Genomic DNA, 115343 nt, shown 5'->3' on the forward strand with positions numbered 1-115343 from the left:
TGATGGTCAGTGTCTCGACCGGCTCCGGGCTGGTTTCATCGGCATAACCGTAATAACGAATTGCCCCCTGCATAACGCTCAGGCGCGGGTAAACCCCCTGGCGTGTCCCTGCGTCCAGGTGGCGCTTCCAGATCCCTGCGGGGGCGGTTTCTCTGGTCCAGAACGGTGTGGCTTTAGTATGAATAAAACTGGCGGGAATAATAATACGTTGCATGGTCAACCTCGATATTGCGTTGCCGGAGATTATCCGCAGTACGCGCTGATATGTTGCATATCATATACCTCTTAATAAGATTGAAAATGCCATTTAATGGGTATGCCTGGCGCACCAGCGCCTGTTAGTTTGCCCTCAGACCCGCAGACCACTGTTTTAGCGGAAATAATCAGTGGCTGCGGGTCTTCTGCTGTTAAATAATCCAGCTCAGCACAATGACCGCCAGCAGGCCGACCACGGAGTTTATCAGCTCCAGCAGACCCCAGGTTTTAAAGGTGTCTTTCATGGAGATCCCGAAAGTTTCTTTAAATAACAGGAAGCCGCCGTCATACATCAGGGTGATGGTATTACTGCCGCAGGCCACGGCCAGCGCCATCAGGGCCGGGTTCATATTGAATGCGTCTATCATGGGGGCCACGATCCCGGCGGAGGTAATGGCCGCCACGGCACCCTGCCCGGTCAGAATGCGGATAATGGCGGTAATGATCCACGCCACAATAAACGGAGAAAGGTTAACCCCGCTCATTACGTGCACAATATTATCGCCCACGCCGGAGTCAATAATCACCTGCTTGAGGATCCCACCGGCACTGATAACAAACAGCACGTTAGAAATTTTGGCAATCGAGTCCGCCACATTGGCGGTGATAATTTCAGACTTCATGCCCCGGCGCGCGCCCAGAAACCAGATGGCCGTCATGGTCGCCAGCAGCATACTGATTTCAGCACTGCCCAGGAAATCACACACTTTAACCAGCTCACTTCCCGTCCCCAGCAGCGGTTTCAGGACAGAGGCCAGAATCATCAGGATGGCCGGAATTAACGGAATCGCGATACTGACCCCAAATGAAGGCAGCTCGCTGGCCGGTTTTTCGGCCACCGGTTTAATCATGGCGTTAAGCGGCATCTGAGCAATACCCGGTAAAAAACGGGGCAGCAGAATGCCTGCGCAGAACAGCGACGGGATCAGCACAATCGCGCCGTAGATATAGACCTGAACAATATCCGCATGGAAGGCGCTGATTAACGCCACCGGCCCGGGCTGAGGGGGGAACAGGCTATGCCCCATGGTGGCGCCAACCACCGTCGGCACCACCAGCTTCATATAAGGAATATTGGCCTTTTTGGCAATGTTCATCACCAGCGGCATGGCAATCAGGAACGCGACCTCATAGAACATGGCGATACCAAAAATAACGCCAATGAACATCAGGCCCAGGGGCAGAAAGCGGGTGCCGCAGCGGCGGATAACCGTATCGGCAATCTGCTGGCTGGCACCGGACTCGGTCATAAACTTACCGATAATCGCACCGAAAATGATAATCAGCGCCAGGTGCCCCATAATGCCGCCTAATCCCTGCTGAATCACAGAGACAATTTTGTCGACCGGGATACCTTCCATTATCGCGACAAAAATACCGGCAATCAGTAACGCAAAAACATTATGGAATTTGAACTTAATATTCAGCACGATCAGTATAACGATACCAACCAGCACCCAGAGCAAAGACATAAGCGGAGACATATCATCCTCATATGATTCATATAATAATAGCGACACTCAACGCGGTATCGCGTTAGCATGTGTATGGCGTTTTTTTGTAGTATCAGATTTCCATCGATATTCCGTGGTCATGATTATTTAACTGGCATACTAGTATCTACTTTTATCCTGCCGGTAAATCAGAGCGCGATCACATAACCCCCGCCCCCCGGTTCGCGGCCACTTTCCGGGCTGAGATTATTTTTAATGCCGGTTAATCATCATGTTAAAGAGAGTTACCGCGCAAAACCGCACCACAAGAAATGTGAATTCAGGTAAAGAAAACCAATAAATGAGATGTTCATCACATTTAGCGAATTACATAAAATAAAATTAATCACCTTAAGTGACTATACTACTTTCGGGAAATATCACCGGTGACGTCAGGCTGCCCAGAAATAACCCCGCAGCAAATAGAGTATGGTAAGAAATAATAAAACAGTGGGCAGCAAACAGAATTATTTTCCCGCCTCCCGGTTGCGGTGCAGGCCGCAGGGCCGCTGCGTTTACCCCTTCGCAGGCTAAGGTTTTTGTTGTCCGGCGCGGGCATAAAATGAAAACGGCCGGGGTTCCGCGCTCCCGTCTCGCCTGATCTGGTCATTAAAATATCAACCCCCTATTTTTAATCATTTTTTATCAAAGTTATATTAAATATGCATAATAACGCGGCCGGTTCCGGCACCACCTACCATAATCTGGAGTAAATAATGTTTGATTTTTAAAATAGCTGCGTCATGTAGCGTTCTATTATCAGCAGAATAATCTCCCCCAATAGAGGGGTAATCACAACCGGTTGATATTGCTGTTAAAAAATAATTCCCACAGCAAAGATAAAACTATTAACGGGTTGATTTTTAGCCTGTTTAACCCCCCGGTTTAACTTTTCAAATTAGTCAGCAAGTTTTGTCATCATATCTATACTTAAGGCGAATCTGGCATCACACGGATAATATCCCACGTTAAATCATGTATTTTTCAGGAGTGGTAACTCATGGCTGACGTAAAAAAAATAGGCCTAATTGCGTGTACAGGCGTGGTAGCCGGTAACATGATGGGGAGTGGTATCGCACTATTGCCCGCCAACCTGGCCAGCATTGGTTCCATTGCGATTTACGGCTGGATTATTGCGCTGATAGGCGCAATCTCTCTGGCCTATGTATATGCCCGTCTTGCCACCAAAAACCCCCAGGAAGGTGGTCCGATAGCTTACGCGGGTGAAGTCAGCCCGGTGTTCGGCTTCCAGACGGGGGTCTTGTATTATCACGCTAACTGGATAGGTAACCTCGCAATCGGGATCACCGCCGTTTCTTATCTGTCCACCTTCTTTCCGATTCTGAACAGCCCCATTCCCGCCGGTATTGCCTGTATTGTTATCGTCTGGATTTTTACGTTAGTGAATATGCTGGGCGGCACCTGGGTAAGCCGGTTAACCACGATTGGTCTGGTGCTGGTATTGATCCCGGTGGTTGGTACCGCCATTGCCGGGTGGTACTGGTTTAGCCCGGAAACCTACATGGCGAACTGGAACACCTCCGGGGATACCAGCTACAAAGCGATTATCAGCAGTATTTTACTGTGCCTGTGGGCGTTTATCGGGGTGGAATCCGCCGCAGTAAGTACCGGTATGGTGGATAACCCGCAGCGTACTGTACCGCTGGCTACCATGATGGGGACCTTCCTGGCCGGTGTGGTTTATATTGCCGCAACCCAGGTTATCGCCGGTATGTTCCCGGCCCACGTGATGGCCTCTTCCGGGGCGCCGTTCGCGGTCAGTGCTTCCACCATGGTGGGTGGCTGGGCGGCAGCGGCGGTCTCTGCGTTTACCGCCTTTGCCTGTCTGACATCTCTCGGCTCCTGGATGATGCTGGTAGGCCAGGCCGGTGCCCGCGCGGCCCACGACGGTAACTTCCCGAAAGTTTACGGTGAAATGGACAAAAACGGCATTCCGAAGAAGGGCCTTATCCTGGCCTCTCTTAAGATGACGGTTCTGATGGTGTTAATCACCGTGATGAACGCCAGCAGCGGTAAGGCATCGGATCTGTTTGGTGAGCTGACCGGGATCGCCGTATTGCTGACTATGCTGCCTTATTTCTACTCCTGTATTGACCTTATCCGTTTTGACGGTGTGAACCTGAAGAATATCCTCAGCCTGATCGCTGCCGTGTGTGGCTGTATATTCTGCTTTATCGCCCTGATGGGTGCGAACTCGTTCGAGCTCGCCGGTACGTTCATCGTCAGCCTGATAATCCTGATGTTCTACTGCCGTAAAATTGGCGCGAAAACGCCCGTGACCAACTGACAGGCAACCTAATTTCTGGCAACCGTCTTCCCCGCACCCTGAATGGGTGCGGGTCCCCAAAATCTGGAGAAGTGTATACATGAATATCATTGCGATTATGAATGACGTTACGGCCTACTTTAAGGAAGAAGCACTCCGTGAATTACACGAAGAGCTGGAAAAAGAAGGCTTTCGCATCGCTTATCCGCAAGGGAAGGCCGACCTGTTAAAGCTGATTGAGAATAATGCCCGCCTGTGCGGTGTTATTTTTGACTGGGATACCTTCAGCCTTGAACTCTGTGCGGATATCAGCAAGCTGAATAAACGCATGCCGGTTTATGCTTTTGCCAATAATTACTCCAGTCTTGATGTCAGACTCAGCGATCTGCAGCTCAATGTGCGTTTCTTCGAATATGCGCTGGGCACCGCCGGTGATATTGCGGTGAAAATTCGCCAGAGCACTGACCACTATATTGATACTATTCTGCCGCCGCTGACGAAGGCGCTGTTTAAGTATGTCAAAGAGGAAAAATATACCTTCTGTACCCCGGGTCATATGGGCGGTACCGCCTTCCAGAAAAGCCCGGTGGGCACGCTGTTTTATGATTTCTACGGCGAAAACACCATGCGGTCCGATATTTCCATTTCGGTAACCGAGCTGGGTTCGCTCCTTGACCACAGCGGCCCCCACAGAGAAGCAGAAGAGTATATTGCCCGCACGTTTAACGCCGAGCGCAGCTATATCGTCACTAACGGGACCTCTACAGCGAACAAAATTGTTGGTATGTACTCCTCCCCCGCCGGGGCAACCATCCTTATTGACCGTAACTGCCATAAATCCCTGACCCATCTGATGATGATGAGTAACGTGATCCCGATTTATTTCCGCCCGACCCGTAACGCCTACGGTATTCTGGGGGGGATCCCGAAGCAGGAATTTACCCGCGAGAGCATTGAAGAGCGGGTAAAAAATACCCCGAACGCCACCTGGCCGGTTCATGCGGTCATTACCAACTCCACCTACGACGGCCTGCTGTACAACACCGACTACATTAAAAACACCCTGGAGGTGAAATCTATCCATTTCGACTCCGCATGGGTGCCTTATACCAACTTCAGCCCTATCTACAAAGGGCTCTGCGGCATGAGCGGTGACCGGGTGCCGGGCAAAGTAATTTATGAAACCCAGTCGACCCATAAACTGCTGGCGGCATTTTCTCAGGCGTCGATGATCCACGTTAAAGGGGATTTCAATGAAGAAACCTTTAACGAAGCCTATATGATGCACACCTCTACCTCGCCCCATTACGGGATTGTCGCCTCTGCCGAAATGTCGGCCGCCATGATGCGCGGCGTAACGGGCCAGCGCCTGATTAACGACTCTATCGACGGGGCTATTCGTTTTCGTAAAGAGATCCGCCATCTGAAGGCGGAATCTGAAGGCTGGTTCTTTGATGTCTGGCAGCCGGACAGCATTGACGATCTGGAGTGCTGGCCCCTTAACCCGCGCAATAAATGGCACGGTTTCGCCGATATGGACGAAAACCACATGTACCTTGACCCCATCAAGGTGACCCTGCTGACCCCGGGGCTGAGCCCGGACGGCGCCCTGGAAACCAGCGGTATTCCGGCCTCTATCGTCTCGAAATATCTTGATGAGCACGGGATTATCGTTGAGAAAACCGGCCCTTATAACCTGCTGTTCCTGTTCAGTATCGGGATCGACAAAACCAAGGCGCTCAGCCTGCTGCGCGCGCTGACCGATTTTAAACGGGTCTATGATCTCAACCTGAAGGTGCAAAATGTCCTGCCGTCCCTCTATAACGAGGCGCCGGATTTCTATAAAAACATGCGCATCCAGGATCTGGCCCAGGGGATCCACGATCTGACCGTGCAGCATAACCTGCCGGATCTGATGTACCGCGCGTTCGAAGTGTTGCCGGAAATGGTCATGACCCCGCACGACGCCTTCCAGGAGGAGGTGCGTGGCAATGTTGAGAGCTGCGAGCTTGATGATCTGCTGGGCAAAGTGAACGCCAACATGATCCTGCCGTATCCTCCGGGTGTGCCGGTGGTTATGCCGGGTGAACGGCTCACCGAAGAGAGCCTGCCGGTGCTGAGCTTCCTGCAGATGCTGTGCGAAATCGGCGAGCACTACCCGGGCTTTGAAACCGATATCCACGGCCTGCACCGTAACGAGGAAACCGGTAAATATGAAGCCATGGTGCTGCTCGACAGCGTAGTGCACTCAGACTCAAAACCCAGTGACACGGTGAAAAAACACGCGGGGAAAAAGGCCGTCTCCGGTGAGTAATCACCAGGCCCCTCTGCCCTGAACCCGGGCCCCGTACCGGCCATACCGGCCGGTGCGGGGTTGCGGGCTACTTCCCTGCCCCGAAAAGTAACGCAGTATAGTGGTGATTAACCCGACCACTGCGCTTCCCGTCCGGACCGAAATAGCGATCGTCACGGCACAGTTTTTCCTCCACATCACAAAACACACCGCCTGCGAAGGTAAATGCCCGGGTATCAAACGCCCCTGCCGCCGCCAGTTTATCCGCCCGGCCCTGGCCGAGGTATTTACCGGTCAGCGCCTGTGAAATCCCTGTGCTGTCGGCACAGATATAAGCATCACACAGCACCCCCGGGTGGGGTGAATAAGGGTGATGAACGGCTGCGGCCCACAGGCCAGGGGCGCACATCAGGCCCAGCGCTATCATCAACCCTGCTTTACGGATCGCCATCTTCCCTCCTCCTGTGATCAGGCCATCATTTCCTGATTAAAATAAAATGCAAACAATTAATCCGTGATAAGGCTCAAACACAGAAAAATAATCTACATATGACGAATAACATAGAAAAATATCATCACAATCTCGTTATAATACGTTTTTTATTGTGACATTTTTCTCTGCGCGCTCAGGTATCATTTTTTCATTCTAATAATATGCCTGCGCCAAAAATAAAAACTATCGCATTGATATAAAAACAAAAACCTCCCCCTACAATGACGAGATAAATTATGGCAACAATCGATAACAACGGGCTGGTGCAGCCGCCCTGTGCCGCAGCGCGCCGCGCGGGCATGACCCAGGCCCAGTGGCAACAGGCAATCAAATTCGACAGTACCGATACCGGCTGGGTGATCATGAGTATCGGCATGGCTATCGGCGCCGGTATTGTGTTTTTACCGGTCCAGGTTGGGCTGATGGGGCTGTGGGTCTTTTTATTGTCTTCGGTCATCGGCTACCCGGCTATGTATCTCTTCCAGCGGCTGTTTATTAATACCCTGGCCGAATCCCCGGAGTGCAAAGACTACCCCAGCGTGATAAGCGGCTATTTAGGGAAAAACTGGGGCGTTCTGTTAGGCTTTTTATACTTTGTGATGCTGCTTATCTGGATGTTTGTTTACTCCACGGCGATCACTAACGACAGCGCGTCCTACCTGCATACCTTTGGCGTCACCGAGGGGCTGCTATCCGAAAACCCGTTTTACGGGCTGGGCCTGATTTGTATTCTGGTGGCTATCTCCTCCCGGGGTGAACAGCTGCTGTTTAAAATCTCCACCGGCATGGTGCTGACCAAGTTACTGGTGGTGGCGGCCCTGGGGGTCTCCATGGTGGGTATGTGGCACCTGCATAATGTTGGCGCTCTGCCGCCTGCGGGGCTGTTAATTAAAAACGCCATTATTACCCTGCCCTTTACGCTGACCTCTATTCTGTTTATTCAGACACTCAGCCCGATGGTTATCTCTTACCGCTCCCGGGAGAAATCCGTTGAAGTGGCGCGCCACAAGGCCCTGCGCGCAATGAACATTGCGTTTGGCGTGCTGTTTGTCACGGTGTTTTTCTATGCGGTCTCATTTACCCTGGCCATGGGCCACGATGAAGCCGTCAAAGCCTACGAGCAGAATATTTCGGCACTGGCTATCGCGGCGCAGTTTATTGATGGCGCCGGGGCCGAGTGGGTGAAAATCGTCAGCGTTATTCTGAATATCTTCGCCGTTATGACCGCCTTTTTCGGTGTTTACCTCGGGTTTCGCGAAGCCACCCAGGGCATTGTAATGAACCTGCTGCGCCGCAAAATTCCGGCGGAGAAAATCAATCAACGCCATGTACAGCGCGGCATTATGCTGTTCGCCATTCTGCTGGCCTGGAGCGCCATTGTGCTCAACGCGCCGGTACTCAGTTTTACCTCTATCTGTAGCCCGATTTTCGGCATGGTCGGCTGCCTTATCCCTGCCTGGCTGGTGTGGAAAGTCCCGGCGCTGCATAAATATAAGGGTGCCTCGTTGTACCTGATTATCGTCACCGGTTTATTACTGTGTGTTTCTCCGTTCCTGGCATTCTCCTGATGTACCTGAAAGTAAGGTTGTAGATATGTTTGAGAAAAAAACAGACTCGTTATGGCCGCGTTTTATCCTGGCGGTACAAGAAGAAGTGAAACCGGCACTGGGCTGTACCGAGCCCATCGCCCTGGCCCTGGCCGCCGCCACGGCAGCCGCCGAGCTCAGCGGCCCGGTAGACCGCGTTGATGCCTGGGTCTCCCCGAATCTGATGAAAAACGGCATGGGCGTCACCGTGCCGGGCACCGGAATGGTGGGGCTGCCGATAGCCGCCGCCCTGGGTGCCCTGGGCGGGGATCCCGGTGCCGGGCTGGAGGTGCTGAAAGGCGCCACCGCCCCAGCCATTGCCGCGGCCAAAGCGCTGCTGGAGGCCGGAAAGGTCCGGGTGATGTTGCAGGAGCCCTGCGACGATATTCTGTACTCCCGGGCCAGAGTCTACAGCGGTGACAGCTGGGCCAGTGTCACCATTGTGGGGGGGCACACCCATATTGTGCACCGGGAAACCCACCTGGGGGTCCAGTACACCCGGGACAGCGCGCACCCGGCAGCCGGGGCGGAATCCCCCCTTGAGGTGATGGCGCAGGCGTCCCTGGCGGATATTGTCAACTTTACTGAGCAGGTGCCCTTCGCGGATATCCGCTTTATTCTCGATGCAGCGCGGCTCAATGGCGAGCTCTCCCGCGAGGGCATGAGCGGGCGCTGGGGGCTGCATATTGGTGCCACCCTGGCGCGCCAGCGCGCAAAAGGGCTGATGGCTGACGATCTCTCCAGCGCGATTGTTATCCGCACCAGTGCCGCCTCCGATGCCCGGATGGGCGGTGCCACCCTGCCCGCCATGAGCAACTCCGGCTCCGGGAATCAGGGCATTACCGCCACCGTGCCGGTGATGGTGGTGGCTGAACATGTGGCGGCCGACGAGGAGCGCCTGGCCCGGGCGCTGATGCTCTCGCACCTGAGCGCTATCTATATTCATTATCAGCTGCCCAGGCTCTCGGCGCTGTGTGCCGCCACCACCGCCGCCATGGGGGCCGCCGCCGGTATGGCCTGGCTGATGGATGGCCGCTACAACACCATCGCGATGGCTATCAGCAGTATGATTGGCGATGTCAGCGGCATGATTTGTGACGGCGCCTCAAACAGCTGCGCCATGAAGGTCTCAACCAGTGCGGCCACCGCCTGGAAAGCGGTGCTGATGGCCCTGGACGATACGGCCGTTACCGGCCATGAGGGGATTGTTGACCATAATGTGGAGCAGTCGATAACCAATCTGTGTGCCCTTGCCAGCCATGCTATGCAGCACACTGACCGGCAGATCATTTCGATTATGGCCAGCAAAGCGCACCGCTAAGCCCGGGTGACCCGCCAGGCCGTGACTGCCGGGCGGGTCAGTGGTTAGCGGAAGAAGCGCGACATCTCTTCAATAGCACCACTGAGCGCCTCCCGGCTGGCGGGGCGGTTCAGCGGCTGTAAATCCGGTGCCAGTGTGGTCTGCATCCCGTCCGGGGTGATAACGTCCAGCTCGTCCGGGGAGACTATCGCATAGTTGTAGTAGCTGCCGACAATCAGATGGCGCGGCGCGGCTGGCGGCGTAAACAGATCCTGCCCGACACTGTAATCACGGGCCGGAGTACTCACCCCCAGGGCCCGGGTCATCAGGGTGGGAACAATATCCATATGCGACGTGCGGTACGCTACCTTCTGTGGTGCCATGCCCGGCCAGCGGATAAACAGCGGCACATGCACCTGCGCCGGGCTGAAATTACTGCCGTGGCCCCAGTAGTTACGGTGGTTGTCGTTAAACTCTTCCCCGTGGTCCGTGGTGATAACCACAATGGTGTTCTCTTCCAGCCCCTGGCGGGCCAGGCTCTCCAGCACTTCGCCGATCAGTTTATCGTCGTAGCGCAGCACGTTGCGGTAGCGGTTGTGGTAGGGCTCAGGATCAAACTGGTTGTTCAGCATAATGTGGTCTACCCGCTCCCAGTACGGCCGGAACGGGGTGGGCATGGTATCCGGGTGTAAGTCATAACCGTGTACCGCGTCGTAAAACAGGAAGCCAAAGAACGGACGTTTGCGATCCCGGGTCTCCAGGAAATGGAGAAAATCGTCGGTTATCTGCCGGTCACGGGCCGCCGGGTCCTCCCCCGGGGTGTTGATGGCTAAATTTTTGATACCGGTAAACACCGTGCGGTCAAAAGGCGGATGGTCAAGGGAGGCGGAGCCATGAACCGAAAACTGGTACTGGTTGTCGGCCAGTTGCTGCATCAGTACCGGGCGGCGCCCGCTGCTGCGCACGGCGGTAAAATAGGTGGCCGGAATACTGTAGAACAGGCTGAAAATCCCCGCCTGCGTGGAGTTCCCGCCGCTTTCATGGCGGGTAAAGGTCTGCGCCTTGCGGGCAAACTGCATAATATGCGGGGTGGTTGCCGCCGCGGCGTCATCAAACCGCCAGGCGTCAATCATCAGAAACACGATGTTGGGCGGTGTCTGTGGGGGTGTGGCGCTCAGCCCGGTCAGCGGGTAGTGAAAATGGCCACGGGGAATGTTGTCCAGTTTTTCCGCCTCCTGGCGTCTCGCCTCGATACGGGCGGCATCCACCAGCCCCCAGCGGATCAGGGTGCTTTTCGCCGTGAGCGGATAATAGAGCGGGAAGGTGTCGCTATAGTTGGGGATCACCCGCTGGTAGTTCGCCTCCTGCCAGGCGTGGATCCCCTGGCTTGCCACCAGCGCCAGCAGTACAGCCCCATAGCCCGCGGCCAGATAGCGCCGGGTAAACCGTGACCGGGCCGCCAGCCAGCCGGCCCCCAGCAGCACCAGCGTCAGTACGGCTACTGTCAGCATGGCGATAAGCCAGGTCAGCCAGGAGAACTCAATGGTGTCGCCGCCCTGGAAAAACAGCGTGAGCACCACCCCGTTAAGGTGAAAGCGGTACTGATCAAAGACCCGGGTATCCACCACCAGCAGCACGGCAATCGCCAGGCTCAGGGCCCCGCAGATCACGCGCCCTGCCCCGCGCGGTAACACTGCCAGGGGGAGTGTGACAATCATGCCCGCAATCGCAAACAGGCCAAACCAGCCTGCCTGGGTCAGCACCAGGTACAGGGCCGCCAGCCAGTCCCCTTTCGGGATAATAAACCACGGCCAGTAGCCCAGCCCCAGCAGCATAAACAGCCCGCCCGCCAGCAGCCAGTAGCGTAATGCCCAGCGCTGATTAGCACAGATACGGTTCAGAAAGGGGGAATTCAATATCATAATAGCTCAGTACAGCGCACTTGATTACAAACTAATAATTTCAACCAAGATAATTGTTAGTCTAAATATTTTCCAGAAAATAATATCTATCAATAATATCAGGCGGCAGGAAGCAGCCCCGGCAAATGCCGGGGCGGGTGGTGTCAGACAAGGGCGTACAGCAGGGCAGATACCGTAGCGATACCGCTCAGCATCACGAGCAGCGCGGTTACCCCACGCAGTGCTTTGAGCGATTCGCGGGTAAAAATCAGCCAGGTGGGGATAATAAACAGGAAGATGGCAATCAGCGGGCCACAGAGGGTCTCAATCATGCTGATCACATCCGGGTTGAGGTAGGTCACAACCGCTGTCACCATAAACATCAGCACCGATACCACCAGCTTCAGGCGCTTCATCCGGCCTGCACTCCGGATACCAAACATGTCGGCCGCCAGCACATAGAATGTTTCCGCCACCGGCATCGACACCCCGAGGAAGGACTTCACCATACCGACAATGGCAATAAAGGGCGCCAGATACAGCAGAAAGGCCAGGTGCCCGCTGCCGCCAGTCACCGAAAGCACATTCAGGTTTTGCGCCTTCGCCATGACAAAGGTTTCCCGTGGCGTGCTCAGTATGCAGCTCAGTACGAAGAAAATAATGCTGAAGAAAATCAGCCCGTAGGCCCGGCGGATCACCCGTACTGACTGGCTCTCTCCACCGGCGCCCGGCTCCCGGTACCAGGAAGAGAGCGCCGGGATAAGCGGCGCAGAGCACAGTGAAAAGGCGATAAGCGGCAGTGTCAGCCAGACCCCTTTCACAGACTCACCCACCGAGACCCCCTGGGTTTGTTGCCAGGCCCGGGTCAGGTTCGCCATGTCCCAGGCGGGGATTTGCGACACCGCAATCAGAATGATGGCCAGGGCAAAAGGCAGTGCCAGCGCGCTCATGGTGTTGACCACTTTGTCCCGCCCTTTGCTGAGCACCAGATGCAGCAACACCAGGACAACCAGTGTCAGCGTGCCGCGGTTAATGCCGGTAATATGCAGGCGATCGGACAAAAAATGGCTCAGGGCATTCACCAGCGAAACCGCATAAATCAGCGTGACCGGGTAGTGAGCCACACAGAAAAACAGCTTCATGGCCTGGCGCCCTTTGGGGCCAAAGAAGGCACCAAACAGCGGCAGTGTGTGGTCCTGGGTCTGGGTGTCGCGCATAAATACCCGGCAGATCAGGACATGGGGCACCAGCGACAGCGGAAAGCCGAGTAGGAGTAGCAGGATAAACACCAGCGGACCGCGCGTACCGATTTCCACCGGTAGGAATAGCGTGCCTGCACCAACAGTCGCGCCATACACACCCATCATCCAGATGGTATCCCTGGTCGTCCATTTCGGACGTTGTATCTCATTTATCCTGGTCATAATACTCTTTATATGGGTTCGTCAGTGACGAACGGGAAGCGAAAAATACCGGAGTGGTTAATACGAGGGTAAGAGGAATGAATCGCTATTATTATGAGTAAGCCTTAAAGTACCACAGCATTCTACTAATAACCTACGTTACCAGCAAACTGTTCTGGTACTCCGTACACCCATATTAACCATAAACAACTCACCTACCGGCGTGGCGCTGGCTTCTTCCACTGGTAGGCTGGCCCACTTATCATGGTGTGATACCTGCTGGCCCGGGCGATGCCGTCCATTACATCCCGTTCAATAGCCCGCTGTTCTGCCGGACTGAGCTGGTGGCTGTCATGCTCCGGAAAGCATGACAGCCGGATAAACGCCAAATACAACACGCTTCTCTTTGCCTCCAACACGGTACTTTAAACGCCAGCTTTTAGTGCCATTGGGGAAAATCTCAAGATACATGCCCCCAGCAATGCCCCCATTCAGGTGTTGATTTCAATAGACCGTAGTAGGCGTTGAGATAATAGAATTTATGAAAATAGCTTGTGGTACAGGGGTTTTGTAGACGCTGATGGACGACAGGGGAAGTAAGGATGGTGCGCCCTGCAGGATTCGAACCTGCGACCCACGGCTTAGAAGGCCGTTGCTCTATCCAACTGAGCTAAGGGCGCGTAACTCTCAGAAACTCCGGCACAAAGGATACCACGCGGAGCGGATTGGGATTATACGGAGCAAGGCACGCCAGTCAATGGCTTTTCAGTCAGATGCGGAACAATTGTACGTAACCTTACAAACATAACTGACAGCGCCGCTGGCTTCTGACACAATAGTCACATCCCCTTTTCTTCTCTATGACAGATGGAATCCTCTCTCTGATGGCAGCAAAGATTATTGACGGTAAAACGATTGCGCAGCAGGTCCGCTCTGAGGTTGCTGAAAAAGTGCGGGCGCGTGTTGCGGCCGGAAAACGCGCCCCTGGCCTGGCCGTTATCCTGGTCGGGGAAAACCCCGCCTCCCAGATTTATGTCGGCAGCAAACGTAAAGCCTGTGAAGAAGTGGGGTTCGTCTCCCGCTCTTATGACCTTCCGGATACCACCAGCGAAGCTGAGCTGCTGGCACTGATCGATACCCTGAACGCCGATACCACCATCGACGGGATCCTGGTTCAGCTGCCGCTGCCCGCCGGTATTGATAATGTCAAAGTGCTTGAGCGTATTGATCCGGACAAAGACGTTGATGGCTTCCACCCCTATAACGTCGGCCGCCTGTGCCAGCGCGCGCCGCGCCTGCGCCCCTGCACGCCGCGCGGGATAGTCACCCTGCTGGAGCGCTATAACATTGACACCTACGGCCTCAATGCCGTGGTGATTGGCGCTTCCAACATTGTGGGCCGCCCGATGAGCATGGAGCTGTTACTGGCGGGCTGCACCACCACCGTTACCCACCGCTTTACCAAAAATCTGCGCCACCACGTCGAACATGCCGACTTACTGATCGTGGCCGTGGGTAAACCGGGCTTTATTCCGGGGGAGTGGATCAAAGAAGGCGCCATTGTGATTGATGTGGGCATCAATCGCCTGGAAAATGGCAAAGTTGTCGGGGACGTGGTGTTTGAGGACGCGGCAGCCCGCGCCTCTTATATTACGCCGGTTCCTGGTGGTGTCGGCCCGATGACGGTCGCCACCCTGATCCAGAACACCCTGCAGGCATGCGAAGAATATCACGACATTGAGGAGGCCTGAGATGGCTACATTTTCTCTGGGTAAACACCCGCACGTAGAACTGTGCGATTTACTGAAACTGGAAGGCTGGAGCGAAAGCGGTGCCCAGGCAAAAATCGCCATCAGCGAGGGCGAAGTCCAGGTTGATGGCGCAACGGAAACCCGCAAACGCTGCAAAATTGTCGCCGGGCAGACCGTCACGTTTGCAGGCCAGAGCGTAACCGTGACCGCCTGATAAACATCTGACCATAAAAAAAGCGGCCACATGGCCGCTTTTTGACAACTCACCGTTACTTACGCCGCCAGGTCGTGCCCTGCGGGCCATCTTCCAGCACGATCCCCATCTCATTTAACCGGTCGCGGGCCGCATCTGCCGCCGCCCAGTCTTTGGCTTTACGGGCATCCAGACGCTGCTGGATCAGGGCTTCAATCTCAGCCACTTCCCCGTCGTCGGCCTGGGCTCCGCTTTGCAGGAATGCCTCCGGCTCCTGCTCCAGCAGCCCCAGTACACTGGCCAGCTTACGCATATGGGCCGCCATCTGGTTAGCCTGTGCCATGTCTTCTGCCTTCAGGCGGTTCACTTCCCGGGCCATATCGAACAGTACCGAATAGGCCTCCGGCGTATTGAAATCATCGTCCATCGCCTCACGGAAGCGGGCTTCGAACGCCTCGCCGCCTGCCGGTGCTGCCTCTTTATCTGTACCGCGCAGCGCGGTGTAGAGGCGCTCCAGCGCCGAGCGCGCCTGTTTCAGGTTCTCTTCGCTGTAGTTGAGCTGGCTGCGGTAGTGGCCGGACATCAGGAAATAGCGGATGGTCTCGGCATCGTAATATTTCAGCACGTCACGCACGGTGAAAAAGTTGCCCAGGGATTTGGACATCTTCTCCCGGTCCACCATCACCATGCCGGAGTGCATCCAGTAGTTGACGTACTCGCCGCCGTGGGCGCAGGTAGACTGGGCGATTTCGTTTTCATGGTGCGGGAACATCAGATCCGAGCCGCCGCCGTGAATATCAAAGTGATTGCCCAGCTGTTTGCAGTTCATGGCGGAGCATTCAATATGCCAGCCCGGGCGCCCTTCTCCCCACGGTGATGTCCAGCTCGGCTCGCCAGGTTTGGACATTTTCCAGAGGACGAAGTCCATCGGGTTGCGCTTAACATCCGCTACCTCTACCCGGGCACCGGCCTGGAGCTGCTCCAGATCCTGGCGGGAGAGGACACCATAGCCCGGATCGGTCGGCACGGAGAACATCACATCGCCATTGTCCGCCACATAGGCGTGGCCACGGGCAATCAGCTGTTCGGTGATCTCAATAATTTCGTGAATATGGTGGGTCGCGCGCGGTTCGCTGTCCGGGGGCAGGATATTCAGCGCGGCGAAATCTTTGTGCATTTCACCGATCATCCGATCCACCAGATCGGTAAAGGCTTCGCCATTCTCACTGGCGCGGCGGATGATTTTGTCGTCAATGTCGGTAATGTTGCGCACATATTTAAGCCGGTAACCGAGGAAGCGCAGATAGCGGGTCACCACATCAAAAGCGACAAAAGTACGTCCGTGGCCGATATGACAGAGATCGTAAACGGTGATACCACACACGTACATGCCAACTTCTCCGGCATGAATGGGTTTAAATTCTTCTTTCTGGCGGCTGAGTGTATTGAAGATTTTTAACATCAGAGTGTTCCGTGTCTGTGTGTGGTCATAAACAAATTTAAGCGAATATCTTAACCCATAAATCTGTTTCCGGGCCATGTTTTGCAAGATGATCAGGGTGGGCAAGATGTGTTATAAAACCAGCTACGCTGGCCTGCCATCGCGGGCCCGGGCAATTGTTAACCCAACAGGATGCAAACATGGTTACTTTTCATACCAACCACGGCGATATCGTCATTAAAACTTTCGATAAAGAAGCGCCGATTACCGTTAAAAACTTCCTGGATTACTGCCGCGAAGGTTTTTACAACAACACCATTTTCCACCGTGTGATCAATGGTTTTATGGTCCAGGGCGGCGGTTTTGAACCGGGAATGAAGCAGAAAGAGACCAAAGACGCTATCCAGAACGAAGCCAACAACGGCCTGAAGAACACCCGCGGTACGCTGGCAATGGCCCGTACCCAGGCACCGCACTCTGCAACTGCCCAGTTCTTTATCAACGTGGTGGATAACGACTTCCTGAACTTCAGCGGTGAAAGCCTCCAGGGCTGGGGCTACTGTGTCTTCGCCGAAGTGGTTGAAGGTATGGATGTGGTCGACAAGATCAAAGCGGTTGCGACTGGCCGCAGCGGCATGCACCAGGATGTGCCTAAAGATGACGTGATCATCGAAAGCGTTACCGTCAGCGAATAAGCTGTGTCCACGCTGTTTATCGCAGATTTACATCTGTGTGAAGAAGAACCGGCGATCACCGCCGGTTTTCTGCGTTTTCTGGCCGGGCGCGCCCGCAACGCCGATGCGCTCTACATTCTGGGGGATCTGTTTGAAGCCTGGATAGGCGACGACAACCTCACCCCACTCCACCAGACCATCGCCCGGGCTATTCACGCCCTGGTCAGTAGCGGTGTGCCCTGCTATTTCATCCACGGCAACCGGGATTTCCTGGTCGGCAGGCGTTTTTCCCGGGAAAGCGGCATGATCCTGCTCCCGGAGGTCCAGCGCCTGAATCTGTATGGCCGGGAGCTGCTTATCATGCACGGCGACACCCTCTGTACCGACGATACCGGCTACCAGGCATTTCGTAAAAAAGTGCATAACCCGTGGATCCAGCGACTGTTTCTTGCCCTGCCACTGGCCCTGCGCCGCCGTATTGCCGCGCGCATGCGCGCCAACAGTCAGGCGGCCAACAGCCAGAAGTCCGTTGGGATTATGGACGTCAACCCCGGGGCCGTAGTGGCCGTGATGGAGCAATACCAGGTGCAGTGGCTGATCCACGGCCATACTCACCGCCCGGCCATCCACACCCTGCAGGCTAACGGCAAACCCGCCTGGCGCGCTGTGCTGGGGGCCTGGCACCAGGAAGGCTCGCTTATCGAGGTCACCCCGCAGAATACCGAGCTGCAGTTTTTCCCTTTTCAGGTTTAGAGCCATCAGGGCTTTTTCCCGCTGATCATCGCCACGCAACCGTTTTCCCTGGCCGTTTTACGTGCTATTCTCATGCTCTCTCAAAACAACGCCCACGTTGTTTTGCTTGCACATCCACAGGAGTTTTAAGACCCATGTCTGCCAACCAGACCCCGGCTCGTATCGCCATTGTGATGGGCTCCAGAAGTGACTGGGCCACCATGCAATTTGCTGCAGAGATTCTCGATCTGCTTGATATTTCCTACCATACGGAAGTGGTTTCCGCCCACCGCACCCCGGATAAGCTGTTCAGCTTCGCCGAACAGGCCCGGGACAACGGTTATCAGGTGATCATTGCCGGCGCTGGCGGTGCGGCCCATCTGCCGGGGATGATTGCGGCAAAAACCCTGGTGCCGGTATTGGGTGTACCGGTACAGAGCGCCGCCCTGAGCGGGGTAGACAGTCTGTACTCCATTGTGCAGATGCCGCGCGGGATCCCGGTAGGCACCCTGGCGATTGGTAAAGCCGGTGCCGCCAATGCCGCCCTGCTGGCAGCCCAGATCCTCGCCACCCACGATAGCGCACTGCTGGCCCGCCTCAGCGCCTGGCGCCAGCAGCAGACCGATGACGTGCTGAACAACCCGGACCCGCGGGAGGGCGCATAATGCAGGTGTGTGTTCTTGGTAACGGCCAGCTTGGCCGGATGCTGCGCCAGGCCGGAGAGCCGCTGGGGATCAGCGTTTACCCGGTTGGCCTGGATGCCGAGCCCGGGGCCGTGCCCTTTAAGCAGAGTGTTATCACCGCCGAGATCGAGCGCTGGCCAGAGACCCCCCTCACCCGGGAGCTGGCGCAACATAACGCCTTCGTTAACCGCGACGTTTTCCCGATAATCGCCGACCGGTTAACCCAGAAACAGCTGTTTGATAAGCTCGGCCTGGCGACCGCCCCCTGGCAGCCGCTTTCCTCCGCCGCACAGTGGCCGGAGATTTTTGCCCGCCTGGGTGAGCTGGCTATTGTGAAACGCCGCACCGGTGGCTATGACGGGCGCGGCCAGTGGCGCCTGGGCCCCGCAGATACCGCACAGTTACCCGCAGACTGCTACGGGGAGTGCATTGTCGAGCAGGGAATTAACTTCTCCGGCGAGGTATCACTGGTGGGTGCCCGTGACCGCAGCGGCCATACGGTCTTCTACCCCCTGACCCACAACCTGCATCAGGACGGGATCCTGCGCGCAAGCGTGGCGTTTCCTCTGGTTGATATTGCCCGGCAGCAGCAGGCTGAATCTATGCTCAGCGCCATCATGCATGAGCTGGACTATGTGGGCGTGATGGCGATGGAGTGCTTTATCACACCCGGCGGGCTGCTGATTAACGAGCTGGCCCCCCGGGTACACAACAGCGGCCACTGGACCCAGAACGGTGCCTCCATCAGCCAGTTTGAGCTGCACCTGCGCGCGATCCTCGGCCTGCCCCTGCCCCCGCCGGTGGTGAAGGGCGTGTCCGTGATGGTTAACCTGATTGGCACCGCCGTGAATTACGACTGGCTCAAACTGCCCCTGGTCAACCTCCACTGGTATGACAAAGAAGTCCGCCCGGGGCGCAAAGTGGGCCACCTGAATCTGAACGACACCGATACCGACCGGTTAAGCGCCACCCTTGAGGCGCTCACGCCGCTGCTGCCGGCGGACTACCACAGCGCCATCCAGTGGGCGCGCCAGAAACTGCAATAATCCTCTGCGGCGGGTTTTCCCGCCGTTTAATCGTTGCATCCTGCCCCCGGCCCCCGGTAAAATTTCCGCTCTTCATTTTCCGGAGCCTGTCGGCTCCGGCACGCCAGGTTTGGCAAGGTCTGTTCATGGTTCAGGATTTATCAGCACGCCCGGACACCCGGGACTATCACCATCTCTTACTGGCGCAAGTACCGCTTATTGATGTGCGCGCCCCTGTAGAGTTCGCCCAGGGCGCCCTGCCGGGTGCCCGTAACCTGCCGCTCATGTCCGACGAGGAGCGGGCCGCCGTGGGGCGCTGCTATAAACAGCAGGGCCAGCAGCAGGCCGTGACCCTGGGCCATTCGCTGGTCCAGGGGGATTACCGGGCCACGCGTATCGCCAGTTGGCTGGATTTCTGCGCCCGCCACCCGGAGGGCTACCTGTGCTGCGCCCGGGGCGGAATGCGCTCGCATATTGTGCAGCAATGGCTGGCGGAAAACGGCGTTCACTATCCGCTGGTGGAAGGCGGCTACCGGGCACTGCGCCAGTACGCGGTTGACGCTATCGCCCGCCTGGCGCAACAGCCGATGCTGCTGGTCAGCGGCAATACCGGCTGCGGTAAGACAGATATGATAAACAGCCAGCCTACCGGTATCGATCTGGAAGGGCTGGCCCGCCACCGGGGCTCTTCCTTTGGCCGCACACTTGAGCAGCAGCCCTCCCAGGCCAGTTTTGAAAACCAGCTCGCTATCCGGCTGCTACAGGGGCACCAGCAGCACGGCAACCGCCCGACATTTCGCTGGGTCATTGAGGATGAAGGGCTGACCATCGGCTCGCGCCATATTCCGGCGGTTTTCCACCAGCAGATGCGCCTGGCGCCGATCGTGGTGATAAGCGATCCCTTTGAGCTGCGTCTGGAGCGGTTAACCGAACAGTATTTTGTGGCGATGCGGCGTGATTTCATCGCCCTTGAGGGTGAGCAGCAGGGCTGGGAGAGTTACTGCGCCTATTTGCGCCACGGTCTGGAGGCCATCCGTAAGCGGCTGGGGCTTGAGCGTTTTACCCGCTGCCTGGCGGCGCTGGAGAGCGCCCTGGAGCTTCAGCAACGCACGGAAGACTGCCGGGGTCACTGGCAGTGGCTGGTGCCGCTGTTACAGGATTACTACGATCCGATGTATAAATATCAGCTGGAAAAACGCAGTGGGCAGATTGTGATGCGGGGGGATTACCATCAGGTCGCGGAGTGGCTGGCCAGCAACGCGTAAAAACATCCCCCGCACAAGGCGGGGGAAGGCGCATCAGAAGTCGTAACGTACACGAACGAGGTTCATGTCGCCCTGATCATCCGTGCTGGAGGTAAAGACGTGTTCGTAATCGATACGGAAGCCGTAATCCAGCTGGAAGGAGATACCCAGACCGTTGTCGATACGTTTGTAGTTAGTGCCGCTCAGGTATTCCAGACGGTCACCCATGAAGTAAGGCTGGATGCTCTTAATCATGTACTGGCCGATCGGGAAGGTGTAGCCTGCGAAGTATTCAATACCCCATGCATCGCCCGCAAAGTAGTTAGCAGGTGATTTTGGTGATCTTTTTGTCACCAGGTAGTTCTGGTAGTAACCACCACCGGCAGACAGGGTCCAGTTTTCCGGGGTCCAGCTCAGCGCTGTACCGTAGAGGCTCTGGTTGTAGGTTTTACCGTCACCGCGGGCGCTGTTCTGGTAGATGCTCGCACGGGTGATGTTCCATGCAGTACCCCATTCCAGATCATCAGTAATGTGGTAGTTCACACCCAGAGAGCCGCCGCCTTTACGTTTGTAGCTGTAACCGTTGTAAACGCCATTGCTGTTTACGCGATACGGCTCATCTTCAAACAGGTAAGAAGCGTAGAGATCAGCATCACCGAAGGTGTTTTTATACTTCAGCATGCTACGTGAACGGTAAGAACCGTCGTAGTTACCGTTGATACCGTTACCCGGTGCCTGGGCTAACATATCGTAATCCCAGATATCGGTTTTGGCCCCGATAACATCATAGTAAACGCTGTTTTGTTTACCGTAGGTCAGCGTACCGTAAGTGGCGCTCTTCAGCCCGGTATACAGCATACGACGGTCAGTATCGGTAGAGCCTTTGGCGTAGTGGTTATCCCAGTTAAACAGCGCAGGAATATTCACACCCAGTTCGTAGTAGCTTATCCAGCTGATGTCATCGAACAGGTAGTAATCAGCAGAGAAGCGGAAACGAGTACCGCCATCAAAAACATTTCGTTTATATGAACCTTTGTCGCCATCGCCGGTCATATTGTTTATCTGCGGACGAATAGAACCGCCCACTTTAAAGTCAAGACGGCTGAGGGGATCGCCCGCCTGCGGATCCTGCTTGAGCAGGGTGATTTCCGCCTGGGACGCGAAAGAGACAGAACCTAATACCACTGCTGCGCCGATCGCTTTTGCCAGCGCATTTATTTTAATTTTCATTACTAATCCTTAGTGTCCTGCTAATTGTTAGCCAAGGCATGTTACCGTGCTTTCATGGCGGATTCGGTTACAAAATTATCAAATCGTGCCGTTAAAAAGTGCTTAATATGTTACCAGGTGTTTCTACCATGCCTGTTTTTGTATATTAATTGTCATTTTTAGTCAGCCCGGTATCGTAAAAAATTCCAGATTAATGAATATATTAGTCGGAATAGTGCCGGTAAATCGCCCGTTTATTCAGCAGTTTTCCGCCCAGCAAGCCGCCACAGAATGACAACAACGCCATTCCGCAAAGTGGTAAAGCTATCCATAACTGCCAGTCCGGCTCCCAGGGGAAATCAAAAACGCGGATCTGCAGCAGCGCCAGGGCGCTTTCAGCCCCCAGGGCGGCCACCACCCCGGAGACCGCCCCCAGTAGAGCAAACTCACTCCATAAGGTGGTGCGCAGCAGGCGGCGGCTGGCCCCCAGTGTCCGGCAGACCACCAGCTCCTGGTGGCGCTGGCGCATTCCTACCTGTACCTGAGCCAGCAACAGCAGCAGGCCACAGGCCGTCACCAGAATTACCATCACCTCCAGCGCCCGGCTGACCTGGCTGAGCACCTGCCCGACCTGGCGCAGGATCCCGCCGATATCCAGCAGGCTCACCGTCGGGAAGGCGCGGTTCAGCTCAATAAGCACCGATTCCGGGCCGTTCCAGCGGAAGCTGGTCAGCCAGGTTTGCGGCTGTTGCTCCAGCACGCCCGGCGGGAAGATAAAATAGAAATTGGGCCGCAGGCTTTCCCAGTCCACCTTGCGCAGGCTGCTGATGGTGGCGGAAAATGCCCGGGTATCGCCGCTAAAAGTTAACTGATCGCCGGGTTTAATGCCCAGGCGGCGGGCCACCCCCTGATCAACGGAAACCTCCCCGGCCTGTGGCGGCCAGTGCCCGGCAACCACCGGATTATGGTTACGCTGCCCCTCCTGCCAGGTCAGATTCAGCTCGCGGTTAAGGGCCTCGTCTTTATTGCCGCTGGTGCTCACGCCGTTAATGTGTGTCAGCCTGGCGCGCACCACCGGATACCAGGCATCTGGAATTATCTGGCGCTCAACCAGAAACGTTTTTACCGCCGGGACCTGATCTGGCGCGATATTCAGCAGAAAATAGTTAGGGCTCTGGGGCGGCAGTTGCTGCTGCCAGCGCGCCAGCAAATCGCCGCGCAGCACCAGGAGCAGCGCCAGCAGCATAAACGACAGTGAAAACGCCGCCAGCTGGCTGAAGGTGGCCCAGGGCTGGCGCAGCAGGCGGTTTATTGCCAGGCGCAGCGGCAAGGCGCGCACCGCACAGCGGCGCAGCAGATACAGCAGCCCCCACCCCAGCGCCGCGCACAGGGCGGCCATTGCCAGCGTGCCGCCCAGCACCGCCCACAGCAGCGGGCTGGCCCCCATCAGCCCCACCAGCAGCAACACAATGACCCCCGCCATCACCGGCAGGTAGACCGCCAGCGGCCATACCCGGGCTACCGCGTCCCGGCGCAGCACCCTGACAGGCCGGGTTGCCAGTAATAAGCGGTACGGGCGCAGCCCGACCAGCAACGAGATAACCACCAGGGTGCCCAGCGACCAGATCCACGGCCAGAAACTGGCCGGGGGCAGTACCGCCGGCAGCACCGGTTTTAACGCCCGCAGCAGCAGCGCTTCAAACAGCGCCCCCCCTGCCCCCCCGGCAAGGGCAGACAACAAAAGCAGCATCAACCACTGGCCGATAATCAGCCGGTTCAGGGCCCGGCGCCCGGCCCCCAGGGTTTTCAGGATCGCCACCATATCGTAGCGGCTGCGGCAATAGAGCCCCATCGCCACCGCCACTGCTGCCACCGCCAGCAGCAGAGTCAGCAGCGCGCACAACAGCAGAAACTGGCGCGCCCGCTCCAGTGACTTACTGAGCGCCCCCTCATCCTGCTCCGGGCTTATCCAGCGCTGCCCCGGGCTCAGTTTGGGCACAATCGCCGCCTCCAGCGTGCTCAGGGCCGCGGGCTCCCCGGCAAACTTATAGCGCCAGCTGACCCGGCTGCCGGGCTGTACCGCCCGGGTGGCCGGGACATCGGCCATATTCATCAGCAGGCGCGGGGCCAGCTGGAAGGGGTTAAAACCGCCATCGGGCTCCTGGATAACCTCACCGGCAACCCGCAGGGTCGCATCCCCCACATCAAGCGTATCCCCGATGCGCAACTGCAACTGCGCCATTAGCCTGGGGGCCAGTAACACCGTCCCCGGGGCTACCGGCAACCCGGCCGGGCGGGTTTGCAGCGCGCCATAGAGCGGATACTGGTTATCCACCGCGTTGACATCCGCCAGCTGGGGGGTATCCCCGGCAAACGCCATGGTGGTAAAAGAGAGCTGCGGGCTCACCCGTACCCCCGCCGCCGTGGCCTGCTCCAGCCACGCCTGCGGTATGGCTGAGGACGAACGCAGCACCCGGTCTGCGGCCATATATTCACGGCTTTGCTGGCTCAGCCCTTTTTCCAGCCGGTCGCTGATGTTGCCCAGCGCCAGCACGCAGGCCACCGCCAGGCTCAGGGCCAGCCAGACAATCAACAGCGAGGGTGAGCGCCATTCGCGCCAGAACCAGCGGGCTATCATGGCACCTCCCGTAATGTACCGTCCTGCAGGCGCAGGCGCCGGTCACAGCGCGCCGCCAGCCCGGCGTCATGGGTGACCAGGATAAGCGTGGTGCCGCGCTCGCGGTTTAGTGAAAACAGCAAATCGGCAATTCTCTCCCCGGTCTGGCGGTCAAGATTCCCGGTGGGTTCATCGGCAAACAGAATTCCGGGGCTACCGCTGAACGCCCGGGCCAGAGCCACCCGCTGCTGCTCCCCCCCGGAAAGCTGGGCGGGCAGATGGTGCAGGCGCTTGCCCAGGCCAAGCTGCTCCAGCATCGCCCGGGAGTGGGCCCGGCTGGTTTCGCTGCTCTCGCCGCGCAGCAGCGCGGGCAGCTCTACGTTCTCCAGCGCGTTCAGGGTGGGGATCAGCATAAAAGACTGGAACACAAACCCAACGTGACGGGCCCGCAGCCGGGCCCGCCCTTCTTCGTCCAGCCGGTTGAGGGGCTCGCCGAGTAAGATAACCTCGCCGCTGCTGGCGTCATCCAGCCCGGCAAGGATCGCCAGCAGAGTGGATTTCCCGGAGCCAGATTCCCCAATCAGGGCAATGGTTTGGCCCGGTTTGACAAGCAAGTCAACTCCGGTAAGGATGGAAAGCGCCTGTTCACCCTGACCGACGGATTTTTTCAGATGATGCACTTCAAGAATATGTTGCGCTGGCATTTACCTTTCCTGTTACTGGTCCTGTTGATGTGCCGCACCGCCGCCGCAGACACCCTGCTGGTGCTGGGGGACAGCCTGAGTGCCGGCTACCGGATGCCCGCAGAAGAGGCCTGGCCGGCGCTGCTGGATAAACAGTGGGAAAAGCGCCAGATCCGGGTCATCAACGCCAGCATCAGTGGTGATACTGCCGCCCAGGGGCTGGCCCGGCTGCCGACACTGCTGGCTGAGCACAAACCGCGCTGGGTGGTCATAGAACTGGGGGGAAATGATGGCTTACGTGGCTTTCCGCCTGCGGGGATAGCCGCCACCCTCAGCCAGATTATCAGCCAGGTGAAAGCCGCCCGTGCCCGGCCTATCCTTGTGCAGATCCACCTGCCCGCTAACTATGGCCGCCGTTATAACGAGAGCTTTGGCGCGATTTACGCTACCCTTGCGGCCAGCAACGATATCCCCCTGCTGCCATTTTTTATGGAAGAGGTGTACCTCAAACCCCAGTGGATGCAGGATGACGGTATTCATCCGAATGCCTCCGCCCAGCCGTTTATTGCCGACTGGATGGCGCAACACCTCAATCCGCTAGTTAATCATGACTCTTGATAAATCAGGACGCTACCCACGTAAAGTTATGAAAAAAAATATCCTCATCACCGGTTGCTCCAGCGGTATCGGGCTTGCCACCGCCGCACACCTGCAGCGCCACGGGTTTCACGTGCTGGCGGCCTGCCGCAAACCCGCCGATGTGGCGCGGATGAATGAACTGGGTTATACCGGTATCCAGCTTGATCTGGATGACCCGGCCAGCATTGAGCAGGCCGCAGCACAAGTGCGGGAGCTGACCGGTGATCGGCTGTATGGCCTGTTTAATAACGGCGGCTTCGGGGTCTACGGCCCGCTGGAGAGCATCAGCCGGGCCCAGATGGAGCAGCAGTTTTCCAGCAATTTTTTTGGTGCCCACCAGCTCACCATGCTGTTGCTGCCGGCCATGAAACCCCATCAGCAAGGGCGCATTGTGATGACCAGCTCCGTTATGGGGCTGATCTCCTCCCCCGGGCGTGGCGCTTATGCGGCCAGTAAATACGCCCTGGAGGCCTGGTCAGACGCGCTGCGCCTTGAGCTGCGCCACAGCGGGATCCAGGTCAGCCTGATTGAGCCCGGCCCCATCCACACCCGCTTTACACAGAATGTGAACCAGACCCGGGCAGATAACCCGGTCGAAAACCCCGGCATTGCGGCACGCTTTGCGCTCTCCCCTGACCATGTGGCCCGCAAAGCGGTGGCGGCGTTTACCGCCCCCCGGGCCCGGGTCCGCTATCCTGTGACGCTGGTAACCCATGTGGTGCGGGTACTGAAACGGCTGCTACCGGATCGCTGGATGGATAAAATATTAAACCACTAAGTTGAAGCGGGCTGGCACTGCCCCCATCTGCTTAACAAACCTTTATAACGAGGGCGACGCATGTCTGCACAAAACATTATTGATATCACTGAAGATAACCTCCACCAGACCCTGGATCAGTCCGTCACGGTGCCGGTTCTGTTTTACTTCTGGTCAGAGCGCAGCCCGCACTGCCAGACGCTGACACCGGTACTCGAACAGCTGGCAAACCAGTACCACGGCCAGTTTATTCTGGCGAAAGTGGACTGCGACGCCCAGCAAATGCTGGCTTCTCAGTTTGGCCTGCGCGCGATCCCGACAGTCTACCTGTTCCAGAACGGCCAGCCGGTTGACGGCTTCCAGGGCCCTCAGCCCGAAGAGGCAATCCGCGCCCTGCTGGATAAATTCCTCCCCCGGGAAGAGGAGCTGAAAGCACAGCAGGCCTCCGCCCTGATGGAAGAAGGCAAATTTGCCGATGCACTGCCGCTGCTTAAAGAGGCAAACCAGCTGGCGCCAACCAACAGCGAAATCACCCTGTTGCTGGCCGAAACGCTGATTGAGCTGAACCGCAGCGACGATGCCCAGACTGCACTGGACACCATTCCCCTGCAGGACCAGGATACCCGCTACCAGGGGCTGGTGGCGCGCATCGAGCTGCTGAAACAGGCAGCAGACACCCCGGAAATTCAGGAGCTGCAGCGTAAGGCGCAGGAACACCCTGAAGATGCGCAGATTGCCACCCAGCTGGCGCTGCAACTGCACCAGGTCGGCCGCAACGAAGAGGCACTGGCGCTGCTGTTTACGCACCTGCAGCAGGATCTCACCGCAGCCGGTGGGCAGGTCCGTAAAACCTTCCAGGAAATATTGTCCGCCATGGGCACCGGCGATGCGCTTGCTTCGCGCTATCGTCGCCAGCTATATTCGCTGTTGTACTGAGTCTCCGACTGAACCGGCGGAAAGCCATGTGGCTTTTCGCCGATCCCGCTACACTGGCAACACAGGGCAACGACCTTTCCCGGTCTGCGGCATGGCTCGCCTTTGCCTGCCCTATACAGGAGGTATGTGATGCTGACCGTGATCCCGATTCTTATCTTTGTTGCCCTGATGGTGGTTATCGCCGGGGTAAAAATCGTTCCCCAGGGTTTTCAGTGGACCGTGGAGCGCTTCGGGCGCTACACCAAAACGCTCCAGCCCGGGCTCAGCCTGGTGGTGCCGTTTATGGACCGCATCGGCCGCAAAATTAATATGATGGAGCAGGTGCTGGATATCCCCTCCCAGGAGGTTATCTCCAAAGATAACGCCAATGTCACCATTGATGCGGTGTGCTTTATCCAGGTTATCGATCCCGCCCGGGCGGCCTATGAGGTCAGCAACCTGGAGCTGTCTATCATTAACCTCGCCATGACCAATATCCGCACCGTGCTCGGCTCCATGGAGCTTGATGAGATGCTCTCTCAGCGCGATAACATCAACTCCCGCCTGCTGCATATTGTTGATGAAGCCACCAACCCCTGGGGGGTGAAAGTCACCCGTGTGGAAATCCGCGACGTGCGCCCACCGGCTGAGCTTATCGCCTCCATGAACGCCCAGATGAAAGCCGAACGTACCAAACGCGCCTATATTCTGGAGGCCGAAGGGGTGCGCCAGGCCGAAATTCTCAAAGCCGAGGGGGAGAAGCAGTCGCAAATCCTCAAAGCCGAAGGGGAGCGCCAGTCGGCATTTTTGCAGGCAGAGGCCCGCGAGCGCTCGGCCGAAGCCGAAGCCCGCGCCACCCAGATGGTGTCCCAGGCTATCGCCAGCGGCGATATTCAGGCGGTGAACTACTTTATTGCGCAAAAATATACCGATGCGCTGCAAACGATAGGCTCGGCAGAAAACAGCAAAGTGATCATGATGCCGCTGGATGCCAGCAACCTGATGGGGGCGATTGGCGGGATCAGCGAGCTGATTAAACACAGTACCGACCAGCGTAAACCATCATGATAGCCCTGATAGCCGAACACCCCCACGCCTTCTGGCTGAGCCTGGGCGGCCTGTTGCTGGCCGCCGAAATGATGGGCGCCAGCGGTTACCTGCTGTGGAGCGGTATCGCCGCCGTGGTGACCGGGCTGTTGGTGTGGGTGCTCCCGTTAAACTGGGAGTGGCAGGGGGTCTGCTTTGCGGTGCTGACGGTTATCTCCGTCTGGCTCTGGTGGCGCTGGCTTTACCGCCGCCGCCAGCGGGACACGGGCGCCCCCAAACTGAACCAGCGCGGCAACCAGCTGATAGGCCAGATTTTTGTGCTGGATACGGCGCTGGTTAACGGACGCGGGAATGTGCGTATCGGGGACAGTACCTGGCCGGTCAGCGCCGCAGACGATCTCCCGGCGGGCTGCCGGGTACAGGTTATTGCTCTGGAGGGGATCACCCTACGGATCCGGGCGCTGGGGCCTCACGCCTGAGGGGTGTGGCAACACCCGGAAAGGGTGTCGATAATCGGGCATTCGGCACCCTCGTCCCCGGGGCACTCCGCCGCCAGCGCCAGCAGCCGGTCGCGCATGGCCTGCAGGGCTGAGATATGCGCTTCAATATCCGCCACTTTTTGCAGCGTGTAGGTTTTGACATCTGCACTGTGGCGCGCCGGGTTGTGAAACAGCCCCACCAGCTCCCGGCACTCTTCCAGGGTAAAACCAACCTGGCGGGCCTGGCTTAACAGGGTCAGCTCTTCAAGATGTTTTCTGGTGTAGGAACGGTAGCCGTTTTCGCTGCGGGCCGGTGGTGTCACCAGCCCCTTCTCTTCATAAAAGCGGATAGCTTTACTGGTCAGGCCGGTTTTTCTGGCCACATCGCTGATGTTCATACGCGGATATTCTCCCGGGGCAGTAGGTGCCAACAGGCACTATTGTAACGCCAGCACGGTACCTGCCAACCCCGGCGTGCGATCAGCGGATTAACTGCACCACGGTTTTGAGCATCGAGGGCTTAACCACCATGTTAAACGTCATGACCGCCAGGCCTTTCGCCACGTGGCGGGTAAGGTGGCGCACGGTGGTGTCGATATAGGCTTTGTCTTTTTGCGCGCTCAGCCAGCCTTCCGCTTCGATATGCGCCAGCAGCGCTTTACTGCTGATTTTGTGCTCATCAAACCGTACGGCGACCGATCCGGCATAGCGGCGGTGAACCACCTCCAGAACCCCGGGCATTCCTTCCATCGTTGCCACTTGCCGGGCAACCATGCCCGGGTTACGCAGAATAAAATCAGAGCGCACGCGAATGCGATTTTGTGTTTGATGCAGGTAGGGACTCATGCGTAACTCTCGCGTGATAACAGGAATGAGAATAATTTACGTTATGTTTAGCATAAATGCCACGTTTCTTTGCGCGCTTTTTGTGCCATATCCCGGTGCGCGCCCCTCCCCCTGCACTCTTTGACCTGCCGCAACGTTCCCTCAACTATCCCTATAGTTGATCAGCCATCTCCGGGGTTTTGGGGTACAGTAACAGCGCTATATAACACACTATATAGTAATGATTATCATGATGATGACAGACAGGACTCTCCATGCAGTTAGACGATCTCAACAGTCTGATGACACTTCGCCGCTACGTTGACATTGCCCACCACATCCCCGGGCGGCTGCGGTTGCGCTTTACCAGTAAGCTGGTCTCCAGCCTGAGTAAGAACCGGCTCAGCGAGCTGGAAAATCTGTGCGCGCCAGATGGCTACCTGCGCAGTTATACCCTGAACACCGCCACCGGCAGCCTGCTGCTGGAGTATAACGCCGGGGCATTACCGCCTGCGCTGCTGTCACAGCTCTTCGGGCCGGATGAACACCAGGCCCGCCAGGCGCTGGACGATATCTACGCCATCCTGTCTCACTGATGCACAACACCATAAACAAGGGAATACTATGAGCAACGAGACCCAGAACCAGATGCCCCCTTACTGGCCGCCTTATGGCTACCCGATGTACCCACAGCAGCCGGGCATGATGCAGCAGCCAGCTGATCCTGCGCAGCAGCCGCAAATGGCACAGATGCCGCCCCAGGGCTGGCCACAGCAGCCGGTCTGGCCCGGCCAGATGATGCCCGGCTATATGCCCGGCTATGCCATGCCGCCCCAGATGCCGCCACAGCCGATGATGCCCCCCCAGGGTTTTGCCCATCCGCACCACCATCATCACCATCACCAGCCGATGCCCGCAGGCGTTGACTGGAGCCACCAGGCCCAGGGCATGGTGGAAGAGATGATGGGCGAACAGGCCGGTATGCTGAAAAACATCATCAGCATGATTGGGGCAGACGACAAAGAGTTCTGGAAAGGCGCCATGATCGGCGCAGCGGCTACCCTGCTGCTGACCAACGAAAACGTGCGCAACATGCTGATGCAGACCCTCTCCGGCACCGGTGAGATGCTGAAAACCGGCGGCAGCAAAGTGAAAGACGCCGTGATGAGTGGCGCGGGGAATATCCGTGATACCGCCGTGACCGGTGGCACCATTTTCCGCGATACGGTCAGCGCCGGGAAAGAGGGATTCCAGGAGTCTGTCGCCCGCAACCGCAAAGCCCCACAGCCGGATGCCGGAGAGCCTGACCATGAGCAACAGCCGTGATGCATTAAGCCCGGTTAACCGCGCCATGATTGCCGGGGCACTGGTGGGGGCCACCAGCTCCTGCCTGGCCCAGTGGAAAACCTACCAGTCCGGTGAACAGTCCCTGAACCAGACGGCGGTGAATGTGGCCCGCGACGCCACCAAAGCCGGGTTAATCAGCGGTGGCGTCATGGCCGTGGCCAACGCCAGCGCGGGGCGCCCGCTGCTCACCATGCTGGCTATTGTCAGCGCCGGTGTCGCCGGTATGTACCTTCTGGATGAAGTACAAAATAAGAGAGATGACCATGACACAGCAGAATAACAACTACCCGTATGGATACCCTTATCAGCTGCCAAACGGCCAGATAGTCTGGAGCCCGTACCCGGTTTCGCAGCCAACTTCCGCTCAGGGGGCTCCGGCTTATCGCCAGGCCAACAGCCGGACTCACCTGCTCACCGGTATGGTGGCGGGCGCAGCCATTACCTACCTGCTCACCAATCGCCAGGTCCAGAAAGGGATCTCCAGCACTGCCGGTAAAGTGTGGGGAACGGTGCGCGGCGAAATGGAAGAGATGAAAGAGCGCCTGGCTGATTTACAGGCCGAGCTGGAATATTACCGCAGCCAGGAGCAGGACAAACAGTGAGCCACCCAGCAACGCAAGAGATAAGCGTCGTACACAGCCTGCCTGGCCGTGTACGGCTGAGGGTTCCTCAGCTGGCGCGTTATCCGGACGCTGCCCTGTGGTTTCGCCAGCAACTGCTCTCTTTACCCGGGGTCAGCGGCGTGCGCCTGCGCCCCGAAGCCTGCTCTGTGATTATCGAGTACCATCCGCAGCAGACCGACAGCCCGGAGCTGCTCCGCCAGATTGCCCACGTCGACTGGCAGCAGCAGGCCCACGGCGAATATGAACCAGAATACTGCATGGCAGATAACCTGGTGAACGCCGGTGGCCTGGCGCTGGCCCAGTTTTTACCCCGCAAGTGGGCCACGCTCCCTACCCTGCTGCTTACCGCCCCCACAATTCAGGAAGGGCTGGAGACACTCTCCCGGCGTCAGCTGCGGGTAGAAGTGCTGGATGCACTGGCGCTGGGGGTCTCTATGGCCCGTGGCGATAACCGCACCGCCATGATAACCCAGACCCTGCTGACCCTCGGGGAGTATATGGAGCAGGAGACCAGCCGCCATTCCGATGCGCTTCTGGCCAGCCTGATGCAGCCCCATGAGCACCCGGTGTGGGTTGAGCGCAACGGCCAGAGTGTTGAGATCTCCTCAAGCGAGCTGGCCGAAGGGGATGTGATGCTGCTGGGGCCGGGCGATAATATCCCCGCCGACGGTACGGTTCTGCGCGGCGTGGGGCTGATTAACCAGGCCTCAATGACCGGTGAAAGCGTGCCGGTGCGCCGGGAGTACGGCGCCTGGCTGTATGCCGGAACACAGGTGCAGGAAGGGAATATTGCCGTGGTGGCAGAACGGGTGGGCGAAGCCTCCTCAACGGCCAGCATCCGGCGCTTTATTACCGACTCCCTGAGCCAGCGCAGTGAAACTCAGCAGGTCACCCAGCAGATGGCCGACCGCCGGGTGGCTATCACCCTCGGGGTGGGGGCCGCGGTGTTTGCCATGACCCGGGACGTGCGCCGCCTGGCATCGGTCTTCCTGGTGGATTACTCCTGTGCGCTGAAGCTCAGCACGCCGATCGCTTTTAAATCGGTGATGTACCGCGCCGCCCGCAGCGGCCTGTTACTGAAAGGTGGTCGGGCCATCGAACAGCTGGCGGCGGTAGATACGGTGGTGTTTGATAAAACCGGCACGCTGACCATGGGGGATATGCAGGTAACCGACGTGGTGAGTTTTGATCCGCAACACACCTGGGCGGAGCGCCTGCTGGCGATTGCCGCCTCGGTTGAGGAGCACAGCAATCACCCGCTGGCCCGGGCGGTTGTTGCCGCCGCAGCCCACCACGAGCTGCCGCATATTAACCACGGCGAGGTGGAATATGTGATTGCCCACGGGCTTATCTGCGAGCTGGACGGCCACCAGATGCAAATCGGCAGCCACCACTTCCTGAGTGAGCACTACCCTATCGACTTCGCCCCCTACCAGGCAGAGATAGACGCCCTGGAGCAGCAGGGCCGCCATCTGCTGTTTATCGGCCTGGATAATAAGCTGGTCGGCATGATAGGGCTGCAGGATAACGTGCGCCCGGAAGCGGCAGACATCATCGCCGGTTTACGGGCAGGCGGTATTCAGCAGGTTATCCTGCTTACCGGGGATAACGCCCACAAAGCAGAGCAACTGGCAACCACCCTGGGGATCGATCGCTACTACGCCCAGTCCACCCCGGACAGCAAAGTCGAGGTGGTCCGCCAGCTTCAGGAACAGGGCCATAGGGTGCTGTTTGTCGGCGACGGGATCAACGATGCGCCGGTTCTGACCCAGGCCGATGTGGGGCTGGCCATGAACCAGAGCACCGAACTGGCCCAGCAGGCGGCGGATGCGGTGCTGTTGCAGGACAATCTGCACGGTGTTGCCACCGCCCGAACCCTGGCGCTGGAGGCAATGAAACTGGTGAACAGCAATATCAAAATCACCGAGTGGGTGAACAGCTCGATTATGCTGGCCGCCGCTCTGGGCTGGCTGTCACCGGGGGCCAGTGCCCTGCTGCATAACGGCACCACCCTGGGCGTGCTGCTCCGCTCACTTTCCGCCCGGAAAAAGGGCTGATCCGCTGACCGGCAGCCCCGCCGCTGCCGGTCAGTTATTCACCACGCCCCAAATGTTAACCGGTAACATTTCCCGGGGCTCACGCCTCCCCCGAGCACGGCGCTTTCAGTCCCGCAGCTTATTAATTTCGTGGCGTAACTTCACCGCCCGTTATCATTGTTATGCCTTTGTAACATCCACGGCAATACGTGCGGCTCAGGGCAATCCGGCATCGTTTTTTATCCAAATAATGACCACCATCGCAAAATATTACTAAATATTTCATTTTTTGTTTACAACTGCCGGGGCCAGACGTCAGCATGATGTTACGGGTATCACCACGCACGGTAATCAACCTGTCGCGCGGGTGATAGCGCATGTTAATAAAAGGAGTATTTAATGAACGAACTGACATACGCCTACGGAGCGGGCACATTACTGGGGATTGCTGCGGGTGCAGTGGCCCTGCTGTTAGTGCTGATTATGCGCTTTAAAATTCACGCATTTTTGTCGCTGACGCTGGTCAGTATCGTTGTTGCGCTGCTGACAAAAGTGCCTTTTGATAAGATAGTGCCGACACTGCTCAGCGGCTTTGGCAGTACCCTTGCCGGGGTGGCATTGCTGGTTGGTCTGGGGGCGATGATTGGCCGCCTGCTGGAGATTTCCGGCGGGGCAAAAGTGCTGGCCGATACGCTGATTAACAAGTTCGGCTCCCACCGTGCGCCTTTCGCACTGGGGGTTGCTTCTCTGTTATTTGGCTTCCCTATCTTCTTTGACGCCGGTCTGGTGGTGATGCTGCCGATTATCTTCAGCGTTGCCAAACAGTTTGGCGGCTCCACGCTGAAATACGCCCTGCCTGCCGCCGGTGCCTTTGCCGTGATGCACGCGCTGGTTCCGCCGCACCCGGGCCCGGTTGCCGCCAGTGAACTGCTGGGGGCCAATATTGGTCTGCTGGTTGTGGTGGGCCTGATTATCGCCCTGCCGACCTGGTATATCGGTGCGTACCTGTATGGTCTGTATGCCGGTAAAAAATTCGATGTCAAACTGCCGTCGTCTTTCCTCGGCGATGTACAGGCAGATCCGAATCACCAGCCGCCGTCCTTCGGTATCGTGATGGCTATCCTGCTGCTGCCGCTGGTGCTGATTTTTATGGATACCGGTCTGAATACCGCAACTGTTCTGGGCTGGGTCGACAAAGACAACGTGGTGGTTAACTTCCTGCGTATGCTGGGTAAAACCCCGGTAGCGCTGCTGATCACCGTGTTCTTCACCCTGGCCGTGTTCAGCGGTCGCCACAGCCGCCAGCATCTGGAAAAAGTCTGTGACGGTGCCCTGGGCCCGATCTGCGGCATTATTCTGGTTACCGGCGCCGGTGGGATGTTCGGTGGTGTACTGCGCGCCAGCGGTATCGGCGATGCGCTGGCCGGTGTACTGGCAGAAACCGGTATGCCGCTGATTCTGGCTGCGTTCGTTATCTCTACCGCACTGCGTGTGGCGCAGGGCTCTGCAACAGTGGCACTGACAACAACGGCGGCACTGATTTCGCCGATGGTTGCCGCCACTCCGGGCCTGAGCCAGTTCGATCTCTGCTTCCTGGTGGTTGCTATCGCCGGTGGCGCAACGGTGCTCTCCCACGTGAACGACTCCGGGTTCTGGCTGGTTGGCCGCTTCCTGGAAATGGATGAGAAAACCACCCTGCGCACCTGGACGGTAATGGAAACCCTGCTGGGGACCATCGCCTTCCTGCTGGCCGCCGCAGGTAGCATGATCCTGTAACGGCTCTGCTGGTTCGCTATAACGCCATCTGTCTGTCCGCAGGTGGCGTTTTTTTTGCGGGGGGAAAGTATCAAAAGGGCCACCGCCCGGAGGCGGCGGCGACAGAGAGTATTAGCGCAGAGCCAGCTGGAAAATTACCGTTTCAACCTGGTAGGCGAAAGTAAATGTCATATCCAGCTTGTAGCCACCTTCGCAAGGTGCGAGAGTCGTTTCGATCTTGCAAGGTTCAGACGCTGTTTCCTGGGCTTTTTTCTCCAGGGCATCACGCTTAGCGACAGCTTCAGCTTCGCTGGCAAAAACAGCGCTGAAGGTTGCTACATTATCGGAGTTGTCCAGAATAGTCCCTACGTCCATGCAGCCGCACCCTTCTTTCTCACGGGTGTTAGTGGTATCACAAGCGTTGCTCATCGTTAAATCCTTGTTCTGTAATGCTTACAAGATCTCATGTACTACATGAGCCGTTCGTGCAGGCTCAGAAAGCGGTCCGAACCGGCATTTATCTTCAGTGGTTATTCTACATCAGACAATAGCAGGATTGATTACTATTTGTGGTAATACATTAAATAGGCCACAGTGATAAGTGCCCATAATAAAATAAAAACCCGTTACTTTTCATACCACTATAAAAATAATCCGCATATTACCACGCCGGCATTCAGAAAATTTAAACCTGACGGTGAAATTATTTACGCTATAAAAAACACTGCGTTAAATATTAAAAAACACAAAATTAACATTATTAGCATTATATTCACGGCAATTCCCCGCCGGTGCCCCGGCGGGGAATACTCAGCCTGCTTTCACCACGGCCAGGCTTGCGCCTGCGGTGACCTGCTCCCCGGCCTGCGCCTGGTGAACCAGAATACCGCTCTGCCCGGCCTGTACCTGCACCTCCATTTTCATCGCCTCTATCACGGCGATGGTCTCCCCGGCCTCTACCGGGCGCTGATCACCCACCAGCCAGCTGTGCAGAATACCGGTAACCGGGGCCGGCACCGCGCCGGGTTGTTCCGTGTCGTGCGCTACGGAGGCTGCGTGCGCCACACCGGGCCCGCTGGCAAACAGCCCTGCGGGGAAGCCCAGCGTAACCCGGCGCCCGTCCAGCTCTATCCAGCTGCGGGTGACCTCCGGCTCTGCTGCGGGTAACTGGCGCGGTGCTATCGCCACCCGCCCGGCAAAGCAGGTTTCAATCCAGCGGGTGTGGACCTGGAAATCACCGCAAAAGTCCGCCTCTGCCATCACCGCCCGGTGAAAAGGCAGGACCGATGCCACCCCCTCAATGGAAAACTCCGCCAGCGCCCGGCGCGCCCGGCGAATCGCCTGTTCGCGGGTATCCCCGGTGACGATAAGTTTCGCCATCAGCGAGTCAAACTGGCCGGGCACCCAGTCCCCCTGGGCCACGCCGCTGTCCAGGCGGATCCCCGGGCCTGCCGGGGGCATAAAACCGGTTATCTGCCCCGGGGTGGGCAGGAATCCCCGCCCGGCATCTTCCGCATTGATCCGAAACTCAAAAGCATGGCCCCTGACCGGGGGCGCTTCACTGAAAGAGAGCGCCAGCCCCAGGGCCACGCGCAGCTGCTCCACCACCAGGTCCACCCCGCTGGTCTCTTCCGTGACCGGGTGTTCAACCTGCAGACGGGTGTTCACCTCCAGGAATGACAAGCGGCCATCGTTGCTGAGCAGAAATTCGACGGTTCCGGCCCCGATATACCCGGCCCGGCGGCAAATATTGCGCGCGGCGTCATGGATCTGCGCCCGCTGCTCATCGCTGATAAAGGGCGCGGGGGCCTCTTCCACCAGTTTCTGGTTACGCCGCTGGAGCGAGCAGTCCCGGGTGCCCACCACCACCACATTGCCGTGGGTGTCGGCCATCACCTGCGCTTCAATATGTCTGGGGCTGTCGAGAAACTGCTCCACGTAGCACTCTCCCCGGCCAAAGGCGCTTTGCGCTTCACGCACCGCCGAGTCATACAGCTCCGGGACAGACTCCAGCGTGCGGGCCACTTTCAGCCCCCGGCCACCGCCGCCAAAGGCCGCTTTAATCGCCACCGGCAGACCATACTGGCGGGCAAACGCCAGCACCTCACCGGCCCCAGAGACCGGACCGTCGCTGCCCTGCACCAGCGGGGCCCCCGCTTCGCGGGCAATTTTGCGCGCCTGCACTTTGTCGCCCAGTTGTTCGATGGTTTCCGGGCGGGGGCCAATCCAGATAAGCCCGGCCTGTTGCACCGCCCGGGCAAAATCCGCCCGCTCCGATAAAAACCCGTATCCCGGGTGGACCATCGTCGCCCCGCTGCGCCGGGCCGCATCAATAAGTGCGTCAATATTCAGATAGGTTTCCCGGGGGGAGCTGCCCGGCAGCGCCCAGGCCTCATCAGCCATACGCACATGCAGCGCATGGGCGTCTGCGTCTGCATAGACCGCCACCGCTTTAATGCCCAGATCGCGACAGGCGCGGATCACCCGCACCGCAATTTCGCCCCGGTTGGCAATCAGCACTTTATGGCAGACAGGATGGTTACTCTTCATGGCACTTGCTCTCCGGCACAGGGGTAAAAGAAGAAATAAGATGAAAACGGACCAGACATCCGGGGGGGATTTGCCCCGCCAGATCCCGGTGGTGAGGCGCAACGGCGGCAATTACCGGGTAGCCCCCGGTCAGCGGATGATCGCGCAGGAATAACACCGGCTGGCCGCTGGCGGGCACCTGAATCGCCCCCATGCAGGTGCCTTCGCTGGGCAGCTCCTGGTGCTGGCTGCGGGCCAGGGGCTGCTCGCCGTTCAGCCGCAGGCCGATACGGTTTGACTGCTCACTCACCGCCCAGGGCTGGCTGGTCAGCAGGCTGAGGGCCTCCTCGCTAAACCAGTCGGTGCGCGGCCCGGCAATAATATCCAGGGTGACCGTCTCAGCCGCTGCCGGTAGCCAGTCCGCAGGCGTTTGCGCGGGCCCGACAGCCTCGCAGGCCTGCTGCGGGCTGGTAAATATCTGCCCGCCCGCAGTCAGGGGCTCCGGCCCTACGGCCGCCAGGGTATCCCGGGCGGCACTGCCCAGTTGCTCCGGCGGCGGGCAGACACCGCGAATCGCCAGATAACTGCACACCCCGCGCCGGGCAGGCCCAATGTGCAGCTCATCCCCGGCCTGCATGGCAAATGCCTGCTCCATATTCAGCGCAAAGTGCTGCCCCTCAGCCACCAGCGTGAGGGCGCAGGGGGCACCGGTCACCGCCAGCACCAGATCCTGCCCGGCCCGGGCCCGCAGGCCGCCGCCGGTTATCTCCAGCGCCGCCACATCCGGGTTCCCCACCAGGCGATTCGCCCGGCGCCAGGCGCCGTTATCCCGGGCGCCGGACACACCCACCCCCATCGCCGCCCGCCCCGGGCGCCCGGCATCCTGCCAGGTGGTCAGCAGCCCCGGGGTGATTATCGTCATCGCCCCGGTGGCCGCCTGGCCGGTGGGGCACACCACCTCCGCCGCCCCGGGCAGGGAGACCAGCCGCTGGCCGGAAACCGGCATAAAGCGGACCTCTGCCCCGGGCTGTAACAGCGCCGGTTGCTGGCGTGCTATATCCCACATTTTCTCAGCCGTGTGGCCTATCAGTTGCCAGCCGCCGGGGCTGGCCTGGGGGTAAATACCGCTAAATTCACCGGCCAGCCCCAGGGCCCCCGCCGGGATCCGGGTGCGCGGCGTGGTGCGCCTTGGGATCTCTTTTGGCCAGTCCGGGCTTGCCAGGTACGCAAAGCCCGGCGCAAAACCGGTAAAGGCCACTTTCCAGCGTACCGACTGGTGGTGCTCCACCAGCTGATTCACCGTCAGCCCCAGCAACCCGGCCAGGGCGGGCAGATCTTCACCGTCATAACACACCGGGATAGTAATCAGTGGCAGCTGGCGCCTGCCCTCTCCCCCCGGGGGCAGTAGCCGGATAGCCCGGCACAGGGCCGCCGCGTCGGTAAGCCAGGGGGTAAAGCGCACCAGCAGGGTGCGGGCGGCGGGCACCAGCTCTTCAATACCGGGAAGTATCGCCGCGCTCAGCGCATCATGCAGCGCCAGAGTGTCATGCAGGGTGGGAAGCTCGACCAGAAAACTGTCTGTATTGACCGGCAAAAAACGCATCTCAGCCCCCCTGCCAGGCAGTGTCCGGAATGTCGGTAATAAACATATGTCCCGGCGCATGGCTGATGGCAAAAGGCACCCGGGAGCGCATAACCGCCGCCTGGGGGGTCACCCCGCAGGCCCAGAATACCGGGATCTCCCCGGGCTCAATACGCACCGCATCGCCAAAGTCCGGGCGGGAGAGATCGCCAATCCCCAGCTGGGCCGGATCGCCAATATGGACCGGCGCGCCGTGTACCGCAGGCAGCCGGGCGGTGATCATCACCGCGTCACTGATCCGGGATGCGGGCACCGGGCGCATGGAGACCACCAGCTCGCCGGATAACCGGCCCGCAGGGCGGCACTGGCGGTGGGTTTTATACATCGGCACGTTGCAGCCGTCGGTAATATGGCGCACCTCAATACCGGCGGCCATCAGCGGCGCTTCAAAGGTAAAACTGCAGCCGATCAGAAAGGTCACCAGATCCGGGTGCTGCTCCCATAAGTCGGTCGCGTCGGTTACCTCACCGGCCAGGGTGCCGTGCTGCCACACCCGGTAGCGGGGAATATCGCTGCGAATATCGGCCCCTTCGGCCAGGGGAGTCCGGTAGCCACCGGCTTCGATAACATCCAGCACCGGGCAGCTTTGCGGGTTACGCTGGGCGTAAAGCAGAAAATCAAATGCCCAGTCGGCGGGCAGGCTTATCATGTTGGCCTGAGTCATGCCCGGTGCCATTCCGGCGGTGGGGCTGGCAAACCCGGCGCGGATCTGCGCCCGGGCCTCGCGGGCGGCCGCAATGGCCTGGGGGGTGGCGCGAATCGCGTTGTTCATACCGCCTCCGTAAACGGGGCAATCTCAATGCCGTGCGCAGTCAGCAACTGGCGGGTGTGGCGCGCCATCTCAATGGCGGCCGGGCTGTCACCGTGAACACAGATGGAGTCCGCCTTCAGTGCGGTAAATTCACCCTCCACGGAGAGGATCCCCCCGCCGCGGATCATGTGCAGCATCCGCTGTGCAACCTGCTGCGGATCATGGAGCACCGCCCCGGCCTCGCGCCGGGAGACCAGGGTGCCGTCGCTGTGGTAGGCCCGGTCGGCGAAGGCCTCCGCCACCGTTCTCAGCCCCTGCTCCGCCGCCAGAGAAAGAATGCGCGACCCGGCAAGCCCCATCAGCACAAGCGAGGGATCCACCGCTTTGATCGCGGCAATGACCGCTCTTCCCTGCTGTTCGTTGTGGGCGATGGTGTTGTATAGGGCGCCGTGGGGTTTCACGTAGCGCACGCGGGTTCCCGCGGCGGCCGCCATCCCCTGGAGCGCGCCAATCTGGTAGATAACGTCTGCCATCAGCTCATCGTGCGAGAGATCCATATTGCGTCGGCCAAACCCCACCAGGTCCGGGTAGGAGACATGGGCCCCCACGGCAACCCCCCGGGCGGCGGCGGCCCTGACCGTCGCCAGAATCACATCCGGTGAGCCCGCATGGAAACCGCAGGCCACATTGGCACTGCTGACCAGCGCCAGAATGGCGTCATCATCACCGAGGGTCCACTGGCCATAGCTTTCCCCTAAATCACTATTTAAATCAATTCGCTGTACTTCACTCATGTTAAACAATCTCCAGGAAGCTAAAGATAGTACCCACGGATAACGCCCCCATATACCAGGTCAGCAGGCAGACCAGAACGCCGCTCCACAACAGCCAGCGGGGATAATGATAACCGCCCATCAAATCTGCCCGCCGCCAGCCCACATAGACAAACAGCGTTAACCCCACCGGCAGGATGAGCCCGTTAAACCCTCCGGCAAAGACCAGCAGGGCGGCAGGTGCCGTGCCCAGCAACAGATAGACCCCCAGCGAGATGGCAATAAAAATAAGGGTGGCGATGCTCCGCTGGCGCTCAGTGAGCGTTTTTTTAAAGACGGTAATAAACGAAACGGAGGTATAGGCCGCGCCAATCACGCTGGTCAGGGCGGCGGCCCAGAAGATAAACCCGAACAGGCGAACCCCCACATCCCCGAGGGCATAATAAAACGCCTGGGATGCCGGGTTAGCCGCCTGGCCGGAAAGATCCAGCGTCACCCCGCTGGCGACCACCCCGAGGATGGCAAGAAACAGCACATAGCGCATGATCCCGACCACCAGGATACCTTTATTGGCCGCAGAAGAGACCGCCTCAATATGTTCTGGCCCACTCAGGCCTTTATCCAGCAGGCGGTGCGCCCCCGCATAACTGATATAGCCCCCCACGGTTCCGCCGACAATGGTGGTAATGGTGGCAAAATCAATACTGTCCGGCAGGATAGTCTGGTACAGCGCCTCCCCCACTGGCGGGTGGGTGACAAACATCACCCCCACCATCAGCAGGATCATCAGCAGGCCGAGTACCACCATCAGCCGGTCAATGGCGGTGCTGGCCCGGCGGGAAGAGAAAATCCACATGGCAAACAGCGCGCTGATAAGACCACCCAGCTTCGGGCTAATGCCGAACATGGCGTGCATACCCAGCCCGGCCCCGGCAATATTGCCAATGTTAAAAATCAGCCCGCCAAACAGCACCAGTACCGCCAGCAGGTAGCCGCTTCCCGGCAGGGTGGCGTTGGCCACGTCGGCGGCGCGCATCCGCGTGAGCGTGACCACGCGCCAGATATTTTGCTGCACCACAAAATCAATCACGATGGAGGCGAGGATCCCAAAAGCGAACGCCGCGCCCATGGTGGAGGTAAACGCGGTGGTCTGGGTAATAAAGCCCGGGCCGATAGCCGAGGTCGCCATCAGGAAGATTGCGGCAATCAGGGACGATCGCCGGTGGCTGATAAACGCCTTTTTCTCTGTATCCAGTGCAGACATGCAGATACTCCTTGCGGAATTGGTTGTCACTGTAACAAGCAATATCCGGACCGTTGTTGAGTTGTGTTTATGTTTTGTTAATCAATCTTTTTCAGATTGTTGAACAATACACTAGATAGTGAAGATAAATTAAACAATATCCCGCTGCCGGGCGTGTGAAGAAATCAGACACCGATCACCTAATCCTCTGCGCGGTGCCGGGAGATGCACTTAAGCAGTGCAGAACGACGGCGGGATGCACCAGCGCGGTGCGCAGGCGGGCAAGGCTTGTGGCACTGTTATAAATATGTGAAGATTATCCGCTCCCGACCGCACCAGTGATGATGTCATGACAACCCAGCCCGCCCCCCTGACGCTTATTGACCGTACCGCAGATATTATTCGGGTAAAAATTATTTCCGGTGAGCTGACACCGGGGGCCCGGCTATCAGAGGCGGCACTCAGCGAGCAGCTCAGCATCTCGCGAAATACGCTGCGCGAAGTCTTTCGCCTGCTGACCCAGGAGGGGTTGCTGCACCATGAGCCGAACCGGGGGGTAAAAGTGGCGCTGCCGGACATGGCGGCCGTGATTGATATTTACCGGATCCGCCGGTTAATTGAGTGCGATGCCCTGCGCCACGCCGACCCGCTGCACCCGGCCATTGCCCGCATGACAGACGCGCTCACCGCCGCCCGCCGCTGGCAAGAGCACGGCGACTGGCGCCACGTGGGGACAGAAAACATGGTCTTTCACAGTGCCCTGGTGGAGCTGGCAGACAGCGAGCGCATGAACCGGATATACCGCCAGATCTCCGCCGAGCTGCGCCTGGCCTTCGGCCATCTTAACGATCACCAGATGCTGCACGGCCCCTATATTGAGAAAAACGCGCATATTCTTGAGCTGCTGCTGGCGGGGGATAACAGCGAGGCGGCCAGCGCCATGGAAAGCTATCTTTATTTGTCGGAGCGCACGGTTATCGCCGCCCTGGCCCGCCACCAGCAGGCCAGCCAGCGCGCGCGTTAACCGCGCAAACGGCGTTTAAACTGTTTCAGCCGGGCCTTCAGGGTATTGGCGAGCGAAAACGCCGGCACCCAGGGTAATGCCGTTTGCCAGGGGCGCGGGGAGCCATGAAAACAGACGATACGCGCCCCGGCAGGCAACGTGCCATTTGCCACCCCGTCGTGCAGTTTTTCACTGAAGCCCGGCATCGTGCGGGTGGCGATATTCGCTTTATAGCTGATAATTTTGCCAGGCATCACGGTCTGCCAGCGATCCGCCTGCGGGTAAATCTGCCCAATAAACCCCTGGTCACCGTGGAACGGCGGCGCTTTTTTCTCGGCCATTATCTGTGCGGCGTTATCTTTAAACGCCTGCCAGGCCCGGTGCTTTTCGCGGGCGGGAATAAACATAATCCCGGAGGCGGGGGGCGCATTTTCCTGCCCTTCGCAGGCGAAATCCGTCAGCATGGTGATGTTTTTCAGGGCGGTGAAATCATCCAGCGGGCCGGTAATCACCGTATCAATGTCGATATACAGCAGATCTTCATGGCCAATCTGCGGGTGATCCGGGTTAAATAACTCCAGTTTTGCCCACCAGCCCGGCCAGTCGTAGAGCAACGGGGCGGTGGGCACACCGGGGATCTCAGCGGCATCGGTCAGGCACAGGGCGCGCCGGTCGCCAAGCTGGCGGTGGAGCCACTGGGCGTGCCTGGGGGTGAAATCCTTACCACAGCGCAGCACGGAAACAATCAGCATTATTTATAATCCCTCTACTGACAAATATTCGGATCGGGCGCAGTTTACGCGAAATTGCCGCCAGCGTCCCTCATGAAACAACAAATAACTGCCCGGGTGATTTAAACACTTGACCTTCCCCTTGCGGCAAGGTTTAACCTCTGTCACCAGTGAAGCCCATTCCCCGGGACGGGGAGTGTTCCAGCCATCTACTGAGGAAGATAATCATGTCTCAAGTTATTGATTTGAAGTTAGACGGTCTCTCCTGCGGGCACTGCGTGAAACGCGTTAAAGAGAGCCTTGAGCAGCGTGCAGATGTCGAAAGCGCCGATGTTACCGTCACCAGCGCCCGGGTGACCGGCAGCGCATCAGCAAGCGATCTGATAGAAACCGTAAAACAGGCCGGCTACGGTGCGGAGTTAAGCCACCCAAAAACTAATCCGCTGGCAGAGTCAGATACCCCGTCGGAAGAGCTGACAGCGGAGCCACAATCCCTTCCGACAGCCGCTCCTGCCGCCAGTGATGAGGGCGATAACAGCCTGCAATTGCTGATTAACGGCATGAGCTGCGCCAGCTGTGTAGGCCGGGTACAGACGGCACTGCAAAATGTGCCCGGCGTGAGCCAGGCGCGGGTAAACCTGGCCGAGCGCAGCGCCCTGGTCATGGGCTCTGCCAGCCCGGAGGCCCTGGTAAAAGCCGTGGAAGCCGCCGGTTACGGCGCAGAGGCCATTGAAGATGAGCAACTGCGCCGCCAGCGCCAGCAGGAGACCGCCCTCGCGGCGGTCAAACGCTTCCGCTGGCAGGCTATCCTTGCCCTTGCCGTGGGGGTGCCGGTCATGATCTGGGGCATGATCGGTGACAATATGATGCTCACCGAGCATAACCGCAGCCTGTGGCTGACCATCGGCATTATTACCCTTGCGGTCATGGTGATCGCCGGGGGGCATTTTTACCGCAGCGCCCTGAAAAGTTTACGCAACGGCACCGCCACCATGGATACCCTGGTGGCACTGGGCACGGCGGCGGCCTGGCTCTACTCCATTACGGTCAATATCTGGCCGCAGCACTTCCCGCCGGAAGCGCGCCACCTGTATTACGAAGCCAGCACCATGATCATCGGTCTGATAAACCTTGGTCATATGCTGGAGCAGCGGGCGCGTCAGCGCTCCTCTAAAGCGCTGGAGCGCCTGCTGGATCTGGCACCGGCCACGGCGCGCCTGGTCACCGATGACGGGGAAAAAGAGATCCCCCTCGCCCAGGTTGAGCCCGGAATGATCCTGCGTCTTGCCACCGGGGACCGGGTGCCGGTTGATGGCACCATCACCCAGGGGGATGCCTGGTTTGATGAAGCCATGCTCACCGGGGAGCCCGTACCCCAGCAAAAAACCACCGACGATCCGGTGCACGCCGGGACCGTGGTCCAGGACGGTAGCGTACTGTTCAGCGCCCAGGCAGTCGGCCAGCACACGACGCTTTCGCGGATTATCCGCATGGTGCGGGAAGCGCAAAGCAGCAAACCGGAAATTGGCCAGATGGCCGATAAGATAGCCTCGGTATTCGTACCGGTGGTTGTGGCGATTGCGCTGATCAGCGCCGGGATCTGGTACTTCTTCGGCCCGGCCCCGCAAATCGTCTACACCATGGTGATTGCCACCACAGTGCTGATCATTGCCTGCCCCTGCGCCCTGGGTCTGGCAACCCCGATGTCGATTATCTCCGGGGTGGGCCGCGCCGCAGAGTTTGGTGTGCTGGTGCGTGATGCCGATGCCCTGGAGCGTGCCAGCAGCGTGGACACGGTCGTGTTCGACAAAACCGGCACCCTGACCGAAGGCAAACCCACCGTGGTTGCGGTAGAGACCGTGGAAAATACCGACCGGGACGACGCGCTGCGCCTGGCGGCAGCCCTGGAGCAGGGCTCCAGCCACCCGCTGGCGAAAGCGATTGTGGATAACGCCGGGCAGGCCCGGCTCCCCCAGGTGGAGGCGTTCCGCACCCTGCGTGGTCTGGGAGTCAGCGGCACCGCGCAGGGGCACACACTACTGCTGGGGAATCTGGCGCTGATGAAGGAGCAGCACATTGAGACCGCCGCCCTTGAGGCACAGGTCGAGCGCTGGGCCAGTGAAGGGGCGACCCCGGTACTGCTGGCAGTAGACGGGAAACTGGTGGCGCTGTTTGCCATCCGCGACAGTCTGCGGGCCGACAGTGTTCAGGCGCTGGAGCGCCTGCATCAGGCAGGGTATCGCCTGGTAATGCTCACCGGGGATAACGCGGTCACCGCCCGGGCCATCGCCCGCGAGGCGGGCATAGATCAGGTGATTGCCGGGGTGCTGCCGGACGGGAAAGCCCAGGCGATAAAAGACCTGCAGCAGCAGGGGCACAAGGTCGCCATGGTTGGTGACGGCATCAACGATGCGCCCGCGCTGGCCCAGGCCGAAGTCGGGATCGCCATGGGGGGCGGGAGCGATGTGGCTATCGAAACCGCCGCCATGACCCTGATGCGCCACAGCCTCAACGGTGTGGCCGATGGTCTGGCCATTTCCCGGGCAACCCTGCGCAATATGAAGCAGAACCTGGCCGGGGCATTTGTTTATAACTCCCTGGGCATTCCGATTGCCGCCGGGATCCTCTGGCCGGTCACCGGCACCCTGCTCAACCCGGTGGTTGCCGGGGCGGCCATGGCCCTGTCGTCCATTACTGTGGTCAGTAATGCCAACCGGTTACTGAGGTTTAAACCCAAAGCGTAACCCCCCAGCCCTGAGGCGCACCCTGTGGTGCGCCTTTTTTACGGCTTTCGGCCACCGGGTTTGCAGCCCCCAGGCGGACGCGCTAGCATGGCATTTCCTTCAGTGTTCTTTCAGGATGTGGCCCATGAGGATGCTCAGCACAATCAGGAGATATCTGGTTCATCTGCGCGGCGGCGGCGAAAGCTGGCCTGCGGTGGATATCACCCTGCCCGGGCAACGCCATTTTCATCTGGTGGGCAGCATCCATATGGGCACCCGGGATATGGCTCCGCTACCGGCCCGGCTGCTGGAAAAGCTGCGCCACTGCGATGGGCTGATTGTGGAGGCGGATATCACCCACAGCGATTCCCCGTTCCCCCCCGAGCCCGATCGCCCGCCGCTCCATACACGCCTCTCCCCGCCGCTCTGGCAGCAACTTTGCCTGCTGACCGACGAGCTGGCGCTGCCCATATACAGCATTGATACCCTGCCCGCCTGGCGGGTTGCGCTGGTATTGCAGATTTACCAGGCGCGGCAGCTGGGGCTCTACCCGGAGTACGGTATCGACAGCCAATTACTCACGGCGGCCCATTCTCAGGGGATTGCGGTGCAGGAGCTGGAGGGGGCCGAGCGCCAGGTGGCGCTGCTGACCACCCTTGACGACGACGGTATGGGCCTGCTGTCCGATACCCTGACCCACTGGCATACCAATGCCCGGCTGATGCAGATAATGATCAGCTGGTGGCTGAGCAGCCCCCCGCGGGGAGATCACGTTGCGCTGCCCAACACCTTCGGGGAGGCGCTCTACGATGTGCTGATGCTGCAACGCAACCGGGCGTGGCAACGCTACCTGTCTGCCCTGCCCGCCGGGAACTATATGGTCGCTGTCGGGGCGCTGCATTTGTATGGTGAGAACAACCTGCCCGGTATGCTCAGGCCATAAAAAAAGAGGCCAGTATCGCTACTGGCCTGTCAAAGAGGAATTTCATTTTGTTGTTATACCGGCCGCCGTAGCGACCGGATTCGGGATTGTCGCTCAACTTTCGCGTTTCTGCCAGGCAGATATTGCGCAATCCGGTACTATTTTTCTGCGCCCGGGCAGCGGTATGATCCGGGCGGTAAGTCAGCATGATTAAAGAAGGGCATTATGACTCCCGCCGTAAAATTACTCGAAAAAAACAAAACCGCGTTCACGCTCCACAGTTATGAGCACGATCCGCACGAAACAAACTTTGGTGATGAGGTGGTCCGCAAGCTGGGGGTAGACCCGCTGCAAACCTATAAAACGCTGCTGGTGGCCCTTAACGGCGATATGAAAACCCTGGCCGTGGCCGTTACGCCGGTTGCCTCCCAGCTGGATCTTAAAAAGGTGGCCCGGGCCTTCGGGGTGAAAAAAGTGGATATGGCAGATCCGCAGGTTGCCCAGCGCAGCACCGGTTACCTGGTGGGCGGTATCAGCCCGCTGGGCCAGAAAAAGCGCCTGCCGACCGTGATCGATGAGCAGGCCCGGGCCTTCGCCACGATTTATGTTTCCGGTGGCCGGCGCGGCCTGGATATTGAACTGGCCGCCGCCGACCTGGCTGCCCTGCTTAATGCCGGCTTTGCCGACATTGCGCGCCGGGATTAACTACTGCCAGACAATTTCCCCCTGCGGTGCCAGTGTTGCGGCATCCAGCGGGGAATGCTCCCCGATATACTGCTTAAGCACTTCGGCATCAATAAGCCCGGTGTTCACATAGCCTGGCCGCTGCTCAATCACCGGGTAACCATCGCCACCGCTGGCGTTAAAGCCCGGCATCGCTATCCGGTAGGTCTGGTGTGAGTTCACCAGCTGGCCGTTGACTTTCACCATGTGCAGCGCGCCATCACGCACAATAAAGCTGACCCCGGCAAACTGCGGATAAGCCCCGGAGTCTGGTTTTTTCTGCGCCACCTCGGTGAGATAGGCCACCAGTTCACTGCCCGGCATATCGATATAGGTCAGCAGATTGCCAAAGGGCTGCACTTTCAGCACATCTTTATAGGTGATATTCCCGGCCTCAATGGAGTCGCGGATCCCGCCCCCGCTCATCACCGCGAGATCGGCCCCGCTGCGCGCCATGGCAGCGCGTAAAATCAGCTGCGCCAGGTTGGTCTGCACAAAGCGCACTTTATTGCGATCCCCCTCCAGGCGGCCATTCACCGTGCCAATTTTGGCATTCAGCTGGGCCTGGCCTTTACGCTGGAACGGCGAAAGCAGGTTCAGCATGCGCTGATCTTCAGCAATTTTCGGGGTGTAGAGCACGCGCTCGGTTTTGCCGTCCGGCCAGCGGATTTTGCGTTTCAGGTTAACGGGGAGCAGCTGGTAGCGTACCAGGGTCATCTCGCCGTTGCGGAATTCAAAATCAGCCCGCCCGACATATTTCCCCCACTCGTGGGCCTGGACAATCCAGGTTCCGTTCTGGCGATCCGGGGCACAGGGGGTGCCGGGGATATAGTCCCGCTGTTTCTGGTTCTCCTGAGCCATGCAGACCGGATCCTGGGAGTGGCCGCCAACAATCATGCTCAGGGCTCCGACAGGCAGGCTGCGCGCCAGGGTCACATCCCCCGGGGCATTGGAGCCATGCTGCCCGTTGTCGTAGTGCCCCATATGGGTTGCCGCGATAATCACATCGGGTTTTTCGGTTTGCTGTAGCTCGTCAATCACCAGTTTCGCCTCCTGGGCGGGGGCCCGGAAGACAATATCGTGGAAGAATTCCGGGTTCCCCAGGCGGGCGGTATCGTCGGTGGTCAGGCCAATCACGGCGATTTTCAGCCCACCGGGCTTAAAGATGGCCCAGGGCTTAAACAGCCGCTCCCCGGTGCTCTTCTGGTAGATATTGGCGGACAAAAACGGGAATTTGGCGATTTTTTCCTGCTGGCGCAGCACGGTGAGCGGGTTATCAAACTCATGGTTACCCACTGCCATGGCGTTGTAGCCAATCAGGTTCATGCCGCGAAAATCCGGCTCCGCATCCTGAAGATCGGACTCAGGCACGCCGGTATTCACATCCCCGCCGGACAGTAACAGCACGCTGCCCCCCTCGCGGGCGACCTCATCGCGGATCCGGTCCACCAGGGTTTTCTGGGCCGCCAGCCCGTACTCGCCATCGTCATTGCGCCAGAAATGACCGTGGTGATCATTGGTATGCAGTATCGTGATGCGGTAAGTTTTATCCTTTTCCCACGCCAGCGCCGGGCCACTCAACAGCAGAGTGGTCAGAACTATCAGCGCTACTTTTTTCCCGGTAAAAAACATCAAAAATCTCCGTATTAAATACAAATAACCACGCATCGCCGCAATAAATAGCCGGATAATATTATTTTCCTGAATGATACTTTCATCATAGCTTACAGACGGGTATGTTAGCGAAGTTACTATCACCTGCAGATCCTTTCACCCCTACACAACAAAAAGACAGACTTATGGCTATCAGTGAATCGGGTTCATCCCTGGCCTGCAATCAGGGTTCTCAGAAAAAGGCCGGCACCGCCTTTGGCATTTTAGGCGCCATCAGCGTGTCACACCTGCTCAATGACATGATTCAGTCGTTATTGTTGGCTATCTACCCGCTGCTGCAATCGGAATTTTCTCTCACTTTCATGCAAATCGGGGCAATTACGCTCACGTTCCAGCTGGCGTCGTCATTACTGCAGCCGCTGGTGGGCTATTATACAGACAAATACCCCATGCCCTGGTCGCTGCCGATTGGCATGTGTTTTACCCTCTCGGGGCTGGTGCTGCTTTCGGTTGCCGGGAGCTTCACCATGGTGCTACTGGCGGCGGCGCTGGTGGGGACCGGCTCTTCTGTATTTCACCCGGAGTCCTCACGGGTGGCGCGCATGGCCTCTGGCGGGCGCCACGGGCTGGCCCAGTCCCTGTTCCAGGTGGGGGGGAATTTTGGCAGCTCCCTGGGGCCGCTGCTGGCGGCAGTGATTATCGCCCCTTACGGGCAGGGAAATGTGGCCTGGTTTGTGCTGGCCGCCATTCTGGCCATTATTGTGTTGCTTCAGGTCAGCCGCTGGTACGCCGCCCAGCACCGGATCGCCCGCGCCCGGCCAGTGGCGCCGGTTGTGCAGACCTTACCGCGCAATAAAATTGTGCTGGCGGTGAGCGTGCTGCTGGTGCTTATCTTCTCCAAATATTTTTATATGGCGAGTATCAGCAGCTATTACACCTTCTATCTGATGCACAAATTTGGGCTGACGATACAAAATGCACAGTTCCATTTATTCGCGTTTCTCTTTGCTGTCGCGGCTGGCACGATGATCGGGGGTCCGGTCGGGGATAAGATTGGTCGCAAATATGTCATCTGGGGGTCAATTCTCGGCGTAGCCCCTTTTACTTTGCTTCTTCCTTATGCCTCACTGTGGTGGACTGGCGTACTGACCGTGATTATCGGGTTTATTCTCGCCTCGGCTTTTTCCGCGATTCTGGTCTATGCCCAGGAGCTCTTACCTGGCCGTATCGGCATGGTTTCTGGCCTGTTTTTCGGTTTTGCCTTCGGTATGGGCGGGCTGGGTGCGGCGGTGCTCGGGATCATTGCCGACCACACCAGCATCGAAACCGTGTATAAGATTTGCGCATTCCTGCCGCTCCTGGGAATGATGACAATATTTCTTCCTGATAATCGCCCCGGCCACAACTGACACACCTCAACCCCCGGTCATTCGGGGGTTTCATCTCCCCCGCCTTTGTTTCATTTTTGTTAGTTTATAAAAAAACGGTATTTTCTGATTTTTCCCGCGCAGACTCGATATTTTTGTAAAAAATGCCCGATATACACAAACACGACGGAAAAAATTGTCATAAACTGTTAACCAGGATGTCGCATTATGTCTAATCAGCAAAAAACCATTTAAGGAGAGCGAATGCACCACGCCACACCGCTAATTACCACCATTGTCGGAGGTCTTGTCCTGGCATTTCTGCTGGGGATGCTGGCCAACAGGCTGAAGATCTCTCCACTGGTTGGTTATCTGCTGGCGGGTGTACTGGCCGGGCCGTTTACGCCGGGCTTTGTGGCGGACACCAGGCTTGCCCCGGAGCTGGCAGAGCTTGGGGTTATCCTGCTGATGTTCGGCGTAGGGCTGCATTTCTCCCTCAAAGATCTGATGGCGGTAAAAACCATCGCCATTCCCGGGGCTATCGCCCAGATTGCCGTTGCCACCTTACTGGGGATGGGGTTGTCCGCCATTCTCGGCTGGTCGCTGATGACCGGTATCGTCTTTGGCCTGTGCTTATCCACCGCCAGTACCGTGGTGCTGCTGCGCTCCCTGGAAGAGCGCCAGCTCATTGACAGCCAGCGGGGGCAGATAGCCATCGGCTGGCTGATTGTGGAAGATCTGGTAATGGTGCTGACCCTGGTCCTGCTCCCGGCCGTGGCCGATATGGTGGGCAAAGGGAATGTGGGGTTTACCACCCTGGTTATCGATATGGGGGTGACTATTGGTAAAGTGGTCGCCTTTATTGCCCTGATGCTGCTGGTGGGCCGCCGCCTGGTCCCGTGGATCCTTGCCCGCAGCGCCGCTACCGGCTCGCGGGAGCTGTTCACCCTTTCAGTGCTTGCCATGGCGCTGGGGATCGCCATGGGGGCGGTGGAGCTGTTTGATGTCTCTTTCGCGCTGGGGGCCTTTTTCGCCGGTATGGTGCTGAACGAGTCCGAACTCAGCCACCGGGCAGCCCACGATACCCTGCCGCTGCGCGATGCGTTCGCCGTGCTGTTTTTTGTCTCCGTGGGGATGCTATTTGACCCGCTCATTCTGCTGGAGCAGCCGCTGGCAGTGCTCGGCACCCTGGCGATTATTGTGTTTGGTAAATCCGCAGCGGCCTTTTTGCTGGTGCGCCTGTTTGGCCACTCCCAGCGCACCTCGCTGACCATTTCCGTAAGCCTTGCGCAAATCGGTGAGTTCGCCTTTATTCTGGCGGGGCTCGGGATCTCCATGGGGCTGCTGTCGCCCACCGGTCAGAATCTGGTGCTGGCCGGGGCGATTTTGTCGATTATGCTAAACCCGATTCTGTTTGCGGTGCTGGAGCGCTACCTGGCGAAGAACGAAACCCTCGATGAGCAGACCCTGGAAGAGGCCACCGAAGAAGAAGAGCAGAACCCGGTGGATATCTGTAACCATGCCCTGCTGGTGGGGTATGGCCGGGTCGGGCGCCTGCTTACGGATAAACTCGCCGGGCAGGGGGTGCCGCTGGTGGTGGTGGACACCAATCGCAACCGTATCGACGAGCTGCGCCAGCGCGGGATCCGCACCATCCTCGGGAATGCGGCCCGGCCGGAAATTTTATCCCTCGCCCATCTCGACTGCGCCCGCTGGCTTATTCTGACCATCCCTAACGGCTATGAGGCGGGGGAAATTGTCGCCACGGCCCGGGAAAAGTGCCCGAATATTGAGATTATCGCCCGGGCCCACTATGACGATGAGGTCGACTATATTACCGAGCGCGGCGCCAGTGAAGTGGTGATGGGCGAGCGGGAGATTGCTAAATGCATGTATTCGCTGATGTATCCGCACCCGGACGCGCCGGAAAGCCCGGCCCCGGCCACCCCGCACTGAGTGCGGGTTAGCGCGCCCAGTAGGCTTCTTCCAGGCTGTCTTCCCGCTCCGGCAGGCCACGGCTCAGGCGCGGCGCATGCTGCTTCAGCACCTGATAGCTGACCCGGTTTGCGTATTTGCACACTTGCGCCAGGGAGGAGTACGTCAGCCAGGGGTGCTGGTGCTTGCCGGAATCGGGCACATTGCTGCGGTGATACTGATTGGCGCTGATGTCGTGCAGCAGCGCGGCCAGCGCCCCGTCCCCGGCACCGTTGGTGTTCATTATCTTTTCCGGCCCGCCCATATAGGGGGCGATATGTGAATAGATCCGCTGCGCCCGCTGGCACGCTTTACGGCGCATGGCGCGGCTGAACTCATACTGATTAAACCCCTCAATGGCACCCGGCAAAAGCGGATGCCGGGTTTCGCGCCGGGCGCTCTCTTCCGTATAACCGGCCATAAACAGCCCCTGGGGGCCTGCGGTACACAAGACCAGATCCACCCAGTCCAGGGCTTTGTCGGCGGCCATCAGCGGGTCGCTCTCGCCGGTCAGGGCGGCGGCTTCTTCTTCGTTCATGGCCAGAATCGACACGTTCTCACGCAGGAAGTCCTGCCACCACTGGGGGTTATCCGCAATCACGTATTTCGTTCCGAGGGTGAGCACAATGGGGACATCGTGTTTTCTGGCATAGCGGATGGCGCACAGGGTGGCATCCAGCATCGGCTCCCCGGGCTTGCAGCGCACCAGGTAGGCACTCAGCACCAGGGCTGCGGCCCCGGCGATAATCTCTTCAGGGATACTGTCCGGCGACAGGTGGTTCATCATTCCGGGGCTGATGGCGAAGGTGCGCTCCCCCTGGGCATTGATCAGGGTAAAGCAGCGCCCGATGGGCCCGTCTACCCCCTGCAGATAGTTAAGATCCGTGCGGCTGGAGGTATTACACAGGTAGCGGTACGCATAGCTGCCGATGGGAATATTGCGGCACATCACCCCCAGCAACACGGAGCGATCGTCCGCCAGGACCGAGTAGTTATGCATGGTGTTGCCAATGGTGCCCCCGGCAAACTGATGGGTAATAAGATTTCCCGCCACCAGCTCCTGGTAGAGCGCTTCGGCTGTCGCATCCTCAATCACCAGTGAGTGACCAAAACTCAGCCCGTAACGCTGTACAAACTCATCATCCACCCGGGCTTCGATATCCACCAGAGTCTGGTCAATACCCACGACCCACGCGGCGCTGGCCTCGCTTTCGGGGTGTGCAGGTGCTGACAGGGGCTCCCGCAGGCTGACGGGGAAATAGTGTCTGGATTTACGTTTTCCGGGAAATCTCATGGTAATAATCAGGCGTAATGACAGGGCCGGCGATAGTAACACATCACCGGGCTGCCGGGGTATGTGCCCGGCGTTCAATATCGGATACCTGGCTCCCGGTTCTGCGCTTTTTGTTGCTTACAATGGGGCTTTTACCCGGAGGCGCCAGCCAATGTCTTCTGCCCGTTACTCTTCTGAGCGCAATAAAGTCCCGTTGCAGGATAAGCTCTCCCGCGAGATGCGCCAGATAACCGAATACCCCACCCCGGACACCCCCGCCCCTGCGCCTGACGACTACCCGGCACAGCGGCGCAACTACGCCCGGGAACGCCAGCACTGGAACCAGGAGCCCCCGGCAGTCTACGCACTGCGCCAGGTCACGGTTCCCACCGGGTACGGCCCGGTTAATACCCGGATTTACCGCCCGACGGGGGCCTCCCCGGCAACGCTGTTTTACCTGCACGGCGGCGGGTTTATCCTCGGCTCGCTGGATACCCATGACCGCATTATGCGCCTGCTGGCCAATTACAGTGGCTGTGATGTGGTGGGTATCGATTACACCCTCTCCCCGGAGGCCCGCTTCCCCCAGGCCATTGAGGAGACCATTGCGGTGTGCCGCTTCTTTGAAGAGAACGCGCAGCGTTATCAGCTCAGTATGGCGGATATCGGTTTTGCCGGGGATTCGGCCGGTGCCATGCTCGCCATGGCATCCACCCTGTGGCTGCGCGAGCACCCGCTGGCCTGCGCCAGGGTGCGCGCGGCACTGCTGTGGTACGGGTTATTTGGCCTGCAGGATTCGGTCACCCGGCGCTTATACGGTAACCAGTGGGACGGGCTGCGCGCGGAAGATATCGCCGGTTATGAGCAGGCTTACCTGCGCACCCCGGCGGACAGGGAATCGCCCTGGTACTGCCTGTTTAATAACGATCTCACCCACCATGTTCCGCCGTGTTTTCTGGCCGGGGCGGAGTATGATCCGCTGCTGGACGACAGCGTAACGCTGCACCAGATCCTCCGCGCCCACCATCAGCCCAGCGTACTGAGTATTTACCCGGGCACCCTGCATGGCTTTTTGCACTATTCGCGGGAGATGCAGGCCGCAGATAATGCCCTGCGCGACGGCGCGCGCTTTTTCACTCAGCAGCTGGCGGGTTAACAAGCGCCTGCATCATGGCGATATGATCCGGGTTATCGTTCAGGGCGGGAATATACTCATAGCGCTCCCCGCCCGCGCCGATAAATAACTCCCGGTTCTGGACCGCTATCTCTTCAAGGGTTTCCAGGCAATCGGCCGCAAACCCCGGACACAGCACCTGGAGGTGCTTAACGCCTTTTTCACCCAGCATTTTCAGGGTGTCATCGGTGTAGGGCATCAGCCAGGGTTCACGCCCGAAGCGGGACTGGTAGGTCATCATCACCTTGTCGGGATCCAGCCCAAGGTGATTCACCAGCTCCCGGGTGGTGGTGCGGCAACGCTGGGGGTAGTCGTCCCCTTCCCGGGCATAGCGCTGGGGAATACCGTGATAAGAAAGCAGCAGAATGTCCGGCTCGCCGTGCTCTGCGAAGGCGCGTTTCACGCTGGCGGCCAGTGCGGCAATATAGGCCGGGTGATCCGCATAATCCCGGATAAAGTTCACCGCCGGAATCGCACGCTTACCGGCCAGGCAGCGCGCCAGCTCATCCCAGACGGCCGCCACGGTGGAGCAGGAATACTGCGGATATAACGGCAGCACCGTCAGCCGCTCTACCCCCTGATCCAGCAGGGCGTCCAGGGCACTGCGCAAAGAGGGCTCACCGTAGCTCATGCCCAGCGCAACCGGTATATGGCTGCCCAGCGCATCGGCCAGTGCCTGTTGCTGACGCTGGCTGTAAACCAGCAGCGGCGAGCCCTGCTCCATCCAGATGGACTGATACAGCCGGGCCACCCGCCGGGAGCGCAGCGGTAAAATCACCCCATTGAGCAGCGGCCACCAGAGCGCCCGGGGGGTATCCACCACGCGCGGATCGCTTAAAAACTGGCGCAAGTAACGTTTTACTGCCCGGGGAGTTGGCGAATCGGGCGTGCCGAGGTTAACCAGTAGAATACCCTGCTTTTCCGGATGCAAAATCCACTCCTTTCTATGCTAACTGGCTGGATATTGTAGCTGAAAATCCACGGCACCGAACCTGTCAGTGCGAAAGGTAACAGTGATGGCAGGCGTGACATTATGGCAACCCGGATTATCGAAAACAGCCCCTTACCGGAATTAAAAAACCAGGCCGTAGCCTGGTTTCCTGTGGTGCTGTGGCCGGTATCAGCCGAGGATTGTTTCCAGCTCAGCGCGCACATCAGCAACGGCTTTGGTGCCGTCGACTTTGGCATATTTGGTGTTGCCCGCTTTAGCTTCCTGGCTGTAGTAGCCGATCAGCGGCGCTGTCATCTGATGGTATTCCACCAGACGCTTACGCACGGTCTCTTCCTGGTCGTCTTTACGGGTGGTTAGCGCTTCGCCCGTCACATCGTCTTTATCGGCCACTTTCGGCGGATTGTATTTGATGTGATACACACGGCCAGAAGCGGCGTGTACACGGCGGCCGATAATACGGTCAACGATCAGCTCGTCAGGTACGTCAAATTCCAGCACGTAGTCAACGTTGATGCCGGCTTCTTTCATGGCATCCGCCTGCGGGATAGTGCGCGGGAAACCGTCCAGCAGGAAACCGTTACGGCAATCTTCCTGAGCAATGCGTTCTTTTACCAGGGCAATAACCAGATCATCCGTCACCAGTTTACCGGCGTCCATGATGTCTTTTGCTTTTTTACCCAGTTCAGAACCGGATTTTACTGCAGCGCGCAGCATATCGCCGGTGGAGATCTGCGGAATACCGTATTTCTCCATGATGAACTGAGCCTGAGTGCCTTTACCCGCGCCCGGAGCGCCAAGCAGAATAATGCGCATTGCGAAAATCCCCTTCAATTTTGTTTAATTTTTCAAAATGCGCTAAACCATACCACTACACCGGGTATGGCTCAACAATGAGACGTGGGCTGAAACGGTTAACAGACAATATATTGTTCTGAACCGGTAAAAACCGGCGGCAGCCAAAGAAAAAGCGGCCCGGGGGCCGCTTCTGCGCTACATCATCAGTCTGGTCATTACACCAGCAGATCATTCACCCGCTTAATAAACAGGTTTGGATCTTCCAGGGTGCCGCGTTCTGCAAGCAGCGCCTGATCAAACAGCAGCTCAACCCATTCGGCAAAGCGGGCTTCATCCTGGGTGTCGGCGGCGCGTTTCACCAGCGGGTGATCCGGGTTCAGCTCGAACAGGTATTTCACTTCCGGCACCTCCTGGCCCGCGGCGGCAAACAGTTTTGCCATCTGGGTGCTCATTTCGTCGCCGTCAGTGACCACAATTGACGGGGTATCCGTCAGCCGGTGGGTCAGACGCACTTCTTTTACCCGATCGCCAAGCAGCCCTTTCACCCGCTCAACAAACGGCTCCAGCGCTTTTTCGGCCTCTTTGGCGCTCTCGTCCACGTCGTCTGCCAGTTTATCCAGCGAGGCGTCCGCTTTGGCAACAGACTGGAAGGCTTTACCGTCAAACTCGGTCAGGTAGCTCATCATCCATTCGTCGATACGATCGGAAAGCAGCAGAACCTCGATGCCTTTCTTACGCAGCAGCTCCAGGTGCGGGCTGCTCTTGGCGGCCGCGTAGCTGTCTGCGGTGATGTAGTAAATCTTGTCCTGGCCTTCTTTCATCCGCGAGACGTACTCGTCCAGAGAGACCGTCTGCGCGGAAGAGTCCGTATGGGTGGAGGCAAAACGCAGCAGTTTAGCAATCGCCTGCTGGTTAGCCTGATCTTCCGCCGGGCCCTCTTTCAGCACCATGCCGAACTGTTTCCAGAAGGTCTGGTATTTTTCGCTGTCGTCTTTGGCCAGTTTTTCCAGCATCTGCAGCACGCGTTTGGTCAGTGCGCTGCGCAGGCTGCGGGTGATGCTGTTGTCCTGGAGGATTTCACGGGAGACGTTTAGCGGCAGATCGTTAGAATCTATCAGGCCACGCACGAAACGCAGATAGTTCGGCATAAACTGTTCGGCGTCGTCCATGATAAATACGCGCTGCACGTACAGCTTCAGGCCATGTTTATGATCCCGGTTCCACATGTCCCACGGGGCCTGGGAAGGAATATACAGCAGGCTGGTGTACTCCTGTTTCCCTTCTACCCGGTTGTGGCTCCAGGTCAGCGGATCGCTGTAATCGTGAGAGACGTGCTTATAAAATTCTTTATATTCATCGTCGCTGATATCGGCTTTATTGCGCGTCCACAGTGCCTGGGCTTTATTGATCTTCTCCCAGCTGATAACGGTTTCGCCGTCTTTTTCTTCGCGGGTTTCAATCTCAACCGGCAGGGCGATATGGTCGGAATATTTGCCGATGATCGAACGCACGCGCCAGTCGTCGAGGAATTCATCTTCCCCTTCACGCAGGTGCAGGGTAATTTCCGTGCCGCGATCCGCTTTGGTGATGTCGGCAACGGTGTACTCCCCTTCCCCGGCAGATTCCCAGAATACCCCCTGGTCCGCAGGTACACCGGCTGCGCGGGTGCGTACCGTCACTTTGTCGGCAACGATAAAGGCAGAATAGAACCCTACCCCGAACTGGCCAATCAGCTGGCTGTCTTTTGCCTGGTCGGAGCCCATCGACTCCAGAAACGCCTTCGTGCCGGATTTGGCAATGGTCCCGAGGTGGTCGATCACCTCGTCACGGGTCATACCGATACCGTTATCAGAGATAGTCAGGGTACGTTTGTCTTTATCAAATGAGACGCGCACCCGCAGCTCACCGTCACCTTCGTAGAGATCCGCCTGGGACAGTGCGCGAAAACGCAGTTTATCTGCCGCATCAGAAGCGTTAGAGATAAGTTCACGCAGGAAGATTTCTTTATTTGAATAAAGAGAGTGGATCATCAGATGCAGAAGCTGTTTCACTTCCGACTGAAAACCACGGGTCTCTTGTCCTTTCATAGTGTTATACCTCAATAAACTGTCTTAAACAGAGGGTTATCTGCCGCTAACCGGCAAGGATAAAAACGATGAGGCAGAGATGGGGATGTCTGGCGAAGAATTCAAGCGGAGCGCAGGTGAACGCGCTCCGAGTGGTTAATATTTGACCTTCTGGCGGCCCAGCAGAGAGTGGGACAGGGTTGTCCCGTCGACCATTTCCAGCTCACCGCCAACCGGCACGCCGTGCGCGATACGGCTGGCTTCAACACCATATTCCGCACACAGCCCGGCAATATAGTTTGCTGTCGCTTCGCCTTCCACCGTGGGGTTGGTGGCCAGGATCACTTCCTGGATGGTTTCACGGCTCAGGCGCTGCTCCAGACGATCAAGCCCGATATCTTCCGGGCCGATACCGTCCAGCGGGGAGAGGTGCCCCATCAGCACAAAGTAGCGCCCGGAAAACTGCCCGGTCTGCTCAATGGCGTAGATATCCGCCGGGCTCTCCACCACGCAAATCTGGCCGTTTTCCTGGCGGCGCGGATTGGCGCAAATGTGGCAGACTTCCTGCTCCGTGAAGGTGCGGCAATCGGCACAGTGGCCTATCTCCGACATCGCCCGGGTCAGGGTCTGGGCCAGGCGCATACCCCCACTACGATCCCGCTGTAGCAGGGTAAACGCCATGCGCTGCGCCGATTTGGGGCCAACCCCCGGTAAACAGCGCAGCGCTTCCATTAACTGGGTTAACAGTGGGCTGGTCTGCATCAGAACGGCATCTTGAAGCCTGGCGGCAGCTGCATACCAGAAGATACAGACGCCATTTTCTCTTTCTGGGTCTCTTCAATACGGCGGGCCGCATCGTTAAAGGCCGCAGCGATCAGGTCTTCGAGCATCTCTTTGTCGTCTTCCATCAGACTCGGGTCGATCTCTACCCGGCGGCAGTTGTGCGCCCCGTTAATGGTCACTTTGACCAGGCCCGCACCCGATTCGCCAGTCACTTCCAGTTTGGCGATCTCTTCCTGCATCTGCTGCATTTTTTCCTGCATCTGCTGGGCTTGTTTCATCAGATTACCCAGGCCGCCTTTACCAAACATACGCTTCTCTCTTTTGTTCGGGCCGCATCAGCACAATCAACGATGCGGCGGTTAAAGATAACAATATGCAGCAGAGCTACACATCAAAGGGGACGAATACTGTCTTCATCCAGATCCGCATCGAAGAAGCGACGCAGGGTCTGGATATTGTTATCCGACAAGATAGACTCGCGCGCCTGCGCCAGTTTCTCTTCGTAAATTGCCTGTCGCCATTCCAGTGGCGTCAGCGTGGCACGATTATCATCTTCAATGATAGTCAGTTCAATGGGTCTTCCGTAAAGGAGCGCCATTGCCTCCGCCAGAGTTTTTTGTGCCGACGGGGAGTTCAGATGCCGCTGGGCAGGGCGCAGATGTAAACACACTTTATCCTCACCCTGCGGCTCCTTCCAGGCGTTCAGCGCCAGCTGCTGGACCAGTTTGGGGATAACCATCCGGTGGATCTCTTCAGCCCAGGGATCCCGCGCCAGAGACTCCTGCGCCAGTTTTGCCGCAAGCTCGGGCGTTTTTTCATGCTCCAGCGCCTTTTTCAGCGCCTTCGGCGTGGCGACCACTTCCGGCACGGTTTCTGCTTTGGTGGTGGCTTTCCAGCGATAGGCCTCTTTCTTCGCGGGCGCCTGTTCCAGCGCGGAAGGCGCCGGGCGGCTTTGTACTTTGTCGGTAAACGAGGCCAGACGCTCCAGCGCACTGCTGGCTACCGGCCGCGCGGAGGATCCCTGCGCTGCCGGTTCACTCTTTTTTGCCCGGGATCCCCCCTGGCGGTTTAACTGACTGCGCGCCTGTAGCACCTGGCTTGTGGCATCTGGCAGTGCCGCGCCAGCCGGCGGGGTGCTGCCTGTCGGCGGAGCCGGTGGTAGCGGGTAGTCCGGCTCACTGTGCCGGGGGGCACGGGTGCCCGCCGGGGCAAGCCCCTTCCCCGCGGGTGCCTCCTGCTCAGGTGCCGGAAGCGGGTTTACCGGGTGAAACGCCAGCGCCCGTAACAGGGTCATTTCTACGCCCATCCGGCGGTCTGGCGCCCAGGCCAGCTCTTTGCGGCCAATCAGTAACGTCTGGTAGTAGAGCTGAACATCTGCGGGGGGAACGGTCCGCGCCAGCTCGCGCATCCGCTGCTCAATGGTGGCCATCTCCTCCCCCAGTGCGGCAGGAGACAGTTGCAGCATGGCTATCCGGTGCAGCAGGCTGAGCATCTCAACCAGCAAGGCTTCCCAGTCCGCCCCCCGGGCGGCGGCCTCGCTGACCAGCGCCATGAGTTTGTCCCCGTCGGCCCCGGCGATGGCTTCAACCAGGGAAAGCGCCTGATCGTCATCCAGGGTGCCGAGCATTGTGCTGACTGCGCTGGCGGTCACCTGACCATCACCACTGGCTATGGCCTGGTCGGTGAGGCTCAGGGCGTCGCGCAGGCTGCCTTCCGCCGAGCGGGCCAGCAGTTGCAACGCACGCGGCTCAAAGGTGATGCTCTCGGCGCTGAGAATATGCGCCAGCTGATCGCGGATTTGCCCCACATCCAGCGCTTTAAGATGGAACTGCAGGCAGCGGGATAAAATCGTCACCGGCAGTTTCTGCGGATCGGTGGTGGCCAGCAGGAACTTCACGTGCTCCGGCGGCTCTTCAAGGGTTTTCAGCAGCGCGTTAAAACTGTGGCGGGACAGCATGTGCACTTCATCGATCAGATAGACCTTGAAGCGGCCTCTGGCCGGGGCATACTGCACGTTGTCCAGCAGTTCCCGGGTATCTTCCACTTTGGTGCGCGAGGCGGCGTCTATCTCGATTAAGTCAACAAAGCGACCCTGCTCTATTTCCCGGCAGTTCTGGCAGACACCGCACGGGGTTGCCGTAATGCCGGTTTCGCAATTCAGCCCTTTCGCCAGCAAACGGGCAATCGAGGTTTTCCCCACCCCACGCGTACCGGAAAACAGGTAGGCATGGTGGATGCGCCCCATGGTTAAACCGTTAGCCAGCGCGGTCAGCACATGCTGCTGTCCGACAACATCGGCAAAGGTTTGCGGGCGCCATTTACGGGCTAAGACCTGGTAGCTCATCAGAGAATTTCTACATTGCGGGAAGGTGAATAAGAGGGCGTCATGCTATCACAGCCCCGCCAGAACGGCGAGGCTGTACTTCACGGATCTTACGCCGCCCCTCAGTGGCCGGGGAATGGCACCAGGCTATAGCAGCGGATCCCCTGCTGCTCAAGGCGCTGTTCACCGCCTAAATCAAACAGGTTAATGACAAATGCCGCACCGGCCACGTTGCCGCCCAGGCGGCGGATGAGCTTAGCGGTCGCTTCAATGGTGCCGCCGGTTGCCAGCAGATCATCAACCACCAGCACGTTGTCGCCCGGTTGAATGGCATCAACGTGAATTTCCAGTTTGTCTGTGCCGTACTCCAGCTCATAAGACTCGGCGATGGTTTCGCGAGGCAGTTTGCCGGGTTTACGCACCGGTACAAAGCCCACCCCTAACGCCAGAGCAACCGGGGCGCCAAACAGAAAGCCGCGTGCTTCGGTGCCCACTACTTTGGTGATCCCGGCATCTTTGTATTTTGCCGCCAGCAGTTCAATGCTGAGGGCATAGGCGTTGGGATCTTCCAGCAGGCTGGTGACATCACGGAACAGGATGCCCGGCTTCGGGTAGTCCTGCACACTCTTAATGCTGTTTTTGAGAAATTCAAGCTGCTGCGCAGTCGCGGTCATGGGTATTTGCCTGATAAAAACATGTTACTTACAGGGCGGCTGGCACTACCTGCCTGTCCGTTGTTCATCCATTAACCGGGCGCGCCTGTACTCGAAAACGCTCGAATTTACTGGCTGGCGGCGACAAATGCAACCTTCCCGGGAAAGGTTTACGGTTTTTGTTGTTTTCCATCAACAACCGGAATTCGCCATAAAAAGAGTAGCAGCACGGCCAGAATTATCACCAGCAGGATCCGTACCCAGAGCAGCTTCACCAGCCACAGGGAAAACGCAAATGTTATCAGGGTAAAGCCTATTGCCCGGAGTTTGGCCCCCGGGGGCATGGCCCGGTACTGCTGCCAGTAGCGAATATAGCCACCAAACCAGGAGCGGTACAGCAGCCAGCGGTGAAAACGCGGCGATGAGCGGGCAAAGCACCAGGCCGCCAGCAGCAGAAAAGGCGTGGTGGGCAACAGGGGCAACACCACGCCGATAGTCGCCAGCCCTACCGCAAGCCAGCCAATAATGAGTAGAATGGTACGATGCATAGCAATTCTGTTGCCCGTCTTACTGGTGACATCATGTTAACACAATGACCACAAACCAGGAGCGTGATGAAAACCCGGATCCTTATCGAGACGCTCACCGGGCACTGCGCCGCGCTGCGTGAACAGCTGGCGCCGCTGGCGGAACACCCCACCCTGACCCCGCGCTTTGACCGGCAGCTGTTCCGCTGCCGCTCAGCCAAAATGGGCGACTATTTACAGGAAGCCGAACACAACCTGGCGGCACTGTGCAGCGCCGTGGACGCCGGGGAGACGGAAAAAGTGGCCTGGCTTGCGGAGCATCTGGTCAATCAGATGGCGGCCCTGAGCCGGGAAGCGGCCACCTGGCAGCTGCGCAGCCACGACAGCGCGCACCTGTATTCCGGCCGGTTACACCGCCAGCTGTTACAGCACCAGGAGTATGAGCGCCGCCTGGTGGAGATGTGTCAGCAGCGCCGCCAGCAGTGGCGCGACGCGCAGCAATTTGACACCCAGCAGCGCCTGGCCCGGGAGGTGACCGCGCTGGAAGGCCGGTTAAGCCGTTGCCGGGAGGCGCTGGATAAAATCGAACGCCGGATCGCCCGGCGTACCCGTTAACGTAAAAACAGGCTGAAGAGATGTCACTGGAACAGGCCCCGGATGAAGTTAAACTCGCGGTTGATTTGATTATGCTGCTGGAGCAGCACCAGATCCCCACGGCCACGGTGCTGGCGGCGCTGGATATTGTGCGTCAGGACTACTTAAAGAAGCAGGAGGCGGAAACCGCCTCCTGATAACGGTTATGCGGAGGGGAGTTCGCCGTTCTGTTTGCCGTCCGGCCCGCGTTTAACTTCGGTCACCTGGTCGCCGCTGGCGTTGTGCAGGTGAACTTCCAGCTGGTTAAACGCAATGTCGATGCCGTTTTCGCGGCACAGGCGGTCAATGGTGCGGTTCAGCTCATCAACGGTGTAGCTGCGATCGCGCAGTTCACGCACATACAGGCGCAATTCGTGATCCAGCGTGCTGGCCCCGAAGGTGGTGAAGAACACGGTGGGTTCCGGGTCGTGCATCACCCGCGGGTGCTCTTTTGCCGCCTTCAGTAAAATCTCACGCACTTTTTCCAGATCCGAACCATAGGCGACACCCAGCTGGATAACCACCCGGGTGATGGTGTCCGACAGCGACCAGTTAATCAGCCGTTCGGTCACAAAGGCTTTATTCGGGATAATCACCTCTTTGCGGTCAAAGTCTGTAATGGTGGTGGCGCGGATCCGGATCTTGCTGACCGTACCGGAGAAGGTGCCAATCGTCACTGTATCCCCGATACGCACCGGGCGCTCAAACAGGATAATCAGGCCGGAGACAAAGTTCCCGAAAATCTCCTGTAACCCGAACCCGAGACCAACCGACAGGGCAGCGGCCAGCCACTGCAACTTATCCCAGGAGACCCCGAGGGAACCAAACACCACCATCGCCCCGATGGCGATAATCGCGTAGTTCAGGATAGTAACAATGGCATAAGAGGCGCCCTGGCGCATTTTGAGGCGCGACAGGACCAGCACTTCCAGCAGACCGGGCAGGTTTTTAATCAGCGCCCAGGAGACCATCGACGCAATCAGCGCAAATAACAGATTGCCGAGGGTCACATTCCGGGTTACCGCGCCGCTGGCATCGGTGCCGCTGTAGTGCCACAGGGTGATGCTATCCAGATAGGTAAATACGGTAATTAAATCTGACCAGATAGCCCAGAACACCAGCCCGAACAGGGCAAACATCATCAGAACCGCAATACGCAGGGTTTGCTGGTTAATCTGATCAAGGCCCAGTGGCGGCTCTTCCACCGGTTCGGCCCCTTCGGCCCCCTCTTTGACGGTATTCTGGCGCCGGGCAACCGCACGGCGGTAGGCAATGCGCCGGGCGGCGATGCTCAGCCCGCGCAGCATTGTCTGGTACAGCAGGTTCCAGACAATCACCAGGTAGACCGTTTCAATACAGCGGCCCGCCAGGCGCAGTGTGGTGTAGAAATAGCCCATGGAGGTCAGCACCAGCAGGGCCACCGGGATCACGGACAGCAGCGTGATGGTTATCAGGCGCATGGCGTGGGATTCTTTATCCCGCCAGCTCTCCCGGCACATAGGCCACACCAGGATGGCGATGACCAGCTGATTGATAAACATCATAAACTGACCCATCACGTCGTCCATCAGACTCAGTGGGATCATCTCGCCCACGACCACCCAGAACAGCAGCGGCAGTAACGCAAGGCTGATGCGCACAATCTGGCGCCGCCAGTGGCTGGTGCGATCTTCCGGCATACCGAAGTGGCGGATAGCCACCCCGTCTTTTTCCAGAATGCGCCAGCACAGGCCAAATACCAGCCAGAACAGCGCCAGCTGTCTGGCGAAGCTCCACAACAGTGCGCTGATATTCAGCTCCATGGCGTAAAGGATAAGCCCCACGGCCAGGATTATCAGGCATACCGGCAGCGCCTTAAGCAGGTTAAGCGCTATCGCCTTCGGGGTGTGCAGGTGCGAATCATGGCGGAACTGGCCAACTTCTTTATTGAGCTTCGCCAGATACTGGTTGATCCAGCCAAACCGCCAGCGGATAACCCCGGCTATCAGCAGCAGCGGTAAACCGGCCAGGAAGGCGATAAACCCGGAGTTCAGCGCTTTATGCCAGTTGGTGGTGATTTTTAACGACTTAACCTGTGATTTCAGCGCCTGGGGGAAGGCTTTGAACCACTCCCAGTTCATGGGCTTGTTGGAGTTTACCCAGAAGATCTGCTGGGTCAGCATTTTACGCAGGGTCTGGCTGACGCTCATCAACTGCTGCTGGTTAACCTGCAGGTTAATCGACATCATCAGCTGGGCGCCAAGCTGCTTATTCAGCTGGTCGAGCAGTTCACGGCGCATATCCATCAGTTGCAGCAGCGCGTCGTGCACTTCGCGGTTCACCTCGTCTTTATGGCCCTCTTCCAGTTTGGCGACGACTGCGTCGGTCTGGAACAGCTCATCACGCTGCTGGTTGACATTAAACTGCTCAAGGCGCAGATCGGCAATATGGTCACCCAGATCTTCAAGCTCATCGGACGACGGCAGCGCCTGTTGTTGCTGGTAGAGAATACGCGATAACAGCAGGCTGCCTTTCAGCACCGCGATTTGTTCTTTCAGGGTGTGTTCCGACTGCTGGGCCCGATCCAGCCAGTTTTTTACCCGCACGTTGCGCGCCACCAGTTCGTTACCGCTCTGGGTGGCCGCAATCAGCCGCTGGCTGAGTTGCTGGTTAATGTCCATCTCCTGGCGCACCAGCGGGTTATTCTGGATCCGGGTGGAGTCATCCGTGGTGACCGCTTCCTGCACGGTTTGCTCCGTCAGCGACAGGCGTTTGGTACTTGCCGCCTGCTGCACCAGTTGCATCTGGTGCTCCAGCTGGTTGATACGCTCGCTGGTGTAATCGCGCTGTTTTTGCAGCGCATCCTGAATGGCGGTATTCCCCTCCAGGCTTTTACGCTGCTGGTCTATCTGGGCCTGCAACAGTGCCTGTTGTGCCTGTAACAGCGTCTTCTGGGACGGGCGCAGCGCCCCGCCACCGGCAGTACCGTTGAGCTGATTGCGCACCTGCTGCAGTTGCTGAGAGGCAGAAAGCATCGCGGTCTGGGCCCGCTCTGGCTGGGTCTGAAGCGACACCAGCTGGCTGTTATAGGCCGCAAGGTTATTTTGTTCGGTTTGTAGCTCTTCACTGGTGGCCGAGAGCTTCGCTTCCAGCTGGCGCAGGGATAACGCGGCAAAGGATTTTGCCAGCTCCTCGTTATTCTGCGGGTTCGCCATGGCGTTCAGATTTTCCGTCGCCAGGCGTAGCTGCTCCGGCGCGGCTTTCACCTGGGCCTGAAGCTGGGCGGTTTCCTGTTTGACTTTGTCTGTTTTCTCCAGCACTTCCAGGGTCTGGGTCAGATCCTGTTCGACCAGTTTATCCATAGCCGAAAGGCTTTTTTGTTTCGTCAGCGCCTGAAGCTGGGCCTGAATATTTGCGCTGGTGGGTAACTCCTGGCCAGACTGGGCTGCAAATACACCCGGGGAGTAACCCGCAAGGCATCCGAACATTAAAGACCAAATAACAACAAATGCGGACATCATGTTCCGCGGCGAGGTGTTGGGCTGCATAATCTATATATGTTACGAATTAATTAAGTACCGTTCGCCCCCGGATGGGGGTGGCTGGAGATGTAGCCCGGCAGAATAGCACGGCGGACCTGCGCTGGATAGCGCAGAACAACACCGGGAAGGCGTGGAGAAATCTGAATTATTCGCCGCCCGCTGAGGGCGGGTTTTCGGGCGCGATGCGCACCGAGGGGCAGCGGCAGAACATCTCGATAAGAATATCCACGTACACTGCGGATTCCTTATCAAGATCAAAAAGTTGCGGGGTAAAAAGCCAGTTTTCCATCAGCCCGCATATATAGCTGCGCATTAATACTGCGGCGCGGTGGACATGTAAATCAGCCGGGAGTAACCCGGCGGTGATGCAGCGCTGCAGCGCATGCTCAATGCGATCGTAGCCTTCCATGCAGAGCTTTCGCTGGGCCTCCCGGGCGGCGGCCATCTCCCCCACAAACTCACATTTGTGAAACAAAATTTCCATCATCAGGCGCCGCCGCTCTTCGGTCACTGTGGCACGCAGAATGTAGATTAAAATTTCTCTTAACGCCGCCAGTGGATCATCGGGGTATTTTGCCCGATACTCTAGCTCTAAGTCGCTGATTGTTGCCTCTGATGATTCCCATATTTCATTGAACAAATCAGCTTTGTTTTTAAAATGCCAGTATATCGCGCCACGCGTTACCCCCGCGGCGATGGCAATATCCGTTAAGGAAGTCGCGGACACGCCCTGCTGCGAGAATAATTTAATAGCAACATCAATGATGTGCTTTCTGGTTTCGAGCGCTTGTTGTTTGGTTTTTCGTGCCATGGGACGGTGTATTTACAGAGGGCAGTGTTACATACAATAATGAATGTATGTACCATAGCGGAACAATAATATAAAGCAGCAATGGCTTTTAACCCATCAATCCATTGATCTATTTTCAAATCGGACACTTGAGGTTCACCTATGAATAAAAACAGAGGGTTAACGCCTCTGGCGGTCGTCCTGATGCTCGCGGGTAGCGCCGTGCTAACCGGATGTGATAATAAGGACGCTCAGCAACAGGCTGCCGCTGCGCCTGAAGTCGGCGTTGTCACACTCAAAGCTGAAACACTGCCCATCACGACAGAACTTCCGGGCCGCACCAGCCCGTACCGGGTGGCTGAAGTTCGACCTCAGGTGAGTGGTATTATTCTGAAACGAAACTTTATCGAGGGCAGTGATGTCCAGGCCGGGGTTTCGTTATACCAGATAGATCCCGCCACCTATCAGGCCACATACGACAGCGCGAAGGGCGATCTGGCGAAAGCCAACGCCGCGGCCAAAATCGCACAGCTGACCGTTAACCGCTATAAACCGCTGCTGGGTACTAAGTACATCAGTCAGCAGGATTACGACACCGCGGTGGCGAATTTACAGCAAGCCAATGCGGCCGTTGTGGCGGCAAAAGCAGCGGTTGAGACTGCGCGGATTAACCTCGCTTATACCAAAGTGACCTCCCCGATTACCGGGCGGATCGGTAAATCTGCCGTGACCGAAGGGGCGCTGGTGCAAAACGGCCAGTCCACAGCGATGGCGGTAGTGCAGCAGCTGGATCCTATTTATGTGGATGTGACCCAGTCATCAGAAGATTTTCTGCGCCTGAAGCAGGAGCTGGCAAACGGCACCCTGAAACAGGAAAACGGCAAGGCGAAAGTCACGGTGGTGACCGCTGAAGGGGTGACCTTCCCGCAGACCGGGAGCCTGGAATTCTCTGACGTTACCGTAGACCAGACCACCGGCTCTATTACGCTGCGGGCCATTTTCCCCAACCCGGACCACACCCTGCTGCCGGGGATGTTCTTAAGAGCCCGGCTGGAAGAAGGTGTACGCAGCGATGCGCTGCTGGTTCCCCAGCAGGGTGTGACCCGCACGCCGCGTGGTGATGCTTCCGCGCTGGTTGTTGGTGCAGATAATAAAGTCGAAAACCGCACGATTACGGCACCTACCGCAATCGGTGATAAATGGCTGGTTACCAGCGGCCTGAAAGCAGGTGACCGGGTGATTGTCACCGGTCTGCAGAAAGTCAGAGCCGGCGCTCAGGTGACTCCTCAGGAAATCACCGAAACCGCCCCGGCCAGCACCGGGCAGACTAAGTCTTAACTTAAACAGGAGCCGTTAAGACATGGCTAAGTTTTTTATCGATCGCCCGATTTTTGCCTGGGTTATCGCCATTATCATCATGCTGGCAGGGGCGTTATCGATCCTGAAGCTGCCGATTGCGCAATATCCGACGATTGCGCCACCGGCCGTTCAGATCTCCGCCGTCTACCCGGGTGCTGATGCGAAAACCGTGCAGGATACGGTGACACAGGTTATCGAACAGAATATGAACGGGATTGACGGGCTGCTGTATATGTCCTCAACCAGTGACTCTTCTGGTACGGTACAAATCACGCTGACCTTTGATTCCGGTACTGATCCGGATATCGCGCAGGTTCAGGTTCAGAACAAACTGTCGCTGGCAACACCGCTGCTGCCCCAGGAAGTACAGCAACAGGGGATCAGTGTTGAAAAATCCTCCAGTAGCTTCCTGATGGTTATGGGGATGATCAGCAGTGACGGTTCCATGGACCAGAACGATATCGCCGACTATCTGGCATCAAACCTCAAAGACCCGGTCAGCCGTACTAACGGCGTGGGTGATGTGCAGCTGTTCGGTGCCCAGTACGCGATGCGTATCTGGATGGACCCGAACAAACTGAACAACTACCAGTTGACCCCGGTTGATGTGATTACCGCCATCAAAGCGCAGAACGCCCAGGTTGCCGCCGGGCAGTTAGGCGGGGTGCCGGCCATTAAAGGCCAGCAGCTGAACTCCTCTATCACGGCCCAGACCCGTCTGACCAGTGCTGAAGAGTTCGGGAAAATCTTCCTGAAGGTAAATCAGGACGGCTCCCGGGTGCTGCTGCGCGATGTGGCGAAAGTGGAGCTGGGTGGTGAAAACTACGACGTGGTTGCTAAGTTCAACGGCAAACCGGCGTCCGGGCTGGGGATTAAACTGGCTACCGGCGCAAACGCCCTTGATACTGCGAACGCCGTGCGCGCCACCATCAACAAACTGAAGCCCTACTTCCCCCACGGTCTGGAGGTTGTTTACCCTTACGACACCACCCCCTTCGTTAAAATTTCTATTTTCGAAGTGGTGAAAACCCTGGCCGAAGCTATCGTGCTGGTGTTTGTGGTGATGTACCTGTTCCTGCAAAACTTCCGCGCTACGCTGATTCCGACGATCGCGGTGCCGGTGGTGTTGCTGGGGACATTCGCCATTCTGGCGGCGTTTGGCTTCTCCATAAACACCCTGACGATGTTCGCCATGGTGCTCGCCATCGGCCTGCTGGTGGATGACGCCATCGTGGTGGTGGAAAACGTGGAACGCGTCATGGTGGAAGAAGGCCTGCCCCCTAAAGAAGCGACCCGTAAGTCCATGGGCCAGATTCAGGGCGCGCTGGTGGGTATTGCCATGGTGCTGTCTGCGGTATTTATCCCGATGGCCTTCTTCGGCGGCTCTACCGGGGCGATTTATCGCCAGTTCTCCATTACTATCGTTTCCGCGATGGTGCTGTCGGTACTGGTGGCAATGATCCTGACCCCGGCGCTGTGCGCCACTATGCTAAAACCGGTTAAACAGGGTGACCACGGCGAAGACAAAAAAGGGTTCTTCGGCTGGTTTAACCGCATGTTTGATAAGAGCACCAACCACTATACGGACAGCGTGGGGAATATTCTGCGCAGCACGGGCCGTTATCTGGTGCTGTATCTGCTGCTGGTGCTGGCGATGGCGGTGCTGTTTATCCGCCTGCCGACCGCGTTCCTGCCGGACGAAGACCAGGGTGTGTTGCTGAGTATGGTGCAGTTGCCTGCCGGTGCAACCCAGGAGCGGACGCAGAAAGTTATGGATGAGGTGACCAACTACTACCTCAGCCATGAGAAAGACACGGTTGAATCTGTGTTTGCGATTAACGGCTTCGGGTTCCAGGGCCGTGGTCAGAACGTGGGCCTGGCGTTTATCTCCCTGAAAGACTGGTCTGAGCGTGAGGGCGAAGAGCACAAAGTACCGGCCATTGCGGCCCGCGCAACGCAGTATTTTGCCGGGATCAAAGACGCCATGGTATTTGCCTTTAACCTGCCGGCGATTGTTGAGCTGGGTACGGCAACCGGTTTTGACTTTGAGCTTATCGACCAGGGGGGTCTGGGCCACGAAAAACTGACCCAGGCACGTAACCAGTTACTGGGTGAAGTGGCTAAGCGTCCGGATCTGCTGGTTGCCGTTCGTCCTAACGGGATGGAAGATACACCGCAGTTCAAAATTGATATCGACCAGGAAAAAGCACAGGCGCTTGGCGTCTCCATCAGTGACATCAACACCACCCTTGGCTCCGCCTGGGGGAGTAGCTACGTGAACGACTTTATCGACCGTGGCCGCGTGAAGAAAGTCTACGTGATGTCTGAGGCCGAATACCGCATGCTGCCGTCTGATATCAACTCCTGGTATGTACGCGGATCCAACGGTCAGATGGTGCCGTTCGCCGCCTTTGCCTCTACCAAGTGGGAATACGGTTCACCGCGTCTGGAGCGTTACAACGGCCTGCCGTCCATGGAAATTCTTGGTCAGCCGGCTCCGGGTAAGAGCTCCGGTGAAGCGATGCTGTTAATGGAAGAGCTGGTCTCCAAACTGCCAACCGGTATCGGCTACGACTGGACGGGGATGTCTTATCAGGAACGTCTGTCTGGTAACCAGGCGCCGTCTCTGTACGCCATCTCGCTGATTGTGGTCTTCCTGTGTCTGGCGGCCCTGTATGAGAGCTGGTCAATTCCGTTCTCGGTTATGCTGGTCGTTCCGCTGGGGGTTGTGGGCGCCCTGCTCGCCGCCAGCCTGCGCGGTATGAATAACGACGTTTACTTCCAGGTGGGTCTGCTGACGACCATCGGCCTGTCGGCGAAAAACGCGATACTTATCGTAGAATTCGCCAAAGATCTGATGGAAAAAGAAGGCAAGGGCCTGATAGAAGCCACCCTGGACGCAGTGCGTATGCGTTTGCGCCCGATTCTGATGACATCACTGGCGTTTATCCTCGGGGTAATGCCGCTGGTTATCAGTTCTGGCGCCGGTTCCGGTGCGCAGAACGCGGTCGGTACCGGGGTAATGGGCGGTATGGTGACAGCAACCGTACTGGCTATCTTCTTCGTGCCGGTGTTCTTTGTGGTGGTTCGCCGCCGCTTCAGCCGCAAGGGTGAAGATATTGAGCACACGCATAAAATAGAAAACCAGCAGCAATAATTCGCTGACTGAGACCAAAGGCCGCCTTGTGCGGCCTTTTTTATATGCAGTTTTGCAACGCTGTTTTTTTGTTTTTGAACACTCCCCGCATTTTGTAACGAAAACACCCTGTGGCAATTGTGTTACTCAACGATTAGCGTTAGCATAGCGACCCGTACAGCAAACCTTCCTGCTTTCTGTGCCGGTTAAGTCGTGGCTGTTGTCTGGTCTGGTATTTATTCGGCTGGCTGATATTACTCCTGGTGTAATTAACATTTTTTCGAGAATCACGAAAAAATCAGTATCTTAATCGCGTTGTCAGTACCGCGACGCCGCCGGGGCAGACATGTTGTTTATTACAGCACTACTGAGTGCAGGAAACATTTAGTCGTAATTGTAATTTTTCGTAATCACAGAAGGAAAAAAGGCCCGCGGTGATTTATAGTTAACACTGTAAGTCTATGGTAAAGCCAATTCATCTCCACCAGATGGTGTGTTCACGCTAGCCCGACGTATTTATCCGAATATCTGATAATGGGGGGATGCAAGATGGACGAGTACTCACCAAAACGGCATGATATAGCGCAACTGCGTTTTCTTTGCGAAACTCTCTATCATGACTGTCTGGCGAATCTTGGGGAAACTAACCGGGGTTGGGTTAATGATCCAACATCTGCCATAAACCTTCAGCTGAACGACTTAATTGAGCACATAGCGACTTTCGCACTTAATTATAAGATTAAGTATGATGATGACAGTAAATTAATTGAACAAATTGACGAGTATCTGGACGATACCTTTACACTTTTCAGCAACTACGGCATTGATGCAAAAGATCTCCAGAAGTGGCAGAAGTCAGGAAATCGCCTGTTCCGGTGCTTCGTCAACGCAAGCAGAGCTAACCCGGTTAGCCTCTCTCTCGAAAAATAAAATGATGATTTAAGGCAATAAATTATGTCCGAAAAGCCACTAACTAAGACCGATTATTTAATGCGTCTGCGTCGCTGCCAGACAATTGACACCCTGGAACGCGTTATTGAAAAGAATAAATATGAATTATCCGATACAGAGCTGGCGGTGTTTTACTCAGCAGCGGATCATCGCCTTGCAGAGCTGACGATGAATAAACTTTATGACAAAATCCCATCATCTGTGTGGAAATTTGTCCGCTAAACAGCGTAAATGGAATAGCCCGGCGCAATTATCATGCTAAAGCATTAACAAATTATCTGGTGCCCTCCCCTTTTTATACCAGCAATATTATTAGTGCTTTTTCCGCGATGCGATATTTCAACTATTATGCACGGCGCAGAATCATTTTCTGGCAGACAGCTGTACCCCCATTGTGGTACTAAAAAAACGAAAACACAGCAATACCCTCATGCCGGGACCGGCATTGCCGCGTTTTTTAAAACCGGGGCCCGGGCGTACCAGACGCCCGCCCGCCGCCACTGAAAATCTGTTACGCTTTTTTTGTTATCAACTGTTACTGTTATGTAACATCAGAACAAGGCACACTACGCGGGAAATCACCTGCCTCGCTAATTTGTCGAAGAGTTCATAACATGACAGAAATCCAGCGCCTGCTTACCGATAATATCGCCCAGATCAACCGCCAGGAAAAACGCGATAACCTGCCGCGTTTCAGTATCAGTTTCATTCGCCGCTTTCCGGGCCTGTTCATTGCCATGTATGCCGGATGGCTGGCCACGCTGCTGGTCATGCTCTACTCCCCGACCCTGGCTGACTCGGTCTGGCTGCTGAATGTCCTGTTTATCATTCTGAACGGCTTTTTCTTTTTCGACGTCAACCCACGCTACCACTATAGCGATATTGACGTGCTGGACTTCCGCGTCTGTTATAACGGGGAATGGTACAACACCCGCTATGTCCCCCAGTCGCTTATTGACAATATCCTGCACTCACCGGCGGTGAGCAGCGGGCAAAAGCATCACCTGCGCCGGATGTTAACCACCAAGGGCCAGCTCTCTTATTATGATATTTTCGCGCTGGATAAAAACAGCGCCACGACAGCCTGAGCACAACATACCGGCAGGCAGAAACAAACGGGATAACGACAGGAAGATACAAATGGGTGGGGGCCCTGCCAGCTACATCCCGGCACACACGTCATCTGCTCTGGCTGCTTCCTTCCGGACCTGACCTGGTAAACAGAGTAGCGTTGCGGGAGAACCAACAGGGCCCCCATTGAGAGCTGCGGAAACTTCCCCGCAGCGCAGGCGCATTATCCCTGCTGGCGCAGGCAATTGCAAGCCGTTACCGACCGGGTGCCGTTTTCTTGCTCAGCGACCTCTTCACAGCCCTCTTCCCGGCGATTATGCTGAACAGCTTACTGATAAGCGGAGCCCGGATATGTCTGACGCCACCTTCCCCCAGCGGGTATGGCAAATCGTTGCCGCCATTCCAGAAGGATGCGTGACAACCTACGGTGAAGTAGCGCAGCTTGCGGGATCGCCACGGGCGGCCCGCCAGGTGGGCGGCGTGCTAAAACGCCTGCCGGAAGGCAGCCAGCTCCCCTGGCACCGGGTGGTGAATCGTTACGGAGCAATTTCCCTGACCGGGCCCGGTTTACAGCGCCAGCGCCAGGCCCTGCTGGCTGAAGGCGTGATGGTCTCCGGCGACGGGGTGGTTGATCTGGCGCGCTATCGCTGGCGACCCTGAGCACAAAAAAAAGCGATACCGGCTGGTATCGCTTTTTTATCCATCCCGCGTTTAGCGGGCAAGAAACGCGCCATTACCGGTGGTATCACCGTTAGCGCTGTTAACCGGAACCGCAGTTTGCGGCACCGGCACCAGGTTCAGGTCGGCACGGGTGCCCCCCTGGTTGATAATCGGCTGTACCGTATCGGTAACAAACATCAGCCGCCCGTTAACCGACACAGCGGCACTCAGCAGAATCCGGGCCCGGGGCTGGATTTGCGCAGGATCATAGGGCAGAACAAAACTGAACGGCGACTGTTTACCTTCCGTTCTTACTGCCTTCTGCGCCAGGACTCTGGCGGGCGCATCCGCAAGGCTTGCATCAGACAGGGTAACCGTCAGAATGGCATCCGGTGGCAGCGCAACACGCTGGCGGATAATCACATTACCGGAGACATTAGGCTGAGAGGCCTCCCCCTGAGACAGAGACGCGATACCGTAAGGATCCGTTCCCTGCGGAGCCGTTCCCGCGCTGTTCTGCTGTGCACAGCCCGCAAGGATAGCCGCAACGGCTACGCCCGTGAATAGTGGTATAAGTTTCATTAATTTCTCCTTATTATCAAAGCCGTTCCCCATCACACCATAATGGGGCTGGACGGCCAATGAAACACCGGCTTCACAGTAAGTGTGGCACAGACCACAGTTTTTGCTTAAAAATCCCGACTATCCGGACCAATCTTAGCCACCTTGTCATGTGACGAACATGTTATAATTCACGGTATTAGACACCGTTTCCACTGAGGATCCACCATGAGTCACGCCCTTGATACGCTTCTGGCATTGCTTAATCTGGAAAAACTTGAAGAAGGTCTGTTTCGCGGTCAGAGCCAGGATCTGGGCCTGCGCCAGGTATTTGGCGGCCAGGTCGTGGGTCAGGCACTCTATGCCGCCACCGATACGGTGCCCTCAGAGCGTTTCGTGAACTCGTTTCATAGCTATTTTCTGCGCCCCGGGGACAGCCAGAAACCCATCATTTACGACGTCGAAGTGCTGCGCGACGGCAACAGCTTCAGCGCCCGCCGGGTCTCCGCCATTCAGAACGGCAAACCCATATTCTATATGACGGCCTCTTTCCAGGGGCCGGAGCCTGGTTTTGAACACCAGAAACCCATGCCCGAAGCCCCCGCCCCGGAGAGTATTCCCACAGAAACGGACATTGCGCGTAAATTCGAGCACCTGCTGCCGCCGGTACTTAAAGAAAAGTTTCTGATTGAAAAACCGCTGGAAATCCGCCCGGTGGTGTTCCATAACCCGCTCCAGGGCCATGTGGATACCCCCACCCGCCAGGTCTGGCTGCGGGCTAATGGCACGGTGCCGGACGATTTGCGCATCCATCAGTATCTGCTGGGTTATGCCTCTGATTTCAACTTCCTGCCCACCGCGCTACAGCCGCACGGGGTCGGATTCCTGGAGCCCGGCATGCAGGTGGCCACCATCGACCACTCCATGTGGTTCCACCGCCCGGTTAATATGAACGACTGGCTGCTGTATAACGTGGAGAGCACTTCCGCCTCCGGCGCCCGGGGATTTGTGCGGGGCGAGTTCTATACCCGCGACGGGGTGCTGGTCGCCTCTGCGGTGCAGGAAGGGGTTATGCGCCAGCGCCAGCCCTGAGGGTAAAAAAAAACGGTGCCTGCGGCACCGTTTTTTTATCTGTTCCGGTCAACTGTTATACGCATTCTCACCATGGCTGTTCACATCCAGCCCTTCGCGCTCCTGCTCTTCCGGCACCCGCAGCCCGACTATCACATCCGCCAGTTTAAAGCCGATAAACGCCACCACCGCAGACCACACCACCGTGATAACGACGCTCTCCAGCTGGACCATCACCTGATGGGCCATGGTGACCCCCTGCGCATACCCCACGCCGCCCAGCGAGGTGTCTGCAAATACCCCGGTCAGAATGCACCCCACAATACCGCACACCCCGTGGACACCGAACACATCGCAGGGATCATCAACCCGCAGCCAGCGCTTGAGCATCGTGACCCCCCACAGGCCAGCCAGACCAGCCGCAATACCGATGAGCAGCGCCCCGCCCACCCCCACATAACCACAGGCAGGCGTAATCCCCACCAGCCCGGCAATCGCGCCAGAGCAGGCCCCCAGTAATGACGGCTTACCGCGCAGCGCCCATTCACCAAATATCCAGGCCAGAATTGCCGCCGCCGTCGCCACCACCGTGTTCACAAACGCCAGAGCGGCAATTTCATTCGCGGCACTGGCTGAACCGGCATTAAACCCGAACCAGCCAAAATAGAGGACAGCAGTGCCGGTAAACACCATCGGCAGATTATGAGGTTTAAATGACTCTTTGCCGAAGCCCACGCGCTTGCCCATCAGGTAGGCGCCCACCAGGCCCGCCACGGCGGCGTTAATATGCACCACGGTGCCGCCTGCAAAATCCAGCGCGCCGTGGCTCGCCAGCAGGCCGCCGCCCCAGACCATATGGGCAACCGGCAGGTAAGAGAATGTCAGCCATACCACCACAAAAATCAGCAGTGCGGAGAAGCGAATACGCTCCGCCAGCGCCCCGACAATAAGCCCCACGGTAATACAGGCAAAAGAGCACTGAAACGCAACATGAATATACTGGTAGAACGACCCGCTCAGCGCTGTCAGCGCAATGTTTTTCAGCATCGCCCACTCAAAGCCGCCAAAGAAATGATTCCCGCTGCCAAACGCCAGCGAGTAGCCATACACCACCCACAGCACGCACACCAGCGCAAAGGAGACCGACACCTGGGTAAGCATCGACAGCACGTTTTTCGCACGAATCAGACCGCCATAAAACAGGGCAATCCCCGGTATGGTCATAAACAGAACCAGCGCCGTACACAGCATCATAAACCCGTTGTCGGCTTTATCCGCCACGCCAGAGTCAGCCGCTATCGCCAGAGAAGGCAGCAGCGCCAGAGCAGCCAGTAAGCACAGTTTTTTCATCTTTTTATCCCCTTATTATGGCTTCAGTGCTCAGAGCGCGGCTTCATCGGATTCGCCCGTGCGGATCCGGATAACGCGCTGCAGTTCAGCAACAAAGATTTTGCCGTCGCCAATTTTCCCGGTATAAGCCGCCTGGCTGACCACCTCGATCACTTCATCGAGCTGCTCATCCGCAATCGCCACGTCTATCTTCACTTTGGGCAGAAAGTTCACGCTGTACTCCGCGCCGCGATATAACTCCGCATGCCCTTTCTGGCGGCCAAAGCCTTTCACTTCCGTGACCGTAAGCCCCTGAATACCGATGGAAGAGAGCGCTTCCCGGACGTCTTCCAGCTTGAACGGTTTGATTACCACAGTAACCAGCTTCATAGATCCCCTCCCGTGAGTATTAAGGTCTGTATCTGTACCGGGGTAAGCAAAGCAATTGCTGTGCCAGAAATAAACAGCACCGCAATGGCGCAGCGAAGAGACAGGGAATCACCGGGCCGGGCGGCCCGTAACCTGTGGAGGAGACATCAGAAAATAAAAAAACGCACCGTGATAGTGCGTTTTTTGTTCAGTATTGCACTCCCGGTGCGCGCCGGTCAGGGGGGTGTGGCGATACCGGCCCCGGCGGCCTGGTGCCCGCCCTGCGCCAGCTCCTGGCCTGCCAGCTGGAGCTGGTACATCTGCCAGTAGCGGCCACGGGCGGCCAGCAGCTGCTGGTGGGAGCCCCGCTCGACTGCCTCGCCGCGGTGCAGCACCAGAATGGTGTCCGCCTCGGTAATGGTGGACAGCCGGTGCGCAATCACCACCAGGGTGGTGTGCTGGCGCACCAGTCTGAGCGCCTGCTGAATCGCCTGCTCAGTACCGGAGTCAATATTTGCCGTTGCCTCATCAAGGATCAGGATTTCAGGCAAATCCACCAGCACCCGCGCCAGCGCCAGTAACTGCTTTTGCCCGACGGATAACGTATTGCCCTGCTCCCCGAGCAGGGTGTGGATCCCCTCCGGCAGGCTGCGGGCCAGCGCCGCCAGTTGTACCGTTTCCAGCGCCTGCCAGACCTGCGCTTCGCTGATATCGCGCCCGAGGGTGACGTTTGCCAGAAAGGTATCGGCCATCACCACCGGATCCTGTTGCACCATCGCAATTCCGCTGCGCAATACGCTGTGGCTCAGGCTCTCCAGCGGGCGGCCGTCAAACAGGATCTCCCCCCGGGTCAGCGGGTAGTAACCCATCAGCAAATTGGCAAGCGTGCTCTTGCCGCTGCCCGTGTGCCCCACCAGGGCCACAAACTGCCGGGCGGGAATATGCAGGTTAATATCGCGCAGCACCAGGTTATCGGCCCGGTAGGCAAACGAGAGATCCCGCAGGGTAATCTCCCCCGCCTCCAGCGGGCGCGTATCCGGGCCATACCCCTGGCGGGGTTTATCCATCAGCTCGAAGACCCGCTCCCCGGCCACTACCGCCTGCTGGAGCATGGACTGCTGAGTGGTCAGCTCGATTAAAGGCTCGTTAAGCCGCCCGAGGTAGCTGATAAACGCATACAGCACCCCGACCTCAATACTCCCGGAGGCGGAAAACCCAAACAAAATCAGCAGGCCACACAGAATCAGGGCGGAAAACAGGCTCAGCAGCGGGCGCAGTAAAAAGCCGTCCAGGCGCAGGATCTGCATCCGGGCCTGATAGTGGGCTTCGCTGGCGGCCAGCATCCGCTCGCCAAACCGGCGCTGCTGGCGGAACTGCTGAATCACGCTCATCCCGTTGATGATTTCATTAAAACCATCGTTAATATCCGCCAGGTAACCACGCACCCGGCGCACCACCGGCGTACTCAGGCGCTGGTAAATCACCATCACCACCAGAACCGCCGGGAAGATGGCAATCGCCACCAGCGCCATGCGCCAGTTCAGGCTGAACATCGCCACCAGCATCGCCCCCACCAGTGCGGCGCTGCGCAGTACCGTTGCCACCACCGTCACATACAGATCGCGGATCACCTCCGTATCGTTCGTCACCCGGGAGATAAGCTGCCCCACCGGCTGGGTATCAAACTCGCGCAGCGGCTGGCGCAGCGCGGCATCCATCACATCGGTACGCAGCTGCTGCACCACCCCGACGGCGGCCTGGTTAAACAACAGCGACTGGCTGTAATGCAGCCCGGCGGCCAGCAGTTGCAGGCCAATGTAGGCCGCCACCAGGCCAGAGACCCAGCCCAGGGGTAGCTGGCGGCTGACCACCAGATTATCAATAAAATAGCTGATAAGCGCCGGCCCGCTCACCTCTGCCGCAGCCGCGACCCACAGCATCACCACCGCAATAATCAGCTGCTTACGCCATGGCGAACCATAGGCCAGCAGGCGCTTTAACGTAGGCCATAACTGCCCGAAATTACGCATTGCTTGCCTCTTCTTCCTGCTTGTTACGGGCCTCTGGCCCGTCATCCAGCGCGGCTTCCAGTTGCTGGTAACGGTACATATCACGATACCAGCCCGGCCGGGCCAGTAGCTGCTCATGCTGACCACGCTGGGCAACTTCCCCCCGGGCGAGCACCAGAATCTCACTGGCGTGGGTCAGGGCGGATAACCGGTGAGCGCTGATAATCACCGTGCGCCCCTGCCCCCAGTGGCGCAGATTGTCGAGGATCTGGTGTTCCGTGCGCCCGTCCACCGCAGAGAGCGCATCATCCAGCAGCAGAATTTCTGCCTCCATCAGCAGCGCCCTGGCAATCGAGATACGCTGTTTCTGGCCGCCGGAAAGCATTACGCCGCGCTCGCCTACCTCGGTGTCGTACCCTTCCGGCAGGCGTAAAATATCCTCATGGACCGAGGCCAGACGCGCCGCCTGTTCAATCTGCTCCCGGGTGGCCTCTGGCCTGCCGAGAGCAATATTACTGGCAACCGTGTCAGAGAATAAAAAAGGTGTCTGGCTGACGACCGCCAGCCGGGCGCGCCAGCTATCCAGTTGCAGCTCAGACAGCCCAATCCCCTGGTAGCAAATACTACCCTGCACCACATCGAACTGGCGCTGTAGCAGCCCCAGCAACGTGCTTTTCCCGGAGCCGGTCGGGCCGCATAATCCCAGCATATTGCCCGGCGCTAACCGGAAATCCACCTGGTGCAACGTGGGCTGTTGTGTGTCCGGGTAGCAAAACTGCCGGATATCCACCGCCAGCACGCCGCGCCCTTCCGGCACCGGCCGGGTGCCATCGGCCACTACCGGCGGCTCGTTCAGCAGGCTGCGGATCCGGCTGTAGGCCGCACTACCGCGCTCAACAATGTTAAACATCCACGCCAGCGCCAGCATGGGCCAGATCATCAGCCCCAGGTACATCATAAAGCTGGTGAGCTGGCCCAGTGTCAGGCTGCCGTGGAGTACCATCCAGCTACCGCCCCCCACTGCCAGTAAGTTCGCCATACCGATGGCGATATAGATGGTCGGGTCAAAACGGGCGTCAACCCGGGCAACCCGCATATTGCGCTCGCCGGTCAGTTTTGCGTCGCGGGCAAACAGGGCCGACTGGCGATCTTCCAGGCCAAAAGCCTTGATCATCCGGATACTGCTCAGGCTCTCCTGGGTGCGATCGTTTAGTGAGGAGAACGACCCCTGAGCCAGTTTAAACCGCTCGTGAAGCTGATTGCCGTAGCGGTGGATCACCAGCGCCATGACCGGCATCGGAAGCAGCGCCAGCAGTGTGAGCGGGCCGCTTATCTGGGTACTCATCATGATCAGTACCGCACAGCCCATTACCATCGAGTCCACCAGGGTTAATACCCCTTCCCCGGCCGCAAACACCACCCGATCCACATCGTTGGTGGCGCGGGCCATTAAGTCGCCGGTGCGGTGGTTAAGGTAAAAACGGCTCTGCTGTTGGCTGAGCTGGCGATAAAAATCTGCCCGCAGGCGCACCGCCAGCTGGTAAGACGCACCAAACAGCAAAATGCGCCACACATAGCGCAGCAAGTAGACCATCACGGCGATGAGCACCATCACCCCGATCCACATCAGGATCCGGGAGGCGCTGGCGTGTTCGCGGGTCACGCTGTCAACGATTACCCCCACCAGCCGTGGCGGAATCAGTTGCAGCATGGCAATAAACATAAGCAGAGCCACAGCGCCGAGGTAGCGCCGCCACTCCTGGCTGAAGTACCAGCCTAACTGAGTAAATAATCGCACGCGATTGGGTTCCTGGTAGCCGGTAAACGGCACGGGAGAAAAAACAAAAACGGGCCGCCGGGATCACTCTCCCAGCGGCAGTGCTGTGGTGTATTTTATCTGCTCCATGGCAAAACTCGAAGTGACATCGCTTAGCCCGGGAACCTGGTTGACCATCCGCTTGTAAAAATCATCATAGCGTTTCATATCTGCCACCTGAACGCGCATCAGATAGTCATACTCCCCGGCCATGCGCCAGAAGCCCAGCACCTCCGGCATACTGCTGACCACCCGGACAAACTCACAGTACCACTCGCGGCTGTGCATCTGGGTTTTAATCAGCACGAAAGCCGTCAGGCCGATGCCCAGTTTTTCCGCATCCAGCAGCGCCACATGGCCCTGGATAATGCCGGACTCTTCCAGCCGTTTCAGGCGCTTCCAGCACGGGGTGGTGGTCAGATTAACTGCATCTGCCAGCGCCTGCAAAGAGAGTGTGCAATCCTGCTGCAGCAGTGCCAGCAGCTTCCGGTCAGTTTTATCTATCATTTCGCCACCCTGGAGTAAAATTTTCCCCAGAAAAGCATTTATATGGGCAATTTAGCAACCTTTTTTTCCGCAGTTTGCCATAGCATAGCTCCCTGAAAGATTGTCTGCCCCGCAGGAGCCACCATGACCGCTAACTGGGTAACCTACGCCATTAATGAAATCAATGCCGATGCCCAGCGCTCGGCCGACACGCACCTGATCCGCCTGTGTTTACCGGCGTTTCCGGGCATCAATATCTACCTTAAAGATGAAAGCACCCACCCCACCGGCAGCCTGAAACACCGGCTGGCCCGCTCCCTGTTTTTATATGGTCTGTGTAACGGCTGGATCAAACAGGGCACGCCGGTGATTGAGTCCTCCTCCGGCTCTACGGCGGTGTCTGAGGCCTGGTTCGCCCGCCTGCTGGGGCTGCCGTTTATCGCCGTGATGCCCGCCAGCACCGCCCGGCGTAAAATTGAGCAAATTGAGTTTTACGGTGGCCGCTGCCATTTTGTGAACAGCGCCTGTGAAATTTACGCCGCCTCTGAGCAGCTGGCCCGGGAGCTCAACGGCCACTATATGGATCAGTTTACCTATGCTGAGCGGGCCACCGACTGGCGCGGCAATAACAATATTGCCGAGAGTATCTTTCGCCAGATGCGCTGCGAGCCCCACCCGGTGCCGGACTATATAGTGATGAGCGCCGGAACCGGGGGCACCTCGGCAACCATTGGCCGCTACCTGCGCTACCAGGGGCACCCCACCCAGCTGGTGGTGGTTGATCCTGAAAACTCAGTATTTTATGACTACTGGCAGCAACGGGATCCGCAACTGCGCAGCCACGCCAGCAGCCGGATCGAAGGGATCGGCCGCCCGCGCGTGGAGCCTTCCTTTATTCCCGATGTGGTGGATAACATGATCCCGGTGGCAGACAGCGCCAGCATTGCCACCCTTCACTGGCTGGAGACGGTTCTGGGCCGCAAAGCGGGGGCATCTACCGGCACCAATATGTGGGGGGCCCTGCAGCTGGCCGCGCAAATGCGCGCCGAAGGTCGCCAGGGGTCTATTGTGACATTGCTGTGCGACAGCGGAGAGCGCTATCTGGATACCTACTACAACAAGGCGTGGGTTGCGGAGCATATCGGTGACTTAAGTGCCAGCCAGCAGCAACTGGCAGCATTGCTCGACGGCAATAGCCATAGTATGTAGCCGCCCCGTCCTCCCCAAATAGTCGCTTTAGTGCTGGCAATATGATTCGGAACATGTCCATTCAGTGAACGGGCTCCGCGCCCAGACAACCGACATTACTTTTACGCAGGGCTGCCCCCTGCGGTAAAACAAAACAGTTTCAGCGGCTGGAATGCCGCTGAATATCAGTTAATAGCCGCGAGGGTGTTAACCCCCCGCATAAAGGCAATCGGCGAAAACGCAGGTGCAGCTCAAGGACTGGCTGCCAGGATGGCAGCCAGAAGGAAGGTTGAGGCATGGATGCCGAATCCTGACTGGTCCGCCAGAGCAAACCGGAGTTGCAGCGAACCGCGCAGCGGCGATTGACCGCGGGCCGGCGAGGTCTCCAGGAGGGGGCCGGTCCCCCCTCCTGGAACGCGACCAGGTTCCGCACACAACATATGAGTGCCCATCGTAGGGGAGCGGAACCCGTTCACCGGGCGTTCATATGTCTGAACCTGAAGCGGATGCGAATCGCTATTCGCCCCCCTTCACATAAAAAAAGCCGGGACACTGTCCCGGCTGGCTGTAATGCCTCATTATTCGGGGGAATAACTCAGATGTGGTGTGTCCAGCCAATGTGTCAAATAGTGGGCAATGGCCTGACCGGCACAGTGGCCGATGACCGGCAGCTGCGGCAGGGACTGAATAAGCTGGGGCATCGCATTCCCCATTATCACCCCGCGCCCGACACAGGAGAGCATCTCCTGGTCGTTCATCGCATCGCCAAACGCCATACACTCCCTAAGCGGTATCGCCAGCCGCTCGCTCAGCGCCCGCAGCGCGGTGCCTTTGTTGCAGTTGTGAGGCAATACTTCCAGGCAGTCTACCGCTGAAAAACAGACGGCGGCGCTGTCGCCTAACTGTTCCTGCAACGCAATGCGTAACTGGCATAAATCTTCATGGTCGCCGCAAAAACAGATTTTGGTGACCTCATGGGCGCTCAGGCGCCGCAGATCCGCTAACTGATACTGAAACCCGCTGTAGCCGTGGGCCTTCAGCAACTCGGGCAGCGGCTTGTCGGTCAGCCAGCCGCTGTCATTAAACACGTGCATACTCGCCCGGGTATCCCAGTGGCTGTGGAGCACAGACTCCGCCACCTCCGGGGCCAGATCACAGCGAAACAGCGGCTCCCCACTGGCGCTGTGGATCCGGGTGCCGTTACCGGTAATCAGCCAGCCGGATAACCCAAACCGGCGCAACAGAGGCTGCATTTCCAGAATATGGCGCCCGGTGGCGAAGGTCAGCGTAATGCCGCGCTCGCGCAGGCGGCCAAGGGTACGCAGGGTTTCATCCCCGGGGCGGTGATCCGGCATCAGCAGGGTGCCGTCCATATCAAACGCAACCAGTTGTGTCATACATTCCTCGCGGTGTGAGGCACTTAACATGCCGTTCAGTATCGGCTGTTATATGCGGAACAAATAGTGAATACTTAATAAAATTTGTTCCGGTTTTATGTCTATGCGCCTTCTTAACCGACTCAACCAGTTCCAGCGCCTGTGGCAGCCCTCCCGGGGGGAGCCCCAGCAGGTGACCATTCCTGAGCTTGCCGGTCGCTGCTTTTGCAGTGAGCGCCATATCCGCACCCTGCTGCATCAGCTGGCGGAGCGTGGCTGGCTGTCCTGGCAGGCCGCCCCCGGGCGCGGCAGGCGTGGGGTATTGCGGTTTCTGACCACGCCGGATGCGGTGCGCGCCTCCATGATGGAGAGCGTGCTGAATAAAGGCCAGCAGCAGAACGCGCTGGAGCTGGCCCAGCTGGCACCGGAACAGCTGCGCCAGGCGCTGCAGCCGTTTCTTGGCGGCCAGTGGCAAAACGATATCCCCACCGTGCGCATTCCTTATTACCGCCCCCTTGAGCCGCTGCTGCCGGGGTTTCTGCCCGGTCGGGCAGAGCAACACCTGAGCAGCCAGGTTTTCAGCGGGCTGACCCGGTTTTGCCAGGGCAGCGCCCGGCCGGTGGGGGATCTTGCCCACCACTGGGAAATTACCGACGACGGCCGCTGTTATGCCTTCTGGCTGCGCCCTTCCCTCTACTGGCACCAGGGTGAAAAGGTCACCGCCGCCCATCTGGTAGAGAGCCTGACACAGCTATGTGATGATCCGCAGGTGGGCCGGTTGTTTGCCAGCATTGCCGGGCTGGAGGCCCCCGCCCCGGGGCTGGTGCGGATCCGGCTGCATCGCCCGGACTACTGGCTGCCCTGGCGCCTGGCCTGCTACTACAGCCAGCTGCATTACCCGGGGGAGCCGCACACCGGTTGCGGGCCGTTTAAGATAGCGCAGTTCAGCCCGGAGCTGATCCGCCTGGCGCTCCATGAGCGCTACCATCTGACCCACCCGCTGATTGGCGCCGTGGAATACTGGATAACGCCCCAGCTGTTTGATGCGCGCCTCGGCACCAGTTGCCGGCACCCGGTGCAGATAGCCATCGGCGAGCAGGCGCAGCTCACCTCGCTGCGCCCCATTGATAACCGGCTGAGCCTCGGGTTTTGTTATCTGGCTATTAAGCAGCAGGGGCGGCTGTCTGCCCGCCAGGCAAAGTGGCTCATGCACCTGATCCACCAGAGCGGCCTGTTAACCACCCTGCCCGTTGAAGATGGCCTGATCCAGCCCAGCCGTGAGCTGTTGCCCGGCTGGCCACTGCCGGACAGCCGCCACTGTGAGCCCACCCCACTGCCGGCCACACTCACCCTGCTCTACCACTTACCGGTAGAGCTGCACGCCATGGCCAGCCAGCTGGTCAGCCATCTGGCCCGGTATGGCTGCACGCTGACGCTGCGTTTTCATGATGCCAAAAACTGGTCCGGCTGCCCGGATATGGACACGGCCGATATCCTGATGGGGGACCGGCTGATTGATGAGGCCGCCGAATATACGCTTGAACAGTGGCTGCGCAGCGATGTGCTGTGGCAGGCGGTCTTTTCCCCGCCGCGCTACCGCCAGCTTCTGCACCAGCTGGATGAGATCCAGCAGCAGAGCAGCCCGGCGCAGCGTATCGCCGGGCTAAAAGCGCTGTATGAAACGCTGATGGCCGAATCGGTGCTCACCCCGCTGTTTAACTACCACTACCAGATCCACGCCCCCCCAAATGTTCAGGGGGTGCATATTAATGCCCGGGGCTGGTTCGATTTTACCCGCCTGTGGCTACCGCCCCCGGTCTGAAGCACTGGCACCGTGCGCCTGCGGGCGCTACCATATGCGGCTGTCGGTACAAAAAAGGGTGACTATGAAACGCGCAGTTGTTGTTTTTAGCGGAGGCCAGGACTCCACCACGTGTCTTATTCAGGCGCTGCATCAGTATGATGACGTGCACTGTGTAACCTTCGATTACGGCCAGCGCCACCGCGCCGAAATCGACGTGGCCCGGGAGCTTGCCCTGAAGCTGGGGGCCAGGGCGCACAAAGTGCTGGATGTTACCCTGCTTAATGAGCTGGCCGTCAGCAGCCTGACCCGGAACAGTATCCCGGTGCCGGACTACGAACCCGATGCCGATGGCATTCCCAACACCTTCGTGCCCGGGCGCAATATTCTGTTCCTCACCCTGGCGGCTATTTATGCTTACCAGGTCCAGGCGCAGGCAGTGATCACCGGGGTGTGCGAAACGGATTTCTCCGGCTACCCGGACTGCCGGGACGAGTTTGTCCGGGCGCTCAATCACGCCGTATCGCTGGGCATGGCCCGGGATATTCGCTTCGAAACGCCGCTGATGTGGCTGAACAAAGCAGAGACCTGGGCACTGGCGGATTACTGGGGCAAACTGGACCTGGTGCGCAGCGAAACCCTGACCTGCTATAACGGCATCAAAGGGGATGGCTGCGGCGAGTGTGCGGCCTGCCATCTCCGGGCGAACGGTATTGAGCACTACCTGGCCGACAAAGCTGCCGTGATGGCGCAAATGAAGCGCAAAACCGGCCTGGCATAACGCAAACCCGGGGTTATTCAGGCGGGCCCCGCCTGAATAACCGGGTGTACTCCCCGTGTTTACTCCCCGTGGGTGGCAATCATCTGTTCCAGTTTTTCCCGCAGTTCCCCCTCCAGCGCCAGCGCCTTCTGGGTGCGCAGATCCACACAAACGAACGTAATCAGCGCATCGGCAACGGTGATACCGTCTGGCTCCCGGGTGATCACCTGGCTGAGCACGCCGCTTTTGCCGTTCAGCTGTTGCAGGCTACTGGTGATGATCAGCCGGTCGCCCAGCACGGCGGGTTTACGGTAGTTGATATTGATATTGGCCACCACAAAAGCAATCTGGTGCGCCACCATCCAGCGAAAGCTCTCTTCCTGCTCCAGCGCTTCCCAGCGCGCCTCCTCCAGAAATTCCAGATAACGGGCATTATTTACATGCTGATATACATCCAGGTGGTATCCCCGGACTTTTATGGTCGTCTGCATAGCGCCTTACCCTGTCAACGGTTACGGTATTTAGTAAAGAGGTCGTACCAGTTAGCACGACCTCTACAGCTTAGCAAACATCCGGCGTTTTTACGGACGGGATACTCAGAGTTTGATCAGCGCCATATTCCGCTCCACCAGGGCGGTGCCAATGCCGGGAACCTCACTCAGGGATTCGGGGGTTTTAAACGGGCCATTTGCCTCCCGGTGGCGGACTATCGACTCGGCCTTCTTCAGTCCCACGCCGTTGAGGATCTCGGCCAGCTCTTCGGCGCTGGCGCTGTTAATGCTGACCCGCAGTTGCGCCTGCGGGGCGGTGGCGGTTTTCGCCGGGGCCCGGCTCTGGCTGGCGGGCGGCTTTTCTGCCGGGCTTGCCGCGTATACCGGTAACGCAAGGCTCCCGCCTGCAGCCAGCAGTGCCAGTAAAGCCAGCGTGGTTATCTGCTTCATATTGTTCTCCTTTCAGTAAGTGGTCACAGGGACACTACCCGGGGAGCGATACGGGAACAAATAGCAAACGCCAGATATGGAAAAGGCCGCGTAAGCGGCCTTTGGTTGTTTCGGTGGGTTACACCCGGGTGCGAGCCCGCGCGAAGTTATTGCTGCTCCAGCGCGTCGCCCGTCTTAATTTTGGCCTCTTTACGCAGGTTAGACATCAGCGCTTCGAAGGCGATTTGCGCATTGTTCTGGGTTATCCCCTGAACCATGGCTTTTTTCTGCTCTTCCGGCATCTGACCGGCGCGCACTTCCTGCAGGGCGACGATCACCGTATTCCCCTGCATATCGTTGCTGACACCATAAGACGGCTTATCTTTTGCCGGTAACGGCAGGTTAAAGACCGCCTGGCTTACCGGATCCTGAGAGGTCCGCACGAAGGTTTTCACCTCCCCGAACTGCAGCGCGGCGGCTTTCATGGCCTCATCACCTTTGCCGGTCTTCAGGCTGGCCAGTAGTTTGTCCGCCTCGGCTTTGGCCTGGGTATCGGCCTTCTGGCGCTTAACAGCGGCAACCACCTGCTCACGCACCTCGCTCAGGGGTTTTACCGCCTGGGCTTTGTGGTCTGCAATGCGCAGCACAAAGGCGCGATCCCCGTCCACGGTGATAATGTCAGAGTTGCTGCCCGGCGTGCCGTTCTCCCCGACCAGGTTACCGCTGAAAATCGCCTCGGTGACCGGTTTGAAGTTCAGCGCCTCAGGGATGTTGTCGCGGCTAAACCAGTCTGTATCAACAATCTTCACCCCGGCCACTTTTCCGGCGGGCACCAGGGATTCGTTGTCGTTGCTGGCCGCGTCGCTCACTTTCTGCTGCAGGGCGTAGAAGGTATCCAGCGCTTTTTCCTGTTTCACCTTCGCCGCGATGCTGTCGCGCACTTCAGCCAGCGGTTTTACCTGCTGAGGCTGAACATCGTCCAGCCGGGCAATCAGGAAGCCGACTGAGGATTTAATCACGCCAGAGAGCTGGCCTTTTTCTTTCAGGCCCGCGTTTTTCAGCTCTTCGGGCATGGTGGCATCTTCCAGCCAGCCCATATCGCCGCCGTTACGGGCGGAGATGATATCGGTAGATTTCTCTTTGGCGACGCTGGCAAAGTCTTTACCGCTGCTGAGCTCATCCAGTGCGGCTTTGGCGGCGGCCTCGTCTTTGGTCTGGATCACGCTAAAGCGGTAGCGGGCAGGCTGGGTGAACTGATCCTGGTGCTGATCATACCAGGACTGAATGTCTGCATCGCTGGCCCCGGCCTGCATGGCCGCGGCATCCAGCAGGATATAGCTGACTTTAAACTGCTCCGGCGTTATCAGGGCATTTTTATGCTGCTGATACCAGGTATCGATTTCCGCGTCGGTCACCTGCTGTTTTGCCGCCAGTGCGCTGACATCAATGGTGGCTTCGCGGGCCAGGCGCTCCTGGGATACCAGTGCTGCCAGCTCGTCGGTTTCGCCTTTCAGCATAAAGTCGGAGCCCACAACGGCGTTAATCAGCTGCTGGGTGGTGAGCTGGTTACGCAGCGCCTGGGCGTACTGATCGGCAGACATACCCATGCTGGAGAGGATCGCGTTATAGCGGCTGTTATCGAAACGGCCATTGTTCTGGAAAGCGGGCTCTTTAAAAATCGCCTCTTTTACCTGCTGGTCGCTGATAGAGAGCCCCAGCTTGTGGGCGTACTGATCAAGCAGCGCTTCATCAACCATGCGCTGCAGCACCTGCTGGCGCACGCTTTTCATATAGCCTTCGTTACCGGCAATCTCAGAATACTGATCGCCAAGCTGCTGCTGGAGGCGGTTACGCTCCCCGGCAAAGGCGTTTTCAAACTGGGCCCGGCTAATCTCCTGACCGTTAACTTTTGCGGCATAATTATTGTTACCGCCAATCAGGTAGTTACCCACGCCAGTCAACACGAATGACACGATAATCAAACCCAGAATGATCTTGAGTACGACGTGGTTTGCCGCCGCACGTAAATTGTCCATCATGGTGTAACAACACTCCGCTGTAGTGTAATAAGTGAGCCATCGCATCGCGCAATCTGGCCATAGGACGCCAGTTCAGCCCTGCGATGCGCAAGCGTCTATTTTGACAAGAAACAGGGGCGATTGTCAGCCCACACTGGAAAGAAAATCCCGGATAAGAAAAAAGGCACATACGGGATGTGCCTTTTTCATAAACTGTCAGCCAGACGGTGCTTAGTTAACCGCGTCTTTCAGTGCCTTACCAGCACGGAAACCCGGCACTTTCGCCGCAGCGATAGTGATTTCTTTACCGGTCTGAGGGTTACGGCCTGTACGGGCAGCACGCTCTTTTACCGCGAAAGTACCAAAGCCTACCAGAGCAACATCATCACCAGCCTGCAGAGACTCAGTAACAGACGCGATCAATGCATCTAACGCACGCCCGGCCGCAGCTTTAGAAATATCAGCACCAGCGGCAATTTTGTCGATCAATTGGGACTTATTCACTATTCTCTTCCTCTCTTTATATTTTATATCGCACCGGAATCCATTGTAGTACGACCGCGCAGCAGTTATATCAGGGTTGGTATGCCCTTACAACACCCGTTAGTCCGGGTAACACCACCATCCGGGGCGGACTTGCACTAAGGTAGCCAGACAAAAAAAGGCTGGCAAGTAAGAATTACCCTGCCAGCCTTGTTTTTATCAGCGCACTGTGGACTGAATCACTATTTCGCGGTCACCACTTCCATGCCAAATGGTTCATTTTGCAGAGCAAGTTGCAGAACCTCTTCGATGCGTTTCACCGGATGGATCTCCAGATCGGCAATCACATTTTCCGGAATATCCTCAAGGTCGCGCTTGTTCTCATCCGGGATAAGTACCGTTTTAATGCCACCACGGTGTGCCGCCAGCAGTTTCTCTTTCAGGCCGCCAATCGGCAGTACCAGACCACGCAGGGTAATTTCCCCGGTCATGGCGACATCGGCACGCACCGGGTTACCCGTCAGGCAGGAGACCAGCGCCGTACACATAGCGATACCGGCGCTCGGGCCGTCTTTCGGGGTGGCCCCTTCCGGCACGTGGACGTGGATATCACGTTTTTCATAGAAATCCGTGTTGATGCCCAGTTTTTCCGCCCGGGCACGCACCACGGTCAGCGCCGCCTGGATGGACTCCTGCATCACTTCACCCAGTGAGCCGGTGTAGGTCAGCTTGCCTTTACCCGGTATGCAGGCGGTCTCGATAGTCAGCAAATCGCCGCCCACTTCGGTCCACGCCAGCCCCGTGACCTGGCCCACGCGGTTTTCGCTGTCCGCGCGCCCGTAGTCAAAGCGCTGAACCCCCAGGTAGTCGTGCAGGTTGTCGCCGTTAATCTCAATGTGCTTAAGGGATTTATCCAGCAGCAGCTGTTTCACCGCCTTACGGCACAGTTTTGAAATTTCACGCTCCAGGCCACGCACGCCCGCCTCGCGGGTGTAGTAACGAATAATGCCGACAATGGCGCTGTCGTCCACTTTCAGCTCGTTCTTTTTCAGGGCGTTACGCTCAATCTGCTTCGGCAGCAGGTGGCGTTTAGCAATGTTCAGCTTTTCGTCTTCCGTATAACCCGACAGACGAATCACTTCCATACGATCCAGCAGCGGCGCCGGAATATTCATGGAGTTCGAGGTGGCAACGAACATGACGTCGCTCAGATCGTAGTCCACTTCCAGGTAGTGGTCGTTAAACGCCACGTTCTGTTCCGGATCCAGCACCTCCAGCAGTGCAGAGGCCGGATCGCCGCGCATGTCGGATGACATTTTGTCTATCTCATCCAGCAGGAACAGCGGGTTTTTAACGCCCACTTTTGCCATCTTCTGGATAAGTTTGCCCGGCATAGAGCCGATATAGGTACGGCGGTGACCGCGGATTTCCGCTTCGTCACGTACCCCACCCAGCGCCATACGCACGTATTTACGCCCGGTGGCTTTGGCAATGGACTGGCCCAGAGAGGTTTTACCGACCCCGGGAGGCCCAACCAGACACAGGATAGGCCCTTTGATTTTATTCACCCGGCTTTGTACCGCCAGATACTCAAGAATACGGTCTTTGACCCGATCCAGCCCGTAGTGGTCGGTATCGAGGATTTCCTGGGCCTGGCGCAGATCTTTTTTGACCTTGCTGCGGGCGTTCCACGGCACCTGTACCATCCAGTCGATGTAGCCGCGTACCACGGTGGCTTCGGCCGACATCGGGGACATCATTTTCAGTTTCTGCAGCTCGGCCTCGGTTTTTTCCCGGGCCTCTTTGGGCATTTTCGCCGCTTCGATTTTGCGTTTCAGCGCTTCGTTTTCATCCGGCGCGTCGTCCATTTCGCCCAGCTCTTTCTGAATGGCTTTCATTTGCTCATTCAGGTAATACTCGCGCTGGCTTTTTTCCATCTGCTTTTTGACCCGGTTGCGAATGCGCTTCTCAACCTGGAGCAGATCGATTTCTGACTCCATCATGGCCATCAGATATTCCAGACGTTCGTTCACGTCTGACATTTCCAGTACCGACTGCTTGTCCGCCAGCTTCAGCGGCATATGGGCCGCAATGGTATCGGCCAGGCGCGCCGGATCGTCGATGCTGTTAAGGGAGGTCAGCACTTCCGGCGGAATTTTTTTATTCAGCTTGATATAGCCTTCAAACTGGCTGATCGCCGTGCGCACCAGCACTTCCTGCTCGCGCTCTTCAATAGCCGGAGATTCCAGATATTCGGCCTGTGCCGTGAAGTGATCGCCATTGTCAGAAAGCGTGGTGATACGGGCACGCTGCAACCCTTCAACCAGCACTTTGACAGTACCGTCCGGCAGCTTGAGCATCTGTAAAATAGACGCCACAGTCCCGACGGCAAAAAGATCGTTTACACCAGGTTCGTCTGTTGAGGCCTCTTTTTGCGCCACCAGCATGATTTTTTTATCATGGTCCATGGCTGCTTCCAGGCAACGGATGGATTTCTCGCGCCCGACAAACAAAGGAATGACCATGTGCGGATAAACCACCACATCGCGCAGCGGCAATACGGGGATTTCAATGCGTTCAGAACGCTCAGGATTCATAGAGCTCTCTCTTAGTTTAACTTCCGCCAGGGAATGGGCACACGTGAACGCGTTTCACGCCATCTCTATAATTCAGGTAAATCAGTATATGGGGATGTTTCCCGTACATTCAATGTCAGGAATACAGGAAAAATAAATGGGGGATAAAATCCCCCATTTTTGGATAACTGCTTGTCGGAAATGGTTAATTATTCGCCAGATGCCTGTTGGGCTTCTGTCTTACCATAAATCAGCAGCGGCTTAGACTGGCCATCAATAACCGACTCGTCAATCACCACTTTTTCGACATCGTCCAGGGACGGCAGATCGTACATGGTATCCAGCAGGGCGCCTTCAACAATTGAACGCAGGCCACGGGCACCGGTTTTACGGGACACGGCTTTTTTGGCAATCGCCACCAGCGCTTCGTCGCGGAATTCCAGATCGGTGCCTTCAAGGCTGAACAGCGCCTGATACTGCTTGGTCAGGGCGTTTTTCGGCTCTTTAAGGATCTGGATCAGCGCTTCTTCGCTCAGCTCATTCAGGGTCGCCACCACCGGTAAACGGCCAATGAACTCCGGAATCAGACCAAATTTGATTAAATCTTCCGGCTCCGCCTGGGAGAGCAGCTCACCTTCCGTTGCCTTCTGGGATTTGCCTTTTACCGTCGCGCCAAACCCGATACCAGAGCCGGTTTCAACACGGTTGGCAATCACTTTATCCAGACCGGCAAAAGCGCCCCCGCAGATAAACAGGATCTTCGAGGTATCCACCTGCAGGAACTCCTGCTGCGGATGTTTACGCCCGCCCTGAGGCGGTACTGCCGCGATGGTGCCTTCAATCAGTTTCAGCAGCGCCTGCTGTACCCCTTCACCGGAGACATCACGGGTGATAGACGGGTTATCAGACTTACGGGAGATTTTGTCTATCTCATCGATGTAGACAATCCCGCGCTGGGCTTTCTGCACGTCGTAATCGCACTTCTGCAGCAGTTTCTGGATGATGTTTTCCACATCTTCACCCACGTAACCGGCCTCGGTCAGGGTGGTGGCATCCGCCATGGTGAACGGCACATCCAGCAGGCGGGCCAGGGTTTCTGCCAGCAGGGTTTTACCGCTACCGGTCGGCCCAATCAGCAGGATGTTACTTTTACCCAGCTCCACGCCATTGGCGCTGTCGCCATTGCGCAGACGCTTGTAGTGGTTATATACGGCCACCGCCAGCACTTTTTTCGCCTGCTCCTGCCCGATCACGTAATCATCGAGGTGGCTGCGAATTTCATGGGGGGTCGGCAATGCACTACGCTCACGATGCGGTGCAACTTCTTTTATCTCTTCGCGAATAATGTCGTTACATAAATCGACACATTCATCGCAGATATACACTGACGGCCCGGCAATCAGCTTGCGCACTTCATGCTGGCTTTTGCCGCAAAAAGAGCAGTACAGCAGTTTGCCTGAACCGTCTTTGCGCTTATCTGTCATCAGTAAAACCTCTTTTCTGTTACTCTGCGCCACGCCAGGCGACGCAAACGCCATTTACAGGCACAACCGATATCCACGCCTTCAGGGTGCCGCCTCTGTTGTACAGTATAGCGGCCCCCCCGATCAGATCAGGAACGATGCGTTAAAATTGAATCAACCAGACCATACTCCACCGCTTCGCTGGCAGACAGGAAACGGTCGCGCTCGGTATCATTCTCGATTTGTTCCAGCGGTTTACCCGTGTGTTTCGCCATCAGCTCATTCATCCGCGCTTTGACTTTCAGGATCTCTTTGGCGTGGATTTCAATATCCGTCGCCTGGCCCTGGAAACCGCCCAGCGGCTGGTGAATCATCACCCGGGAGTTAGGCAGGCAGAAACGCTTACCTTTCGCGCCCGCTGTCAGCAGGAATGCCCCCATCGAGGCCGCCTGGCCCATACAGATGGTGCTGACATCCGGTTTGATAAACTGCATGGTATCGTAAATCGACATCCCGGCGGTAATCACCCCACCCGGCGAGTTAATATATAGATAGATATCTTTTTCCGGGTTTTCAGCTTCCAGGAACAGCATCTGGGCCACAATCAGGTTTGCCATATGGTCCTCAACCTGACCGGTCAGGAAAATGACACGTTCCTTAAGCAGACGCGAATAGATATCGTAGGAACGCTCACCCCGGGAGGTTTGCTCCACCACCATCGGCACCAGTGCCATATGGGGTGCAAATTGATCGTGTTCGCCACTGTATGACATGTCCGTCTCCTTATTAATCTTTTAACTGACCAGGCAATACTGATGCTACCTGAGCGCCAGCGGGTTCACAATCGGCCGCCAGGCTCCACACGTACACGGACAGAATATCAGCCAGGGTCACCAATACATTATCCTCTAAATGAGGGCGTACTTGTTCTGTTTCAAGCATAACAACCTTTTCCGGTTACGCTAAGCCCTGCTGGTGCTTTTATTCTTGCCGGGTGTTCGTTGTTTCATCAGCCACTTAGACCGTAAACCGCCAATTGGTTCGCCTGTAATAAAAAAAACCCGCCGCCAGAAGGCGACGGGTTTATTGCTTAACGGCGCTGAACCGGGAGGCTATCAGGCCTGCTGGTTCATCAGCTCGCTGAACGTGGTCGCTTTTTCGGTAACTTTCGCTTTTTCCAGTACCGCTTCAACAGCCTGCTCTTCCAGAGCAACATTGCGCATGTTGTCCATCAGCTCATTGTTTTTGCTGTAGAATTCGATAACCTCTTTCGGATCTTCGTAAGCGGAAGCCATCTCTTCGATCAGGGCTTTAACGCGCTCGTCGTCTGCTTTCAGTTCATGAGAACGGATAACTTCACCCAGCAGCAGACCAACAACAACGCGGCGCTTAGCCTGTTCTTCGAACAGTTCACGCGGCAGTTCCATCGCCTGTTTCTGGTTGCCACCGAAACGCTGAGCGGCCTGGCGACGCAGTACGTCAATTTCACCGTCGATCAGGGCAGCAGGGATTTCGATTTCGTTCGCTTTAACCAGACCTTCGATAGCCTGAGACTTGATACGGTTACGTACCGCGCCTTTCAGTTCGCGCTCCATGTTTTTACGCACTTCAGCACGCAGACCGGCAACAGAACCATCTTCAACGCCAAAGCGCTTGATGAACTCTTCAGTCAGTTCCGGCAGCTCACGCTCTTCAACTTTCTTCAGGTTGATAACGAATTTAGCCGCTTTACCTTTCAGGTTTTCAGCGTGGTAATCTTCCGGGAAGTTCACGTCGATGGTGAACTCTTCGCCCGCTTTGTGGCCTTTAACGCCTTCTTCAAAGCCCGGGATCATGCGGCCCTGGCCCATAGCCAGTACGAAATCAGTGGCTTTACCGCCTTCGAATTCTTCGCCGTCTACAGAGCCGGTGAAGTCGATAGTAACGCGGTCTTCTGCTTCTGCAGCGCCGTCTTTATCTTTCCAGGTCGCCTGCTGTTTACGCAGGGTGTCCAGCATGGTGTCCACGTCAGCGTCGGTGACTTCAACAACCGGTTTTTCAACTTCGATGGCGTCCAGATCTTTGAGTTCAACTTCCGGGTAGACTTCAAACTCTACCGCGTAAGTGAAATCCTGGCCTTCTTTGTATTCGCCCGGAACGTAGTTCGGTGCGCCAGCCGGATTGATTTTTTCTTTGATGATGGCGTCAACAAAGTTGCGGCTCATCAGGTCACCCAGCACGTCCTGGCGAACAGATGCGCCATAACGCTGAGCAACGATATTCATCGGTACTTTACCTTTACGGAAGCCGTCAATACGGACTTTCTTCGCCACATCGACCAGCTCTTTCTTCACAGCACTTTCGATGCTGTCAGCAGCAATAGTAATCGTCAGGCGGCGCCCAAGGCCCTGAGTGGTTTCAACTGAAACTTGCATCTTGTTACCTCAAAAAATCACAGTGCTCGGTCAACTCCGGAAGCCCCGTCAGGGTACCTCACGAAACCGGGATGTCTTCGTCGTAGTCAGAACACATTCCCTGTCGCCAGAATCATCCCGAATACAATCCGAAAAATAAGACGCAGCATTATAGCGGCATCACATTAGTGAGTCGAGAACGGTGATACCCCGCAGTGCGGCGCATTTCACAGTTCCCGCCCTCCTGAGTCTGAAATGAAACGGAAACAAGTAGCTTTCAGACAAAATAAAACGGCCCGCAGGCCGTTTTTTGCTTTTCTGCGCCACGCAACATACTGGAAAAGTCTGTTACGTTGCAACCCGAACGCGTCAGGCAATAGAGCCTGCACCGCGGCAAGGCGGCGACGCTGACAGCGTATCCTCCAGCGCGCTCCACTCTTTTGGCGTGTAAGTATGTAACGCCAGCGCGTGGACCGTGTTTGCCAGCTCGTCACTTAATGTACCGTAAATCAGGCGATGTCGGTTCAGAAAGCGCTCACCGGTAAAGCGATCGCTTACCAGTACCACTTTGAAATGACTTTCAGAGCCCGCGGGAACATTGTGACGATAACTTTCATCGGTAACTTCCAGGAACACGGGGTCGAATGCTGTCTTTAATTTTGCTTCTATCTGCTCGCGTACCATCATAATGTTCTCCTCAACATCACTGAGATGCCACCCATCTCGTTAAATATTAGCCGCTTTTACCGCTTCCATTGCGGCACGATAGTAAATATTTGCAGTTCCCGGCACCAGGAAAGCCTGTTCTCATGTTATACCCTCGATTACCCTCCGGTTTCTTGTGTTATTTTTTAGTAAACGACCTGAGTGCTTAAAAAGAGAACAATTCAGCATAAAATAGCCGCTATTCCAGGTGCTGAGCATCCGAGGCGGTGTTATGATGGCGGCGTTTTTATAAATGCTACCAGGCACAAAGAGATACACAACATGCTAAAAAGATTGCTCGTTCCCTTCGTTGCACTGTTTATGCTGGCAGGTTGCGCTACCCCGCCAACAACGATTGACGTCTCCCCGAAAATCACCCTCCCCCAGCAGGATCCGAGCCTGATGGGTGTCACTATCAGCATTAATGGTGCCGATCAACGTTCCGATCAGGCGCTGGCGAAAGTGACCCGGAATAACCAGCTGGTGACACTGACCCCAAGCCGCGATCTGCGTTTTCTGCTCCAGGAAGTGCTGGAAAAACAGATGGCCGCCCGTGGCTATATGATTGGCCCGAACGGTTCTGCGAATCTGCAAATTGTGGTGAATCAGCTCTATGCGAACGTCTCCCAGGGTGACGTGCGCTATAACATCGCCACCACCGCCAATATCGCTATTCTGGTCACCGCTCAGAACGGCAATAAGCTGACGAAAAACTACCGCGCAAACTACAACGTGGAAGGTGCCTTCCTGGCCAGCAATAAAAATATCGCCGAGGCTGTTAACTCCGTGTTAACAGATACCATCACTGATATGGCTCAGGACACCAGCGTTCACGACTTCATTAAACAGAACGCCCGTTAATTGCCATTACGCTGGCCCGAAACACCGGGCCAGCTACCGAGTACGCCATGCCCAGCCATTATCTACGAATATTTCAGCAACCCAAATCAGCCATTCTGCTTATTCTGGGCTTCTCTTCCGGCCTTCCCCTGGCCCTGACTTCCGGCACGCTTCAGGCCTGGATGACCGTTGAAAACATTGACCTGAAAACCATCGGTTTTTTCTCGCTGGTGGGGCAGGCTTATGTGTTTAAGTTTCTCTGGTCCCCCCTGATGGACCGCTACACCCCGCCCCTGCTGGGGCGCCGCCGCGGGTGGTTACTGATAACCCAGATCCTGTTACTGCTGGCTATTGTCGGCATGGGGTTTATGAGCCCCGCCTCGCACCTGCGCTGGATGGCAGCCCTGGCCGTGGTGGTGGCGTTCTGCTCTGCCTCTCAGGATATTGTTTTTGATGCCTGGAAAACCGATGTGCTGACACCGGAAGAGCGCGGCAGCGGTGCGGCGATAAGCGTGCTGGGTTACCGCCTGGCGATGCTGGTTTCCGGCGGGCTGGCCCTGTGGCTGGCTGACCGCTATCTGGGCTGGCAGGCCACCTACTGGCTGATGGCCGCGCTGCTGATCCCCTGTATTATTGCCACCCTGCTGGCGCCAGAGCCGTCAGATGTTATTCCGGCGCCGCGCTCCCTGGAGCAGGCGGTACTGGCCCCGCTGAAAGATTTCTTCGGGCGCAACAACGCCTGGCTCATTTTGATGCTGATTGTGATGTACAAGCTGGGCGATGCCTTCGCCATGAGCCTGACCACCACGTTTCTGATCCGTGGCCTGGGGTTTGACGCGGGCGAAGTGGGGGTGGTTAACAAAACCCTCGGGCTGTTTGCCACCATTGTCGGCGCCCTGGCAGGCGGGGTACTGATGCAGCGGCTGACCCTGTTCCGCGCCCTGCTTATCTTCGGGATCTTACAGGGGGTATCGAATGCCGGTTACTGGCTGCTGTCGGTGACCGACAAGCATATGGTCACCATGGCCTGCGCGGTCTTCTTTGAAAACCTGTGCGGCGGTATGGGCACCGCAGCGTTTGTGGCCCTGCTGATGACCCTGTGCAACAAGTCGTTTTCCGCCACCCAGTTTGCCCTGCTCAGCGCCCTCTCGGCCGTAGGGCGGGTCTATGTGGGGCCGATTGCGGGCTGGTTTGTTGAGGCCCACGGCTGGCCAACGTTTTATCTGTTCTCCGTTATTGCGGCCGTGCCGGGTATTCTGCTGTTGCTGGTCTGTCGCAGAACGCTGGAATATACCCGGCTGACAGAGCACTTTATGCCGCGGCGCTATTTTGCCGGTGCCTACCGGGTGGCGCTGCGCATGCTGATGGCCTGCTGCGCGGTACTGGCCGTGTGGCTGGTGCTGCTGGCCCTTTCCGGGCTGGGTATCACGCTCTTTGCCGACACCAGCCTGCTGCCGGAGGTGGCGTTGTGGCTGGGTATCGCCGGTATTCTGTATGGTACAGGGCTGGATATTGTGGCGCTGCGCCGGGAGTCCATGGCCGCCCGCGATCCCCAATCCTGACTGCCCGAAGCGGCACCGGAAAAAGACTGCTGCGGCAGTCTTTTTTTATTTATTAAATTAATTCAGTAAAAAATTAACCTGGTTCCGGCGATATTTCGCTGCGGATAATAACATAGAGCAATTAATACGGTTAAATATTCACCTACCCGTTCTGCGGATAATTGCGTTTTCGTGCGGAAATAACGCCATCAAATAATAAAACGGGCGAAAGTTAATTTTTTTGGTTTCTCGATTCAGCCACGTAGATTTTATTTTCCCCGTGCGGTTCGCCGTTTATTTTGTTTTGAGATTGTTAATAATTTGTGCTTATTTGTTATTGGTTATACCAATTTACATTGCAGCAATAACGATCCGTCCCGTTTGGTTATAACACCAGGCATCCCGCTGTATCGGCTCACGTTTTATCACATCTGGCAACAGCTGAGATACACTTCCCATAAAGTGCAACACCACACTGACAACATGCCAATTGTATTTACAGTAATGTAACCATCCCGTAAAATACCCGCACACCTTAAAGTCACCACTCCCTCCTGGAATTGAGGTCGTTCAATGAGACTCAGGAAATACAATAAAAATTTGGGATTGTTGTCATTAATCGCAGGCGCTGTGTTACTCAGCGGCTGTGATTCTGCACTTCTCAATCCAAAAGGACAGATTGGACTGGAGCAACGCTCACTGATACTGACGGCCTTCGGCCTGATGTTGATTGTCGTGATTCCCGCCGTCTTAATGGCCATTGGTTTCGCCTGGAAGTACCGCGCGAGCAACAAAGATGCCAAGTATAGCCCTAACTGGTCACACTCCAACAAAGTGGAAGCTGTGGTCTGGACGGTGCCTATTCTTATCATCCTGTTCCTGGCGGTGCTGACCTGGAAAACCACTCACTCGCTCGAACCCAGCAAACCGCTGGCTCACGATGAAAAACCAATCACCATTGAGGTGGTTGCTATGGACTGGAAATGGTTCTTTATCTATCCGGAACAGGGCATCGCCACGGTAAATGAAATAGCTTTCCCGGCGAACACCCCGGTGGAGTTTAAAGTGACCTCCAACTCGGTGATGAACTCCTTCTTCATTCCGCGCCTCGGCAGCCAGATCTACGCCATGGCCGGTATGCAGACCCGTCTCCACCTGATTGCTAACGAACCGGGCACCTATAACGGCATCTCCGCCAGTTATAGCGGTGCGGGCTTCTCCGGCATGAAGTTTGATGCGATTGCCACGCCGGATCGCGCTGGTTTTGACCAGTGGGTGGCGAAAGTGAAGCAATCAGCACAAACCATGAACGACATGGACACCTACGAAAAACTGGCCGCGCCGAGTGAGTACAACAAAGTGGAATACTTCTCCAGCGTCAAGCCGGGCCTGTTCGTGGATGTTATCAACAAGTTCATGAGCCACGGGGATAACGGCATGAAGATGGAAGAGCATCCTGCCGCTGAGCATAACGCTCATGAAGGGATGGAAGGTATGGACATGAGTCACGGGCAAGCCGCTCACTAAGGGGCCGAGGAATATAACAATGTTCGGAAAACTTACACTGGATGCGATCCCCTTCCATGAACCAATTATCATGGTTACGGTGGCCGCAATTATCGTCGGGGGACTGGCGATACTGGCACTGATCACTTACTTCGGTAAGTGGTCCTGGCTATGGAACGAGTGGCTGACCTCGGTCGACCACAAACGCCTGGGGATTATGTATATCATCGTCGCCATCGTGATGTTGCTGCGCGGCTTTGCCGACGCCGTCATGATGCGCAGCCAGCAGGCGCTGGCCTCGGCGGGTGAAGCCGGGTTCCTGCCGCCTCACCACTACGATCAGGTCTTCACCGCCCACGGCGTTATCATGATCTTCTTCGTGGCGATGCCGTTTGTTATCGGCCTGATGAACCTGGTGGTGCCGTTACAGATCGGTGCCCGCGACGTGGCCTACCCGTTCCTTAACAACCTGAGCTTCTGGTTTACGGTTGTCGGGGTGATTCTGGTGAACGTCTCGCTGGGTGTGGGTGAATTTGCCCAGACGGGCTGGCTGGCCTATCCGCCGCTGTCGGGGGCAGAGTACAGTCCTGGCGTAGGGGTAGACTACTGGATCTGGAGTCTCCAGCTTTCCGGTGTTGGTACTACGCTTACCGGGATTAACTTCTTCGTTACCATTCTGAAGATGCGCGCCCCGGGCATGACCATGTTCAAGATGCCGGTCTTTACCTGGGCATCCCTGTGCGCCAACATCCTGATTATTGCCTCATTCCCGATTTTAACTGTCACCATCGCACTGCTGACCCTGGATCGCTATCTGGGCACCCATTTCTTCACCAACGATATGGGCGGCAACATGATGATGTACATCAACCTGATCTGGGCCTGGGGCCATCCGGAAGTGTACATTCTGATCCTGCCGGTGTTCGGTGTGTTCTCTGAAATCGTGGCCACCTTCTCCCGTAAACGCCTGTTTGGTTATACCTCTCTGGTGTGGGCGACGGTGTGTATCACCCTGCTGTCGTTTATCGTCTGGCTGCACCACTTCTTTACCATGGGCGCCGGGGCGAACGTTAACGCCTTCTTTGGTATCACCACCATGATTATCGCCATCCCGACCGGGGTGAAGATTTTCAACTGGCTGTTCACCATGTACCAGGGCCGCATCATCTTCAACTCGGCGATGCTGTGGACCATTGGCTTTATCGTCACCTTTACCGTTGGCGGGATGACCGGGGTACTGCTGGCCGTTCCGGGTGCGGACTTTGTGCTGCATAACAGTCTGTTCCTGATTGCCCACTTCCATAACGTTATTATCGGTGGTGTGGTGTTCGGGTGCTTCGCCGGTATGACCTACTGGTGGCCGAAGGCGTTTGGTTACACCCTCAACGAAACCTGGGGCAAACGTGCCTTCTGGTGCTGGATTATCGGCTTCTTCGTGGCCTTTATGCCGCTGTATGCGCTGGGCTTCATGGGGATGACCCGCCGCCTGAGCCAGCAGATTGACCCGCAGTTCCACACCATGCTGATCGTGGCCGCCTGCGGTGCTGCGCTGATTGCGCTGGGGATCCTGTGCCTGATTATTCAGATCATCGTCTCTGTGCGTGACCGCGAGCAAAACCGCGATCTGACCGGTGACCCGTGGGGCGGTCGTACCCTGGAGTGGGCCACCTCTTCCCCGCCGCCGTTCTACAACTTTGCCATTGTTCCGCAGGTTGATGAGCGCGACGAGTTCTGGGAAATGAAAGAAAAAGGCACGGCCTACAAACAGCCTGCCCGTTATGAAGAAGTGCATATGCCGAGAAACAGCGCCGCCGGTATGGTTATCGCCGCCTTCGCTACGGTATTTGGTTTCGCCATGATCTGGCATATCTGGTGGCTGGCTATCGTCGGTTTCGCCGGGATTGTGGTGACATGGATTGTGAAGAGCTTCGACGAAGACGTGGATTACTACGTTCCGGTTGCTGAAGTCGAGAAGATCGAAAACCAGCATTTCGCCGAAATTACTAAAGCAGGGCTGAAAAATGGCAACTGATACTCTGACCAACGCGCACGCCCATGCGCATGATCACGGGCACCACGATGCGGGATCCAATAAGGTTTTTGGGTTCTGGATCTACCTGATGAGCGACTGCATCCTGTTCGCCTGTCTGTTCGCCACTTACGCGGTTCTGGTGAACGGCACTGCGGGCGGCCCAACCGGTAAGGACATTTTTGAACTGCCGTTCGTACTGGTTGAGACCTTCCTGCTGTTGTTCAGCTCCATCACCTACGGCATGGCGGCTATCGCCATGCACAAAGGCAACAAGAGCCAGGTTATCTCCTGGCTGGCGCTGACCTTCCTGTTCGGGGCCGGGTTTATCGGGATGGAAATCTATGAATTCCACCACCTGATTGCCGAAGGCTTTGGCCCGGATCGTAGCGGTTTCCTCTCTGCGTTCTTTGCACTGGTGGGCACCCACGGTCTGCACGTGACCTCTGGCCTGCTGTGGATGGCAGTGCTGATGGTGCAGATCTCGCGCCGCGGCCTGACCGCCACTAACCGCACCCGGATCATGTGCCTGAGCCTGTTCTGGCACTTCCTGGATGTGGTGTGGATTTGTGTGTTCTCTGTAGTGTATCTGATGGGGGCCATGTAATGAGTCATACAACTGATCAACACGGCGCGTCCCACGGTAGCGTTAAGACCTATATGACCGGGTTTATCCTGTCGATTATTCTGACAGTTATCCCGTTCTGGATGGTGATGAATGGCACTGCGTCGCACGCGGCTATTCTCGGCACTGTCCTGGTTACCGCCGTGGTACAGATTCTGGTCCATCTGGTCTGCTTCCTGCATATGAATACCTCATCTGAGGAGCGCTGGAACCTGACGGCCTTTATCTTTACCGCCATTATCATCGCTATTGTCGTAGTCGGCTCCATCTGGATCATGTGGAACCTGAACTACAACATGATGCTTCACTAAGAGCGGCGAAAATGATTAAGCAATACCTGCAAGTTACGAAACCAGGCATTATTTTCGGGAATTTAATCTCGGTCATTGGCGGCTTTTTACTCGCCGCCAAAGGCCAGATTGACTATCCCCTCTTCCTGTTCACCCTGGCGGGCGTGTCCATGGTGGTGGCGTCCGGTTGTGTTTACAACAACGTCATCGACCGGGATATCGACCGCAAGATGGAAAGGACGAAGAACCGGGTGCTGGTAAAAGGCCTGATCTCGCCGGAAATGTCGCTGGTGTACGCCACTGTGTTGGGTATTGCTGGCTTCACTACGCTGTGGTTTGGCGCAAACCCGCTGGCCATGTGGCTGTCGGTGATGGGCTTTGTGGTTTATGTGGGGCTCTACAGCCTGTATATGAAGCGCAAGTCCGTCTATGGCACCCTGATTGGTAGCCTGTCCGGCGCGGCGCCGCCGGTTATTGGTTACTGCGCGGTCACCGGTGAGTTTGATACCGGTGCGGCAATTCTGCTGGCGATTTTCAGCCTCTGGCAGATGCCGCACTCCTACGCCATCGCCATTTTCCGCTTTAAGGATTATCAGGCGGCCAATATTCCGGTATTACCGGTGGTGAAAGGGATTTCTGTCGCGAAAAACCACATCACGCTGTACATCATTGCTTTTATGGTCGCGACCCTGATGCTGTCTCTTGGGGGCTATGCCGGGTATAAATACCTGGTCGTCGCCGCCGCTGTCAGCGTCTGGTGGCTGGGCATGGCGCTTTCCGGTTACAAAACCGCAAACGACAAAGTCTGGGCGCGCAAGCTGTTCGTGTTCTCCATTGTGGCGATCACCTCCCTGAGCGTGATGATGTCCGTTGACTTTATGGTGCCAGATACCCATAACCTGGTCGCCTGGGTCCGGTAAGCCGGCAAACCACTAAAAGGGCGCATCAGCGCCCTTTTTTATTATTAAAATCAGTGAGAAATCCCTGTAATATTTAGTCATTAACCGGCCATTTACCCACCCCCTCCCCCGCACTACACTAGAGTCGGTTTTTTATCTGAGGTCCCAATGAACGATAACAAAATGACACCCACTGAGCTGCGGGCCACATGGGGGCTTGGAACCGTGTTCTCACTGCGCATGCTGGGCATGTTCATGGTGCTGCCGGTTCTGACCACCTGGGGCATGTCACTCCAGGGTGCCAGCGAGGCGCTGATCGGTGTCGCCATCGGCATTTATGGTCTGGCCCAGGCAATTTTCCAGATCCCCTTTGGCCTGGTCTCTGACCGTGTTGGCCGCAAGCCCTTAATCGTTGGCGGGCTGTTAATTTTTGTACTGGGTAGCGTGATTGCCGCCCTCTCCCACTCTATCTGGGGCATTATTCTTGGCCGGGCGCTGCAGGGCTCCGGCGCCATTGCCGCAGCCGTAATGGCGCTGCTTTCAGATCTCACCCGGGAGCAAAACCGCACCAAGGCCATGGCGTTTATCGGTGTCAGCTTCGGGGTCACCTTCGCCATTGCCATGGTTCTGGGGCCGGTGATTACCCATGCCCTGGGGCTGCATGCACTGTTCTGGATGATTGCCGCCCTGGCAAGCTGCGGGATCCTGCTCACCCTGTGGGTAGTGCCGGAGAGTAAAAACCATGTTCTGAACCGCGAATCCGGCATGGTGAAGGGCTGCTTTCGGGCAGTGCTGTTTAACAAAAAGCTGCTGAAACTTAACTTCGGCATTATGTGCCTGCACATGATGCTGATGGCGACCTTTGTCGCCCTCCCCGGCGAGCTGGAGCTGGCGGGGATGAAAGCGGCACAGCACTGGAAAATCTACCTGTGCACCATGCTTATTTCGTTTGTGGCGGTGCTGCCGTTTATTATTTATGCCGAGTCCAGACGCCGCATGAAGCAGGTGTTTATCGGCTGCGTGGCGCTGATCCTGACCGGTGAGATTGTGCTCTGGGGGGCGGTGGGGCGTTTCTGGGTACTGGCGCTGGGCGTGCAGCTGTTTTTCCTCGCCTTTAATCTGATGGAGGCCCTGCTGCCTTCGCTGATCAGCAAAGAGTCCCCGGCGGGATATAAAGGCACGGCGATGGGGGTTTACTCCACCAGCCAGTTCCTCGGGGTGGCGCTGGGCGGGGCCGCTGGCGGCTGGCTGGCGGGGGCATTCGGCGCCCAGATGGTGTTCCTGGCCGCCGCGTTTCTGGCCACCCTGTGGCTGATGGTCAGCAGCACAATGGAAGAGCCGCCTTATGTCAGCAGCCTGCGGATAGCCCTGCCCGGGCCGGTCAAAGATCCGGATGCACTACGCGAGCGCCTGCTCGCCCGGCCGGGGATCAGTGATGCCATCATCATCAGCGGCGAACAGAGCGCCTACGTGAAGATTGACAGCAAAATCACCAACCGGGTTGAAGTGGAAACCTTCCTGCAAAACGCCTGAGTAAAAACTCCCCGCCAGGGGAGTTTCCCCGGGCTCAGTCGCGAAAGTTATTAAACTGGAACGGCTGGCCCAGCTTACCGCTGCGCACCAGCTGCATAACCGCCTGCAGATCATCACGGGACTTACCGGTCACCCGCACCTGGTCGCCCTGGATCTGGGTCTGCACTTTCAGCTTACTGTCTTTGATCATCTTGACGATTTTCTTCGCCATGGCGCTGTCTATCCCCTGGCGCAGCTTCGCGTTCACGCTCCAGGTTTTACCGCTGTGCTCAAACTCTTCCGGCACCTCAATAGAGCCGCCTTCAATGCCGCGCTTGAGCAGTTTAGCGCGCAGAATATCCAGTAACTGGTTGACCTGGAAATCAGACTCGCTGACCACCTTAATGGTCTTTTCTTTGTCGTTCAGTTCAAAACTGGCAGTCACATTACGAAAGTCGAAGCGGGTTTCCAGCTCACGGGTGGCGTTATCCACCGCATTCTGGACTTCCTGAATCTCGACTTCAGAAACAATATCAAAAGATGGCATCTTCGCTTCTCCCTCAGGTTTAACTGGCAAGCATGATACCCGCTGAATGGTACAAAACAACCCGTTAAAGCGGTTAGCCGCCTATTAGGGCTATAATAGGGGAAATAATAATATCCGTGCCATTCCGGGTAGGGAGGAACAATGAAAATAACCGTTCTGGGCTGTGGCGCTCTCGGGCAGCTATGGCTGGCGGCGCTTTATAAACAAGGACATGAAGTCCAGGGCTGGCTACGGGTCACACAACCTTATTGTAGCGTCAACCTGATTGACACTGACGCCAGCGCCTTCAACCAGACACTCACGGCAAACGATCCGGCATTTTTACAGTCCAGCGATCTGCTGCTGGTGACCCTGAAGGCCTGGCAGATTTACGGGGCGCTGAAAAACCTGCAACCAGACCTGCCCCCCAACTGCCCGATTCTGCTGCTGAATAACGGCATGGGCACCCTCGGGGAGCTGGCCGATTTACCCAATCCACTCATCCAGGGTATTACCACCCACGCGGCGCGGCGCGACGGTAATGTGATTATCCACGTGGCGGGCGGGACGACCCACATCGGGCCCGGGAACCCAGCCGGTAAATCCTACAGTGAGCTTGCCGAGCGGCTGCACCAGGCCCTCCCCGACGTGGCCTGGCATGATGATATCGCCGCCGCCTGCTGGAGAAAACTGGCGGTAAACTGCGTCATAAACCCGCTTACTGCCCTCTATAACTGCCCGAACGGCGCGCTGATTATGCATCACGATGAGGTCAGCGCCGTCTGCCAGGAAGTGGCGCAAATTATGGGCCTTGAGGGATACCATACCTCTGGCGAAGGTCTGCTGAGCTATGTGGAGCAGGTGATAGAAAGCACCGGACCGAATATCTCCTCCATGCTCCAGGACATCCGCCAGCAGCGCCATACGGAAATCGACTATATTACCGGCTATTTACTCCAGCGGGCCCGGGCCCACGGGGTTACGGTGCCGGAAAACCGGCGCCTGTTTGAAATGATTAAACAAAAGGAAAGTGAATATGAGCGCATCGGCACTGATATGCCTGGCACCTGGCTGTGAAGAGACCGAGGCCGTCACCACCATTGACCTGCTGGTCCGGGCCGGGATCCAGGTCACCACGGCCAGTGTCGCCAGCGACGGGAGCCTGGTTATCCCCTGCTCCCGGGGGGTGAAGCTGCTGGCGGATGCACCGCTGGTTAACGTGGCCGACGGCGATTTTGACGTTATCGTCCTGCCCGGCGGCCTGCAGGGGGCCCGGAATCTGCACGACAGCCTGCTCCTGGTGGAGACGGTGCGCCAGTTTCATCTCTCCGGGCGGATTGTGGCCGCTATCTGTGCGGCTCCGGGCATGGTGCTGATCCCCCATGATATTTTTACCCCGGGGAACATGACCGGCTTTCCGGGCCTGAAAGAGACTATCCCCGCCGACCGCTGGATGGACAAACGCTGCTATTACGACGAGCGCGTAAAACTGCTCACCAGCCAGGGGCCGGGCACCAGTATTGATTTTGCGCTGAAGATTATCGACCTGCTGGCAGGCAAAGAAAAAGCCGCCGAGGTGGCGGCTCAGTTAGTGCTGGCGGCGGGGATCTACAACTACGCAGATTAACCCCGCGCCGGTGTGGCCCGGGCGGGCCACACCACGGTTACGGGCGGTAAACCTTCACATTGTTAAAGCCCTGCTCGCGCAGATACAGCGCCTGCAGGCGGCTCATTACCCCACGCTCACACCACAGCAGGTAGGTTTTGCTCTGGTCAAGATCGCCAAATTTGGTGCTCAGCTTGTAGAACGGCAGCCCCACCACGGAGACCTCCTCCACCCGGAGCGGTTTTTCATCCTGCTCATCCACCGAGCGGATATCGAGGATAACGTCATCCGGCCCAAAGCCGCTTACGGTCTCGACCTCAACCACGCTCTCTGTGGTCTGCTTGCCAATTTCGCGGATATCGACATTCACCGCCTCTTCCACAACTTTGTCGAGGATGGCGAAATCAAAGTGTGCTTCTTCCGCTTCAATCCGCGCTTTTACCGCTTTCACCGTCGGGCTTTTGGAGATAACACCGCAATATTCCGGCATGGTGCGGGCAAAATCTTCGGTGCCAATCTCGCGCGCCAGATTGATGATGTGCTCTTTATCGTGGGAGATAAGCGGGCGCAGGATAAGCGTGTCAGAGACGTTATCAATCAGCCGCAGGTTGGTCAGGGTCTGGCTGGAGACCTGGCCCAGCGCCTCCCCGGTGACCAGGGCCTGCACGCCGTAGCGCTCCGCCACTTTAGAAGCGGCACGCACCATCATGCGCTTGAGGACCACGCCCATCTGGCCGTCGTCCACTTTTTCGAGGATCTCCCCCACCACCGGTTCAAAGTTGATCGCCACAAAGCGCACCCGGTGGGAGCTGCCAAAGCGGTTCCACAAATAGTGGGCCACCTGTTTAACGCCAATCTCGTGCGCGGCCCCGCCCAGGTTAAAGAAGCAGTAGTGCACCCGGCAGCCGCGGCGCATCAGCATATAACTAGAGACCCCGGAGTCAAACCCGCCGGAAATCAGCGACAGGACATCTTCCTGCGTCCCGATGGGGAAGCCGCCAATCCCTTCATAGCGCCCTTTCACCAGCAGCAGGCGATCGTCTTCAATTTCCAGATTCACCGTCACATCCGGGTGGGTGAGCTTCACCCGGGCCGATTCGATATGCTGGTTCAGGCCGCCGCCAACGTAGCGCTCAGCCTCTATGGAGGTAAATTCGTGCTTGCCGCGGCGTTTAACCCGCACGCAGAAGGTTTTCCCTTCCAGGCGCTCCCGGTACAGCTCCAGCGCCTGCTCAAAAATATCGTGCAGCGAGGTGAACGGCACGTCGTCCACATCCAGGATATGGTGGATCCCCGGTATGCGTGTCAGCGCGTCGCGGATCGCCGTTTTCTGATTTTCGTCTTTGGCGCGAACCACAATGTGATCCCAGTGGCGGACCACGGCCAGCTCTTCATCGTAATGTTTCAGGACGTTGCGAATATTCCCGGTCAGGATTTTGATAAAGCGCAGCCGCACCGACTGGCTTTTGATGGTGATTTCCGGGAATAATTTAATGATAAACTTCATGGCGACTAAGTATTCGTTGGTCAGCCATGCAAGGGTAAAATCCGCTGGCTGAAGACAGTAAACAGGCAGGAACACCACCGGTGCCTGCCTCCAAAGCGCGCAAGTATATCACTGTTGTGAGACGGCGCACACAACCAACCTATTAAGGCTTATTTGCTTATCTCAGGGTTCTGGTTACCATACTGCTTCACAAAATGATAACTACTTACCGGGTTAAAGATTTACCATGGCGAAGAAAAACGACACCCCTGCCAGTTTTGAAAGCGCACTGCAGGAGCTGGAACAGATAGTCGCCCGTCTGGAAAGCGGCGATTTACCCCTGGAGAGCGCCCTGACCGAGTTCGAACGCGGCATTCAGCTGGCGCGCCAGGGGCAGGTAAAGCTCCAGCAGGCTGAGCAGCGGGTGCAGATCCTGCTCAGCGACAACGAAGACGCCCCGCTCACCCCTTTTACACCGGACGCTGAGTAATGGATTTTACCCAACAGCTACAGGCCCAGGCTTTACGGGCCAATCAGGCACTGATTCGTTTTATCGCCCCCCTGCCATTTCAGAACAGTCCACTGGTTGAGTGCATGAACTATGGCACACTGCTGGGCGGAAAACGGCTGCGTCCGTTTCTGGTGTATGCGACCGGCGATATGTTCGGGGTCTCCCCGGCGGCGCTGGATGTTCCGGCAGCGGCCATTGAGTGCATTCACGCCTATTCGCTGATCCACGACGATCTTCCCGCCATGGACGACGACGATCTGCGCCGTGGTCAGCCCACCTGCCATATTAAATTTGGCGAGGCCAGCGCGATCCTTGCCGGGGATGCCCTGCAAACCCTGGCGTTTTCTATACTGTCTGATGGCGACATGGAAAATGTGGCGCTCAGCTCGCGGCTGGCGATGATCTCAGAACTGGCCCGGGCCAGTGGCGTTGCCGGAATGTGTGGCGGGCAGGCGCTGGATCTGGCGGCGGAAGGCCAGGGGGTAGATCTCACCACCCTGGAGCAAATCCACCGCCACAAGACCGGTATGCTGATCCGCGCCGCCGTGCGGATGGGCGCGCTGGCCGCCGGTGAACCAGGCCGCCAGGCATTACCGCTGCTGGATCGCTACGCAGACTGTATCGGGCTGGCCTTTCAGGTCCAGGATGACATTCTGGATGTGGTAGGCGATACTGCCGTGCTCGGAAAGCGCCAGGGCTCTGATCAACACCTGGGAAAAAGCACCTACCCCGCATTACTGGGGCTGGAACAGGCCAGAGCGAAAGCCCATGACCTCTACCTTAACGCCTGCCAGGCGCTGGAAACCCTCGCGGCGCAGCAGCCCCTGGACACCACCACACTGGAAGCGTTAGCCCGATATATTGTTCAGCGTGACAAATAACACATAATGAGTCTGTGATGAGTTTTGATATTGCCAAATACCCCACTCTGGCGCTGGTAGAGTCCACTGAGGAACTGCGTCTGATCCCCAAAGAGACGCTGCCCAAATTATGCGACGAGCTGCGTCGCTACCTGCTGGACAGCGTAAGCCGCTCCAGTGGACATTTTGCTTCCGGGCTCGGGACTGTCGAGCTCACCGTAGCACTGCATTATGTCTATAACACCCCTTTTGACCAGTTGATCTGGGATGTGGGCCACCAGGCGTATCCGCATAAAATTCTTACCGGCCGCCGGGACAAAATCGGCACGATTCGCCAGAAAGGCGGGCTGCACCCCTTTCCCTGGCGCCAGGAGAGCGACTATGACGTGCTGAGCGTTGGTCACTCGTCCACCTCCATCAGCGCCGGTATCGGCATTGCGGTAGCCGCCGCCAGAGAAGGCAAAGACAGGCGCACAGTGTGTGTCATCGGCGACGGGGCTATCACCGCAGGTATGGCGTTTGAGGCCATGAACCACGCCGGGGATATTCGCCCGGATATGCTGGTTATCCTCAACGACAACGAAATGTCCATCTCGGAGAATGTCGGCGCCCTGAATAACCACCTGGCGCAGTTACTCTCCGGGAAGCTCTACTCTTCCCTGCGCGAAGGGGGCAAGAAAGTCTTCTCCGGCGTTCCGCCAATTAAAGAGCTGCTCAAACGCACCGAAGAGCACATTAAAGGCATGGTGGTGCCGGGCACGCTCTTTGAAGAGCTGGGCTTTAACTATATTGGCCCGGTAGACGGCCACGATGTGCTGGGGCTGGTCAACACCCTGAAAAATATGCGCGACCTGAAAGGCCCGCAGTTTTTACACATCATGACCAAAAAGGGCCGCGGCTACGCACCGGCGGAGAAAGACCCCATCAGCTACCACGCGGTGCCGAAGTTTGACCCCCAAAGCGGTCACTTACCCAAGAGCACCAACAGCACCCCGAGCTACTCAAAAATCTTCGGCGACTGGCTGTGTGAAACCGCCGCCACAGACGACAAGCTGATGGCCATCACCCCGGCGATGCGTGAAGGCTCAGGGATGGTGGAATTTTCCCGTAAATTCCCGGATCAGTATTTCGATGTGGCCATTGCCGAGCAACACGCGGTGACCTTCGCTGCCGGTCTGGCTATCGGCGGCTATAAACCGGTGGTGGCTATCTACTCCACCTTTTTGCAGCGCGCCTATGATCAGGTGATCCACGATGTGGCTATCCAGAAGCTGCCGGTGCTGTTTGCCATCGACCGGGCCGGGATTGTCGGGGCAGACGGCCAGACCCACCAGGGGGCGTTTGATTTGTCCTTCCTGCGCTGCATTCCGGACATGGTGATAATGACCCCCAGCGATGAAAACGAATGCCGCCAGATGCTCTATACCGGCTACCACTACG

102 protein-coding genes, 1 tRNA gene, 1 other RNA gene, 1 pseudogene and 1 other annotated feature (2 of these 106 cut by a window edge) are annotated in these 115343 nt (G+C 57.4%); of the genes and pseudogenes, 54 read left to right on the forward strand and 51 right to left on the reverse strand.

What is annotated here, in order from left to right; translation table 11 throughout:
* Positions 1-214: the 5' portion of a TehB family protein gene (locus tag EBL_RS13530; protein ID WP_002439063.1), read on the reverse strand. It extends 116 nt beyond the left edge of the window; only the first 214 of its 330 coding nucleotides appear in the window; it begins with the start codon at positions 212-214; its stop codon lies off the left edge, out of view.
* 193 nt (positions 215-407) lie between these two features.
* A complete protein-coding gene (locus EBL_RS13535) occupies positions 408-1739 on the reverse strand; it encodes a gluconate:H+ symporter (RefSeq protein ID WP_002439061.1) in 1332 nt (443 codons plus the stop codon).
* Between the two features lie 1009 nt (positions 1740-2748).
* Here EBL_RS13535 and cadB point away from each other — a divergent pair.
* Positions 2749-4056 (forward strand): cadaverine/lysine antiporter, encoded by a 1308-nt coding sequence (gene cadB, locus EBL_RS13540; protein ID WP_002439059.1) that lies wholly within the window; start codon positions 2749-2751, stop codon positions 4054-4056.
* 79 nt (positions 4057-4135) lie between these two features.
* Positions 4136-6349, forward strand: a complete 2214-nt coding sequence (cadA, locus tag EBL_RS13545; protein WP_002439058.1) for a lysine decarboxylase — start codon at positions 4136-4138, stop codon at positions 6347-6349.
* A 67-nt stretch (positions 6350-6416) separates the two neighbouring features.
* Here cadA and EBL_RS13550 read toward each other — a convergent pair whose 3' ends face one another.
* A complete protein-coding gene (locus EBL_RS13550; RefSeq protein WP_002439056.1) occupies positions 6417-6779 on the reverse strand; it encodes a YcgJ family protein in 363 nt (120 codons plus the stop codon).
* A 278-nt stretch (positions 6780-7057) separates the two neighbouring features.
* On the opposite strand from EBL_RS13550, the gene EBL_RS13555 reads away from it, so the two are divergent.
* The gene (locus EBL_RS13555; RefSeq protein ID WP_002439054.1) at positions 7058-8389 is read left to right on the forward strand and encodes an SLC5/6 family protein; all 1332 of its coding nucleotides are present in this window, start codon (positions 7058-7060) and stop codon (positions 8387-8389) included.
* Positions 8390-8414: 25 nt separating this feature from the next.
* On the forward strand, positions 8415-9728 hold the full coding sequence (locus EBL_RS13560) for an L-cysteine desulfidase family protein (protein WP_002439053.1): 1314 nt from the start codon (positions 8415-8417) through the stop codon (positions 9726-9728).
* Between the two features lie 44 nt (positions 9729-9772).
* On the opposite strand, the gene EBL_RS13565 is transcribed toward EBL_RS13560, so the two are convergent.
* The 4 genes and pseudogenes from EBL_RS13565 to EBL_RS13575 form a co-directional block, all read right to left on the reverse strand.
* Positions 9773-11629 carry a DUF3413 domain-containing protein gene (locus tag EBL_RS13565; protein WP_002439052.1) on the reverse strand — a complete coding sequence of 619 codons (1857 nt, stop codon included), beginning with the start codon at positions 11627-11629 and terminating at the stop codon, positions 9773-9775.
* 143 nt (positions 11630-11772) lie between these two features.
* Positions 11773-12975 (reverse strand): amino acid permease, encoded by a 1203-nt coding sequence (locus tag EBL_RS13570; RefSeq protein WP_002439050.1) that lies wholly within the window; start codon positions 12973-12975, stop codon positions 11773-11775.
* A gap of 390 nt (positions 12976-13365) precedes the next feature.
* Positions 13366-13488: pseudogene (locus EBL_RS20635) on the reverse strand (Arm DNA-binding domain-containing protein); the annotation flags it as partial.
* A gap of 126 nt (positions 13489-13614) precedes the next feature.
* Positions 13615-13691, reverse strand: a tRNA-Arg gene (locus tag EBL_RS13575).
* Positions 13692-13895: 204 nt separating this feature from the next.
* On the opposite strand from EBL_RS13575, the gene folD reads away from it, so the two are divergent.
* Both folD and ybcJ read left to right on the forward strand, forming a co-directional pair.
* Entirely contained in the window at positions 13896-14762 is an 867-nt protein-coding gene (gene folD, locus EBL_RS13580) for a bifunctional methylenetetrahydrofolate dehydrogenase/methenyltetrahydrofolate cyclohydrolase FolD (protein WP_002439049.1), read from the forward strand.
* 1 nt (position 14763) lies between these two features.
* On the forward strand, positions 14764-14976 hold the full coding sequence (gene ybcJ, locus EBL_RS13585; protein ID WP_002439047.1) for a ribosome-associated protein YbcJ: 213 nt from the start codon (positions 14764-14766) through the stop codon (positions 14974-14976).
* A gap of 55 nt (positions 14977-15031) precedes the next feature.
* On the opposite strand, the gene cysS is transcribed toward ybcJ, so the two are convergent.
* Positions 15032-16417 carry a cysteine--tRNA ligase gene (gene cysS / locus EBL_RS13590; RefSeq protein ID WP_002439044.1) on the reverse strand — a complete coding sequence of 462 codons (1386 nt, stop codon included), beginning with the start codon at positions 16415-16417 and terminating at the stop codon, positions 15032-15034.
* Between the two features lie 179 nt (positions 16418-16596).
* Here cysS and ppiB point away from each other — a divergent pair, with 179 nt between their 5' ends.
* The 5 genes from ppiB (at position 16597) to mnmH (ending at position 20775) form a co-directional block, all read left to right on the forward strand.
* On the forward strand, positions 16597-17091 hold the full coding sequence (gene ppiB, locus EBL_RS13595; RefSeq protein ID WP_002439043.1) for a peptidylprolyl isomerase B: 495 nt from the start codon (positions 16597-16599) through the stop codon (positions 17089-17091).
* A 3-nt stretch (positions 17092-17094) separates the two neighbouring features.
* Positions 17095-17823: a UDP-2,3-diacylglucosamine diphosphatase gene (lpxH, locus tag EBL_RS13600; protein ID WP_002439041.1), complete on the forward strand. Its 729-nt coding sequence runs from the start codon at positions 17095-17097 to the stop codon at positions 17821-17823.
* A gap of 134 nt (positions 17824-17957) precedes the next feature.
* Positions 17958-18467 (forward strand): 5-(carboxyamino)imidazole ribonucleotide mutase, encoded by a 510-nt coding sequence (purE, locus tag EBL_RS13605; RefSeq protein WP_002439039.1) that lies wholly within the window; start codon positions 17958-17960, stop codon positions 18465-18467.
* Positions 18464-19531, forward strand: coding sequence for a 5-(carboxyamino)imidazole ribonucleotide synthase (gene purK / locus EBL_RS13610; RefSeq protein ID WP_174270535.1), 1068 nt, complete (start codon positions 18464-18466; stop codon positions 19529-19531). Before purE ends, purK begins: the two co-directional genes overlap by 4 nt.
* A 125-nt stretch (positions 19532-19656) precedes the next feature.
* Positions 19657-20775: a tRNA 2-selenouridine(34) synthase MnmH gene (mnmH, locus tag EBL_RS13615; protein WP_002439037.1), complete on the forward strand. Its 1119-nt coding sequence runs from the start codon at positions 19657-19659 to the stop codon at positions 20773-20775.
* Between the two features lie 33 nt (positions 20776-20808).
* On the opposite strand, the gene EBL_RS13620 is transcribed toward mnmH, so the two are convergent.
* The 3 genes from EBL_RS13620 to ybbA all read right to left on the reverse strand — a co-directional run bounded on the left by EBL_RS13620 (position 20809) and on the right by ybbA (position 25284).
* Complete coding sequence (locus EBL_RS13620; protein WP_002439036.1) at positions 20809-21984, reverse strand: porin; 1176 nt, start codon at positions 21982-21984, stop codon at positions 20809-20811.
* A gap of 202 nt (positions 21985-22186) precedes the next feature.
* The gene (ybbP, locus tag EBL_RS13625) at positions 22187-24601 is read right to left on the reverse strand and encodes a putative ABC transporter permease subunit YbbP (RefSeq protein WP_002439034.1); all 2415 of its coding nucleotides are present in this window, start codon (positions 24599-24601) and stop codon (positions 22187-22189) included.
* Positions 24598-25284 (reverse strand): putative ABC transporter ATP-binding protein YbbA, encoded by a 687-nt coding sequence (gene ybbA / locus EBL_RS13630; RefSeq protein ID WP_002439033.1) that lies wholly within the window; start codon positions 25282-25284, stop codon positions 24598-24600. The genes ybbP and ybbA overlap by 4 nt, the downstream gene beginning before the upstream one ends.
* On the opposite strand from ybbA, the gene tesA reads away from it, so the two are divergent.
* From tesA to EBL_RS13655, 5 genes are all read left to right on the forward strand, one after another.
* On the forward strand, positions 25252-25881 hold the full coding sequence (tesA, locus tag EBL_RS13635; protein WP_002439031.1) for a multifunctional acyl-CoA thioesterase I/protease I/lysophospholipase L1: 630 nt from the start codon (positions 25252-25254) through the stop codon (positions 25879-25881). The genes ybbA and tesA overlap by 33 nt on opposite strands.
* A 28-nt stretch (positions 25882-25909) precedes the next feature.
* Positions 25910-26680, forward strand: coding sequence for an SDR family oxidoreductase (locus EBL_RS13640; protein ID WP_014716121.1), 771 nt, complete (start codon positions 25910-25912; stop codon positions 26678-26680).
* A gap of 60 nt (positions 26681-26740) precedes the next feature.
* Complete coding sequence (locus EBL_RS13645) at positions 26741-27595, forward strand: thioredoxin family protein (protein ID WP_002439028.1); 855 nt, start codon at positions 26741-26743, stop codon at positions 27593-27595.
* 129 nt (positions 27596-27724) lie between these two features.
* The gene (locus tag EBL_RS13650; RefSeq protein ID WP_002439027.1) at positions 27725-28642 is read left to right on the forward strand and encodes an SPFH domain-containing protein; all 918 of its coding nucleotides are present in this window, start codon (positions 27725-27727) and stop codon (positions 28640-28642) included.
* A complete protein-coding gene (locus tag EBL_RS13655; protein ID WP_002439026.1) occupies positions 28639-29100 on the forward strand; it encodes an NfeD family protein in 462 nt (153 codons plus the stop codon). Before EBL_RS13650 ends, EBL_RS13655 begins: the two co-directional genes overlap by 4 nt.
* Here the strand turns inward: EBL_RS13655 and cueR are convergent.
* Positions 29091-29498, reverse strand: coding sequence for a Cu(I)-responsive transcriptional regulator (gene cueR / locus EBL_RS13660; protein ID WP_002439024.1), 408 nt, complete (start codon positions 29496-29498; stop codon positions 29091-29093). The genes EBL_RS13655 and cueR overlap by 10 nt on opposite strands.
* A gap of 82 nt (positions 29499-29580) precedes the next feature.
* A complete protein-coding gene (locus tag EBL_RS13665; protein WP_002439023.1) occupies positions 29581-29946 on the reverse strand; it encodes a hypothetical protein in 366 nt (121 codons plus the stop codon).
* Positions 29947-30200: 254 nt separating this feature from the next.
* Between EBL_RS13665 and EBL_RS13670 the strand changes: the two genes are divergently transcribed.
* From EBL_RS13670 to EBL_RS13695, 6 genes are all read left to right on the forward strand, one after another.
* Positions 30201-30521, forward strand: a complete 321-nt coding sequence (locus EBL_RS13670; protein WP_002439022.1) for a hypothetical protein — start codon at positions 30201-30203, stop codon at positions 30519-30521.
* Between the two features lie 28 nt (positions 30522-30549).
* Entirely contained in the window at positions 30550-31251 is a 702-nt protein-coding gene (locus EBL_RS13675; protein ID WP_002439021.1) for a hypothetical protein, read from the forward strand.
* The gene (locus EBL_RS13680; RefSeq protein WP_002439020.1) at positions 31235-31552 is read left to right on the forward strand and encodes a magnetosome protein MamC family protein; all 318 of its coding nucleotides are present in this window, start codon (positions 31235-31237) and stop codon (positions 31550-31552) included. Before EBL_RS13675 ends, EBL_RS13680 begins: the two co-directional genes overlap by 17 nt.
* Complete coding sequence (locus EBL_RS13685; protein WP_002439018.1) at positions 31536-31874, forward strand: YtxH domain-containing protein; 339 nt, start codon at positions 31536-31538, stop codon at positions 31872-31874. The genes EBL_RS13680 and EBL_RS13685 overlap by 17 nt, the downstream gene beginning before the upstream one ends.
* On the forward strand, positions 31871-33952 hold the full coding sequence (locus EBL_RS13690; protein WP_002439017.1) for a heavy metal translocating P-type ATPase: 2082 nt from the start codon (positions 31871-31873) through the stop codon (positions 33950-33952). Before EBL_RS13685 ends, EBL_RS13690 begins: the two co-directional genes overlap by 4 nt.
* A gap of 378 nt (positions 33953-34330) precedes the next feature.
* Positions 34331-35707: a GntP family permease gene (locus tag EBL_RS13695; RefSeq protein WP_002439015.1), complete on the forward strand. Its 1377-nt coding sequence runs from the start codon at positions 34331-34333 to the stop codon at positions 35705-35707.
* 111 nt (positions 35708-35818) lie between these two features.
* Here EBL_RS13695 and EBL_RS13700 read toward each other — a convergent pair whose 3' ends face one another.
* The 6 genes from EBL_RS13700 to EBL_RS13725 all read right to left on the reverse strand — a co-directional run bounded on the left by EBL_RS13700 (position 35819) and on the right by EBL_RS13725 (position 42645).
* A complete protein-coding gene (locus EBL_RS13700) occupies positions 35819-36115 on the reverse strand; it encodes a YfcZ/YiiS family protein (RefSeq protein ID WP_002439014.1) in 297 nt (98 codons plus the stop codon).
* 381 nt (positions 36116-36496) lie between these two features.
* A complete protein-coding gene (locus EBL_RS13705; RefSeq protein WP_002439011.1) occupies positions 36497-38236 on the reverse strand; it encodes an acetyl/propionyl/methylcrotonyl-CoA carboxylase subunit alpha in 1740 nt (579 codons plus the stop codon).
* The gene (locus EBL_RS13710) at positions 38226-39818 is read right to left on the reverse strand and encodes a 5-oxoprolinase subunit B/C family protein (protein ID WP_002439009.1); all 1593 of its coding nucleotides are present in this window, start codon (positions 39816-39818) and stop codon (positions 38226-38228) included. Before EBL_RS13710 ends, EBL_RS13705 begins: the two co-directional genes overlap by 11 nt.
* A 1-nt stretch (position 39819) precedes the next feature.
* Positions 39820-40629, reverse strand: coding sequence for a putative hydro-lyase (locus EBL_RS13715; protein WP_002439008.1), 810 nt, complete (start codon positions 40627-40629; stop codon positions 39820-39822).
* Positions 40626-41402: a LamB/YcsF family protein gene (locus EBL_RS13720; protein WP_002439006.1), complete on the reverse strand. Its 777-nt coding sequence runs from the start codon at positions 41400-41402 to the stop codon at positions 40626-40628. The genes EBL_RS13715 and EBL_RS13720 overlap by 4 nt, the downstream gene beginning before the upstream one ends.
* A gap of 1 nt (position 41403) precedes the next feature.
* Positions 41404-42645: an NRAMP family divalent metal transporter gene (locus tag EBL_RS13725; RefSeq protein WP_002439004.1), complete on the reverse strand. Its 1242-nt coding sequence runs from the start codon at positions 42643-42645 to the stop codon at positions 41404-41406.
* A gap of 328 nt (positions 42646-42973) precedes the next feature.
* Here EBL_RS13725 and EBL_RS13730 point away from each other — a divergent pair, with 328 nt between their 5' ends.
* A complete protein-coding gene (locus EBL_RS13730) occupies positions 42974-43648 on the forward strand; it encodes a GntR family transcriptional regulator (protein ID WP_002439002.1) in 675 nt (224 codons plus the stop codon).
* Here the strand turns inward: EBL_RS13730 and EBL_RS13735 are convergent.
* Positions 43645-44379 carry a glycosyltransferase family protein gene (locus EBL_RS13735; RefSeq protein ID WP_002439001.1) on the reverse strand — a complete coding sequence of 245 codons (735 nt, stop codon included), beginning with the start codon at positions 44377-44379 and terminating at the stop codon, positions 43645-43647. The genes EBL_RS13730 and EBL_RS13735 overlap by 4 nt on opposite strands.
* A gap of 206 nt (positions 44380-44585) precedes the next feature.
* On the opposite strand from EBL_RS13735, the gene copA reads away from it, so the two are divergent.
* From copA to ybaK, 3 genes are all read left to right on the forward strand, one after another.
* On the forward strand, positions 44586-47102 hold the full coding sequence (gene copA / locus EBL_RS13740; protein WP_002438999.1) for a copper-exporting P-type ATPase CopA: 2517 nt from the start codon (positions 44586-44588) through the stop codon (positions 47100-47102).
* Between the two features lie 124 nt (positions 47103-47226).
* Positions 47227-48024 carry a TraB/GumN family protein gene (locus EBL_RS13745; RefSeq protein WP_014716123.1) on the forward strand — a complete coding sequence of 266 codons (798 nt, stop codon included), beginning with the start codon at positions 47227-47229 and terminating at the stop codon, positions 48022-48024.
* Between the two features lie 204 nt (positions 48025-48228).
* The gene (gene ybaK / locus EBL_RS13755; RefSeq protein WP_002438996.1) at positions 48229-48708 is read left to right on the forward strand and encodes a Cys-tRNA(Pro)/Cys-tRNA(Cys) deacylase YbaK; all 480 of its coding nucleotides are present in this window, start codon (positions 48229-48231) and stop codon (positions 48706-48708) included.
* On the opposite strand, the gene ushA is transcribed toward ybaK, so the two are convergent.
* Complete coding sequence (gene ushA / locus EBL_RS13760; protein ID WP_002438994.1) at positions 48709-50358, reverse strand: bifunctional UDP-sugar hydrolase/5'-nucleotidase UshA; 1650 nt, start codon at positions 50356-50358, stop codon at positions 48709-48711. It lies immediately after the preceding gene.
* Positions 50359-50525: 167 nt separating this feature from the next.
* On the opposite strand from ushA, the gene EBL_RS13765 reads away from it, so the two are divergent.
* On the forward strand, positions 50526-51749 hold the full coding sequence (locus EBL_RS13765) for an MFS transporter (protein ID WP_002438993.1): 1224 nt from the start codon (positions 50526-50528) through the stop codon (positions 51747-51749).
* Between the two features lie 222 nt (positions 51750-51971).
* Positions 51972-53663 carry a YbaL family putative K(+) efflux transporter gene (ybaL, locus tag EBL_RS13770; protein ID WP_002438992.1) on the forward strand — a complete coding sequence of 564 codons (1692 nt, stop codon included), beginning with the start codon at positions 51972-51974 and terminating at the stop codon, positions 53661-53663.
* Positions 53664-53670: 7 nt separating this feature from the next.
* Here the strand turns inward: ybaL and EBL_RS13775 are convergent, their stop codons facing one another.
* On the reverse strand, positions 53671-54975 hold the full coding sequence (locus EBL_RS13775; RefSeq protein WP_002438991.1) for an inosine/guanosine kinase: 1305 nt from the start codon (positions 54973-54975) through the stop codon (positions 53671-53673).
* Positions 54976-55126: 151 nt separating this feature from the next.
* Between EBL_RS13775 and aes the strand changes: the two genes are divergently transcribed.
* A complete protein-coding gene (gene aes, locus EBL_RS13780; RefSeq protein WP_002438989.1) occupies positions 55127-56110 on the forward strand; it encodes an acetyl esterase in 984 nt (327 codons plus the stop codon).
* Here the strand turns inward: aes and hemH are convergent.
* From hemH to EBL_RS13820, 8 genes are all read right to left on the reverse strand, one after another.
* Positions 56088-57059: a ferrochelatase gene (hemH, locus tag EBL_RS13785; protein WP_002438987.1), complete on the reverse strand. Its 972-nt coding sequence runs from the start codon at positions 57057-57059 to the stop codon at positions 56088-56090. The genes aes and hemH overlap by 23 nt on opposite strands.
* Before the next feature lie 189 nt (positions 57060-57248).
* A complete protein-coding gene (adk, locus tag EBL_RS13790; protein ID WP_002438985.1) occupies positions 57249-57893 on the reverse strand; it encodes an adenylate kinase in 645 nt (214 codons plus the stop codon).
* Positions 57894-58090: 197 nt separating this feature from the next.
* Positions 58091-59962, reverse strand: coding sequence for a molecular chaperone HtpG (htpG, locus tag EBL_RS13795; RefSeq protein ID WP_002438984.1), 1872 nt, complete (start codon positions 59960-59962; stop codon positions 58091-58093).
* Positions 59963-60097: 135 nt separating this feature from the next.
* Positions 60098-60703, reverse strand: coding sequence for a recombination mediator RecR (gene recR, locus EBL_RS13800; protein ID WP_002438983.1), 606 nt, complete (start codon positions 60701-60703; stop codon positions 60098-60100).
* A complete protein-coding gene (locus EBL_RS13805; protein ID WP_002438981.1) occupies positions 60703-61032 on the reverse strand; it encodes a YbaB/EbfC family nucleoid-associated protein in 330 nt (109 codons plus the stop codon). Before EBL_RS13805 ends, recR begins: the two co-directional genes overlap by 1 nt.
* An 83-nt stretch (positions 61033-61115) precedes the next feature.
* On the reverse strand, positions 61116-63068 hold the full coding sequence (gene dnaX / locus EBL_RS13810) for a DNA polymerase III subunit gamma/tau (RefSeq protein ID WP_002438980.1): 1953 nt from the start codon (positions 63066-63068) through the stop codon (positions 61116-61118).
* Positions 61722-61789, reverse strand: a sequence feature (DnaX frameshifting element). Its footprint overlaps the gene before it by 68 nt.
* Before the next feature lie 101 nt (positions 63069-63169).
* Positions 63170-63721 carry an adenine phosphoribosyltransferase gene (gene apt, locus EBL_RS13815; RefSeq protein ID WP_002438978.1) on the reverse strand — a complete coding sequence of 184 codons (552 nt, stop codon included), beginning with the start codon at positions 63719-63721 and terminating at the stop codon, positions 63170-63172.
* A gap of 149 nt (positions 63722-63870) precedes the next feature.
* Positions 63871-64248 carry a DUF454 family protein gene (locus EBL_RS13820; RefSeq protein WP_002438977.1) on the reverse strand — a complete coding sequence of 126 codons (378 nt, stop codon included), beginning with the start codon at positions 64246-64248 and terminating at the stop codon, positions 63871-63873.
* 66 nt (positions 64249-64314) lie between these two features.
* Between EBL_RS13820 and priC the strand changes: the two genes are divergently transcribed.
* A complete protein-coding gene (gene priC / locus EBL_RS13825) occupies positions 64315-64842 on the forward strand; it encodes a primosomal replication protein PriC (protein ID WP_002438976.1) in 528 nt (175 codons plus the stop codon).
* 20 nt (positions 64843-64862) lie between these two features.
* Positions 64863-65018 carry a pleiotropic regulatory protein RsmS gene (gene rsmS / locus EBL_RS20085; protein ID WP_002438975.1) on the forward strand — a complete coding sequence of 52 codons (156 nt, stop codon included), beginning with the start codon at positions 64863-64865 and terminating at the stop codon, positions 65016-65018.
* A 6-nt stretch (positions 65019-65024) separates the two neighbouring features.
* On the opposite strand, the gene mscK is transcribed toward rsmS, so the two are convergent.
* Positions 65025-68387, reverse strand: a complete 3363-nt coding sequence (mscK, locus tag EBL_RS13830; protein WP_042340535.1) for a mechanosensitive channel MscK — start codon at positions 68385-68387, stop codon at positions 65025-65027.
* A gap of 139 nt (positions 68388-68526) precedes the next feature.
* Positions 68527-69192 (reverse strand): multidrug efflux transporter transcriptional repressor AcrR, encoded by a 666-nt coding sequence (acrR, locus tag EBL_RS13835; RefSeq protein WP_002438971.1) that lies wholly within the window; start codon positions 69190-69192, stop codon positions 68527-68529.
* A 141-nt stretch (positions 69193-69333) separates the two neighbouring features.
* Here acrR and EBL_RS13840 point away from each other — a divergent pair, with 141 nt between their 5' ends.
* The 5 genes from EBL_RS13840 (at position 69334) to EBL_RS13860 (ending at position 75705) form a co-directional block, all read left to right on the forward strand.
* A complete protein-coding gene (locus EBL_RS13840; RefSeq protein WP_002438970.1) occupies positions 69334-70509 on the forward strand; it encodes an efflux RND transporter periplasmic adaptor subunit in 1176 nt (391 codons plus the stop codon).
* A 22-nt stretch (positions 70510-70531) separates the two neighbouring features.
* Positions 70532-73687 (forward strand): multidrug efflux RND transporter permease subunit AcrB, encoded by a 3156-nt coding sequence (gene acrB, locus EBL_RS13845; protein ID WP_002438968.1) that lies wholly within the window; start codon positions 70532-70534, stop codon positions 73685-73687.
* Positions 73688-74215: 528 nt separating this feature from the next.
* Entirely contained in the window at positions 74216-74596 is a 381-nt protein-coding gene (gene tomB / locus EBL_RS13850; protein ID WP_002438967.1) for an Hha toxicity modulator TomB, read from the forward strand.
* Between the two features lie 24 nt (positions 74597-74620).
* Positions 74621-74839, forward strand: a complete 219-nt coding sequence (locus EBL_RS13855) for an HHA domain-containing protein (RefSeq protein ID WP_002438965.1) — start codon at positions 74621-74623, stop codon at positions 74837-74839.
* Between the two features lie 392 nt (positions 74840-75231).
* Positions 75232-75705 (forward strand): YlaC family protein, encoded by a 474-nt coding sequence (locus EBL_RS13860; RefSeq protein ID WP_002438964.1) that lies wholly within the window; start codon positions 75232-75234, stop codon positions 75703-75705.
* A gap of 63 nt (positions 75706-75768) precedes the next feature.
* Here the strand turns inward: EBL_RS13860 and ffs are convergent.
* An RNA gene (ffs, locus tag EBL_RS20090) (signal recognition particle sRNA small type) lies at positions 75769-75865 on the reverse strand.
* Between the two features lie 174 nt (positions 75866-76039).
* Here ffs and EBL_RS13865 point away from each other — a divergent pair.
* Positions 76040-76348: an MGMT family protein gene (locus tag EBL_RS13865; protein WP_002438962.1), complete on the forward strand. Its 309-nt coding sequence runs from the start codon at positions 76040-76042 to the stop codon at positions 76346-76348.
* Between the two features lie 51 nt (positions 76349-76399).
* Here EBL_RS13865 and EBL_RS13870 read toward each other — a convergent pair whose 3' ends face one another.
* Positions 76400-76930 carry a YbaY family lipoprotein gene (locus EBL_RS13870; RefSeq protein ID WP_002438961.1) on the reverse strand — a complete coding sequence of 177 codons (531 nt, stop codon included), beginning with the start codon at positions 76928-76930 and terminating at the stop codon, positions 76400-76402.
* Between the two features lie 207 nt (positions 76931-77137).
* Between EBL_RS13870 and tesB the strand changes: the two genes are divergently transcribed.
* Complete coding sequence (gene tesB, locus EBL_RS13875) at positions 77138-78001, forward strand: acyl-CoA thioesterase II (protein ID WP_002438960.1); 864 nt, start codon at positions 77138-77140, stop codon at positions 77999-78001.
* 48 nt (positions 78002-78049) lie between these two features.
* Here tesB and amtB read toward each other — a convergent pair whose 3' ends face one another.
* The 5 genes from amtB to EBL_RS13900 form a co-directional block, all read right to left on the reverse strand.
* Positions 78050-79330 carry an ammonium transporter AmtB gene (amtB, locus tag EBL_RS13880; protein WP_002438958.1) on the reverse strand — a complete coding sequence of 427 codons (1281 nt, stop codon included), beginning with the start codon at positions 79328-79330 and terminating at the stop codon, positions 78050-78052.
* 30 nt (positions 79331-79360) lie between these two features.
* Positions 79361-79699, reverse strand: a complete 339-nt coding sequence (gene glnK / locus EBL_RS13885; protein WP_002438956.1) for a P-II family nitrogen regulator — start codon at positions 79697-79699, stop codon at positions 79361-79363.
* A 215-nt stretch (positions 79700-79914) separates the two neighbouring features.
* The gene (locus EBL_RS13890) at positions 79915-81708 is read right to left on the reverse strand and encodes a SmdB family multidrug efflux ABC transporter permease/ATP-binding protein (RefSeq protein WP_002438955.1); all 1794 of its coding nucleotides are present in this window, start codon (positions 81706-81708) and stop codon (positions 79915-79917) included.
* Positions 81701-83485, reverse strand: coding sequence for a SmdA family multidrug ABC transporter permease/ATP-binding protein (locus EBL_RS13895; RefSeq protein WP_002438953.1), 1785 nt, complete (start codon positions 83483-83485; stop codon positions 81701-81703). The genes EBL_RS13890 and EBL_RS13895 overlap by 8 nt, the downstream gene beginning before the upstream one ends.
* A gap of 63 nt (positions 83486-83548) precedes the next feature.
* The gene (locus EBL_RS13900) at positions 83549-84010 is read right to left on the reverse strand and encodes an Lrp/AsnC family transcriptional regulator (RefSeq protein ID WP_002438950.1); all 462 of its coding nucleotides are present in this window, start codon (positions 84008-84010) and stop codon (positions 83549-83551) included.
* 123 nt (positions 84011-84133) lie between these two features.
* Between EBL_RS13900 and EBL_RS13905 the strand changes: the two genes are divergently transcribed.
* Complete coding sequence (locus EBL_RS13905) at positions 84134-85198, forward strand: PLP-dependent cysteine synthase family protein (protein ID WP_002438948.1); 1065 nt, start codon at positions 84134-84136, stop codon at positions 85196-85198.
* Between the two features lie 557 nt (positions 85199-85755).
* Here the strand turns inward: EBL_RS13905 and cof are convergent.
* Positions 85756-86574: an HMP-PP phosphatase gene (gene cof / locus EBL_RS13910; RefSeq protein ID WP_002444597.1), complete on the reverse strand. Its 819-nt coding sequence runs from the start codon at positions 86572-86574 to the stop codon at positions 85756-85758.
* 103 nt (positions 86575-86677) lie between these two features.
* Here cof and EBL_RS13915 point away from each other — a divergent pair, with 103 nt between their 5' ends.
* Positions 86678-88375 carry an SgrR family transcriptional regulator gene (locus tag EBL_RS13915; protein WP_002444599.1) on the forward strand — a complete coding sequence of 566 codons (1698 nt, stop codon included), beginning with the start codon at positions 86678-86680 and terminating at the stop codon, positions 88373-88375.
* 34 nt (positions 88376-88409) lie between these two features.
* Positions 88410-89135 (forward strand): 7-cyano-7-deazaguanine synthase QueC, encoded by a 726-nt coding sequence (queC, locus tag EBL_RS13920; protein WP_126298300.1) that lies wholly within the window; start codon positions 88410-88412, stop codon positions 89133-89135.
* Positions 89136-89194: 59 nt separating this feature from the next.
* Here the strand turns inward: queC and EBL_RS13925 are convergent, their stop codons facing one another.
* From EBL_RS13925 to bolA, 9 genes are all read right to left on the reverse strand, one after another.
* Positions 89195-89605 carry a YbgC/FadM family acyl-CoA thioesterase gene (locus EBL_RS13925; RefSeq protein WP_002444604.1) on the reverse strand — a complete coding sequence of 137 codons (411 nt, stop codon included), beginning with the start codon at positions 89603-89605 and terminating at the stop codon, positions 89195-89197.
* Between the two features lie 105 nt (positions 89606-89710).
* On the reverse strand, positions 89711-90055 hold the full coding sequence (locus EBL_RS13930) for a ComEA family DNA-binding protein (protein WP_002444605.1): 345 nt from the start codon (positions 90053-90055) through the stop codon (positions 89711-89713).
* A gap of 146 nt (positions 90056-90201) precedes the next feature.
* Positions 90202-92073 (reverse strand): peptidylprolyl isomerase, encoded by a 1872-nt coding sequence (ppiD, locus tag EBL_RS13935; RefSeq protein ID WP_002444607.1) that lies wholly within the window; start codon positions 92071-92073, stop codon positions 90202-90204.
* A gap of 210 nt (positions 92074-92283) precedes the next feature.
* Positions 92284-92556: a nucleoid-associated protein HU-beta gene (gene hupB / locus EBL_RS13940; protein WP_002444653.1), complete on the reverse strand. Its 273-nt coding sequence runs from the start codon at positions 92554-92556 to the stop codon at positions 92284-92286.
* A gap of 221 nt (positions 92557-92777) precedes the next feature.
* Complete coding sequence (gene lon / locus EBL_RS13945) at positions 92778-95132, reverse strand: endopeptidase La (RefSeq protein WP_002444655.1); 2355 nt, start codon at positions 95130-95132, stop codon at positions 92778-92780.
* Positions 95133-95320: 188 nt separating this feature from the next.
* A complete protein-coding gene (gene clpX / locus EBL_RS13950) occupies positions 95321-96595 on the reverse strand; it encodes an ATP-dependent protease ATP-binding subunit ClpX (protein WP_002444657.1) in 1275 nt (424 codons plus the stop codon).
* A 128-nt stretch (positions 96596-96723) separates the two neighbouring features.
* Complete coding sequence (clpP, locus tag EBL_RS13955) at positions 96724-97347, reverse strand: ATP-dependent Clp endopeptidase proteolytic subunit ClpP (RefSeq protein ID WP_002444659.1); 624 nt, start codon at positions 97345-97347, stop codon at positions 96724-96726.
* Positions 97348-97689: 342 nt separating this feature from the next.
* Complete coding sequence (tig, locus tag EBL_RS13960) at positions 97690-98988, reverse strand: trigger factor (RefSeq protein WP_002444663.1); 1299 nt, start codon at positions 98986-98988, stop codon at positions 97690-97692.
* Positions 98989-99336: 348 nt separating this feature from the next.
* Positions 99337-99654, reverse strand: a complete 318-nt coding sequence (gene bolA, locus EBL_RS13965) for a transcriptional regulator BolA (protein WP_002444665.1) — start codon at positions 99652-99654, stop codon at positions 99337-99339.
* A gap of 300 nt (positions 99655-99954) precedes the next feature.
* Between bolA and EBL_RS13970 the strand changes: the two genes are divergently transcribed.
* The 8 genes from EBL_RS13970 (at position 99955) to EBL_RS14005 (ending at position 108935) form a co-directional block, all read left to right on the forward strand.
* Complete coding sequence (locus EBL_RS13970) at positions 99955-100533, forward strand: lipoprotein (protein WP_002444667.1); 579 nt, start codon at positions 99955-99957, stop codon at positions 100531-100533.
* Positions 100534-100580: 47 nt separating this feature from the next.
* Positions 100581-102074 carry a muropeptide MFS transporter AmpG gene (gene ampG, locus EBL_RS13975; protein ID WP_002444669.1) on the forward strand — a complete coding sequence of 498 codons (1494 nt, stop codon included), beginning with the start codon at positions 100581-100583 and terminating at the stop codon, positions 102072-102074.
* A 552-nt stretch (positions 102075-102626) separates the two neighbouring features.
* A complete protein-coding gene (cyoA, locus tag EBL_RS13980) occupies positions 102627-103580 on the forward strand; it encodes a cytochrome o ubiquinol oxidase subunit II (RefSeq protein ID WP_002444671.1) in 954 nt (317 codons plus the stop codon).
* 19 nt (positions 103581-103599) lie between these two features.
* Positions 103600-105591, forward strand: coding sequence for a cytochrome o ubiquinol oxidase subunit I (gene cyoB, locus EBL_RS13985; protein ID WP_002444673.1), 1992 nt, complete (start codon positions 103600-103602; stop codon positions 105589-105591).
* Positions 105581-106195: a cytochrome o ubiquinol oxidase subunit III gene (locus EBL_RS13990; protein WP_002444675.1), complete on the forward strand. Its 615-nt coding sequence runs from the start codon at positions 105581-105583 to the stop codon at positions 106193-106195. The genes cyoB and EBL_RS13990 overlap by 11 nt, the downstream gene beginning before the upstream one ends.
* A complete protein-coding gene (locus tag EBL_RS13995; RefSeq protein WP_002444677.1) occupies positions 106195-106524 on the forward strand; it encodes a cytochrome o ubiquinol oxidase subunit IV in 330 nt (109 codons plus the stop codon). Before EBL_RS13990 ends, EBL_RS13995 begins: the two co-directional genes overlap by 1 nt.
* Positions 106525-106535: 11 nt before the next feature.
* Entirely contained in the window at positions 106536-107423 is an 888-nt protein-coding gene (gene cyoE, locus EBL_RS14000) for a heme o synthase (RefSeq protein ID WP_002444679.1), read from the forward strand.
* A gap of 147 nt (positions 107424-107570) precedes the next feature.
* Entirely contained in the window at positions 107571-108935 is a 1365-nt protein-coding gene (locus tag EBL_RS14005) for an MFS transporter (protein WP_002444681.1), read from the forward strand.
* Positions 108936-108969: 34 nt separating this feature from the next.
* Here EBL_RS14005 and EBL_RS14010 read toward each other — a convergent pair whose 3' ends face one another.
* Positions 108970-109461 (reverse strand): YajQ family cyclic di-GMP-binding protein, encoded by a 492-nt coding sequence (locus EBL_RS14010; RefSeq protein ID WP_002444683.1) that lies wholly within the window; start codon positions 109459-109461, stop codon positions 108970-108972.
* A gap of 141 nt (positions 109462-109602) precedes the next feature.
* Between EBL_RS14010 and panE the strand changes: the two genes are divergently transcribed.
* Positions 109603-110517: a 2-dehydropantoate 2-reductase gene (gene panE, locus EBL_RS14015; RefSeq protein ID WP_002444686.1), complete on the forward strand. Its 915-nt coding sequence runs from the start codon at positions 109603-109605 to the stop codon at positions 110515-110517.
* Entirely contained in the window at positions 110477-111067 is a 591-nt protein-coding gene (gene yajL, locus EBL_RS14020) for a protein deglycase YajL (RefSeq protein ID WP_002444688.1), read from the forward strand. The genes panE and yajL overlap by 41 nt, the downstream gene beginning before the upstream one ends.
* Positions 111068-111104: 37 nt before the next feature.
* On the opposite strand, the gene thiI is transcribed toward yajL, so the two are convergent.
* Positions 111105-112553: a tRNA uracil 4-sulfurtransferase ThiI gene (gene thiI / locus EBL_RS14025; protein WP_002444690.1), complete on the reverse strand. Its 1449-nt coding sequence runs from the start codon at positions 112551-112553 to the stop codon at positions 111105-111107.
* 226 nt (positions 112554-112779) lie between these two features.
* On the opposite strand from thiI, the gene xseB reads away from it, so the two are divergent.
* The 3 genes in view from xseB to dxs are tightly spaced (at most 17 nt apart) and all read left to right on the forward strand, a layout consistent with a single transcriptional unit that may run on beyond the window.
* Positions 112780-113022, forward strand: a complete 243-nt coding sequence (gene xseB / locus EBL_RS14030) for an exodeoxyribonuclease VII small subunit (RefSeq protein WP_002444692.1) — start codon at positions 112780-112782, stop codon at positions 113020-113022.
* Complete coding sequence (gene ispA / locus EBL_RS14035; RefSeq protein WP_002444693.1) at positions 113022-113924, forward strand: (2E,6E)-farnesyl diphosphate synthase; 903 nt, start codon at positions 113022-113024, stop codon at positions 113922-113924. The genes xseB and ispA overlap by 1 nt, the downstream gene beginning before the upstream one ends.
* 17 nt (positions 113925-113941) lie before the next feature.
* Positions 113942-115343, forward strand: the 5' portion of a protein-coding gene (gene dxs / locus EBL_RS14040) for a 1-deoxy-D-xylulose-5-phosphate synthase (RefSeq protein ID WP_002444695.1). Its footprint extends 461 nt past the window's final position; the window shows 1402 of its 1863 coding nt (coding positions 1-1402); its start codon is at positions 113942-113944; its stop codon lies beyond the right edge, outside the window.

Source organism: Shimwellia blattae DSM 4481 = NBRC 105725, from assembly GCF_000262305.1.
In the GTDB taxonomy this organism is placed as follows: domain Bacteria; phylum Pseudomonadota; class Gammaproteobacteria; order Enterobacterales; family Enterobacteriaceae; genus Shimwellia; species Shimwellia blattae.

Excerpts from the sequence above, each read along its gene's own strand:
- EBL_RS13570 (WP_002439050.1), bottom strand. The coding sequence starts at position 12,975 with ATGATGGGTGTGTATGGCGCGACTGTTGGTGCAGGCACGCTATTCCTA.
- EBL_RS13730 (WP_002439002.1), top strand. The coding sequence starts at position 42,974 with ATGACAACCCAGCCCGCCCCCCTGACGCTTATTGACCGTACCGCAGAT.
- EBL_RS13775 (WP_002438991.1), bottom strand. The coding sequence starts at position 54,975 with ATGAGATTTCCCGGAAAACGTAAATCCAGACACTATTTCCCCGTCAGC.
- EBL_RS13655 (WP_002439026.1), top strand. The coding sequence starts at position 28,639 with ATGATAGCCCTGATAGCCGAACACCCCCACGCCTTCTGGCTGAGCCTG.
- EBL_RS13995 (WP_002444677.1), top strand. The coding sequence starts at position 106,195 with ATGAGTCATACAACTGATCAACACGGCGCGTCCCACGGTAGCGTTAAG.
- ispA (WP_002444693.1), top strand. The coding sequence starts at position 113,022 with ATGGATTTTACCCAACAGCTACAGGCCCAGGCTTTACGGGCCAATCAG.
- thiI (WP_002444690.1), bottom strand. The coding sequence starts at position 112,553 with ATGAAGTTTATCATTAAATTATTCCCGGAAATCACCATCAAAAGCCAG.
- cadB (WP_002439059.1), top strand. The coding sequence starts at position 2,749 with ATGGCTGACGTAAAAAAAATAGGCCTAATTGCGTGTACAGGCGTGGTA.
- cyoE (WP_002444679.1), top strand. The coding sequence starts at position 106,536 with ATGATTAAGCAATACCTGCAAGTTACGAAACCAGGCATTATTTTCGGG.
- EBL_RS13745 (WP_014716123.1), top strand. The coding sequence starts at position 47,227 with ATGAGGATGCTCAGCACAATCAGGAGATATCTGGTTCATCTGCGCGGC.
- EBL_RS13900 (WP_002438950.1), bottom strand. The coding sequence starts at position 84,010 with ATGATAGATAAAACTGACCGGAAGCTGCTGGCACTGCTGCAGCAGGAT.
- EBL_RS13970 (WP_002444667.1), top strand. The coding sequence starts at position 99,955 with ATGCTAAAAAGATTGCTCGTTCCCTTCGTTGCACTGTTTATGCTGGCA.
- EBL_RS13675 (WP_002439021.1), top strand. The coding sequence starts at position 30,550 with ATGAGCAACGAGACCCAGAACCAGATGCCCCCTTACTGGCCGCCTTAT.
- rsmS (WP_002438975.1), top strand. The coding sequence starts at position 64,863 with ATGTCACTGGAACAGGCCCCGGATGAAGTTAAACTCGCGGTTGATTTG.
- EBL_RS13705 (WP_002439011.1), bottom strand. The coding sequence starts at position 38,236 with ATGAAGAGTAACCATCCTGTCTGCCATAAAGTGCTGATTGCCAACCGG.
- EBL_RS13700 (WP_002439014.1), bottom strand. The coding sequence starts at position 36,115 with ATGAGCAACGCTTGTGATACCACTAACACCCGTGAGAAAGAAGGGTGC.
- ybbP (WP_002439034.1), bottom strand. The coding sequence starts at position 24,601 with ATGATAGCCCGCTGGTTCTGGCGCGAATGGCGCTCACCCTCGCTGTTG.
- ybaL (WP_002438992.1), top strand. The coding sequence starts at position 51,972 with ATGCACCACGCCACACCGCTAATTACCACCATTGTCGGAGGTCTTGTC.
- dnaX (WP_002438980.1), bottom strand. The coding sequence starts at position 63,068 with ATGAGCTACCAGGTCTTAGCCCGTAAATGGCGCCCGCAAACCTTTGCC.
- ybaK (WP_002438996.1), top strand. The coding sequence starts at position 48,229 with ATGACTCCCGCCGTAAAATTACTCGAAAAAAACAAAACCGCGTTCACG.
- ybcJ (WP_002439047.1), top strand. The coding sequence starts at position 14,764 with ATGGCTACATTTTCTCTGGGTAAACACCCGCACGTAGAACTGTGCGAT.
- EBL_RS13640 (WP_014716121.1), top strand. The coding sequence starts at position 25,910 with ATGAAAAAAAATATCCTCATCACCGGTTGCTCCAGCGGTATCGGGCTT.
- purE (WP_002439039.1), top strand. The coding sequence starts at position 17,958 with ATGTCTGCCAACCAGACCCCGGCTCGTATCGCCATTGTGATGGGCTCC.
- EBL_RS13645 (WP_002439028.1), top strand. The coding sequence starts at position 26,741 with ATGTCTGCACAAAACATTATTGATATCACTGAAGATAACCTCCACCAG.
- clpP (WP_002444659.1), bottom strand. The coding sequence starts at position 97,347 with ATGTCATACAGTGGCGAACACGATCAATTTGCACCCCATATGGCACTG.
- acrB (WP_002438968.1), top strand. The coding sequence starts at position 70,532 with ATGGCTAAGTTTTTTATCGATCGCCCGATTTTTGCCTGGGTTATCGCC.
- EBL_RS13820 (WP_002438977.1), bottom strand. The coding sequence starts at position 64,248 with ATGCATCGTACCATTCTACTCATTATTGGCTGGCTTGCGGTAGGGCTG.
- tig (WP_002444663.1), bottom strand. The coding sequence starts at position 98,988 with ATGCAAGTTTCAGTTGAAACCACTCAGGGCCTTGGGCGCCGCCTGACG.
- htpG (WP_002438984.1), bottom strand. The coding sequence starts at position 59,962 with ATGAAAGGACAAGAGACCCGTGGTTTTCAGTCGGAAGTGAAACAGCTT.
- ampG (WP_002444669.1), top strand. The coding sequence starts at position 100,581 with ATGCCCAGCCATTATCTACGAATATTTCAGCAACCCAAATCAGCCATT.
- EBL_RS13870 (WP_002438961.1), bottom strand. The coding sequence starts at position 76,930 with ATGAAACTTATACCACTATTCACGGGCGTAGCCGTTGCGGCTATCCTT.
- EBL_RS13550 (WP_002439056.1), bottom strand. The coding sequence starts at position 6,779 with ATGGCGATCCGTAAAGCAGGGTTGATGATAGCGCTGGGCCTGATGTGC.
- EBL_RS13725 (WP_002439004.1), bottom strand. The coding sequence starts at position 42,645 with ATGTCTGCACTGGATACAGAGAAAAAGGCGTTTATCAGCCACCGGCGA.
- EBL_RS13715 (WP_002439008.1), bottom strand. The coding sequence starts at position 40,629 with ATGAACAACGCGATTCGCGCCACCCCCCAGGCCATTGCGGCCGCCCGC.
- copA (WP_002438999.1), top strand. The coding sequence starts at position 44,586 with ATGTCTCAAGTTATTGATTTGAAGTTAGACGGTCTCTCCTGCGGGCAC.
- clpX (WP_002444657.1), bottom strand. The coding sequence starts at position 96,595 with ATGACAGATAAGCGCAAAGACGGTTCAGGCAAACTGCTGTACTGCTCT.
- cysS (WP_002439044.1), bottom strand. The coding sequence starts at position 16,417 with ATGTTAAAAATCTTCAATACACTCAGCCGCCAGAAAGAAGAATTTAAA.
- folD (WP_002439049.1), top strand. The coding sequence starts at position 13,896 with ATGGCAGCAAAGATTATTGACGGTAAAACGATTGCGCAGCAGGTCCGC.
- EBL_RS13890 (WP_002438955.1), bottom strand. The coding sequence starts at position 81,708 with ATGCGTAATTTCGGGCAGTTATGGCCTACGTTAAAGCGCCTGCTGGCC.
- bolA (WP_002444665.1), bottom strand. The coding sequence starts at position 99,654 with ATGATGGTACGCGAGCAGATAGAAGCAAAATTAAAGACAGCATTCGAC.
- apt (WP_002438978.1), bottom strand. The coding sequence starts at position 63,721 with ATGACCGCGACTGCGCAGCAGCTTGAATTTCTCAAAAACAGCATTAAG.
- EBL_RS13735 (WP_002439001.1), bottom strand. The coding sequence starts at position 44,379 with ATGCTGATTGTTTCCGTGCTGCGCTGTGGTAAGGATTTCACCCCCAGG.
- glnK (WP_002438956.1), bottom strand. The coding sequence starts at position 79,699 with ATGAAGCTGGTTACTGTGGTAATCAAACCGTTCAAGCTGGAAGACGTC.
- ybbA (WP_002439033.1), bottom strand. The coding sequence starts at position 25,284 with ATGCCAGCGCAACATATTCTTGAAGTGCATCATCTGAAAAAATCCGTC.
- EBL_RS13695 (WP_002439015.1), top strand. The coding sequence starts at position 34,331 with ATGAACGAACTGACATACGCCTACGGAGCGGGCACATTACTGGGGATT.
- EBL_RS13925 (WP_002444604.1), bottom strand. The coding sequence starts at position 89,605 with ATGCAGACGACCATAAAAGTCCGGGGATACCACCTGGATGTATATCAG.
- EBL_RS13620 (WP_002439036.1), bottom strand. The coding sequence starts at position 21,984 with ATGAAAATTAAAATAAATGCGCTGGCAAAAGCGATCGGCGCAGCAGTG.
- EBL_RS13560 (WP_002439053.1), top strand. The coding sequence starts at position 8,415 with ATGTTTGAGAAAAAAACAGACTCGTTATGGCCGCGTTTTATCCTGGCG.
- EBL_RS13860 (WP_002438964.1), top strand. The coding sequence starts at position 75,232 with ATGACAGAAATCCAGCGCCTGCTTACCGATAATATCGCCCAGATCAAC.
- EBL_RS13555 (WP_002439054.1), top strand. The coding sequence starts at position 7,058 with ATGGCAACAATCGATAACAACGGGCTGGTGCAGCCGCCCTGTGCCGCA.
- priC (WP_002438976.1), top strand. The coding sequence starts at position 64,315 with ATGAAAACCCGGATCCTTATCGAGACGCTCACCGGGCACTGCGCCGCG.
- acrR (WP_002438971.1), bottom strand. The coding sequence starts at position 69,192 with ATGGCACGAAAAACCAAACAACAAGCGCTCGAAACCAGAAAGCACATC.
- amtB (WP_002438958.1), bottom strand. The coding sequence starts at position 79,330 with ATGAAAAAACTGTGCTTACTGGCTGCTCTGGCGCTGCTGCCTTCTCTG.
- EBL_RS14005 (WP_002444681.1), top strand. The coding sequence starts at position 107,571 with ATGAACGATAACAAAATGACACCCACTGAGCTGCGGGCCACATGGGGG.
- ppiD (WP_002444607.1), bottom strand. The coding sequence starts at position 92,073 with ATGATGGACAATTTACGTGCGGCGGCAAACCACGTCGTACTCAAGATC.
- EBL_RS13930 (WP_002444605.1), bottom strand. The coding sequence starts at position 90,055 with ATGAAGCAGATAACCACGCTGGCTTTACTGGCACTGCTGGCTGCAGGC.
- xseB (WP_002444692.1), top strand. The coding sequence starts at position 112,780 with ATGGCGAAGAAAAACGACACCCCTGCCAGTTTTGAAAGCGCACTGCAG.
- aes (WP_002438989.1), top strand. The coding sequence starts at position 55,127 with ATGTCTTCTGCCCGTTACTCTTCTGAGCGCAATAAAGTCCCGTTGCAG.
- EBL_RS13840 (WP_002438970.1), top strand. The coding sequence starts at position 69,334 with ATGAATAAAAACAGAGGGTTAACGCCTCTGGCGGTCGTCCTGATGCTC.
- tesA (WP_002439031.1), top strand. The coding sequence starts at position 25,252 with ATGATGCACTTCAAGAATATGTTGCGCTGGCATTTACCTTTCCTGTTA.
- EBL_RS13865 (WP_002438962.1), top strand. The coding sequence starts at position 76,040 with ATGTCTGACGCCACCTTCCCCCAGCGGGTATGGCAAATCGTTGCCGCC.
- EBL_RS13650 (WP_002439027.1), top strand. The coding sequence starts at position 27,725 with ATGCTGACCGTGATCCCGATTCTTATCTTTGTTGCCCTGATGGTGGTT.
- ppiB (WP_002439043.1), top strand. The coding sequence starts at position 16,597 with ATGGTTACTTTTCATACCAACCACGGCGATATCGTCATTAAAACTTTC.
- cueR (WP_002439024.1), bottom strand. The coding sequence starts at position 29,498 with ATGAACATCAGCGATGTGGCCAGAAAAACCGGCCTGACCAGTAAAGCT.
- EBL_RS14010 (WP_002444683.1), bottom strand. The coding sequence starts at position 109,461 with ATGCCATCTTTTGATATTGTTTCTGAAGTCGAGATTCAGGAAGTCCAG.
- queC (WP_126298300.1), top strand. The coding sequence starts at position 88,410 with ATGCGGCTGTCGGTACAAAAAAGGGTGACTATGAAACGCGCAGTTGTT.
- yajL (WP_002444688.1), top strand. The coding sequence starts at position 110,477 with ATGAGCGCATCGGCACTGATATGCCTGGCACCTGGCTGTGAAGAGACC.
- mscK (WP_042340535.1), bottom strand. The coding sequence starts at position 68,387 with ATGCAGCCCAACACCTCGCCGCGGAACATGATGTCCGCATTTGTTGTT.
- EBL_RS13765 (WP_002438993.1), top strand. The coding sequence starts at position 50,526 with ATGGCTATCAGTGAATCGGGTTCATCCCTGGCCTGCAATCAGGGTTCT.
- EBL_RS13855 (WP_002438965.1), top strand. The coding sequence starts at position 74,621 with ATGTCCGAAAAGCCACTAACTAAGACCGATTATTTAATGCGTCTGCGT.
- cof (WP_002444597.1), bottom strand. The coding sequence starts at position 86,574 with ATGACACAACTGGTTGCGTTTGATATGGACGGCACCCTGCTGATGCCG.
- cyoA (WP_002444671.1), top strand. The coding sequence starts at position 102,627 with ATGAGACTCAGGAAATACAATAAAAATTTGGGATTGTTGTCATTAATC.
- tesB (WP_002438960.1), top strand. The coding sequence starts at position 77,138 with ATGAGTCACGCCCTTGATACGCTTCTGGCATTGCTTAATCTGGAAAAA.
- panE (WP_002444686.1), top strand. The coding sequence starts at position 109,603 with ATGAAAATAACCGTTCTGGGCTGTGGCGCTCTCGGGCAGCTATGGCTG.
- tomB (WP_002438967.1), top strand. The coding sequence starts at position 74,216 with ATGGACGAGTACTCACCAAAACGGCATGATATAGCGCAACTGCGTTTT.
- EBL_RS13685 (WP_002439018.1), top strand. The coding sequence starts at position 31,536 with ATGACACAGCAGAATAACAACTACCCGTATGGATACCCTTATCAGCTG.
- EBL_RS13565 (WP_002439052.1), bottom strand. The coding sequence starts at position 11,629 with ATGATATTGAATTCCCCCTTTCTGAACCGTATCTGTGCTAATCAGCGC.
- EBL_RS13905 (WP_002438948.1), top strand. The coding sequence starts at position 84,134 with ATGACCGCTAACTGGGTAACCTACGCCATTAATGAAATCAATGCCGAT.
- EBL_RS13670 (WP_002439022.1), top strand. The coding sequence starts at position 30,201 with ATGCAGTTAGACGATCTCAACAGTCTGATGACACTTCGCCGCTACGTT.
- cadA (WP_002439058.1), top strand. The coding sequence starts at position 4,136 with ATGAATATCATTGCGATTATGAATGACGTTACGGCCTACTTTAAGGAA.
- EBL_RS13990 (WP_002444675.1), top strand. The coding sequence starts at position 105,581 with ATGGCAACTGATACTCTGACCAACGCGCACGCCCATGCGCATGATCAC.
- mnmH (WP_002439037.1), top strand. The coding sequence starts at position 19,657 with ATGGTTCAGGATTTATCAGCACGCCCGGACACCCGGGACTATCACCAT.
- EBL_RS13665 (WP_002439023.1), bottom strand. The coding sequence starts at position 29,946 with ATGAGTCCCTACCTGCATCAAACACAAAATCGCATTCGCGTGCGCTCT.
- EBL_RS13710 (WP_002439009.1), bottom strand. The coding sequence starts at position 39,818 with ATGCGTTTTTTGCCGGTCAATACAGACAGTTTTCTGGTCGAGCTTCCC.
- lon (WP_002444655.1), bottom strand. The coding sequence starts at position 95,132 with ATGAATCCTGAGCGTTCTGAACGCATTGAAATCCCCGTATTGCCGCTG.
- cyoB (WP_002444673.1), top strand. The coding sequence starts at position 103,600 with ATGTTCGGAAAACTTACACTGGATGCGATCCCCTTCCATGAACCAATT.
- EBL_RS13915 (WP_002444599.1), top strand. The coding sequence starts at position 86,678 with ATGCGCCTTCTTAACCGACTCAACCAGTTCCAGCGCCTGTGGCAGCCC.
- ushA (WP_002438994.1), bottom strand. The coding sequence starts at position 50,358 with ATGTTTTTTACCGGGAAAAAAGTAGCGCTGATAGTTCTGACCACTCTG.
- adk (WP_002438985.1), bottom strand. The coding sequence starts at position 57,893 with ATGCGCATTATTCTGCTTGGCGCTCCGGGCGCGGGTAAAGGCACTCAG.
- EBL_RS13680 (WP_002439020.1), top strand. The coding sequence starts at position 31,235 with ATGAGCAACAGCCGTGATGCATTAAGCCCGGTTAACCGCGCCATGATT.
- EBL_RS13720 (WP_002439006.1), bottom strand. The coding sequence starts at position 41,402 with ATGAGTGAAGTACAGCGAATTGATTTAAATAGTGATTTAGGGGAAAGC.
- EBL_RS13805 (WP_002438981.1), bottom strand. The coding sequence starts at position 61,032 with ATGTTTGGTAAAGGCGGCCTGGGTAATCTGATGAAACAAGCCCAGCAG.
- EBL_RS13535 (WP_002439061.1), bottom strand. The coding sequence starts at position 1,739 with ATGTCTCCGCTTATGTCTTTGCTCTGGGTGCTGGTTGGTATCGTTATA.
- recR (WP_002438983.1), bottom strand. The coding sequence starts at position 60,703 with ATGCAGACCAGCCCACTGTTAACCCAGTTAATGGAAGCGCTGCGCTGT.